Below are 115,343 nucleotides of genomic sequence, written 5' to 3' on the forward strand. Positions count from 1 at the left end.
ATGGAACTGCAAGGCTCGCCCAAGATAGTCGTCAACGCGTCCCAGGGGAAGTGTGTGGTGGATGAAACCGCCCTCCCCGGCGTTAATAAAACCAATAACGAGGTCCGTATGAATGTCCCTTTCGATCAGCTGTTCACTTGGCTGAAAGATCACAAGATTACCGAAGTCGAGTGCGTTGTCAGCGATCTGACCGGCATTGCACGCGGCAAGATTGCACCCACCAATAAGTTCCTGCATGAGCGAGGCATGCGCCTGCCGGAAAGTGTGCTGCTGCAAACGGTGACCGGGGACTTTGTCGACGACGACATCTACTACGACCTGCTCGACCCAGCCGATATCGACATGATCTGCAAACCCGACGCCAACGCGATGTACTTGGTGCCGTGGGCGATCGAGCCGACTGCCATCGTGATCCATGACACCTTCGACAAGTTCGGTAATCCCATTGAACTGTCGCCGCGCAACGTACTGAAAAAAGTCCTGCAGTTGTACACCGAAAAAGGCTGGCGACCGATTGTCGCGCCGGAAATGGAGTTTTACCTGACCCAGCGCTGCGAAGACCCGGACTTGCCGCTCAAGGCACCACTGGGCCGTTCGGGCCGTGCGGAAAGTGGTCGGCAGTCGTTTTCCATCGACGCCGCCAACGAATTTGATCCGCTGTTTGAAGACGTCTACGACTGGTGCGAACTGCAAGGCCTTGACCTGGACACGTTGATTCACGAAGACGGCCCGGCGCAGATGGAAATCAACTTCCGTCACGGTGACGCGCTGGACCTGGCGGACCAGATCACCGTCTTCAAGCGCACCCTGCGCGAAGCGGCGCTAAAGCACAATGTGGCGGCAACCTTCATGGCCAAGCCCATCGGCGATGAGCCTGGCAGCGCCATGCATATTCACCAGAGTGTGGTGGACATTGCCACCGGCCAGCCGGTTTTTGTCGACGCCGACGGCAAGATGAGCGAGCTGTTTTTGCACCACATTGGCGGCCTGCAGAAGTACATACCCAAAGTGCTGCCGATGTTCGCGCCCAACGTCAACTCGTTCCGCCGCTTTCTGCCGGACACCTCCGCCCCGGTGAATGTCGAATGGGGCGAGGAGAACCGCACCGTCGGCCTGCGAGTACCGACCTCGAGCCCCGAGGCGATGCGCGTGGAAAACCGCCTGCCAGGCGCTGATGCCAATCCGTACCTGGCGATTGCCGCCAGCCTCTTATGTGGCTATCTGGGCATGATCGAGGGCGTGCAGCCCAGCGCCGCAGTAGAGGGTCGCGCCTATGAACGACGCAACCTGCGCCTGCCGATCACCATCGAGGAAGCCCTGACGCAAATGGAAGAGTGCCAGACCATCGAAAAGGTCCTGGGCAGCAAATTCGTGCGCGGGTATGTCGCAGTGAAGCGTGCGGAACATGAGAACTTCAAACGGGTGATCAGTTCGTGGGAGCGTGAGTTCCTGTTGTTCAGCGTTTAGGTATCAGTCGTCTGCAAAGGCCCCATCGCGGGCAAGCTCGCTCCCACAGGGAAATGCAAGCCATTCACTCCCACTTTGGAATGCGAGCAACTGTGGGAGTGAGCCTGCTCGCGATCAGGTCGCAAGAACACCAGAGAAACACCTGCAAAAATCCAACAACTCCAAGAGGTGTCGAATGCGTCTATTGAAATCCGTGGTCCCGGCAACGCTGGCCTTACTCTTCAGCGCGATAGCCCAGGCCCAGCCAACCGTCAGTGTCTACAACTGGACTGATTATATTGGCGAGACCACACTCGTCGACTTCCAGGCGAAAACCGGGATCAAGGTCATCTATGACGTGTTCGATTCCAACGAAACCCTCGAAGGTAAGCTGCTGGCTGGTCGTACCGGCTACGACGTGGTGGTACCGTCCAACCACTTCCTCGCCCGCCAGGTAAAAGCCGGCGCGTTCCAGAAGCTCGATCGCGCGCAACTGCCCAACTACAAGAACCTCGACGCCAAGCTCCTGGCCCTGCTGGAAAAAAACGACCCGGGCAACGAGCATTCCGTGCCCTACCTGTGGGGTACAAACGGTATTGGTTACAACGTCGACAAGGTCAAACAGGTGCTGGGCATCGATCACATCGACTCCTGGGCCGTACTGTTTGAACCACAGAACCTGAAAAAGCTCAGCCAGTGTGGCGTGTCGATGATGGATTCTGCGGACGAAGTGTTTCCGGCGATCCTCAACTACATGGGCATGGACCCGCGTAGTGAAAATCCCGAGGATTACAAAAAAGCCGAAGCCAAGTTGCTGAGCATCCGGCCCTATGTCACCTATTTTCACTCGTCCAAGTATGTGTCGGACCTGGCGAACGGTGACATTTGCATTGCCTTCGGTTATTCGGGTGACGTGTTCCAGGCGGCCAACCGCGCCAAGGAAGCCGGGAACGGGGTGAACATCGCCTACGCCATCCCCAAGGAAGGCAGCAACCTGTGGTTTGACTTGCTGGCGATTCCAGCCGACGCGAGCAACCCGAAAGAAGCCTATGCCTTCATCAATTACCTGCTCGACCCGCACGTGATTGCCGACGTCAGCGCCTCGGTCGGCTACGCCAACCCCAACCCTCCGGCCAAGCAATTCATGGCCCCGGAGCTGGTGAATAACCCCGAGGTCTATCCTCCTCAGGCCGTCCTCGACAAGCTCTATATTTCGACCACCCCGCCCCAGGCGATCATGCGCCTGATGACTCGGTCGTGGAGCAAAGTGAAGTCCAACAAATGAACCAGTACACCCAGGAACATGCGCACTCTTACTACGCCGCTACGGCCCGGGGACTGAGCCCCTACCCGAGCCTGGACACAGACCTGGTTGCTGATGTGTGTGTAATAGGCGGCGGTTTTACCGGGGTCAATACCGCGATTGAACTGGCCCAGCGGGGGCTCTCGGTCATCCTGCTCGAAGCCCGGCGGATCGGCTGGGGGGCCAGCGGGCGCAATGGCGGGCAACTGATTCGCGGCATCGGCCATGACGTCAGCGGCTTTGCCCGCCACGTTGGGGCCGATGGCGTGCGTTATCTGGAACGTGCCGGCACAGAATCAGTGGCGCTGGTGGGCCAGCGCATCCGCGAACACGCCATTGATTGCGACCTGCGCTGGGGCTTTTGCGAACTGGCCAACACCCAGGCACAGTTCAGCGCATTCAAGGTCGAGCAGCAGCAACTTTTGGCGTCCGGGTACGCCCATGAAACCCGTCTGGTAGAGCCCGAGCAGATCCGCCACGAAGTGGTGAACTCCGGGGTGTATGCCGGTGGTTTGGTGGATATGGGCTCAGGCCATCTGCATCCGCTCAACCTGATCCTGGGCGAAGCGCGCCTGGCTGCATCCCTCGGCGTGCAGATCTTCGAGCAGAGCCCGGTGCTGCAGTTGATCCATGGCGATACCGTGCAAGTTCGCTGCGACGGTGGCACGGTGCGTGCGGGCAGGCTGGTGCTGGCGTGCAACGCGCACCTGGAGGAACTCGAACCTAAACTGAGTGGCAAGGTGTTGCCCGCCGGCAGCTACATCATTGCCACCGAGCCGCTGACAGCTGAAGCGGCCAATGCCTTGATCCCCCACAACTTGGCGTTGTGTGACCAGAAGGTCGGGCTGGACTATTACCGACTCTCGGCCGACCGACGCTTGCTGTTTGGCGGTGCCTGTCATTATTCGGGACGGGATCCTACGGACATCGGCGCTTATATGCGCCCGCAGATGCTCAACGTGTTCCCGCAACTGGCGGATGTGCGCATCGATTACCAATGGGGCGGCAAGATCGGCATCAGCGCCAATCGCTTTCCCCAGGTCGGTCGCTTGAGCCAGCACCCGAATGTCTTCTATGCCCAGGGTTACTCGGGGCATGGGCTGAACGTGACTCACTGGTGCGCCAAGCTGCTGGCTGAGGCGATTCACGCAGGGCACAGCCAGGGCTTCGACGTATTCAGCGCAGTGCCGCACATGACCTTCCCCGGCGGCCCGATGCTGCGCTCGCCGCTGCTGGCACTGGGGATGTTGTGGTATCGAGTGCGCGAAATCCTGGGTTGAAATCGATCCCGTAGGAGCTGCCGCAGGCTGCGATCTTTGCCTTTGTTTTAGAATCAAGGTCAAAAGATCGCAGCCTTCGGCAGTTCCTGCAGGTTTTTTGATTTGCTGAATCGCTACTCACTTCTATATTGAGGAGGTGCTCTGCCTTTACTGCCTCCTATTGAGCGCGACCCATGGCCTCGACTGACCAGTTGATCATCTGTGAGCATTGCGATTGCGTCTATGAAAAAGCGACGCTCGCCAAACATCAGAAAACCCTGTGTTCACGTTGTGGCGGCGTGCTCCAGCGCTACAACGGCTTGACCATTGAACAGCGCCTGGCGTTGAGCCTCACTGCGCTGGTGGTGTGGGTCTTTACCAATTTTTATCCGGTGATGAGTATCAGCCTCAAGGGCTTGAAAAACAGTGCCACGCTCTGGGATTCGGTGCTGGCCCTGAGTCAAGGCCCCATCACCTTCATTGCCATGGTGGCGGCAATCGCCATGATCATCGCGCCGATCTTCCAACTGGTGCTGCTGATCTGGGTACTCGGTTTCGCCTTCTCCCAGCAGCGCTGCCCCGGCTTCAAGCTCTGCATGCGCTGGCTGGAAACCCTGCGGCCCTGGAGCATGCTGGAAGTCTGCCTGCTGGGGGCGATGGTCGCCGTGATCAAACTGGCAGGGTTGCTAGACGTCCTGCCCGGTATTGGCCTGTTCGCCCTCGCCGTGCTTAGCCTGATGATGATTCGCATCGCCGGGCGCGACGTGCGTGACCTGTGGGACACCCTATGAGCCGACCTCCGGTGGCGAGCGAATTGAATTTTTGCCTGTGCCACACTTGCGGCCTGGCGTGCGACATGACTCTTGAACCCCATGATTGCGAGCGATGTGGCGCGCCGCTGCACCGACGCAAGACCAACTCGATCACCCGTACCTGGGCTTTCCTGCTGACTTCACTGGTGTTCTACATCCCTGCCAACCTGCTGCCGGTGATGAACACCAAGATGGTCGGCAATGGCGCCGACAGCACCATCATGAGTGGCGTCCTGGAGTTCTGGGAAGCCGGTGCCTGGGATATTGCTCTGATCATCTTTATCGCCAGCATCGCGGTGCCCGGCATCAAGTTCGTGGCCCTGACCCTGCTGCTGGTGACCGTCCAGCGCAATAGCCTGTGGGCTCGCAAGGAACGCTCGAAAATGTATCGATTCGTCGAGGTGATCGGCTACTGGTCGATGCTCGACGTCATCGTCGTGGCGCTGGTCGCCGCACTGGTGAAGTTTCAGGCCCTGGCGGATATCGAGCCGAGGCCGGGGATTCTGTTTTTTGGCCTGGTGGTGGTCTTCACCATGCTGGCGGCGATGAGTTTCGACCCTCGCCTGATCTGGAATGAGTCGCGGGAAGAGCCGCATAACGAGGAGGTCATGGATGAAATCGCAAGTCACTGACGGGCTCCAGCCCCCCGGCCAGGCCCCTATCAAGACCCGCAGGTTCAGCGTTTCCCTGGTATGGATCGTGCCGATCGTTGCGGTGCTGGTGGGCATTTCCCTGGTGGTGCACAGCATCCTGCAGGAGGGGCCGACCATCACGATCACGTTCAAGACAGGCGCCGGCCTCACGGCCAACAAGACCGAGGTCAAGTACCGCAACGTGGTCATCGGCCATGTCTCGGAAGTAGAACTCAGTGGCGACCAGAAGAGTGTCAATGCCACGGTAAAGCTGGCCAAGCAGGCGGAAAGCTTTACCCGTGAAGACTCGACATTCTGGGTTGTGCGACCGCGCATCGGCGCGGGCGGCGTGTCGGGTATCGACACCTTGCTGTCCGGCGATTACATCGGTGCCGACATTGGCCAGGCCAACACCCGGTCGAAGCATTTCCAGGGCATGGAAAACCCGCCGCCGATCACCTATGGCGAACCGGGCAAGCGCTTCACCTTGCACACCCAAGACCTCGGCTCGCTGGACATCGGCTCGCCGGTCTATTACCGCAAGATCCCGGTCGGTCAGGTGGTGGCCTATGCCCTGGACGCTAATGGCAAAGGCGTGAACATTGACGTGTTCGTCCACTCGCCTAATGATGCCTATGTCACGGAAAACACCCGGTTCTGGAACGCCAGCGGCATTGATGTGAGTGTCGGCGCCAACGGCTTTGCGCTGAAAACCGAGTCATTGTCCTCGATGCTGGTCGGCGGGATCGCCTTTCGTGCCCCCGAGTACAGCCCTGAAGACAAACCCGCCGCAGAAGAACGTGCCTACGAGCTGTTTCCCGACCAGCAGACCGCCCTCGCACCGCCCAATGGCAAGGCGCAGTACCTGAGCCTGCGCTTCGATCAGGCGCTGCGCGGGCTCAAGGTCGGTGCACCGGTGGAATTCCTCGGCGTGGAGTTTGGCAGGGTGGTCTCGGTCAACCTCGATTACGATCCGCAGAAGCGTACCTTCCCGGTGAATGTTGGCATCGTTATCTACCCCCAGCGTCTCGGCACGGCCCATACCAAGATGCTCAAGGCGTTGAACCACGATCCCAACGACGAAGTCGCCGGCGTACGCCTGATGGGCACCTTTGTCGAGAACGGCCTGCGTGCCCAGGCTCGCAGTGGCAACCTGCTCACCGGCCAGTTGTACATCGCATTGGACTTCTATCCGAAGGCGCCGAAGGTCGCGTTCGATGTGAGTGCCCGTCCCGTCAGCATCCCGACCATTCCGGGTAGCCTGGAGGAAATCCAGGGCAAGCTGGAGGCGATGGTCGACAAGATCAACAAGTTGCCGATCGAAAGAATCGCCAACAACCTCGATGGTAATCTGATCGAATTGCGCAAGGGCCTGACCCAATTCAATGCCAAGACCCTGCCCGGCGTCCAGAGCACCTTGGCCGACGTCAGCAAGACCTTGCAGTCGGCCAACTCGACGCTGGCCGAGGACTCGCCGCAGCGTGAGAAACTCTCCGAAACCCTGGACGATCTGGGCCGTACCTCGCGTTCCTTGCGTGACCTGGCCGATTACCTGGGACGCCACCCCGAATCGTTGATTCGCGGCCGCCCTAATAATGCTGCGCCTATCGACCTGCAAGGGCCGCCGAGCAAATGACCATAGGAGCATCACCCATGGCTTTTCCGCTGAAGATCACCCTGCTCGCCGCGCTGTCATTGCTCGCGGCCTGCCGCAGTGATCCGATCCAGTTCCATACCTTGACCCCCGCGCAGATGAACGTAAATTCGCGGTCCACTGCGCAAATCCAGGTCGAATCGCTCACCGTTCCGCCCCAGGTCGATCGTCCGCAGATCGTCGTGCGTCAGGGCAGTACCGGCATCGCCATTCTTGAAACCCAATGGTGGGGCGCCAGCCTGGTGGATGAATTACGCAGTGCGCTGATCGACCAGATGGTCAATAGCAACCCCGGACGCAATATCTCGGTGCGCCTTGAGGTGCAGAGGTTTGACTCGATTCCTGGTCAATACGGGCTGATCGACGTGAAATGGCGCTTGCGTGACGTCGGGCCCACCGACAACGGCCTCCTCACCTGCCGCAGCACCTTGAAGACCCTTTCGGGGCCGTCGATTGACGACCTGGTGACGGCCCAGCAGAACAACGTGAAGCGTCTGGCTGCGCTGATCAGTCAGGCGGCAGTCAACCCGCAAAAGACCTGCCCCGCCAATCTGTAGGAGCGAGCTTGCTCCTGCTGGCGATCACAGATCGAAACGATCGACCGCCCGCCGCCGCTCATTGTCGTCACGCACATCGTAGTTGGCGGTGGTCTGGATATTGCTGTGGTGCGCCAGCTTCTGCGCGATCGACAGGTCATGTTCCTCGATCACCCGGGTGATGAACGACCGCCGAAAGTCATGGGGCATGATCTTCACGCCGACCTGAGCGCCACGCTGGCGGGCAATGTAATAGATCGCATGTTTGGTGATGCGCTCGCGGGTGATGTGGCTGCCTCGACGAATGCGGTTGAACAGGAACGGATCATCCACCTCGCCCTCCTTGAGCTCCGAGCGGCGCAGTTGGAGCCAGGCGTCGAGTTTGGCGAATGCCCAGGTGGGCGCATATTTGATCAGCTGTTTGTTGCCCTTGCCCGTGACTCGCAGACTGCGCTCGGCAAAATCGAGCTGGCTCAGGTCCAGGTTGACCGATTCCGACTTGCGCATCCCCGACCCATACAGAATTGCGATAATAGCGGCATCGCGCAGCCCCTGGGGCCTGGGGTCGGCGGCACACACCGCCATCAGTTCCTGGATCAGCGAACGGCGCAGGTTGCGCCCCTGGGACAGCCGCGTCCCGGCGATGCCTTTGACCGAGCGCATCTTCAACAGGTGTTCCTGGCTGATCAGGCTCATGCGCCAGGCCTCATTCATCACCCCACGCACCGCGTTGACATACAGCGACGAGGTGTTGGGCGCATAACCGTCCTCGCGCAGCGCTGCAACCAGGGCAACAACGTCTTCCGGCTGCAATTGATGCCAGGGAATTTCCTCGACATTCATGTCTTCGAAACCCAGTCGATCGGCGGCATCCTGCAGGACATAACGCATCGTCAGCTGGCTGGAGGGTGCCAATCGCGCCAGGTAGACGGTCAGCGGGTTAGCCTTGGAAGCGGGTAAGTCAGTCAAACGAAACAGCCTTGAATGAAATCAGTGTATTGAACAAAAAACAGCATGGGGCTGCCTTCGGATAATCAGGTGCCGGACAAACCACAAGATTCATCACCTGACGTGCCCCGGAGGGGCTCCCAACCCTGCCGGCCGGGGCCACAAAAGTCAAATCAGCTACCGATTGAATATTCCCTGGGCGCATTTAAATTCATTATTAATGCATTAAACATGCATTAATATGAATTTGTATGTCGTGTGGTAGCAAGGCAAACTGCACGCGTTCCTCCCCCAACAGTTGGAACACCTTCAAGGGCTTACTGGGTTTCCAGCCGAGCCTTTTTTTTGCCTGGATTTTTCAACGGATCGTTTGACTCATGCTCGCTCGCTGGCTACCTGCTGCCATCAACACTCGCCCCACCGAATGGAGCCGTGCCGCGATTGGCATGGCCATAGGCACGTTGTTTACCGTCTGGCTGTGCAGTCAGGTGTTCGGCGTCGAAGTGGCCCAACATCTTATCGGGCCGCTGGGTGCTTCGGCCGTGCTGTTGTTCGCCGTGTCTTCCGGTGCCCTCGCCCAACCCTGGTCGATCCTGGGCGGCTACCTGAGTGCCGCGGTGGTGGCGTTACTGGTGGCGCACGTGCTCGGTCGAACGTTGACCAGCGCTTGCCTGGCGGCGGGCATTGCGCTGATTCTGATGTGCTGGCTGCGTTGCTTGCATCCGCCAGCGGGCGCCCTGGCGCTTACCCTGGTGTTAGCCGACCCTGCAACGATCGCCCTGGACTGGCAAGCCTTGGCACCGGTCATGCTCGGGGCCGCAACCCTGTTGCTGTGTGCCCTGCTTTACAACAACCTGACGCGCATCCGTTATCCCAAACGTGCAGGTGACCCTCCGGTGGCGGTGCCCGCCGGTTCTGCCGTGGTCGACAGCCAGGCCATTACCGCCCAGGATCTGAAGCTGGCCCTGGCAGACCTGGAGGCATTCTACGACGTCACGCCCGAAGACCTTGAGCAGTTGATTCATGCCAGTGAAGTGCATGCCCGGCGGCGCAGTATCGGCCATGTGTTCCAAAGGCGTACCGTCTAGCCACTTGATGTTCTTGCATGCATATCTGCAGACTCGACCTGCAGATATCTCGGTTGTACATGACAAAATTGCACTGGTACGATCCGGGATCGCTCGCGTGCGAGCTTCTCAATAAAGAACAATAAAAGCAGGGAGTTAGTGATGACTGCTCAGGTTTCTTCTCCGGAGACTCGGTCCATGGATGCCATGCAAAACGATGTGCTGGCCGAAGTACGCAACCACATTGGTCACCTGACCCTCAATCGCCCCAGTGGCCTCAACGCCCTGACTCTCGACATGGTGCGCAACCTGCAACGCCAGCTCGACGCCTGGGCGCTGGATTCGACGGTACACGCCGTCGTACTGCGCGGCGCTGGTGAAAAAGCCTTCTGTGCCGGTGGTGACATCCGCTCGCTGTACGATAGTTTCAAGAACGGCGACTCGCTGCACCAGGATTTCTTCGTCGAGGAGTATGCCCTCGACCTCGCCATCCACCACTACCGCAAACCGGTGCTGGCGCTGATGGATGGTTTTGTCCTCGGTGGCGGCATGGGCTTGGTGCAAGGCGCCGACCTGCGGGTGGTCACTGAAAAGAGCCGCCTGGCGATGCCGGAAGTCGGTATCGGCTATTTCCCGGACGTCGGTGGTAGCTACTTCCTGTCTCGCGTACCCGGTGAGCTGGGGATCTACCTGGGCGTCAGCGGCGTGCAGATTCGCGCTGCCGACGCACTTTATTGCGGGCTGGCCGACTGGTGCCTGGACAGCGATAAAATCGCTACGCTGGACGACCAGCTTGATCAGATGGAATGGCACGACACACCGCTCAAGGACCTGCAGGGGTTACTGGCCAGGCTCGCGGTGCAGCAACTACCCGATGCACCGTTGATTGCACTGCGCCCGGTCATCGATCACTTCTTCGCCTTGCCCGACGTGCCGAGTATGGTTGAGCAACTGCGAGCAGTAACGGTCGCTGACAGCCACGAATGGGCGCTGGCGACCGCCGACCTGCTGGAAGCACGCTCGCCGCTGGCCATGGGTGTCACCCTGGAAATGCTGCGCCGGGGTCGCCACCTGAGTCTGGAAGACTGCTTTGCCCTTGAACTGCACCTGGACCGCCAGTGGTTCGAGCGTGGCGACCTGATTGAAGGCGTACGCGCCTTGCTGATCGACAAAGACAAGACGCCACGCTGGAACCCGCCGACCCTGCAGGCGCTGGACGCCGGGCATGTGGCGAGTTTCTTCGAAGGCTTCGACCGGAGCGGGAGCTGAGCCATGCACGATATCGAATTGAGCGAAGAGCAAGTGATGATCCGCGACATGGCTCGCGATTTCGCCCGGGGCGAGATCGCGCCTCATGCCCAAGCCTGGGAAAAGGCCGGCTGGATCGATGACGCCCTGGTGGCGAAAATGGGCGAACTGGGCCTGCTGGGCATGGTGGTCCCCGAGGAATGGGGCGGCACTTATGTTGATTACGTGGCCTATGCGCTGGCGGTGGAGGAAATTTCCGCCGGTGACGGCGCCACGGGTGCCCTGATGAGCATCCACAACTCCGTCGGTTGCGGGCCTGTACTGAACTTCGGCACCGAAGAACAGAAACAGACCTGGCTGCCGGACCTGGCCAGCGGGAAAGCCATTGGCTGCTTCTGCCTGACCGAACCCCAAGCGGGCTCCGAAGCCCACAATCTGCGCACCCGCGCTGAACTGCGCGACGGCCAGTGGGTGATCAACGGCGCCAAGCAATTTGTCAGTAACGGCAAGCGGGCAAAGTTGGCAATCGTGTTTGCGGTGACCGACCCGGACCTGGGCAAGCGCGGTATTTCAGCATTCCTGGTGCCGACCGATACTGCCGGTTTCATCGTCGATCGTACTGAACACAAGATGGGCATTCGCGCATCCGATACCTGCGCGGTGACCTTGAACAATTGCACAATCCCCGAGGCTAATCTGTTGGGGCAACGCGGCAAGGGGCTGGCCATCGCCCTGTCCAACCTCGAGGGCGGACGCATCGGCATCGCCGCCCAGGCGCTGGGAATTGCTCGCGCCGCGTTTGAAGCGGCGCTGGACTATGCCCGTGGCCGGGTGCAGTTCGACAAGCCGATCATCGAGCACCAGAGCATAGCGAACCTGCTGGCCGACATGCACACCCGGCTGAACGCGGCGCGCCTGTTGATCCTGCACGCGGCGCGCCTGCGCAGCGCCGGCAAGCCTTGCCTGTCGGAGGCGTCACAAGCCAAGCTGTTCGCGTCGGAAATGGCCGAGAAAGTTTGTTCTTCGGCGATGCAGATTCATGGTGGGTATGGCTATCTGGAAGATTATCCGGTGGAACGCTACTACCGCGATGCGCGGATTACGCAGATCTACGAGGGGTCGAGCGAGATTCAGCGGATGGTGATTGCGCGGGAGTTGAAGAACTACAGCGTGTAAGCAGTAACGTTAGTCAGGCGATCGAACCCGCGTTCCTGGTGCAGCCGGAACGCGGGGGGCTGGTTCCAATCAAGAGTCTATCGAGTCAACTGCTGAGTTATCCCCTCTTGTTCTATCGCTGGCAACTCATTGACTTTGAAGAGCACCGAGACAGATTGGTGATCTTCGTCAAAAATGAGGGTGCGCTGGGTAATCAACACAGCTTTCCCTTCGTTTTTTACCCAATAGACGACGTCCCCTGCAATGGGCTCCATATGAAGATCGATACCCTGTGGGGCGTAGGCTATGGGGGTGCAATATGCAGCGTGTACAAAATGACATCTGGCCATGAAAACCTCTGAACAAGTGGATTGATTGGCCCTGAAACGTTGGCTTCGTCCTGAAGCCTTGTTTAGCGTCCAGGCAAGTTCACCATAAACGAGTCGTTCCAGCTCGAATACAGGCGAGCCGATGGCCTCAAGTCTCTAATTTTGTTCAGTTTATTTTCGGGATGCTGCCAAAAGCATCGCGAGCAGGCTCGCTCCCACAGGTAATCTCCAGCTTGAAGAGATTACCTGTGGGAGCGAGCCTGCTCGCGATAGCGTTGCGGAAAACGACGAATTACTTGCCTTGGAACTCAGCCTCACGCTTGGCAATGAACGCTGACATCCCTTCCTTCTGGTCCTGCGTCGCGAACGCCGCATGGAACACCCGACGCTCGAAGCGCACGCCCTCAGACAGGCTGACCTCGAACGCGCGGTTCACGCTCTCCTTGACCATCATTGCAATCGGCAGGGATTTTGCGGCGATCAAAGTGGCGACTTTCAACGCCTCAGCCAGCAACTCATCCGACGGCACGATACGCGCCACGATGCCACAGCGTTCCGCTTCCACTGCATCGATCAATCGCCCGCTCAGGCACATTTCCATCGCCTTGGCCTTACCCACTGCGCGGGTCAGGCGCTGGGTGCCGCCCATGCCAGGCAGCACGCCGAGGTTGATTTCCGGTTGGCCAAACCGGGCGTTGTCGCCGGCCAGGATAAAGTCGCACATCAGGGCCAGCTCACAGCCACCCCCCAAGGCAAAGCCGTTCACCGCAGCAATGATGGGCTTGCGGCGGTTGGCAACCCGGTCGCTGTCGCTGAACAGATCGTCGAGGTAGATTTGCGGATAAGTCAGCTCGGCCATTTCCTTGATATCGGCGCCGGCAGCGAAGGCCTTTTTCGAACCGGTCAGCACAATGCAGCCGATGTTCGAATCCGCTTCCAGGCCATCGAGCGCCTGGTTCAGTTCGCTGACAATTTGCGCATTCAAGGCGTTTAATGCCTGGGGCCGGTTCAGGGTGATCAGGCCAACACGACCGTGGATTTCCAGCAAAATCGTTTCGTAGTTCACAAATGGACTCCTGTTCAAAGGTTGCGCGAGATAACCATGCGTTGAATGTCGCTGGTACCTTCGTAGATCTGGCAAACCCGCACGTCGCGGTAGATGCGCTCCAGCGGGAAGTCGTTCAGGTAACCGTAGCCACCGAGGGTTTGCAAGGCGGCGGAGCAGACTTTCTCGGCCATTTCCGAGGCAAACAGTTTAGCCATGGAGGCCTCGACCAGTGCCGGCTTGCCGCTGTCACGCAAGGCCGCCGCGTAGTGCACCATCTGCCGGGCAACGGCAATCTGGGTGGCCATGTCGGCCAATCGGAACGCTACGGCCTGATGTTCGATGATCGGCTTGCCGAAACTTTCCCGCTCTCTGGCGTAGTCACGGGCCGCTTCGAACGCGGCACGGGCCATGCCCACCGACTGCGATGCAATGCCAACGCGACCGCCTTCGAGGTTGGCCAGGGCGATTTTGTAGCCTTCACCCTCCTCGCCTAAACGGTTGGCCACTGGCACCTTTACGTCTTCGAAGAGAATCTGGCAGGTGTCGGAGGCGTGCTGGCCGAGTTTGTCTTCCACCCGCGCGACTTTGTAGCCTGGTGAATCGGTGGGTACGATCAGCGCGGTGATTCCGCGTTTGCCTGCGCTCGGGTCAGTCACGGCAAACACAATCACCACGCCGGCGTTCTGCCCGGACGTGATGAACTGTTTACAACCGTTGAGCACGTAGTGGTCGCCTTCCAGGCGCGCACGGGTTTTCAGGCCGCTGGCGTCGGAACCGGCCTGGGGTTCGGTCAGGGCAAAAGCGCCAAGCATTTCGCCCCTGGCCAGGGGTTTGAGAAAACGTTCCTTCTGCTCGTCGGTGCCGTAATTGAGGATCGGCACGCAGCCGACCGAGTTATGCACGCTCATGATGGTCGAGCACGCGCCGTCGCCGGCCGCGATCTCTTCCAAGGCCATGGCGTAGGCCAGGTAACCGGTATCACAACCGCCCCATTGCTCCGGCACGAGCATGCCGAAGAAGCCCAACTCGGCCATTTCACCAATGGCTTCGGTGGGGAAACGATGCAGGCGGTCCCACTCGGCGGCGAATGGCTTCAGCCGTTCCTGGGCAAACTGCCGTGCCGCGTCGCTGATCTGGGATTGTTCGTCATTGGGAATCATGCCAAATCCTTAAAAGTTGAGCCTGAAGGTACAGAATTGGTGGCAGCCCCTGCGGGAGCGGACTCTTCTGCATTTCAGTACAGGCATTCCACCGCCATGGCCGTGGCTTCACCGCCGCCGATGCAGATGGCTGCAACGCCGCGCTTCAAGCCTTTCTGGCGCAGCGCCGAGAGCAGGGTCACCAGGATCCGCGCGCCTGATGCGCCAATCGGATGGCCCAGTGCACAAGCGCCGCCGTGCACGTTGACCTTCTCATGGGGGATTTCCAGCTGGGTCATGGTCACCAGGCTGACCACCGCAAACGCTTCGTTGACTTCAAACAGATCGACCTGGTCGAGGGACCAGCCGGTTTTTTTCATCAGTCTCTTGATTGCGCCCACCGGAGCTACCGGAAACAGGCCCGGAGTGTCGGCAAACGCAGCATGGCCTTGAATCACAGCGAGAGGCTTCAGCCCCTGTTTTTCGGCATCGGAACGGCGCATCAGCACCAATGCCGCCGCGCCGTCGGAGATTGAACTGGAGTTAGCCGCGGTGACGCTGCCACCGTCGCGGAACGCGGGCTTGAGTGAAGCAATCTTGTCCAGTTTGGCTTTCGGCGGTTGTTCGTCGTTGCTGATGAGCACCTGCTCCTTGCCGACGGTAACGGTGAGCGGGACTATCTCGTCCTTGAAACTACCATCCTTGATCGCCTGCTGTGCGCGGGTGGTCGAGGCAATGGCAAAAGCATCCTGGGCTTCACGGCTGAAGCCGTTGGTTTCGGCGCAGTCTTCGGCGAAGGTGCCCATCAAGCGACCTTTGTCGTAGGCGTCTTCAAGACCGTCAAGGAACATGTGATCCATCACCCGGCCGTGACCCATGCGGTAACCGCTGCGTGCGCGGTCCAGCAGGTACGGCGCGTTGGACATGCTCTCCATGCCGCCGGCAATGACTACCTCGGCACTGCCGGCGACAAGCATGTCGTGGGCGAGCATCGTGGCTTCCATTCCCGAGCCGCACATCTTGTTCAGCGTGGTGCAACGGGTTGATTTATCCAGGCCGGCACCCAGCGCGGCTTGCCGCGCCGGAGCCTGGCCAAGGCCTGCGGACAGAACGCAGCCAAACAGCACTTCTTCGACCAATTCCGGCGCGATACCGGCGCGCTCGACGGCGGCGCTGATTACGGCGGCGCCCAGTTGTGGTGCGGTGAGACTTTTAAGCTCGCCCTGGAACCCACCCATGGGGGTGCGCACGGCGCTCACAATAACAATTGGATCGTTGGCAATAGTCAAGACACGTTCTCCTACCTGGCGGCCATACGCAAGGCACCGTCGAGACGGATCACCTCGCCATTGAGCATGCTGTTTTCAATGATATGCCTTACCAGCGCGGCATACTCGTCGGGTTTGCCGAGGCGCGGTGGAAACGGTACGCCAGCCGCCAGAGACGCGCGTACTTCAGGCGTCATGCCGGCCATCATTGGCGTCTCGAAAATGCCCGGGGCAATGGTCATCACGCGGATGCCGAAACGTGCCAGTTCACGGGCGGCGGGTAAGGTCAGGCTGACGATAGCGCCCTTGGACGCCGCATAAGCCGCCTGGCCAATCTGGCCGTCATATGCAGCGGCAGATGCGGTATTGATGATCACTCCGCGTTCGCCATCTGCACTGGCTTCAGTCTCGGCAATCGCCGCTGCCGCCAGTCGCAGCATATTGAAACTGCCGATCAGGTTGACGTTGATTACCTGACTGAAACTGGCAAGCGCGTGGGGGCCAGTCTTGCCGAGAATTTTTTCGCCGCGCACGATGCCGGCGCAGTTGACCAGACCATTGAGGCCGCCGAAGGCCGTGACCGTCGCTTGCACGGCGGCTTGCGCGGCACTCTCATCGCTGATGTCAGCGACCACACTTTGCGCACCCAGGCGCAGGGCCTGAGCGGCGACGGCGTCGGCATTCATGTCAACCAGCATCACTTTGGCACCGGCGCCCACCAGCATTTCAGCGGTAGCAGCACCCAGCCCCGACGCACCGCCGGTAACGAGAAAAACCTTGTTTTCGATCTGCATCACTGTTTCCTTGGATTCAAGCTGAAACGTTTTTCGCCGCAGCCTCTTTAGCCTTGGCGATTTCCTGGTTGCGCAAGATAAAGCGCTGCAATTTGCCGCTTGGGGTTTTCGGCAATTCGCTGACAAATTCGATTTCACGGGGGTACGAATGCGCGGCCAGGCGCTTGCGCACGTGCTGGCGCAGTTCTTCGGCGAGCGCCGGATCGGCGCGGTACTGCGCGCTGAGCACGACGAAGGCTTTGACCAGCTCGGTGCGTTCCGGATCGGGCTTGCCGACGACGGCGGCCTCGACCACCGCCGGGTGCTCAATCAGCGCGCTTTCCACGTCGAACGGGCCGACCCGGTAGCCGGAGGTAGTGATCACGTCGTCACTGCGCCCGACAAAGCTGATGCTGCCATCGGGATTCCACTCGACGGTGTCGCCGCTCAGGTAATAGTTACCCACGAACGCCTTGGTCGGCGCGCCTTCATATCCGGCGAACCAGCACATTGGCGACTGGCTGCGATCGATGGCCAGGATGCCCGGCTGACCGACGCTCAACTCCTGATAGGCATCGTCCAGCACCACAATGCGGTGGCCGGGCGAGGCAAAACCGGCAGCGCCCAGGTGAATCGGATGTTCCAGGCCGTGGTGATTACACAGCACCATGCCCAGTTCGGTCTGGCCGTAGTGGTCGTGGATGACCACGCCGAGATTGTCGGCGAACCAGCGGATCACTTCCGGGTTCAGCGGCTCACCGGCACTGCTGACGATGCGCAACTTGCCTTTGATCGAACGGGCAAACTCGTCGCCGCCGGCTATCAGCAAACGATAGGCGGTTGGCGAGCCCGTAAGGTTGGTGATGCCGTATTTGTTGATGACCCGGCAGGTACTTTCGAGGGTGAATGGGCCGTCATAGAAGGTGATCGGATGCCCCATGGCCAGCGGCCCGGTGACGCCGAAATAGATGCCGTAGGCCCATCCAGGATCGGCGACGTTCCAGAATGCATCTTCCGGGCGCAGGTCGACCGCATCGCGGGTGTAACTCTGGAACGCGGCAATGGCCTTGAGCGGGACGGACAGGGCTTTCGACGGGCCGGTCGTACCGGAGGTGAACATCAGCAGGAACGGGTCTTCGCCGGTGAGCAGTACCGGTTCGCAGTGCGCAGGATAATTGGCCAGCTCGGCCCAGAAGCTGAAGTCGCCGCGCACGATGCCCTGGCCTTTTGGCCCTGACACGGTAACGATGGTCGGGCAGTTTTCGACCTCGGCAAGTTTGCTGCGATTACCCGCATCGGTAACCACCACCTTGGCACCGGAGCTACCCAGACGATGTTCGATGGCCTTGGGGCCAAAAGCAGTAAACAGCGGTTGGTAGACTGCACCGATGCGCCAGGTAGCGAACACCGTGACCAGCAGTTCGATGTTACGGGGTAACAGGCCGGCAACCTTGTCGCCTTTGCGTACACCCTGCTCAAGCAGGAAGTTGGCGAACCGTGCGGCCTTGTCCTGCAACTCGCTGAAGGTGTACGTCGCGCTGGCGCCGTCGCGTCCCTCCCAGAACAGTGCGATGCGCCCAGGCAACGCGTGCCGGTCGCAACACTCGACGCAGGCATTGAGTGCAGTGAGATCGCCGGCAAGTGCGGCATCGACGGTGTGCTGATAATCGAACTGTGAAGTGGCAGACAGGTAGTCGCGCATTGCCAGAATCCCTCTGTATTCTTATTAGGTTGGGGGGAACCGTAATCAACAGATGAAATAGTCGCTCTGTGCGCTGAGCGGGACAATGGTCAAAGCTTTCAAGTTTCTTGACTGGTTTGGCCAAGGTTCAAGAGGTGTAGGGCCAGTCCTACCCCCACAAAATCCAGCTCAATCCGCCTCATTGAGTATAAGACTGCGGTAATGCCCCGGATTAGATCCCGACCACTTGCGAAACGCCTTGTAGAACGAGCTGGCATCGGCAAACCCCAGGCGCGTCGCGATCTCGGCAAAGCTGATGGCCGGGTCCGCCAGCCAGACGATCGCCAGCTCCTTGCGCACGCTGTCCTTTAGCCCCTGGTACGTCTGCCCCTCTTCCGCCAAGCGCCGCCGCAAGGTCGAGGCCGACATGCACAGTTGCTGCGCCAGCGTCTCGGTCTCGGGCCAGTCCTGGGCCGTGAGCTGCCGCAAGTCGTGCTTGATCCGGCTGGCCAAGCTCTGCGGATCGCGATATTTCACCAGAATATTGGCCGGCGCATGGGCCAGGAAACGCTTGAGCTCCTCGGGGCTGCGGCGGATCGGCACATCCAGGCAATCGGCGGCGAAAATCATGCGAGTGCGTGGTCGATCAAATCGCAGGTTCTGGGAAAACATCACTTGGTAGTCGTCCTGGAAATCCGGTGCAGGGCACCGCAGTTCAATTGCCAGGATAGGTATCCTGCGCCCTGCCAGCCAGCAGGCGACGCCATGCACGATCATCCAGTAGGTGAAATACGTGAACGCACGCTTGGCGGGCTGCTCGTCCTCGACCAGCACGATTTCCGCCAGGCTCTGCTGTCGCACCAGATGCGCTGGCAGGTGTTGGAACATCAGCGAGAGAAAGCCCAACCCGCAGGTCAGGCCCGCCATCAGGCTGGGCTGGGCCATGGCGCTGCGGCAGAGAAACTCGAAACTGCCGGATCGCAGCGGGCGCGGATCCATGCCAAAAAACTCATCGTCACCCCGTCGGGCAAGCAGCCGCCATAACCGTGCATAGGCCGTCGCGGGAACCCGCGCACTGAGGGTGGCGAGTAACGCGGGGTCAATGCCGACCTTTTCCAGTACTTCGGCGGTAGCCATGCCGGGGGCACAACTTTGCAACAGTGCTTCGCGCACCAGTTGGATGGAGATGGTGTCTTTTTTCGACATTGAATCAGGCAGGCCAGGTGATTATTCGAATACCGCCATATTACAGGTAGGAGCCAGCTTGCTGGCGAGGGTCTTTAACGATAACGCGGGGAACCTGACACCCTGCGGCGTGCTCAGGTTTTTCGCGAGCAAGCTCGCGCCTACAGACTTGTTCAGCTCGCGTTCAGGCAATTGATACTCATCATCATATGCGAATGAGTGTCATTATGTTACAAATTAGCACCCTATCTAATTATCTTCCGGTGCTGAATGTTCGTTCCTTTTTTGATCATGCTTAGAGAAGGCATTGAAGCCGCGCTGATCGTTGGCATCATCGCCAGCTACCTTAAGCAGACCGGCCGTGGCCAGTGGATGCCGGCCGTGTGGGTCGGCGTGTTTCTCGCCGCTGCGCTGGCTTTGCTGGTCGGCGGCGGCCTGGAACTGGTCAGTGCCGAGTTTCCGCAGAAGCAGCAGGAACTCTTCGAAGGCGTGGTCGGACTGGTGGCGGTGGCCATCCTCAGTTCCATGGTGTTCTGGATGCGCAAAGTCGCCCGATCGATCAAGCATTCGCTGCATGCCTCCCTCGACCACGCGTTGGAGGGCTCCAGGCATCAAGTCACCGCGTTGATTGCCATGGTGTTCTTTGCCGTGGCCCGCGAAGGCCTGGAAACGGTGTTTTTCCTGCTCGCGGTGTTCCAGCAGAGCGAAGGTCCGGCGGCACCGGTCGGCGCCCTGCTGGGCCTGATCCTGGCCATCGGCGTCGGCTTCGTTATCTACACCGGCAGCATGCGCCTGAACCTCGGTGCATTCTTGCGCTGGACCGGGTTGTTCATCCTGGTGGTGGCCGCCGGGATTCTCGCCAATTCGGTGCAGGCTCTGCACGAAGCCGGCGTGTGGAATCACCTGCAAAGCGTGTTGTTCGATTTCAGCACCACGCTGCCAATGGATGGCCCGGTGGGTTCGGTCCTGGCCGGGATGTTCGGTTACCAGGACGCCCCGACGACCAGCACCCTGGGTGCTTACCTGATTTACCTGGTGGTGGCGCTGGTGATGTTTTTCCTGCCCACGCCGGCACCTGCCAGGCCATCCACTTCAGTTTCCATCCAGTAAGGGCTCCCATGCCAAATCAAGCCCCACCCCAAGCCTTCCCACCGCGCACCTTGCGCTGGGCGGTGCTGGGCTCCGTCGTTGTAATGATTGCCGCTGGCGGGTTGTTTTATTACGCCTCGACGATCGCAGCGGCCAAGCGCCAGACCCACCACAATGAGGTGCTGGTAACCATTCACCCCCACAGCTGCGAGCCCAACGCCCTCACTGTCCCCGCCGGGCCTGTGAGTTTTCGTATCGTCAATCGATCAGACCGGGCGGTGGAATGGGAAATCCTCGATGGTGTGTTGGTGGTTGAGGAGCGGGAAAACATCGCCCCGGGCCTGAGCCAGGCGATCAACGCCAACTTGCTACCCGGCGACTATGCGATTACCTGTGGGCTGTTGAGCAACCCCCGGGGCACCTTGCACGTAACGCCCACCGCCGCGTCGGATGCTGCCGCCAAAGCGAAGCCTTCGATGGTGGCCTTCGTCGGGCCGCTGTCGGAGTTCCGCGTCTACCTGAGCCTGCAAGGCACCGTACTGATCAAGGCGGTCACCGCCCTGCAGCAGGCTATCCAGGCCGGCGACCTGAGCCTGGCCCAAGCCTTGTATGCACCGGCGCGCACAGCGTATCAACGCCTCGCCCCGGCGGCGCAGCGCCTGGCGGCGCTGAACAACGGGATCAACGCACGCGCCGATTACTTCGAAAAGCGCGAGCAGGACCCCGGGTTTATCGGTTTCCATCGGCTCGAGTACGCACTGTTCCAGCAGCGTAATCTCGACGGCTTGACGCCCACCGCACAGCGCCTGGTCGCTGACGTCACCACGCTCAAGCAGCAGCTGTTAGCCCAGTCTCTGCAGCCGGAACAGCTGGTGAGCATGCTGGCCCGCAACCTCAACAGCCTGGCCGAGGTACGTGCCAGCAGCGGTGAGGAAGAGCGCTACAGCCACACCGACCTGAATGGTTTCGCCGCCAATCTGCAGGTCACGCGCAAAGTCGTCGAGCTGTTGCACCCGTTGCTCACCAAGGCCCCTGCCGATCTGCTGCAGAGCGTTGATGGCGCCATCGTCACGTTCGATGCCCAGCTCAATGGCTTCAAGGTCGCGCAGGGTTACGTGAGTTACGACACCGTGAGTGCCGGTCAACGCCAGCAGATCGCCGACAAAGCCAAGGCGCTTGCCACTGCGCTAGAAGCTATCGACCCCGCCCTGGGCCTTTCCGGCCTGTCAGCAGAAGACGCACACCGATGAACGATGCAGAACACTTCAACCTCCAGCGCCGCCGCGTATTGAAGGGCTTGGGCGCCGCCGGCGTGGCCCTGGCAGGTTCGGCCCTGAGCTGCCCGGCAATGGCCGCCAATACCGCGCAGGTCACCGAAGCGCCCAGCAGTGACCAAACCGAAGACCGTCAGTCCTTCTACGGCCAGCACCAGAGCGGCATCGTTACCCCGCGCCCGGCGTCGGGCATGCTGGTGACCTTCGACGTGCTGGCCAGCGATCGGGAAGACCTAGAACGCCTGTTTCGTACCCTCAATGAGCGTATTGCATTCCTGATGCAAGGTGGGCCGGTGCCGCAGGTCGACCCGCAACTGCCGCCCATGGACTCGGGAATTCTCGGGCCGGTGGTGACGTCCGACAACCTGACCATCACCGTATCGGTCGGCGAATCGCTATTTGACGAACGTTTTGGCCTGGCGCCGGCAAAACCCAAGCGCCTGATACGCATGGTCGGCTTCCCCAACGACGCGCTGGACGCCGATTGCTGTCATGGCGATCTCAGCCTGCAGTTCTGTGCCAACACCACAGATACCAATATCCACGCCTTGCGCGACATCGTGAAAAACCTCCCGGACCTGCTGCTGGTACGCTGGAAACAGGAAGGCAGCGTGCCGCCTCAGCCTCCGGTCAAACCCGGCGTGCCGGGGCAAAGTGCGCGCAATTTCCTCGGCTTTCGAGATGGCTCGGCCAATCCCGACTCCAATGACGCCCAAGCCATGGATCAGACTGTGTGGGTCCAGCCTGGCAGCGATGAACCGGCGTGGACGGCGAATGGCAGCTATCAAGCGGTGCGGATCATCCGCAACTTCGTCGAGCGCTGGGACCGTACACCGTTACAGGAGCAGGAAAGCATCCTCGGCCGGGTCAAGAATTCTGGCGCGCCGATGGGGGGGACGCACGAAGCCCAGGTGCCGGATTATTCCAGGGACCCGGCGGGCAAGCTGACCCGGCTGGATGCGCATATCCGTCTGGCCAATCCGCGCACCGCCGCAACCCAGGCCAACCTGATCCTGCGTCGACCGTTCAACTATTCCAACGGTGTGAACAGCAATGGTCAGCTGGATATGGGCTTGCTGTTCATCTGCTATCAGGCCGATCTGGAGAAAGGCTTCATCACCGTGCAAACCCGACTCAATGGCGAGCCGTTGGAGGAATACCTTAAACCGGTCGGTGGCGGGTACTTCTTTGCCCTGCCCGGCGCCGTGGGTGAGCAGGACTTCATCGGTCGCTCATTGCTCCAGGCAACGCATCCAGCTGTTGAACGTAAAGCAAACGCATGACCACCCAATCATTACGGAATCGCCTCATGAAAAAAAAACCTCTCGCGTTGCTGCTGACCCTGGGCTTGCTCAATACGCCACTGACGGCGTTCGCAGCAACCGCGCCGCTGGATCTGGTCGGACCGGTTTCGGATTACAAGATCTATGTCACCGAGCAACTGGCAGAGTTGGCCAACCACACCCAGGCGTTCACCGACGCAGTGAAAAAAGGTGATCTGGCCACCGCACAGAAACTCTACGCACCGACCCGGGTTTACTACGAGTCGATCGAACCGATTGCCGAGCTGTTCAGTGACCTGGATGCGTCCATTGACTCCCGGGTCGACGACCACGAGAAAGGCGTGACGGCTGAAGACTTCACTGGCTTTCACCGCATCGAGTATTCATTGTTTTCGCAGAAAAGCACCGAGGGCCTGGATGCGCTCGCTGATGGTTTGAACTCGGATGTGAAGGACCTGCAGACCCGCGTGGCCGGCCTGACGTTCCCGCCTGAGAAAGTGGTGGGTGGCGCGGCCGCGCTGCTGGAGGAAGTGGCGGCGACGAAGATCTCCGGGGAAGAAGACCGCTACAGCCACACCGACCTGTATGACTTCCAGGGCAATATCGACGGAGCGAAGAAAATCGTGGACCTGTTCCGTGCGCAGATCGCCCAGCAGGACCCGGCGCTCATCGCCAAGGTCGACAAGAATTTTGCGACCGTGGACAAGATTCTGGCGAAGTACCGAACCGGCGATGGTGGCTTCCAGACGTATGACAAGGTCAAGGACAACGATCGCAAGATGTTGGTTGGCCCGGTCAATACCCTGGCTGAAGATTTGTCGTTGGTGCGGGGCAAGCTCGGGTTGAATTGAGTTCTTGGACGCACCTTGTCTCACAGAATCCGGTACAGCAGCCGCTCGATCCGCACACGGCTGACGCGCTTGAGGAACTTGGCTACCGCTGCCGGATACTCCACCAGCGTTTCCAGGTCCTGATATCGGCCGATGCGCCTAGTGTGCTGGAAAATCTGCCCAAGCTCTTCCCGGCGTGGCGCCAGCAGTTCGCCTTTTGGATCATCGATCAGCAAGGCGTTCTCCAGGTCGAGACGGAACGCCCGTGGGTTCAGGTTATTACCGGTGAGCAAGGTGTAACGCTGATCGACCCACATGCCCTTGAGGTGGTAAGTGTTGTCGCCGTCCTTCCACAGGTGCAGGTTCAACTGGCCGCTGTCGATAAATCGCTGATGGCGCTTGGCGAAACGGCGCAGGCTGATTTCGTACAGGTACGGCAGCGCCGCGATTACCTTGAAGGGTTCGCTGGGAGGAATGTAGAAATCATTGGCGGTCTTGTCACCGACCACAATGTCGATCCTCACGCCCCGGGCCAGTGCCCGGTTGATTTCCCGGGTCACGGCCAGCGGCAGGTTGAAATACGGCGTGCAGATGGTCAACTGCTGCTGGGTGCTGGCGATTAACTCGCATATCACCCGGCTCAGCGGGTTGTTCTTGCCAACGCCGAGTAAGGGGCTGACCGAGAGCCCGCTTTTGTCCGTGGTGCCGCTGGTGGTGTCGTAGGCCGCGTGCTTGAGGCGGCTGCGCAGATCACCAATGTCGTTGCGCAGGCTGCGGGTCGTCGGCAAGTTGGGTAAATCCAGGCGATTGACTGCCTTGGAAGCGACCAGACCGTGCTGCACCAGGTGCTGCATCGAGTCAGCAAGGTCGCGGTTGAGCAACAAGTGATAACGGTCATAGCGGTATTTGTCGAATTTGTGCAGGTAAACGTTGTTCAGACTGGCGCCGCTGTAGATCACGCAGTCATCGATCACAAAACCCTTCAAGTGCAACACGCCGAACAGCTCGCGACTCTGCACCGGCACGCCGTAAACCGGAACTTCGCTGGCATGGGTACGGGTGGTCTCCTGGTACCAGGCCGAGTTGCCTGGCTGTTTGCCGGCACCGATCAGGCCACGCTGGGCGCGCAGCCAGTCGACGACCACTACCACGTCCAGTTCCGGGCGGGCCAGTTTGGCGGCATGCAGGGCATCGAGGATTTCCTGGCCGGCTTCATCCTGTTGCAGGTACAGCGCGACGATGTAGATGCGTCGGGTTGCACTGGCGATCTTTTCCAGCAGGCAGCGACGAAAATCGGCGGCGCCCGGGAGGATGGTGACGGCCTCGGCGGTCAGCGGAAAACTGCGCAGTTTTGGCAGCAGGGAGCGTTTGAAAAGCGACGGCATAGGGCTCGCAAAGGGTCGAATCCAAAGAGTCGGAGAGCTTACACCATGGCGCAGCGCCTGGCACACCGTGTTGTCTGGGTTGCCAGCAAGCCGGCTTCTTAAGGCCATCGCATTTGACCGCTCACCACCGCGAGCGAAAATCCAGCCGAACCCAGGCCAAAAGCCCAAGGTTCACCCTCTGGCTCTTTCGCCTTGAGATTGGAGATTCACGATGAACGACTACCCAAACCCGCCCTTCCCTAAACAGGCCCAATCCGTCCCCGGTTCCCAGAAGAAAATGAGACCCTATCCAGACTGCGGCGAGCAAAGCTATAAGGGTTCAGGCCGGCTGGGGGGCAAGATTGCCCTGATTACCGGCGCCGACAGTGGCATCGGCAGCCAGTGGAGGTCGCGCCGATCCATGTGCTGCTCGCCTCGGATGAAGCCAGCTACATCATGGGTCAGCACTACGACGTGACCGGTGGCAAGCCGATGCTGTAACAGTCGCCCCGCCAGTCCTCACCAAAGGCTCATGGCTATTCAACCGCCAGGATTCGTAACCTGGATGAACACCGCATAACTCCCTAGCAGCACCCAAAATGTCGCAAAGATCCAGGGAGTCCGCACCGAAAACAACAGCGACTTGCGGTACCCCTTGTGCGAAGACTCCATCTCGCTGAACAAAGGCGATTCGTCGTAGGCCAGGCCCATCAATGGTTCACTGCGCAGCAGTTCGCTCTGTTTGAAATGCCAGTGATCGATGATGTCGTACGCCGCCCGGATGCCAGGCCAGGCATTAAGGGAGCTCAGTAACCCAAGCAGCGCCAGAAACGGCGGTACGACCAAGGTAAACAGCTTGCCCCACTCGGGGTTGAGGTTTGCCATACAGGATGCAAACGCAATCACCAGGAACGACTGCGCCGCCAGGTAGGCGTCGGTGCGGTTGGCCAGGATGCTGGTCTCGTACTGGATCTCCCTTCGGTAGAAATCCAGGCGTTCTTTGGGCGAGCCGAACATCTTCGCATTGTGTTCGGTCAAGGCTTCTTCAGCCGTGGATTCGGTCAGTATTCTGGGCACGGGTTAATGTCAGGTCGGAAAAAGGATTAGAAGATCGGGCTTGAAACTAGTTCAGCCAGATCTCGGATTCCGGGCTGCGCACAGTTATTTCAATGTCGAGGCAATGATATCCACCAGGTTGAGCGGGTTGAATGGGTTGGAAACTGCGGCAGATTGGCGGCGATGCCTTCCAGGCGCTCAGAGAAGCTGGTGGCAACGATGATGGGCAGGCCGGGGTTCCGGCTTTCCTGCGATCCTCGCTCATTCAACCTCACCTGAATTTGGTTTTCGCGAGTCAGGGGCATTCGGCGTATTTGAAAAGCTGCAATAACAGACAGTCAATCGCGTTTATCCGCCCGCGTGACAAGCTGCTGGATCTACCGCCCACCAGCGTGGCAACAATTGCTTGACCTTGCCTTCGGCGAACCGGTCATCGATCAACATGACGACGCCGTGATCCTGCTGGGTGCGTATCACCCTCCCGGCCGCCTGTACCACTTTCTGCACGCCTGGATAGAGGTAGGCGTAGTCGTAGCCGGCGCCGAAAATCGCTGCCATTCGGTGTTTGAGTTGTTCGTTGACCGGGTTCCACTGCGCCAGTCCCAGGGTGGCGATGAACGCGCCAATCAGGCGCGATCCAGGAAGGTCGATACCCTCGCCAAATGCCCCTCCCAGCACCGCGAAGCCGATGCCCTGGCTCTCGGCGGTGAACTGATCGAGAAAAGCCTGGCGCTGCCCTTCCCCCATGCCTCGGGATTGCGACCACAGGTTGATGTGCGGATGGGTCTCGGCCAACCGCTGGGCGACTTGCTGCAGGTAGTCGAAGCTACTGAAAAACGCCAGGTAGTTGCCGGGACGCTCGGTGAACTGCCGGGCCATCAGTTCAACAATCGGCCCCAGGGACGCCTCACGATGGACAAACCGCGTGGAGATCTTGCTGACAATATGCACCTGCAGTTGGTCGGCGTGAAACGGTGACTCCACATCGATCCACACGGTGCCGGGCGGCGTGCCCAGCAGGTCGGCGTAATAGTGACGGGGGCTGAGGGTCGCGGAAAACAGCACGGTAGTGCGCGCGGCGGTCAGGCGTGGGCGAATGAAACCGGCAGGCACCACATTGCGCAGGCACAGCGTAGAAAGGTTGTGCTTGCGCTCAAGGTCGCGCTTGCTTATATCGAACAGGAACTGCTCATCAAAGAGTTCGCCCACCCGGCCAAATTGCAGCATGTCGAAATAGAAATTTTGCAGGCCGCTGTCGACCCCTTGGGGGTGATCGTTGAGGTAGTCGCCAATGCTTGCGCTGCAGGAAAACAACACCTGCAGGAGCTTTTCCGGAACCCGGTCATAGGCTTGATAGGCGCCGAGTTGCTGATTGTGCAGGGCATTCCATTCCCGGTTAACTCGCTGCAGCGATTTTTTCAATGCCTCAGGCGCGGTTTTCCGAACGGCGTTCAACGCCGATTGATCGAGGCTGGCGCTGTACATCTGGCGGCCTCGTTCTACCAGGTTGTGCGCTTCATCCACCAAAGTCGCTACCCGCCAGTTATTGGCCTGTGCCAGGCCAAACAGCAGTGCGCTGAAGTCAAAGTAGTAGTTGTAGTCGGCAACCACCACATCGGCCCAGCGAGCCATTTCCTGGCTGAGGTAATAAGGGCAAACGTCGTGCTTAAGTGCCACCTCGCGCAAGGCGGCCTGATTTAGCAGGGTCAGATCACTGGCTGCCTGGCGTGCGGCAGGCAGGCGATCGTAAAAGCCTTGCGCCAAAGGACAGGATTCACCATGACAGGCTTTGTCGGGATGCTCGCAAGCCTTGTCCCGCGCAATCATCTCCAACACCCGCAACGGTGGTGCGTCGGCGCTGTCGATGATCACCTGCGCCGCGTCCAGTGCCAGTTTGCGCCCAGGGGTCTTGGCGGTAAGAAAGAAGATCTTGTCCAGTTGCTGTGGCGCCAGAGCCTTGAGCATGGGGAACAGCGTCCCTACGGTCTTGCCGATCCCGGTGGGTGCCTGGGCCATCAGGCAGCGCCCGGTGCTGACTGCCTTGAACACCGACTCTGCCAGATGGCGCTGCCCGGGTCGGAAGCTGGCGTGGGGAAATCTCAACGCCTGTGCGGCGAGGTTGCGCGCTTCGCGGTGGGCTAATTCCTGCTCCGACCAGTGCAGAAACAGCTGGCAATGGTGCTCGAAAAACTGCCCCAGCTCTGCAGCACTGAAGGTCTCAACCAGGCAGGTCTCCTTTTCGCTGACGATGTCGAAGTACACCAGGGCCAGATTAATCTGTTCCAGACTGGATTTCTGACACATCAACCAGCCGTAGATCTTCGCTTGGGCCCAGTGCAGTTGGCGGTGATTAGCGGGTTGCTTGCTCAGGTCGCCGCGGTAAGTCTTGATTTCTTCCAGGCAGTTTGGCGCAGGGTCGTAGCCATCCGCCCTGCCCTTGACCCGCAAGGTCCGGTAATGAGCCTCAAGCGCGACCTCACGCTGATAGCCCTCACTACGACGCGACGCAACCGTGCGGTGGCCGACGATGCCTTCCAGCGCGGTGGGCGATGGCGTGAAACGCAGGTCAAGGTCACCGACCTTGGCGGTGAACTCGCACAACGCCCGCACGGCAATGCTGTAGCTCAAGCGCCCTGCTCCGCCCATTGCACGTAACAGACGGCAATGGGCATCTGGTGCTCATGGCAAAACTCCAGCCAGCGCAGTTGGTTGTCCTGCAGACGATCGCCCGGGCCTTTGACTTCGATCATGCGGTAGGTTTTGTCCTGCGGCCAAAACTGGATCAGGTCCGGCATGCCGCTGCGGTTGGCCTTGATATCCAGCAGCAGGCGATTGAACCAGTGCCGCAGGTGCTCGGCGGGCAGGCACGCCAGCGCCTGGTCGAGCAACTCCTCACTCAAGGCGCCCCAGAACACGAAAGGTGACTGCACGCCGCATTTGGCCGCATAGCGATTTCGTATGGTCTGCTCGTATCGACCGTCCTCCAACTCGGCCAGGCACGCCGTGAACAGGTCGGCGCGACGCAGATGGAAGTCTTCGTAATGCAGGTCTGCAGGCCCGCGCTGGAACGGGTGGAAGAATGCGCCGGGCACCGGGGCAAAAATGGCTGGCCAGCACAGCAAGCCGAACAGCGAATTGATCAGGCTGTTTTCCACGTAGTGCACCGGCGCCGTTTCCTGAGCCAGGTGCGCCTGGACATAGCGCTCGACCGACAGCGGGTGCGCAGATGAAGCAGGATCGACCTTGGGTAATTGCAGATCCAGGCGCAGCATTTCCCGGGGTGCTGCACGTTTTATCGGCGGCCCGCCGAGTTTACGGCGCAACCTGGGCAGCACTCGAAGCAGATGCTGTTGCTCGGTGGCGCTTTCAGGTGACTGTTGTGCATGAAGCGCCAGGTCCAGGGCGAGCTGATACTCGGCGCAGCGCTCCAGCACGCGGATCAGGCGTGCCCGCGAGCCGGGATGGGGGCAGTCGCGATACAGCCTGATGGCCGTGGCAAAATCGGCAAAGCGCTCACAGTACTGGCCCATCTGGAACATCAGCTTGGCGCGCCGTCGTTGCAACCAGGGATTGACCAGCGTCAGGCTGTGGATTTGCTCGACAATGCCGGCGAGTGCTTCACCTGCTTCAAAACGCTGCTGACAGTCGTGCAGGAACAGGCAGGCGTCGACATCCTCACGGCAGCGCAGCCCTCGGGAATCGGCGCCAATCTCGATTTTTTCATAGGTGAAAATGCCCAGGTCGGCGAGCACGAATTCGGACCAGTCCTGGTACAAATTGCCGAAAAACATCAGGCGCAAGCGATCACACAGGCCCATGATGGTCAGGCTGAACAAGTGATCATCAAGGGGCGCGCACCAATGGCTGAAGCTCTGAGCCTCGGGATATCTCTCGATCAGGACGGGCAGCCAGTCGTTCTTCTTGCCCTTGGGTTGGTCAATGGCGCTTGCGAAGCACTGGAGCACTTCCGACTTGAGCAACACCGGGAACAAGGTTTCGATCGACAGCGCACTTTGTTCGTCGATCCAGCCCAGGGTTATCAACGGTGCTGCAGCATCAGCTACGCCGCCGATTTCTGCGTATAGCAATTTGCTGGCGCGAAAATGGATGCCCTTGCGCATGACCAGTCGGACCAGGAGTGCGCGGGATTCACGGGGCAGCTGGTTGAATTCGCCAATGAAGCGCTGTTCCTCATCACTCAACACGTCTGCATAGCGATGCTCAAGCCAATCAAGCACTTGCATGAAGTTGTTAAGGTAATAAAACGGATCGTCGAGGGGGTTAGCAGTCACAGAATCAGGCGCCATGGCAAAACGAGTACTGGTTATGCGTACAGATAACAGCTCCGGGTGGTTTGGCGCAAACGGAAAAAGATAAGCGGGCGGCGAACTTTTCAGCGCTCCACTGCACCAACGGCCATAGAGATGCGCTGTTTTTTCAAATTCGAGAGGTGAATATGAACATCAAGAACCTGGGTCTACCCCTGGCCGTTGCGGCCCTTCTGACGCTGGCAGGTTGCTCCACGGCCACGGTGGTGACCCTGCAGAACGGCACTCAGTACCTGACCAAGGACATGCCGAAAACCGAAACCAAGGACGGTTTTTACGAGTTTGAAGATATTTCCGGGTCGAAGGTGAAAGTCAGGGCAGCTGAAGTGGCGACGGTGCGCGAAGAAGATTAAACAGCGGCGCAAGAGCAAATAGGGCGATTGAGGTTGATGTTTGCTCCGCGCCGCCAAGTCGATTAACGATCTGTGGTGCGTTAACTGCCTGTCACGCTGTCTGAGATATCAAAAACCACTTCAACCTCATATTGCATATTCTCGTAAGGGGCAGTTTTGTATTTGGCCGAACCTGTCAGTCGCCTGATTGGAGTGTGGTTCTGAATGACGATTTCACCGGACTCGGCGGTAAGGTGTGCGTGGTCCACGATATCGACAAAGGCACGAACGTTTGTCGATCCAATGGTGTAAGTAGTGCTAGTGGGTTCATTGCCAGGCACATAAAGAAATATTCTATAGGCTCGATCCGCTCCGGGCAGTATATGCTCGGCATAAAGGTGCGTTTCTCCGGACGATACGCCTCGAAATACCCTGTTTGTATTGAACAGAAAGGCTGTCTGGTTATGTAAAAACTTTATTGTGCCCGTCATGCTGCCGACAGCAGCAGGCGTCACCGACGGTTCACGAAGGTTAGGCTGATCGTTATTGCTCATCACTAATTCCTTTTAATAATCGCCAGCAGTAAGATCTGCTGGCACATGGAATGATGATTAAACAGGAAAAGCGCTTGCAAAAAACCTGTCAAGAATGACAGGTCTTTTGTGTCGAACGAAATAACAACGCCCCCTGAAGTCATCGAATCGCGCTTAACTTCCCGTGCGATCTTGTTCGACACCCGCGTGCGAATCCGGTCTATGTTTAATGGCATGGCTTCCAGCGCAAACAATTTGCCCATCTGGCCAGGTTGCTGGTGTATTTGAATTGGGTAATGCTCATGGGGAGTGCCTGTCGTCGAACACGCTGTTTAGTGCATGAAACTTTCCATGAATCCGGCTACGCCACTCGCCAGTTTGCGCCGCCAGGGCGCGGTAGTCGGGTTGGCCAGGGTCTGGTCTTCGTAGACGAAGCTACGGATGATCGCGTTGTAGCCCAGCCAGCGACAGGGTTCCGGTTCCCAGGCCCGTAGGGCGGCCAGGCCGGCCTGGGGCATGACCCAAGGCTGGCGGACCAGTTCGGTGTCGCGTTGCAGGATCAGGTCGGCCAGGGTGCGCCCACCCAGGTTGCTGGCACCCACACCCTCCCCGCCGTAACCACCGGACAAGGCAATCCCGCTGGATTGATCGCAGAGCATGTGCGGCTGGAAGCGTCGGGACATGCCCAGGTTGCCGCCCCAGGCGTGGGTGATCTGGACGTGCTTGAGCTGGGGAAAGAGCTCGCCAAACAGGTACCGGCGCAATTCCACTTCGCTGCGGGTCAGGTCAAAGTCGTGGCGCAGCTTGCCAGCGAACTGGTAGCCGCCCCGTGCGCCAAACACCAGGCGATTGTCTGCTGTGCGCTGGCCATAAGTGACCTGGCGGCTGCTTTCGCTGAATGCCTGGCCGCGACTCAGGCCGATTTCATCCCAGGTAGCAGCGGACAATGGTTCGGTGGCCACTATCAGGCTTTGCACGGGTAACTGGTAACGTCCCAGCGCTGGCAACGTGACGGAGTAACCTTCTACGGCCGGCACGATCCAGCGACTGCGCACCTGGGCCTTGTCCGTGCGCAATGAGCCTGACTGCCAATGGGTGACTGGGCTGTTTTCGTAGATCCTGACACCCATGCGCTCAACAGCGCGGGCCAGGCCACGCACCAGTTTGGCAGGGTCGATGGTGGCCACATGGGGGGCATAGATGCCGCCATAGGGCTTGGCCAGTCGAATCTGTTGCGCCAACTGCTCGGGGCTGAGCCAGCGGTAATCCTTTTCAGTCAGGCCTTGTTGATAAAGGCTGTCCAGATAACGCCGAAGGCTGGTCTCCTGTTCGGGATAGCGCGCCGCGCAATACAGCGCGCCGCCCTTGCGGTAATCACAGTCGATAGCCTCGCGATCGAGGACAATCTCGACTTCGTCAGGAATAGAGTGCAGCAAATCGAAGGAGGTGCGGCGATCTTCGGGCGACAGGTTCGCCAGTAGGCGGTCTTCACCGAGCAGATTACCCATCAACCAGCCACCGTTGCGTCCCGATGCGCCGAAACCCGCGGTTTGGGCCTCGACGATGGCGATATCCAAACCCGGTGCCAGGCGCTTGAGGTAGTACGCCGTCCAGAGCCCCGTATAACCGGCGCCAATGATGGCCACGTCGACATCCAGGTCGTGCTCCAACGCCGCGCGCGCTGTCAAAGGATCATCAAGCTGATCCATCCATAAACTGATAGTGCGCCATGCTGGCATGCTGGACTCCGCCACTGAAACTTCAATGACGTGATCCTATTGCGTGGTCTCAGTGGTTGTCTTGCGCGCGTGCACGCAAAGAAATTTCTTTGACGTAGGCCTTTGGCGATTTTCCGGTGTGCCGGCGGAAACTGCTGTAGAAAGCCGATAGCGAATTGAACCCGGCGGCAAAGGCCAGTTCATCGACCCGCAGCGGTGGCGTGGCGGTAGCCAGCGCCGCCAGCAGGTGCTGCAAACGCGCCTGATTGACGTACCGATAGAAACTCTGGCCAAGCACCTGATTCAACAGGTAAGAAATCTGATTGCGGCTATACCCGCACTCGTCGGCCACCCGCTGCAGGTCAAGTTCGGGATCCAAATAAGGTTGCTGGCGCTGGAAATATTGTTGCAGGTCTTCGGCCATGAAACTCAACTGCCTGGGTGACAGGCCGAGTCGACTGACGGCTGGACGGCTGCTGCCTGGGAGCTTGTTACTGGCCTGCTCGTGCACCAATGAGGCGTACTCATTGACCCGCCAGATCAAGCTGTCGCGCACGGTTATCGCCTCGCTGGCGCACAATGACATCAGCCCTTCGCCGCCGCGCAGAGTAATGCGGTATTGAATGAAAGCAGTGTTACCGTCGATGCGGATCTTGTCGGTGTGTTCCAGCGCCTCGTCGGGGTCACGGGGCATGCTGCTGCGCACGTACTCGCGCAATTCGCCAAGGCCCATCACTCGGTTCTGGAAAAAGTCGCTGTACTGGACCTGTGGGTGATAAAGGGCCATTACTCCGTCCAGGTCTCGGTGCTTCCAGCGCAAGTGGTAACGCATGACCGTCTCACGGGTAGCGAGGGTCTGCTGCGGTCCGTCATCGTCTGCGTGCATAAGCGACTCAGTGAAAAAAACGAGCTTGCCCAACTTTCGCCCGCGCTTCAATGGCCAGTGACGGCACCTTGAGTCGATGTAAGTCGCCCACTATTGAGCCCAAGCGTGATCTGCATCAAAAAAATGCCAGGCAATCGCCAAACGGTTTGAAAAACCCACAAGATGTTCACATCCGGATGCTACTTTTAATGGCAGCCACAGGTTGAGTCAGTGAAGGCTCTTCCCTCCTAACATGAGCTAACGGAAGCGCTCGATGAAGAAGGCGGGCCATACATGAATAAAGGGTTTAGCAAGGTCACGTTTCCAAACGCCTGCCAACTGATGCGCTGGCATTTTCATCCCATGGGTTTCGAGGCAAGCATGGACGCGCCGGGTAGCATGATTGCCCGTCTATTTGATCGAGTCAGTGGCGAGACCATGATCGCCATTGCCGGTATTCCGTGCGCCACGGTGATGAACGCCGCCGATGTCGAGCGCATCATCGAAGCGGTGGAAGACGAGCTTGAAGCGTTCATTCCGCCGGCACCATTCAGAAGTTATGCCTGAGGCATGTGGCGAGGGTACCTGCTGAAAAGCGGGTGCCGGTTCGCAGCCCCCGGCATTCATCCAGACACACTAAATACTCAGGCTTTACGACTGCTGCGTAGCCGAGCAGGACGGTGCGGCGATCCGACGAGTTCCCTCGCCGCACGCCTGCGCAGGAGGCCCAGCCACAGGTCGATCAAACCGACGCTTTGCCCGCCCGGTGGTCAGCGAAGAACGCCTGGCCCTTACCGACCCGATCAGAAGCCTTGGGTAAATTGGCCGCCTGGGTGTCCTGGGCATCGACGTACCAGTAACAGTGGCTAACCGCCCGGGTAATGCCAACGTACGCCAAGCGCAGGATCTCGTCTTTTTGCGCATTGTCATAGGCCTCGTTGTCGCCCGCCTTGCCTAGCCCCGCCATGCGGTATACCTGATTCTTGTACGGAGAACTGGTCAGATGCTGGCAGTCCCCCAGCAGGAACACGGCGTCCGCCTGGAGCCCCTTGGCACTGTGATAGGTCAGCTGTTTCAGCCGGCGCGACTCATACGGCAAGCTAGAATCTACATTAACTACTGACTGAATATGGCTTTCAATCAACAGCTTATCGCTACTTTTTCGATATAACATCAAGATTGAATGCCCTTGGCGGTAGTGCTCGATCAACCGGTTGGCCATGCCTTGATCATCCCTGTCCAGCACGTGTACCGGTAACAGCACCTTGGGCTCGCCGCTGGCCTTGGCTTTCTTACCGGCAATTGCCGGAGCGGCGCGCACGATGTGTTCGGCAGCATCAATGATGTGTTGATGGCTGCGATAGTTGTCGCTGAGCATGACCTTGGTGGTGCTCGGCGACGCAAATTCCTTGTTGAATTCCATGAAGTAGCTGGGCGAACTGCCCCGCCAGCCGTAGATCGACTGCCAATCATCGCCCACGCACAACAATGATGAACGCTGAGCGCCTCGGCCGACATGCATGGCTGGCCCTCGACTACGGATCTCGGCCAGGCTGGCGCGAATCCAGGAGACTATCTGAGGGGAAACGTCCTGGAATTCATCGATCATCAGGTGCGCCAACGGGCGCAACAGCTCGTTGCTCAGCAGCTTGAGATTTTCGGGCGAATGTTCGCTGAACAGTGCGAACATGCGGTTGTAAGTCATGATCGGTGGTTTCTGGTCCAGCAGATGATCTTCCAGGGCTCTCCAGTACAGGCTCAAGGCCTCGAAGAAGAACCGGTCGGGATCGTCCTTGGCAAAGCTCATCTGCCCCACGGCCGTCGGTACATCCAGGCCAAGGTTCTCGATGAACCCGGCGGCGGCGACAAAACAGTCCAGCAGCGGCGCGGAAGCCAACTCACCCTTGACCTTGTAATCGAAGCCAGGACCGGCACTGGCATCACCGGCAAGCGACGCTAGCACCCGTTTAGAAGATTGATAGGTATCTAGCCATATCAATGGCTTACGACAGAAAGCTTGAAACAGTGTGCGTTTTACTGCCCATTCCGCCCGCACGGATAATTTGGACCCCGGGCGACTGACCTGGGGGTTTTCCTGCGGATCAAAACCCAACACCACCCAGGCATCCAGTGTCGGGATGTAGCCGTGACAATGGAAGGTCGAGCCATTGATGTCGAACGTGTGACGCTTGGGCTCGATGCCCTTGATCGGCCATGCACCTGCGCGAAACCACAGGTCTTCGATCGTATCGCACAGCTCTTCATCGCGATTGGCCGCCAACTGGGTCACCGCCACGCGTTTTTGCACATCCGGGTGATCGCGTTCCAGCTCCTTGAGCTGCAAGGCGTGCCGCGACAGCGGCGTTATCAGGTCGCGAAAGCGCGCATCACGGGTGAACAGGCTGTGATAGCAGGCATTGAGCTGTTGGCGCTGGGCGTCATTGATACGCAGGTCGAACGGGTTGCTGTCGGCGTCTTCGTCCTGGCTGGCTGCGCGCAGGCTCAGGTTCTCGAAGGACTGCAGGCGTTCGAAGCCAGGCAAGCTGCGCACCAGGGGCAGAATTCGTGAGTGAAAAGTGCGCACCAGGTCGCGCGCCTCTTTGAAACTCAGCCCCCGCCCCCACAGTGCAAACATCTCGATCAGCTTGTTGATGAAGTCCTTGCGCGACTCCCGGGTAAAAGTCACCACGGTCATCGAGTCGAGTTCGAACCCCAGATAGTGGGTCAACAGCAGGATGCGCAGCACCAGGGTCGTCGACTTGCCTGCTCCGGCACCGGCAATCACCGAGGTCGACGGGGTGTCGCTGAAGATCATCTTCCACTGCGCAGCACTGGGCTGGGCATGGGCTGGCAGTAACCGGGCCACATCGGCCTTCATGCGCTTCTTCAATTCGGCCGTCAATGGCAGGCGCCAGTCGTCGAACAGGTAATCGTCGACGTTAGGCGGGCGATGCTCGGTGCTGCGCGAGTCGCGAATCAACAGAACCTGCCGCCCCTCTTCAAGCCCTTCGAGCTTGCCTTCCTTATACCCGTAATCCACCCCCGCAATGTGCCCGCTGCGAAATCCATCCGCCTGCCCGTGCAGCCACGACGCCCGGTGCTGGGCACGCAGGCGCGTCAGGCCGTGGCCAAAGAACCGTGCAGCCAGGCGTTTGAGCAATGGCATCTCGGCCAGCGGACGAAGTTCAGGAGGAAGGTCGGGGGAATGTTGCGGCACGCGGATGGACTCCAGGCTGTAAGACTGTTGGGCGCTATGGTGTCTTTATTTGCTGTTGAGTTCTAGCGAAATGCTTGCGAGTCATTGGGTTAGGCGATGAATTGAAGATTGAATGGGAAGAAAAGCACTCTAAAACTCATCGATTAATTCGATCTCATTCAGGCATTTTTTACGCTTTTTATCGATTATTAGCTGGTAGATGATGATTGCCATAAATCACCTATTGGCAGGAGACGATCATGCTTGAACTCAGACCCTTTACCTCCCTGGGCGGCGCTCATCATGGCTGGCTGGATGCACATCACCATTTTTCATTTGCCGAGTACCATGACCCCAAGCGCATGAACTGGGGCAATCTGCGGGTCTGGAATGATGATGTGATTGCCTCGGGCACCGGTTTTCCGAAGCATCCGCACCGGGACATGGAGATCATCACCTATGTCCGTGAAGGCGCAATTACCCACGAAGACAACCTTGGCAACAAGGGGCGCACCGAAGCCGGTGACGTTCAGGTCATGAGCGCTGGCACCGGGATTGCCCACAGCGAGTACAATCTGGAGGCGACCGAGACGCGGATTTTTCAGATCTGGATTATCCCCAACGAAACTGGATCTTCGCCATCCTGGGGGGCTAAGCCATTTCCCAAAGGCAAGCGCGAAGGGTTTGTGACCTTGGCCAGCGGCAAGGCGGGAGATGATCAAAGCCTGAGGATTCGTGCGGATGCGCGTCTGGTCGCGGCCAATCTCAAAGCCGGAGAAACGGCTGAATATCGTCTGGACAACGGACGTCGCGCTTATCTGGTGCCCGCCACAGGACGTATTGAAGTCAATGGCTTACAGGCACAAGCTCGAGACGGAGTTGCAATTGCAGACGAGCAGGTGCTGCGCGTTACGGCCATTGAAGACAGTGAAGTGGTGTTGGTGGACCTGGCTTGAAAGACGACACCTAGGCGAAAAAAGGGGCGACCGTGAATGGTCGCCCCTTTTGCTGTTGCGTGGGCCAGTCCTGATTACTTCGAGGAAATAGCGCCGTCCACCAGTGTCTGCGCTTCTGCAACCAGAAGCTTCAGGTGCTCGTCGCTGACGAAGCTTTCGGCGTAAATCTTGTAGATGTCTTCAGTGCCGGACGGACGTGCCGCGAACCAGCCGTTTTCGGTCATCACTTTCAGTCCGCCGATGGCCTGGTCGTTACCCGGTGCATGGCTGAGAATGCTCTGGATCGCTTCCCCGGCCAATTGAGTCGATGTCACTTGGTCAGGGGACAATTTGCTCAGCAAGGCTTTCTGTTCCGGGTTGGCCTTGGCATCGACTCGTACCGAGAAAGGTTCGCCCAGTTCATCGGTCAGGGCGCGATATGCCTGGCTCGGATCACGACCGGTGCGGGCCGTCATTTCTGCAGCCAGCAGTGCCGGAATCAGACCGTCCTTGTCGGTGCTCCAGACGCCACCATCCTTGCGCAGGAACGAGGCACCGGCGCTTTCTTCGCCGCCAAAGCCCAGGGAACCGTCGAACAGTCCGTCAGCAAACCATTTGAAACCGACCGGCACTTCGTAGAGACGGCGACCCAGGCGCTTGGCCACTCGATCGATCAGGCCGCTGCTGACTACGGTCTTGCCCACAGCAGCGTCGGCGCGCCATAGGGGACGGTTCTGGAACAGGTAATCGATCGACACGGCGAGGTAGCTGTTCGGTGCCAACAAGCCACCCGACGGCGTGACGATGCCGTGACGATCGTGGTCCGGGTCACAGGCGAACGCCACATCGAAGCGATCCTTGAGACCGATCAGGCCTTGCATCGCATAGCTGGACGATGGGTCCATGCGAATCTGGCCATCCCAGTCGACCGTCATGAAGCGAAACGTCGGATCGACCTGTTTGTTGACCACTTCGAGGTCGAGCTGGTAGTGGTCGGCAATCGCTGACCAGTAACGCACCCCTGCTCCACCCAGCGGATCGACACCCAGGTGCAGTTTGGCTGCGCGAATGGCATCGAAATCGATGACGTTGATCAAGTCGGCGACATAGGTATTCACGTAGTCGTGACGATGGGTGGTGTCAGCCTTCAGCGCCTGCTCGTAACTGATGCGTTTGACGCCGGCAAGCCTGTTGCCCAGCAGTTCGTTGGCCTTGGCTTCGATCCACTTGGTGATGTGGGTGTCGGCCGGGCCGCCATTGGTGGGATTGTATTTATAGCCCCCGCTTTGCGGCGGGTTGTGCGACGGAGTAATGACGATGCCGTCAGCCAGTCCCGAAGTACGGCCACGGTTGTAACAGAGGATGGCGTGGGAGATGGCCGGCGTCGGGGTGTATTCGTCGCCCTCGGCAATCATCACGGTCACGCCATTGGCTGCGAGTACTTCAAGGGCACTGGCGCCCGCCGGAGTGGACAGCGCATGGGTATCTATCCCGACAAACAGTGGGCCGTCGATGCCCTGTGCCTGGCGATACAGGCAGATCGCCTGGCTAATTGCCAGGACGTGCCATTCGTTGAAACTCAAATCGAACGAGCTGCCGCGGTGACCGGAGGTGCCGAACGCGACGCGTTGGGTGGAGATCGCGGCATCGGGCTGGCCGGTGTAATAGGCCGTTACCAGTCGCGGGATATCGACCAACAGGTCTGCCGGTGCCGGTTTGCCCGCAAAAGGATTGAGTGTCATGCAAAACCTCTGGAATCTATTGGTTCGGGAATTGGATCGCAGTTTACTGGCAGTTTGACCACAACGCGATCAGATCGGTCCCCCGCTTCCACGGCACCGATCCCTTTGCCTAATCCAACGACTCCAGCCGCAGCGCGTCCCCCAGCAAACCAATGGCGGCAACCAGGTCATGATTGCCGACGAAGGTATGGCTCAGGCGCATGTGCTGCGCGTGCAGCCCCTGTAAACTGAACAACTCGCCCGGGGCGATCAATACCTGGCGTTGCAGCAGACGCTGGAACACCCCCCGCACATTCACCTGGCGCAAAGAGCGCACCCAGATCGTTGCGCCACCCTGGGGTTCGACAAAGCTCAGGGCGTCGCCGAGGCGTTCGTGCAATAACTGACTCATTTGCACCGAGCGATCCTTGAGCTGGCGACGCAATACCTGAAGGTGCTGATCCACGCGCCCGTTGATGTACAGCCGTGCGATGGCTTTCTGGCGAATTGGCGACAAGCGGAACGAGCGCAATAGAAATTGCCGTTGCAGCTCCTTGCGCAGGTGGCGGGAGAGGACATACCCATATGGCGCCTCAGGACCGATGATTTTTTCAAACGTCGAATACACCAGCAACCGATCAGGGTCCAGCAGGTCGCGAAAGCGCAGGCCGTCCGGCTCGAACCCCAGTTCGCCGTGACAGTCATTTTCCAGTACCCAGCAAGCATACCGCTCCAGCAGTCGCGCAATTGCGCGTCGGTTGTCTTCGGAGGCCAGGCTGGCTCGCGGCATATTCAATCGCGAGGACAACAGCACCAGTTGCACGGGATTCAACTGCAGAGTCCGTTCAAGCGCAGCAACATCCAGCTCGCCATCCGCTTGTACCGCTAACTCAACGACCTTTACATCTGCCGACTCGAACAGGCGCAGCACGGGCCAGTCGCACGGCGACTCCACCACTACCGTGGAGTGTCGCAGGCTGAGCACCTCGATCAGAATTTCCAGGACTCCGCGCAGGTCCGCGCCGATGTAAACGTCATTGGCGTGCCAGCAACGCAGTGGCGAGGTGGTATACCGCGCCGCCAATGCAGCCCGCAGTTCCAGTTCGCCACAGGGTTGGGCGGATGATTGGGGCTGACGCGGATACTGGCGTAGCAACTCCCTTTCAAGCAGCAACAATGGACTGTCGATGGGCTGCAACAGCGTTGGTTCGTCGGCGCTGAGCACCAGCATTGACGGGCTTCGGGCGTTGACGTAAACGGTCTCCAGCAAATCGTGTCCATTGCCGAGGGTATCGATGGACGACACTGGCACCGCGTAATATCCCGACTTCGCCACCGAATAAACCCGTCCCTCCTTCTCCAGCAGCGAGTAGGCATACTGGATGGTCGAGATCGATACGCTCAAGCGGTCCGCCAATTGCCGCAAAGAAGGAAGACGCACCCGCGCATCCCTGGCCGACTCGTTGATCAGTTGGGTGAGGTAGCGGTAAACCGCCTGGTATGCGAAACCGGTTTCTCGCACGCCATTCAACGCCCCGTTGACCATTCACCCTCTTGGGTGTTGTCCGTATCACAGGTTATCGCGCAAGCGTCTTGTGCGCGTTCAACCACCTGCTCCATGCGATAAAGTTTGCCCATCAAGATGACCGGCAGACCGCTGACATCGACCATCCATTGCAGGATTTGCTCGGACACTGCGTGGCCTTGCATGGCTCGGTGCAGGTCCGGCATGGCAACCAGCATGCCGGGATGGCACCGGCGCAGGAAACGCTCCAGCCCTGCGCCCTTATTGACGAAAGGTGCGAACAGCAGGCACACCAACTGGGCTTCGCTCAGGCCGAGGTATTTCTGGGTATGTGCTGTGCCCAGAGCACGTTGCTCAGCATCAGCGCAGAGCTTGCCAAACACTTGCGCAGCCTGCTGGCACACGCGGTCCGTAAGCTGCTTGCGCCGCATCATGACCAGCGCTCTCTGGAAGAACTCCGCCACCCCTGAGTCGTAGCTGTCGCCGTCCATGAAACAGGCCTGCAATCCTCGAACATGGGCGCTTAATTCAAGGCTGACGGATTCGTTATCGCTCGCATAGGCCATAAGGCCGTCGGGCTGGAAGCCTAGCAATTCGGTGAGTAGCGGCCACCGCTCCTCGAGATTACTGACCAGCATGTCGTGAATGTCGATGAAGGTAGTGCGTCGGCAGGTTTCGAACAGTTCAGCAGGACGCCAATGCGGCTGCATGAGCTCAGGCTCAAAGCCGCGGTAGCATTCTGCGCCCAGCTCATCGAGCAACGTGAACAAATCTTCAAAGCCTGCTTCATTGCACCGAGACGGCAGGAAGCCGGCCTTGGCGGTCGCCCGCTTGAGGCCACACAAAAAGTGCTTCTGCTGGCGTGGAGTTTCGCTGCTGACCAAGGCGTCGACACCGCCATCCCACCGCGCGATCTGTCCGTAGAATTCACCCGTGGCCAGGTATCCGTTGTCCCAGAGATCAGCCGCCTCATCACTTTCGCGGCGATGGCCGACCATCAGCAGATTCAGACGGTTGATCTCGCGACCGGCCTCTGAGATCGGCGTTGGGTGGGTGAACGGTAGCACTTCACGATTGTCGACTTTCAGCACTTCGACCCGCGAGTCGTCATAGAGAAACAACGCGCTGTAACTGTTGTGGATGTTGTCCAGCGCGCTTGCGCTGACGCCGTTCTGCGCCAACGACGCGACCCGCAACCGGAAGGTGGTCGGTGCCCGACCGGCGATGCTCAGCTGCGCTGCACGCAACAGTGCAAGGGTATAACAACTGTCCCGGGACCCGTTCTGAATCACGAGCACCTTGTAATCGGCAAGGCGCTCCATGCCGCCTGCGGCAACGACCAAGCGCTGAATTAACAGCTGTAATGCCGTACGTTCGGCGCGAGAGAAAAAACCCAGCAACCTTTGCAATATTTGTTGGTAGACATGGTTCATGGCTTGATCATGGATGCTGGTCATATTTATATACCTGGTGCTGAAAAATCGATATCACGTACTGCGTAAATAGTTTTTTGCGCAGCGCTTTGCCCGCTCCATCCTAATGACGGAGATTTATTACCAAATGCTAGCACTTAAGGGACAAGACTTTATTTGAAATAAATAAGGCGCGCCTGGCGCTTATTCACGGGGAGTTTAACGAAGCTCTCTGAAAAGCCCGTGCGCAAAGGGCTTACAAGACGCCCTAGGAAATGTCTGACAACGTCTGACAGACACTTACTACGAGAAATTAGGAAGAAAGTTACCGGTGTCTTTCCGATAACTGAAAAACAACGAACAGATTGTTTGGCGCATATCAGCGGGTTGTACTGAAAAGTATCAATTGGACACTTAGTCATGACTCATTCCTTGAGATGAAAGCAATCATTCAATTATCAAGGCTTACTGGCTGATTAGAAGATACAGATGGTGAGGAAAAACCAGTTCAGTTGCGGAGCAAACCGCCCGAAAGGAAGAAAGGAGGTTTGATGGATTGGCTAAAACAAAAAAGTCCGTGCTAACACGGACTTTTTGAGGAGGGTTTTCAGGTCGGTTCGACTTGAAGCGCGACCCGTTCGCGGCATGGGCATTCGTCCATGTAGCGGTGGGCTTCGACAAATTCGGCAAACGGGAACACCCGGGTCTTGAGTGGCAGCAGCACGCGATCCGCCGTCAGCTGGTTGATATCGCGCAGGGCACGTTGCAGCGATACCTGGTCCTGGGCGATCCCCAGTTCTGGCTTGCCGGTGAAGTTACCGATGCAGTGGACGAAGAATTGGATGTTCTTCTGGAACGCGGCACAGGCCGGGAACGGCGTCTGATTGCCTCCTTGCAGTCCGTATAGCACCAAGCTTCCGCGGGGTGCGAGCACATCGCCGAGCATTGACATCTGCGGACCACCCAGACCATCGAACACCACGTCAACGCCACGGTTGTCGGTAATCTTGTTGATCTGCATCAGCAGGTCCTGTTCCTCGGTGACGATGACTTTTTCCGCCCCGAGTGACAGCAGGTTTTCCCGCTCTTCGGCATTTTTCGTTGCCGCGATGACTCGGATGCCCAACGCCTTGCCCAGTTGGACAAAAGACGGGCCGGCACAGTGGCTGGCGTCAGTCACCAAGGCGAATTGGCCGGGTTTGACCCGCGCCAAGTCGACATAGGCGAAGTAGGCGATCAACAGAGGCGTGTAATGCACGCTGGCCTCGACCGGGCTGAGGACGTCGGGATAGCGGGTCAGCGCGGTGCGTGGCAATACGATCTGCTCGCCGTAGACCGGGTAATCATTTGGGCTCTCGGCCGGAAAGCTGGCAACCTTGTCGCCCACCTCCAGATCGTCGACGCCCTCTCCGAGCGCCGTGACGACGCCAGACATTTCATGTCCCAGACCCGAAGGCAGGCGAGCATGGGAGGAAGCCAGGTTCTGGCGCCAGAGAATGTCGTACCAGCTAATGCCAATCGCCTCGACGCGCACCTGCACTTCGCCCGGCGCGGGCAAAGCAGCCGCATGCTCTTCGCATTTGAGCACCTCGGCCGGACCAAACTTGTGAAAACGGATCGTGCGTGACATCGCAAACCTCGTCAAAGAAACCTCTAATGCCCCGAACTCTATATGGGCTTTGTAGCCAAGACTATCAGTGGCTATTAATAGTCGACATGCCTGTCATTGATTCCGCGCCGTCGGCAGGATCAACGGTTAGGGAAAACTTGGGTCGGCTGCACCGGCAAAATGAATTAGTCGGTGCAGAGTACCAGTCTTTCCCCGTAAGATTCATGCCGGTCATTGTTCTCATATGACCGCCCCCGTCAAGCCTTGACTCTGCCAGGACTCCAGATGAATCGTAATGACCTGCGTCGTGTCGACCTGAACCTGTTGATCGTATTCGAAACACTCATGCACGAGCGCAGTGTGACCCGCGCCGCGGAGAAATTGTTCCTTGGCCAGCCCGCGATCAGCGCCGCGCTCTCGCGCCTGCGCGGGCTGTTCGATGATCCGCTGTTCGTGCGCACTGGCCGCAGCATGGAGCCTTCCGCCCGGGCGGTGGAGATCTTCGCCCTGCTCTCGCCGGCGCTGGATTCGATTTCCACAGCGGTCAGCCGCGCCGCGGAATTCGACCCGGCCACCAGTACCGCCGTGTTCCGCATCGGGCTGTCGGACGACGTCGAGTTCGCCCTGCTGCCGATGCTGCTCAAGCGCCTGCGCGCTGAATCGCCGGGGATCGTGCTGGTAGTGCGCCGCGCCAACTACATCCTCATGCCGTCCTTGCTGGCGTCCGGCGAGATCTCCATCGGCGTCAGCTACACCGCCGACCTGCCGGCCAACGCCAAACGCAAAGTGCTGCGCCGCAGCCTGCCAAAACTGCTGCGTGCCGATACAGTGCCGGGCCCCTTGAGCCTGGACGACTTCTGCGCCCGCCCCCATGCACTGGTGTCGTTCGCCGGTGACCTCAGTGGCTTTATCGATGAAGAGCTGGAAAAGCTAGGGCGCAAGCGCCATGTCGTGCTGGCGGTACCGCAGTTCAACGGCTTGAGCACCCTGCTGGCCGGCACCGACATTGTCGCCACCGTGCCGGATTACACGGCGGACGCATTGACGGCAGCCGGCGGCGTGCGCGCCGAAGATCCGCCGTTGCCGGTGCGCAGCTTCGAGCTGCACATGGCCTGGCGTGGCTCGCAGGATAATGATCCCGGGGAGCGCTGGTTGCGGTCGCGGATCCAGATGTTTTTTGGGGATCCGGACAGTCTTGAGCTGCCGGGGCATTAGAGGCCGAAAGGACGGCGCCCCGCGTGAACCGACTCACTTCCGCGCAGGGCCCAATCCTTACACACCTCGCAACACACACTCTCCATCAAGCATATTGATAGCGCCCTAACGAAAGGTGCATGCTAAAGGGCTAATTTCGGTCTTATATCATTCCGAATGATAGTTACCTTTGCTTCATTCGATTCGTGCGATACAACCCCGCCGAGCATCATCCGCCCATTCTCAATACATTGGCGGATGCATCCATGGAACAGTCACTCAAACATATGCGCTTCCCGTTGGCCGTGCTGGCCGTAGTGGTGCTGGGCGCCTGCGGCAAGACGCCGGAAACAGCGGCAGCCATACCGGCGGCCAAGGTCAGCGTTGCCAAGGTGCTGGAACAACCCGTCAACGAATGGGACGAATTCACCGGTCGCCTCGAAGCACCGGAGACCGTGGAAATCCGTCCGCGGGTCTCCGGTCAGATTAATGAAGTGGTCTTCACTGAAGGCGCCTTGGTCAAGAAAGGTGACCTGCTCTTCCAGATCGACCCGCGTCCGTTCCAGGCAGAGGTCCGCCGCCTCGAAGCCCTGGTTGCCCAAGCGCGCGCCAACGCCACCCGCAGTGAAAACGAAGCCCAGCGCGGTGAGCGTCTGCGCAGTAGCAATGCCATTTCCGCAGAACTGGCCGATTCGCGCACCAGCGCTTCGCAAGAAGCCCGCGCGGCCGTCGGCGCTCTGCAAGCGCAACTCGACCTTGCGAAACTGAACCTGAGCTTCACCCGTGTTACCGCGCCCATCAGCGGTCGCGCCAGCCGTGCAGAAATCACCGCCGGCAACCTGGTGACCGCCGACACTACTGAGCTGACCAGCGTGGTTTCCACCGATAAGGTCTATGCCTACTTCGACGCCGATGAGCGTGTGTTCCTCAAATACACCCAGCTGGCTCGCCAGGGCAAACGCGGTGCAACCACTCCGGTGTACCTCGGGCTGTCCAACGAAGACGGCAACCCGCATCAGGGCGTGATGAACTTCGTCGACAACCAGGTCAACCCTAAAACCGGCACCATCCGTGGCCGTGCGGTATTCGACAACGCAGACGGTGCCTACACCCCAGGCCTTTATGCGCGCCTGAAACTGGTTGGTAGCGGCACCTACTCCGCCGTGCTGATCAACGACGAAGCAGTCGGTACCGACCTGGGTAAAAAGTTCGTGCTGGTGATGGATGGCGAAAACAACACCGCTTACCGCGCCGTCGAACTGGGTCCGAAGATCGAAGGTTTGCGCATCGTGCGCAGCGGCCTGAGCAAAGATGACACGGTCATCGTCAAGGGCCTGCAACGGGTACGTGCCGGCTCACCAGTCACCCCTGAAGTTATTCCGATGGCCAGCGAACAAACCCTCGCGGCACTCGCCCAACAACGACAAGCGCTGGAAGCCAGCAACCTGCCACAAGTCGCACCTGCCAAGGTCGCGCCGGGTTCGGTTGTGAAAGTGGCTGCCGCGACTCCACGCGGTTAAGGGACGACAACTCCGATGAATTTTTCCCAATTCTTCATATCCCGGCCGATTTTCGCAGCGGTTTTGTCGCTGCTGATCCTGATTGCCGGTGCGATATCACTGTTCCAGTTGCCCATCAGCGAATACCCGGAAGTGGTACCGCCGACCGTCGTGGTGCGCGCCAACTTCCCCGGTGCCAACCCCAAAGTCATCGGCGAGACCGTGGCGGCTCCCCTGGAGCAAGCCATCACCGGCGTCGAGAACATGCTGTACATGTCCTCGCAGTCGACCGCCGATGGCAAGATCACCCTGACCATCACCTTCGCCCTGGGTACCGACCTGGATAATGCGCAGGTGCAGGTGCAGAACCGCGTCACCCGTACCGAGCCCAAACTTCCCGAGGAAGTGACGCGCATTGGTATCACCGTAGACAAGGCTTCGCCCGACCTGACGATGGTCGTGCACTTGACCTCGCCAGACAAACGCTACGACATGCTGTACCTGTCCAACTATGCTCTGCTCAACATCAAGGATGAGCTGGCGCGCCTGGGTGGTGTCGGTGATGTGCAGCTGTTTGGCATGGGCGACTACTCGCTGCGGGTGTGGCTCGATCCGAACAAAACCGCTTCACGCAACCTGACTGCCACCGATGTGGTCACTGCAATTCGTGAACAGAACCGCCAGGTCGCTGCCGGCGCCTTGGGTGCTCCGCCTGCGCCGAATGCCACGGCGTTCCAGTTGTCGGTCAATACCCAGGGTCGCCTGGTGTCCGAGGAAGAATTCGAGAACATCATCATTCGCGCCGGTGAAAACGGTGAGATCACCCGCCTCAAGGACATCGCCCGGGTTGAACTGGGTTCCAGCCAGTACGCTCTGCGTTCATTGCTGAACAATCAACCTGCGGTGGCAATCCCGATCTTCCAGCGTCCGGGTTCCAACGCAATTGAAATCTCCAACCAGGTCCGCGACAAGATGGCGCAACTGAAGAAAAACTTTCCGGAGGGCATGGACTTCAGCATTGTCTATGACCCAACGATCTTCGTGCGCGGCTCCATTGAGGCGGTGGTTCATACCCTGTTCGAAGCACTGATCCTTGTCGTATTGGTAGTGATCCTGTTCCTGCAAACCTGGCGCGCCTCGATCATTCCGTTGGTGGCGGTCCCGGTTTCGCTGATCGGTACCTTTGCAGTAATGCACTTATTCGGTTTCTCGCTCAACGCCTTGTCATTGTTCGGCCTGGTACTGGCCATCGGTATCGTGGTGGACGACGCCATCGTGGTGGTGGAGAACGTCGAACGAAATATCGGACTGGGACTGACCCCGGTCGAGGCCACCAAGCGCGCGATGCGCGAAGTGACCGGGCCGATCATCGCCACCGCGCTGGTGTTATGTGCGGTGTTTATTCCGGCTGCGTTCATCTCCGGTCTCACCGGGCAGTTCTATAAACAGTTCGCCCTGACCATTGCCATCTCGACGGTGATCTCGGCGTTTAACTCCTTGACCCTGTCGCCGGCGTTGGCTGCAGTATTGCTCAAGAGCCATGACGCACCCAAAGACCGCTTCTCCAGGATGCTCGACAAACTGTTTGGTGGCTGGTTGTTCCGTCCGTTTAACCGCTTCTTCGACAAAGCCAGCCATGGCTATGTCGGCGCAGTTGCGCGGGTTATCCGCAGCAGCGGCATCGCCCTGCTCTTGTACGCGGGCCTCATGGTGCTGACCTTCTTCGGTTTCGCCAATACGCCCACCGGTTTTGTACCCGGCCAGGACAAGCAATACCTGGTGGCATTCGCGCAACTGCCGGATGCGGCGAGCCTGGATCGCACCGAAGACGTCATCAAGCGCATGTCCGACCTGGCCCTCAAACAGCCTGGCGTGGACAGTGCGGTCGCCTTCCCTGGCCTGTCGATCAATGGTTTCACCAACAGCCCGAATGCCGGCATCGTGTTCGTCACGCTCAAGCCGTTTGATGAGCGCAAGGACCCAAGCATGTCGGCCGGGGCCATCGCCGGTGCGTTGAACGGCCAGTTCGCCGGGATCCAGGAAGCCTACATGGCGATCTTCCCGCCGCCGCCGGTACAGGGCCTGGGCACCATTGGCGGTTTCCGCCTGCAAATCGAAGACCGGGGCAACCTGGGCTACGACGAGCTGTACAAGGAAACCATGAACATCATTACCAAGAGCCACAACGTGCCGGAACTGGCCGGCCTGTTCACTAGCTACACCGTGAACGTGCCACAGGTCGATGCTGCCATCGACCGGGAAAAAGCCAAGACTCACGGCGTGGCAATTAGCGACATCTTCGACACCCTGCAGATTTACCTCGGTTCGTTGTATGCCAACGACTTCAATCGTTTTGGCCGCACCTATCAAGTCAACGTCCAGGCCGAACAACAGTTCCGCCTGGAGCCGGACCAGATTGGTCAACTCAAGGTGCGTAACAACAAGGGCGAGATGATCCCGCTGGCGACCTTCATCAAGGTCAGCGACACCTCGGGGCCTGACCGCGTGATGCACTACAACGGGTTTATTACCGCTGAGATCAACGGTGCAGCAGCCCCTGGCTACAGCTCCGGACAAGCGGAAAAAGCCATCGAGAAACTGCTCAAGGAAGAACTTCCGAACGGCATGACGTACGAATGGACTGACCTGACCTACCAGCAGATTCTGTCCGGCAACACCGCGCTGTTCGTGTTCCCGCTTTGCGTACTGCTGGCGTTCCTGGTACTCGCCGCTCAATACGAAAGCTGGAGCCTGCCGTTGGCGGTGATTCTAATTGTGCCAATGACCCTGCTGTCGGCGATTACCGGTGTGATTGCCTCCGGTGGCGACAACAACATCTTTACCCAGATAGGCTTGATTGTTTTGGTGGGACTTGCCTGTAAGAACGCGATTCTGATCGTCGAATTTGCCAAGGATAAACAGGAAGAAGGCATGAACCCGCTGGCCGCGGTGCTCGAAGCCTGCCGCCTGCGCCTGCGCCCGATCCTGATGACCTCCTTTGCATTCATCATGGGTGTAGTACCCCTGGTGTTCTCCAGTGGCGCCGGTGCTGAAATGCGTCATGCCATGGGTGTGGCGGTGTTCTCCGGGATGCTCGGGGTCACTTTCTTCGGTCTGTTGCTGACACCGGTGTTCTACGTCCTGATTCGCAATTTTGTGGAACGCGGCGAACAACGCAAAGCGGCCAAGGCCCTGAAACTGGAGGCGCAACAATGAGCCTGAAAGCCTTCCTGCCGAGTCTGCTGGTGCTGGCCCTGAGTGCCTGCGCCGTGGGTCCGGACTACCAGACTCCAGCGACGGAACCGGCGCATGTCACTGCGGCGACCGATGGCGCTGCCGGCCAGAAAAACTTCGATCGCTCGCGTTTTGAAAGCATCTGGTGGCAGCAGTTCGAAGATCCGACCCTGAACCAGTTGGTGTTTCGGTCGCTGCAAGGCAACCGCGACCTGCGAGTGGCTTTCGCGCGCTGGAAAGCCGCCCGCGCGATCCGTGACGATGTCAGTAATGACGCCATGCCCACAATCACCAGCCGCGCCAGCAGCGAATTGGGCAAGGGGCAGATCCCTGGCCAGACCACCCGCCGGGTCAACAGCGAACGTTATGACCTGGGCCTGGACATGGCCTGGGAGATTGATCTGTTTGGCCGCATCCAGCGCAATTTGGAATCGGCCGACGCCGAACAGCAAGGGATCGAGGCCGATCTGTACCAGCTGCAAGTCACCATGATTGCCGAACTGGTCGACTCCTACGGCCAACTGCGCGGCGCGCAACTGCGGGAAAAAATCGCCCTGGCCAACCTGAACAATCAGCAGGAGTCGCGCAAGATCACCATCAGCCTGCGCGATGCCGGCGTCGGCGATCAGCTTGATGTAGAGAGGGCCGATGCACGCCTGGCATCGGTAGAAGCCAGCGTGCCGCAGTTGCAAGCCTTGCAGGTGCGGCAAAAAAACCGCATTGCCACCCTCCTCGGTGAGCGCCCGGACAAATTGAGCGTCGACTTGAGCCCCAAAGATTTGCCCGCCATCGCCAAGGCACTGCCTATCGGCGACCCAGGGGAATTGTTGCAACGCCGTCCCGATATCCTGAGTGCCGAGCGCCGACTGGCTTCGGCTACTGCGCGAATTGGCGTGGCCAAGGCCGATCTGTTCCCCCGGGTCAGCCTGAGCGGGTTCCTCGGCTTTACTGCCGGGCGTGGTTCGCAGATCGGCTCCTCGGCGGCCAACGCCTGGGCGCTGGGCCCTAGCATCACTTGGGCGGCGTTCGACCTGGGTAGCGTGCGGGCCCGTCTGCGCGGCGCCGACGCCGACGCCGAAGGCGCGCTGGCGACCTACGAACAGCAAGTGCTGCTGGCCCTGGAAGAATCGGAAAACGCGTTCAGCGACTACGGTAAACGCCAACAACGCCTGATCTCGCTGATTCGTCAGAGTGAATCGAGCCGTGCGGCCGCGGACCTGGCGCAAATCCGCTACCGCGAAGGCACGGCAGACTTCCTCGTACTGCTCGACGCCCAACGTGAGCGCCTGGCGGCGGAAGACACCCAGGCCCAGGCCGAGGTGGATCTGTACCGCGGCATCGTGGCGATCTACAAGGCCCTCGGCGGCGGCTGGGCACCGGAGACGGTCGCCAGCCAGTAATAGCCTCAAGAGCCCCTTTGGTTGGCCGCAACCAACCAATTTTTTCGCCCCGCGCCTCATTCGGTCGTGGGGTTTTTTTTGCCTGTTTAGTGAGTCCAACTGCTCCCGCTCGGCTGCGCAACAGTCGCAAAACCTGTGCATGGGGTGTGTCTGGATAAATGCACGGGGCCGCTTCGCAGCCCATCGGGAGCAAGCGCCCTCACCACAACAAGCTCCTTGGCCGCAGGGGCAGTTTTGCACCATCACGCCCGCAGGGTTTTATCGGTCTTGTTGCGGGTGGGTGGCCTCTTGTACCGTCACGGTCGCTGTCGTCCCTGCCCTGAGCTGGTTTTTCGCCGCATAGTCAGGATCAATGCCTATGCGCACCGGCACCCGCTGTGCCAGTTTCACCCAGGTGTAACTCGGGTTGATATTAGCCAGTAGACGTCCACCCGGCAGGTTTTCCCGGTCGGCGATGGCGAAGGCGATGCTTTGCACTGTGCCACCGAAGGTCTCGCCGCTCATCAATTCGATCTTCACGGGGTCTCCCTCCCGGATGCGCGGCAACTTGGTTTCCTCGAAATAACCCGCCACATAAAAAGAGTCGCTGTCCACCAGCGCCAGCAACGGGCCGCCCGCCGGGGCATAGTCGCCCTCGCGGGTCAGCAGGTTGGTTACATAGCCACTCACCGGGGCGACGACACGGGTACGTTGCAGGTCGAGTTCGGCCTGGCTGAGCGCCGCGATCGCCAATTGCACATTGGCCTGTGCCAGCCCCAGGTTAGCCTGGTTGCGCAGCAGCTCGGCCTTGGCTACCGCGACCTCGGTACGGGATTTTTCCCACTCCTCTCCAGAAATGGCGAACCCTTCCTTGAGCTTTCGCCGGCGGTTTTCCTCGCTCTCACGCTGCTTGAGCAACGCCTCGCTGGATACGATCGTCGCCTCGGATTGCCCCAGGGTAGCCTTCGATACTTCCACCGCGCGCCTGGCATGTTCGACCGCCAGGGTATATCGCGCCGGGTCGATCTCCAGCAGCAGCTGGCCCTTGGCAACATGCTGATTGTCCTGCACGCCAAGGCTGACGATGCGCCCCGCGACATCGGCAGACAAGGTGACCACGTCGGCTCGCACCCGCGCATCCCGGGTCCAGGGTGCTCGAGTGTAGTGATGCCAGGCAAACCAACCGAGCACGAAGGCCAACAGCACCACGGCGATGGTCGTTAAACGGGGCAGTATTTTGTTCAAGGCGTCAGGCTCCCATCACCAGAATCAGCGCGGCACACACGCACACATACAACGCGCCTTCGAACAGCGCCTCGTGCCAGACGAAGCGCAGCACACCAATGCGCCGCAACATCCAGTCCAGTGCGAGGAAAATCGGCAGGGCCAGCAGCAAGGCCTGGGCGATTGGCGGCAGGTAAACGCCGCCTATTTCCAGATCAATGGGCAAAATCAGTTACTCCTTCCACGTCCACCGTTTGGAAATGCGCCTGGTGGCGCTCCAGGAACGACACGACGATCAGCAGCGCGACCCGCATGCGGAACACGCTCCACAAATGCTGATGCGCGCCCCAATGCAGGGTGTCCAGATAATCACCGAGGTGGTGCAGACGGCCGAGCACCGCTGCCAGTTCGATACCTTTGCGCCCGGCGATCAGCCGCCCGGTCTCGCGCACGGTGGCCAACAAGCGACTTTGCACGTCGTCGCTCAGCAAGGTGTTGCCTTGCCCTTGCTGCCGTAGCTGGTTCAATGCCACGCCGAGGGCCATGCAGCCCAGGCTGAACTCGAACAATGCCTTGGAGGATTTGTCGCTCGCGGCGGGCAACAGCCCCAGCATCATAGTGACCCTGTCGACCATACGGCTCTCGAAGGCGAATTGTTGTTCATCGCTGGCCGGTGTCTTCAACAAGGCATACACCTGGGCCCGGTTCTCGTAATACAGCCGGCGGATGCGCAAGGCTGGCCGAAATGGGAAGATCAGCGCATAGACACTCAGTGCCAGGGCCGTTGCGCAAATGTACGCGCCCGCGAATTCGAACCACTGAATAGCCGTGTTGTGGCCGGCACCGACATTCTGCGGCCCCAGCAGCAGGAAGGTCGATAACCCCAGGCCGATCCCGGTGCCGGTGGTGGGCGGGCTGGCCAAACCCACCGCCACGGCATAGAGCAAGGGCACCAGCAACAGGGCTAGCAGTTCGAAATCACTGATCATTGGCACCAGCATGAATTGATACAGCGCCGACACCACCAATGCCAACCCTAGCCCTCGGGCATAACTCTGCGCCGCCAACAGTGGCCGCGGGAATGTCGCCATCAACGAGCAGAGAATGCCGACCAGCACCATTGCCCCCCGGACGCCGTCCCAGCCCGTCTCGATCCAGATCAGCCCCGCCACGACCAACGCTGTGAAGGCACGGACAGCATTCATGGCAGCCAGGGTGAAATCCAGGTGCAACGGGTTATCCTGCACGCGAAATACAGAGCTGGCCTGTCGTTCTTCCTGGATGGCATCGCTCAGCTCCAGAATCTGCCCCAGCTGTTCAAGCAGGCGTGCCTGCTCCCAACGTAGGGACCAGGCCAGCGAGCGCAAAGTTGCCGGCATTGTCTCGGTCAGTTGCTCGGCGCGATAGGCCAGCTCATCGAAGCGGTGCTGCAACAGGCTGAAATGCTGGCGCGACTCGCCCGAGAGCGAACGTCCCTGGTAGGCCAGTTCGTCCAGGAACTTCAGCTCTTCAGCTCGAATCTGCAGTATTTCTTCCGGCAGATCGCCCTCCCAACGCTCGGTCAACAGTTGCCGCTGATGACGCAGTGCAGTCAGTCGTGAAGTCAGCAGCACCAACTGATTGCCCAGCAATTGCACCAGTGCGTTGGCACTGCGCAAGCGTGGTGCATCGAAATACAGATGGCGCCGTACCCCTTCCAGCGCGCTGATTTCGCCCAACAACTGCATTTGCCGACGATGGAAATCTTCCTCGCTTTCCTCGGTGCGGATAACGGCGGCGGCGTGGGTTGCCAGCAGCTTGATCACCTGATCAATCCGGCTGAAGTAGTCCCGGGCAACGGTCTCCGGGCGTGCCGTGAGCAGGCTGACCACGCAAACACAGGCCACTGCCAGCAAGGTCTCGGTGACACGGGTCACCGCCAGCAAGAAGGTGCCACCCTGGTCCGGCACGGCCAGCAAGGCCACCACCACAGCCGTGTAGCCGCTTAGCACAAATGCCTGGGAACTGGTATAGCGCAACAGCGTACCTCCGGCTGTGCACAGGGCCAGCCACAAGGCCAGGGTCAGAATGAATGGCAGCGGAGCCTGAGGAAAGATCGCCATGATCAGCACGGCCACTACGGCACCCAGCGTGGTGCCAATAACCTGGCCGAAACTGCGTGCCAGGACCATGCCACCCAAGGGTTGGCTGACAATGACCACCGCCATGATCGACCACTTCGGCTGCTCCAGGTCGAACAGGAATGCCAGGTACAGCGTCAACAGGCCAGCGGTAATGGTCCTCAAGGCGAACAACAACACCCCTGGTCCGGGGTTGAACATTGCCTTGAAATATTGAAGCAGCGGCTGCATGGAAGCGCTCGACCAGTTGTGTCCCCCAGCAAGCGTAGTCACTGCAGGCGGTATGTCGACGCTTTTCATTGGTACATGTCCGGGTTTGACTCTGAGGCCTACCTGACCGAAGCTGGCGGCTTTGCACAAGCTTGTCAGCAATGGATTCCTGCATGCCCCAGCCTCGCCGCTACCTGATCATCAGCCTCTGCGTGCTGTTCGCCGTCGTGCTTGCCTGGTTCCTCCTGCGCAGCACCACCCCCGAAATCCCGCCTGCGATCAAGCGCGGCTACAGCGAAGCGCTGGATCAGGCTCGCGGCGGCAAACCGGGCGCTGCGCGCGTGCTCTACCAACAACTGGCTCGGCCCGACATCTCCGATAAACGGCGGATCTGGCTGCATGCCGAACTGCCTAACTACCCCAGTTCGGTAGCCCTTAAACTGGCGGATGCGGACTTGCAGCATAAATCGCCACAGGTACGCGCTGCGGCGATCAAGAGCATCAGCGCCCTGGTGCCCAACGGCCAGCGCAGCCTGTTGATCGGGCCTTTGCTCGATGACGGCGAACAGCCTGTACGCAATACCGCAGTCAACGCATTGCTAGGTCTGTCGCCGGATGACCTTGGTTTGTATTTCGGGCCGCTGGAACAGGCCATCGACGCCTGGGAGCTGGCCCTGCAGGCGCAGCCGCCAAGCGCAGGCAACTATTACCAGCTGGCTCGACTGCATCTGCATAACGGTAACCTGAAGGAGGCGCAGCAGGCGCTGGACAACACTCTGCGCCTGGCCCCCGCCAACCTCCCGGCGCTGGTGATGCAGATCGACGTACTGGACAGACAAGGCCAGAGCGACGCCGCCCGGCTGCTGCTGGCCAAACAGTTGAAAGCCCAGCCTGACTCGGCTTACCTGCAACATGCACTCGGTATGTGGTTATTGCATCACGGACAGAGTGAGTATGCCGTCCTGGGTTTGTCCAAGGCGGTAGAGCTGGAGCCCGATAACAAGGACTATCGCTACGACCTGGCCACCACCCTGCACGATGAGCAGGAGCTGGAAGCGGCACAGAAGCAGTTGCAGGAGATAGTCCAGCGCCACCCCTCAGATCGCCGGGCCCGGGTGTTATTGATCAATTACTGGAAGGAAAGTGGGCAGCTGCAGAATGTGCAGATTCTGCTGGCGCAACTTGAGCAGATGAACCCGGATGATCCGGCGTTGCAGCAAGGGCTTTGAGGTTGGAGCGCACACCCCTACCCTTCGATGTGAAGGCGGCATTTATTCAGGTAGTGCGCGTTATCGTTAACCACCCTCGCGAGCAAGCGTGCTCCTACAACGTGGTTTTGTTTATTCAGTGAGTGTGCGTTCGCAGCCTCCTTTCTCCCTGCAGTTCCTCACCGCGCGGCAAGCGGAAATTCGCTATGACTCATAAATAGTGTGGAACCGCCGCGATGGCAAAAGGTCAAGTGATCAGGCAGTCCGAGCAGGCACTTCAGGCCTGCGGCCTCGCTTCCCCTAGTCATGAGAGGGCTTTTTTTGTCTACATCTAACGAGTTGTTCAGTGCAAAAGCCGCTACCGGCATCGAGGGTCTGGATGACATCCTGGCTGGTGGATTGTCCCGCGGACATGTTTTTTTGCTGGAGGGTGAACCCGGAACCGGCAAAACTACGGTTGCTTTGCATTTTTTGATGGCCGGCGCACGAGCCGGCGAGCGCTCGTTGTACATCACACTCTCGGAAACCGAGCGAGAGTTGCGCCAGGGCGCCCTGTCCCACGGTTGGGAGCTGGATGAAAACATCCGCATCTTTGAGCTGACACCTCCGGAAAGCCTGCTGAACGCCGAGCATCAGCAGAGTCTGCTGTACTCCTCCGACCTAGAGCTTGGGGAAGCGACAAGGCAGATTTTTGAGGTGGTCGAACGCGTCAAGCCGACCCGCGTCGTCCTGGACAGCCTTTCCGAGATCCGCCTGCTGGCCCAGAGCTCTCTGCGTTATCGCCGGCAGATCCTCGCCATCAAGCATTATTTCGTGCGTTACGACGCCACGGTAGTCCTGCTCGATGACCTCACTACCGAATCCCTGGACAAAACTGTGCACAGCGTGGCTCACGGGGTTATCCGCCTTGAAGAGTTGACGCCCAACTACGGCGCCGAGCGCCGACGGATCCGCGTAGTGAAATACCGCGGCCAGAAGTACCGCGGCGGTTTCCATGACTTCACCATCATGGGTGACGGCGTGCATGTATTCCCCCGACTGGTGGCAGCCGAACACCGCGGCAAGTACATCCGTACGCAACTGACCAGCAGCATCAAAGAGCTTGATGCCTTGCTTGGCGGCGGCATCGAAACCGGCTCCAGCACCCTGATTCTCGGCCCCGCAGGTACCGGCAAATCGCTGATCTCGATGATCTTTGCCGCAGCAGCCGTGCTACGTGGTGAAAAGGCCGCGCTGTTTATTTTCGACGAAGAGCTGGGGCTGCTGTTCGAGCGCATGAAAAACATAGGCATTGACCTCAACGCACTGCGGGACACCGGCAACCTGTTGATCGAGCAGGTCGACGCAGCGGAGCTGTCCCCCGGCGAGTTCTCCCACCGGGTACGCCGTTGCGTAGATGAAGGCGGAATCAAGACCGTGGTCATCGACAGCATCAACGGCTATCAGGCCGCCATGCCCGAAGAAAATGCCTTGGTCCTGCACATGCACGAATTGCTGCTGTACCTCAACCGCCAGGGAGCAGCGACTTTCATGACCGTTGCCCAGCACGGCCTGGTCGGCGACATGCAGGCGCCGGTGGATATTACCTATCTGGCCGACACGGTTATCCTGCTGCGCTATTTCGAAGCGTTGGGCAAGGTTCGACGGGCCATTTCCATCATCAAGAAACGCACGGGCAGCCACGAATCTACCATCCGCGAATACCGTATCAGTGGCAAGGGCATGACCATTGGCGAACCGCTTGATGCCTTCCAGGGCGTATTGCGTGGCGTACCGACCTACATGGGTGCCAGTAAGCCGCTACTGGGGGATGACGCCCCGTGACGCCTCAGGTCGTAATGTCCGAGCGGGCGATCATTCTGGCGCCGCTGGGACGTGACAGCCAGATCGCCCTGATGATGCTCAACGAAGCGGGTTTTTCGGGAGTCATCACCCGCGACCTGTCGTCCCTGTGCAGTGAACTGGTCCTGGGTGCAGGACTGTTGCTGATAGCTTCTGAGGCATTATTGGGGGGCGACCTCGAACACCTGATGGGGCTGATCGAACAACAGCCGGCATGGTCGGATCTGCCCATCATATTGCTGACCTATCACGGTGGCCCCGATCAAAACCCTGCCTCGCGTTTCAGCCTGAAACTGGGAAATGTGACCTTCCTCGAGCGCCCTTTTCATCCGGTGACATTGATCAGCCTGGTCACCACCGCGCTGCGCGGCCGCCGACGACAATACGAAGCCAGGGATCGGCTGATCGATTTGAGTCAAAGCGAACTGCGCCTGCAGAACACCCTCGAAACCCTGGAGCAACAGGTGGAGGAACGCACCGCGCAGCTGCGTCATAACGAAGAAGTGTTGCGTCAGTCGCAGAAAATGGAAGCCGTCGGCCAGCTCACCGGGGGCATCGCCCACGACTTCAACAACATGTTGACCGGGATCATTGGCAGCCTGGAGCTGTTACGCCGGCGCCTGGCCCGTGGTCGCACTGACGACCTGGACGGCTTGATCGACCTGGGCGTGACCTCGGCCAACCGTGCTGCCGGCCTGACTCACCGGCTGCTGGCGTTTTCGCGCCGCCAGTCCCTGGATTCCAAACCCGTAGAGATGAACGCCCTGGTGGTCTCGATGGGCGAACTGCTGCAGCGCAGCATCGACGAAAGCATTCAATTGGACATGCAACTGGATCAGCGCCTGTGGGTGGCCGAGGCCGATCCCAATCAACTGGAAAGCGCCCTGCTCAACCTGGTGATCAATGCCCGGGACGCCATGCCCAACGGTGGCAGGCTGGTGGTCAAGACCCGCAACGAACATCTGGATGCGACCTTTACCGACGCACACGTCAATCTGCAACCGGGCGACTACGTGATGCTCAGTGTCACGGACAACGGCTGCGGCATGCCACAGAGCACCATTACCCGTGCGTTCGACCCCTTTTTCACCACCAAGCCCATCGGCCAGGGTACGGGCCTGGGTCTGTCGATGATCTACGGGTTCAGCAAGCAGTCCCGAGGGCATGTCGCGATCAGCAGTGAAGTGAGTGCGGGCACGACAGTGAGCCTGTACCTGCCGCGCTTTGGCGGCGATGTTCCACTTTGTTCGCCGGTGGATGCACCCCATGCGCCCTTTGCCCAAAACGGCGAGACCGTGCTGATTGTTGAAGATGATCCCGCCGTGCGGGTGCTGGTGAGTACGGTACTGAGCGATCTTGGCTACGCCTATGTGGAAGCCGGCGACGCAGACAGTGCAGTACCGATTCTGGACTCGACGCAACGTATCGACCTGATGATTAGTGACGTTGGGTTGCCCGGGATGAACGGGCGGCAGCTGGCGGAAATCGGGCGGCAGTTCCGCCCGGAGCTCAAGGTGTTATTCATTACCGGCTACGCGGAGCACGCAGCAGTGCGCGGGGGCTTTCTGGACCCGGGCATGCAGATGATCACCAAGCCCTTCACCTTCGACCTGTTAACGGCCAAGGTGCGGGAGATGATCCGTATCTGAAGCACGCCCTTGGCAGGAGCTGTCGAAGGCTGCGATCTTTTGATGTTTGTTGTCTTTTAAAGTCAAAAGATCGCAGCCTCGTTGCACTCGACAGCGCCTGCACAGTTCCTACGACAGCATGTCCTGCATCAATTCCTGCAACACATCCAGATCGAACGGCTTGCCCAGGATGGGCGCTTTACGGGTAATCGGGCTATCCGTCTCGCGGATTTCCTGCGGGTAGCCGCTGATGAAAATCACCTTGAGTTCCGGTCGCAGTTTCACGGCAGGCTCGGCAATCTGCACACCCGAAATGCCACCCGGAAGGCGGAAGTCGGTGATCATCATGTCCAGGTGCGGTTTGCTCGCGAGGATTGCGAAGGCCTGCTCGCCGTTTTCAGCCTGCAATACGCGGTAGCCCTCCCCCGATAAATAAGCGGACAACACCATCAATATCGAGGGGTCATCCTCGACGACAAGTACTACATCTTGCGCATCTTCACTCATGGGAAGCCTTTGTTCGGTCAATAGCTGCTGATACGACCGTGGGGTCGACCAGAGGTTGCGTTTATCTGGCTGATTTCCTACAGCGGCAGACAAACGCGAAACAGGGCGCCTTCGCCAATCCGGCTTTCGACGGTAAGGGTACCGCCATGGGCCGTCACAATCTGTTCTGAAATAAACAGGCCCAGGCCCAGTCCGGCGACGGCATGCTTGGCCGTGACGCGCTCGAATTGCTGGAAGATCCGCTTCTGGTTCTCTTCACCAATGCCGATCCCTTGATCCCGCACTTCCACCCGCGCCTGACCGTTGTCACTGTACACCTTCACGGCGATCGGGCTCTTGGCGCCGTACCGTAAAGCGTTGGTCAACAAGTTTGAGATCACTTGTTCGATGCGAAATTCATCCCAATTGCCCACCACAGGTTCATCGGCATCCAGGGCGACCGAGGATTCGGCGGCGTCAATTTGCGGAGCGAAGTTTTGCAGCAAACCACGCACCAGCGCCGTGAGATCGAAACGGTTCGGGCGGATCGACAGTTTGCCGGTGCGAATGCGCGAGACATCCAGCATGTCCTCGATCAGGCGGATCAGGCTTTTGATCTGCCGTTCGTCGCGATCGACCATGGCGTGCATCTTGTCCAGGGTGAATGCGGCGGCGTTATCCCTGGCCAGGTGCATCTTGCGCAACTGGGTTTCCAGGATCAGGCCATTAAGCGGAGTACGCACTTCGTGGGCGACGATGGACATGAAGTCATCGCGCATGCGCACCGCCTGTTGCAATTCCAGCTGGGTACTCTGCAGCTGCTGGAGCAACGCTCCCTGCTCGCGGCGGCTTTGCTCAAGCGCCTCGACCTGCTGTTTCATCGCTTTGCTCTGGCGATAGAGGTCGACGAACACATTGACCTTGCTCTTCACCGCGTGGATATCCAGCGGCTTGTGCAGGAAGTCCACGGCCCCGCTTTCATAGCCTTTGAACGCGTAGTTCAGCTCGCGACCGGCAGCGCTGACAAACACGATCGGGATGTTGCGGGTCTTTTCCGTACCGCGCATCAACTCGGCCAGCTCAAAACCGTTCATGCCGGGCATCTGCACGTCGAGAATGGCCATGGCGAACTCGTGCTGCAGCAGCAGGGACAAGGCTTCATCGGCGGACAAGGCTTTGTAGACCGTACGATCTTCACGCTTGATCAGCGCTTCGAGCGCCAGCAGGTTCTCTGGCAGATCGTCGACGATCAGCAGTTTGGCTTGAATATTACTTAGCATGCGATTCGTTCCAGCTCGACAAGCAGACGGCCGATGCCGTGAATGGGAAGAATGTGGTCCGGCTGGTGGGTGGCCAATGCCGCCAACGGCATGGTTGCCACCTGCGCCTCCTGGGGGTCCTGGACGATGGTCAGGCCGCCCCGTTCCTTGACCTGTGCCAGGCCATCGGCACCGTCGCGGTTGGCGCCGGTCAACAGCACTGCGGCGAGCTTGCCGCCATAGGCATCCGCCGCGGACTCGAACAAGTAGTCGATGGCCGGGCGTGAATGGTGCACGCGATCTTCCAGACTCAGGGAAAAGGTCCGGTCCTGCTCCACCGACAGGTGATAACCGGGCGCGGCAAAATACAGCGTGCCCAGGGCTATAGGCGTCTTGTCACTCGCTTCCAGCACCGGCATCGATACCCTGCGGGAGAACACCTCGGTCAGATGACTGCGGCGCTCATCCGGCAAGTGCAGCACCACGATGATCGGCAGCGTGAACCCATCGCGCAGCGGGCCGAGAATGTTCAGCAACGCTTCTACACCGCCCGCCGAGGCACCGATCACGATGGCTTCTATCGAAGGATTGCTCATGATTTGCGGTAGATCCGTTCTTGTTTGACCAAGGGTTCGAACTGCTTGCCGAAGGCTGAAAACTCCGGCGTTTCCTTGCTGCCCAGCACCAGGAATCCCCGATGACAGAGGGACTCGTGAAACAAACCAAAAGCTCTGTCCTGAAGTTTTTTGTTGAAATAAATCAACACGTTACGACAGGAAATTAATTGAGTTTCTGAGAACACGCTGTCGGTGGCCAGGCTATGATCGGCAAAGGTCACGTTGTCGCACAGTGACTTGTCGAAAATCGCGTAGCCATAAGCGGCCGTGTAGTACTCGGAGAAGGAACGCTGGCCACCGGCCTTCTGGTAGTTGGCCGTGTAGGCACGCACGTTTTCCATGGAGAAGATGCCTTGCTTGGCCTTGTCCAGGGAACGCGGGTTGATGTCGGTAGCGTAGATGATGGTGCGATCCAGCAAGCCTTCTTCGCGCAGCAGAATCGCCATCGAATATACCTCTTCACCCGTACTGCAGCCGGCGATCCAGATTTTGATCGAGGGATAGGTCTTGAGCAACGGCACCACTTCCTGGCGAATGGCCAGAAAGTGCGATGGGTCGCGAAACATCTCGCTGACTGGAATTGTCAGCAACTGCAGCAGTTGCATGAACGCGGTCGGGTCATGCAAGACTTTTTCCTGCAGCGCCGAAATGGTCGCACATTCGAACTGCCCCAACGCGTGCTGGACCCGGCGCTTGATCGAAGCGCCGGAATAGTCGCGAAAGTCATAGCTGTACTTGAGGTAAATCGCCTCGATCAACAGCCGCAATTCGATTTCGGTATTGGCTTGCACTAAATGCGTTCCATCTTCGGTAACCACACTCGAATCAGCGAGAACAGGCGATCCAGGTCAATGGGCTTGGCCAGGTAATCGTTGGAACCGGCCTGCAGGCAGCGCTCCTGATCGTCTTTCATGGCCTTGGCCGTCACCGCAATGATCGGCAGCTTACGCCAGCGCGGATCCTTGCGAATTTCAATGGTGGCTTCAAAACCGTCCATCTCCGGCATCATTACGTCCATCAACACCAGATCGATATCCTCGACTTCATTCAACTTTTCAATCGCCTCACGACCGTTACGGCCAATGACCACGATTGCACCTTTTTGCTCGAGCGCGCTGGTGAGGGCGAAAATATTGCGCACATCATCATCCACCAGCAGCACTTTACGACCCTCGAAAACCTTGTCGCGGCTACGTGCAGTCTTGAGCATCTTCTGCCGTTCATGGGACAGCTGCGATTCGACTTTGTGCAGAAAAAGTGTCACTTCATCGAGCAAACGCTCTGGTGAGCGCGCGCCCTTGATGATGATTGAGCGCGAGTACTTGCGCAGTTCTGCCTCTTCATCCCGGGTGAGGTTTCGACCGGTGTAGACGATGACTGGCGGGAACGAGCAAATGTCCTCGGTGGACATGCGCTTGAGCAGATCATTACCGAGCATGTCGGGCAGCTTGAGGTCGATGATCATGCAGTCATAGATGGTCGTGCGCAGCAGCTCCAGGGCTTCCTGGGCAAAGCCAACGGCGGTGATCTCAATGTCGTCATCGCCGATCAGGCGAGCGATGCTTTCTCGCTGCAGGTCGTCATCTTCCACCAGCAGTACGCGCTTGACCTTCTGGGTCAGCTTGGCTTCCAGGCGGGCGAACACATCCTTGAGTTCTTCGCGGGTAGTAGGTTTGACGGCGTAACCGATAGCGCCCATGTGCATGGCGGCTTCCACCCGATCCTCGACCGAAATCACATGCACCGGTATATGCCGGGTGTCCGCGTGTTCCTTGAGGCGCTGCAGCACGGTCAAGCCGGAATGATCCGGCAGGCGCATGTCCAGCAGGATCGCATCCGGAACGTACTCCTTGGCCAGGTCGTAACCTTCGTCGGCCCCATGGGCCACCAGGCACTGGTAACCCAGTTCGTGGGCCAGGTCGTAGAGGATGTGCGCAAAGTTCGGCTCATCTTCCACCACCAGAATGCAGCGAGTGGCGAACGGCGCCTTGGTGCGGTCATCGTTGAAACGCGGGATGTCGACTGGAGCAATCAGCGGTGCCGGGGCACCCGGCGCAGTGACTGTGTGCGAGGCCGCCACCGGTGCCTGGGTCATCGGCTCGATCGGACTTTCCCCCGGCTCAACGTATTGCTGCGGCAGGACGAGGGTGAACACACTGCCCTGCCCGGGCTCGCTGGTAACGCTAATGGAACCACCGAGCAATGCTGCCAAATCCCGGGAAATCGACAGGCCCAACCCGGTGCCGCCGTAACGCCGGTTGGTGGTGCCGTCTGCCTGGCGGAAGGCTTCGAATATACTTTCCTGCTGATCGGCGGCAATGCCAATCCCGGAATCGCGCACGACAAACGCAATACCATCGCCAGGCATGTTGGTAACGGTGAGGCTGACCCTGCCGCTCTCGGTAAATTTCACGGCGTTGGACAGCAGGTTCTTGATCACCTGTTCCAGGCGCTGGCGGTCGGTGTAGATCATCAGCGGCGAACCGGCTTGCAGCTCTACCTGGAAATCCAGCTGCTTTTGCGTCGTCAGCGGCTGGAACATTGCGCGCAAGCCATCCACCAGACGGGCGACACTGGTGTGCTCGGGGAGCATTTCCAGTTTGCCGGCCTCGACCTTGGAAATGTCGAGGATGTCGTTGATCAGGTGCAGCAGATCGTTGCCTGCCGAATAGATCGACTCGGCAAACTTGACTTGCTCCGCGCTGAGGTTGTCCTGGGGATTTTCCGCCAGCAGTTTGGCCAGGATCAACGAGCTGTTCAGCGGAGTACGCAATTCATGGGACATGTTGGCGAGGAATTCGGACTTGTACTTGCTCGAACGCTGCAACTCCTCGGCGCGTTCTTCCAGCTGCGTTTGTGCCTGATTGAGTTCGGTGTTCTTCTGGTCCATGGCATCGCGCTGGTCGGCGAGGATCTGCGCCTGTTCGGCCAATTGTTCATTGGTCTGCTCCAGCTCGACCTGCTGGGTTTCCAGATGAGCCTGGGACTCCTTGAGGATGCGCGACTGCTCTTCAAGCTCTTCGTTGGCGGTCTTGAGCTCTTCCTGCTGAACCTGCAGCTCTTCATTGAGTTGCTGAGTTTGCGCCAGCACCTCTTGCAGACGCTGGCGATAGCGGGCGGCCTCGATCGAGGTGCCGATATTGGCGGCAATCAGCTCCAGCAACTCGATGTCTCGGTCATTGAGCGGGCGCAGGAAGCCCAGTTCAATCACGCCGTTGACCCGGTCGTCGTCGCTGGTCGGCACGACCAATACACTGTGAGGCAACCCTTCACCCAGGGCGGAGCTGACCTTGAAGTAGTCGCCAGGCACCTTGTCCAGGCGAATCAGCCGAGCCCGTTGGGCCACCTGCCCGACAATCCCTTCATCGCTGTAGATGTAGTGCTCACGCTCTTCTTGCTCCCGGGAAAACCCATAGGACGCAATGCGTTTAAGGCCACCATGCTCTTCGCGCACATACATGGCCGCCACTGCCGAACCCAGATACTGCGCGCAAAACTGCAGGATATTGCGCCCCAGCACGTTGAGCGAAAGCTGCCCCAGCACCTGTTCGGCCAATTCGGTCTGGCCATTGCGCAACCAGGCCTGCTGCTCCAGACGATTGGCGCTGGACTGCTGCGCGGACAGGTTGGCGGCGTAGTTCTGCGATAGGTTAAGCAGGTCGCGCCGGCCGATATAGGCCAGCAGCGCACTGATCCCGGCGACGAACAGCAGGTACAGGGCGATGCTCCAGAGGGTGGTGCGACGCACCTCTTCATTACGCGCGGTGCGCAACTGCTGCTCCATCTGGATTACGTCTTCGAACTGCTTGCGTATTTCATCGGTCAGGCGTTTACCGCGCCCGGCCCTGACTGCGCCACGGTAGTCGCCGCTGGACCGCTGCAAGTCGATCATCGATTGTGCGTAGCTCGACCACTCAGCCTGTAGTGCTTCGAGGCGACGTAGACGATCGGTCTGTACCGGGTTGTCACCGGTCAGTTCCAGCAAGGTGTTCAGGGCAACTTTGATGCGCGGGCGCGCTGTTTCATAGGGTTCGAGAAATTTCTCGTCACCGCTGAGCAAATAGCCGCGCATGCCGGTTTCCAGATCGACGGTCAGCTTTACTGCTTCATTGGCGTTATTGATCACCCGATCGGTGTGCTCCACCCACTGGATGGTTGACAACAGATAGGTGATCAGGGAAACGAAAAACACCGCACTGGCAAGACCCACGCCCAATGGCAGGCTGACGTTGCGGCTCAAGAGTTTACGGAATCGTTGCTCATCTACCGAAGACGCAGAGGTCATGTGGGAGCCTTGTCGAACTGTTAAAAAACACGGAGTTTGCCCCATAACGGGCATGTTGATCCAATTTTCTGACGGGAATTTCAGCAAAATCCTACATTCAGCTGCTCCTGAACGAAGGAGCGGTTATCCTTGCCGAAATTGAGCAGCTATTCTTTTTTCAGCACGAGGGGAACTTGTCGGGCCCCGCTGTTTACTCAAGCAAGACCCCGGCGAATTTGATCGGCCGGCCATCGCAACTTCAACCTTTGGAAACCCTATTATGTCTGCCGCCGCGCCCATCATTCTGGTAGTCGAAGACGACGACATCGTGCGCATGTTGATCGTCGATGTGCTGGAGGAGCTCGAATTCGAGGTACTGGAGGCTGATGGCGGTGAACAGGCACTGACGTTTCTGGCAAACGAGGATCAGCCTATCGATCTGATGATGACTGATGTGGGTTTACCGGTTATGGACGGTCGTGAACTGGCCGACCGGGCCCGTAAACTGCGCTGCGCCTTGCCGATCCTGTTTGCCAGCGGCTATGCCGAAAACATAGATGTGCCCTCGGATATGCATTTGATTGGCAAACCGTTCTCGATCGATGCACTGCGGGACAAGGTAAAGGGCATCCTGCAGGCCGTACGCTAAACCTGCACGGCGCCAGGATCGCCGTGGACTGTGGTTTAATTGCGCGCATTTTTTCGCCCTGTGCCCCCCGCCCGCTTCAAGGAACAACCCTCAATGAGTCAGCCCCGCGCAACCAAAGTCCTGGTCATTGGTTACGTATGGCCCGAGCCCCGCTCCTCGGCGGCCAGCGGTCATGTGATGCAAATCCTCGAAACCTTCCGGCAGCAAGGCTGGGACATCACTTTCAGCAGCCCCGCGGGCGCCGGTGAACACCCGGCGGATCTCACGGCCCTGGGCATTCGCCAGACGCCGATCGAGCTCAACAGCAGCAGTTTCGACTCGTTCGTCACTGAACTGGCGCCGGACGTCGTGCTGTTCGACCAGTTCATGATGGAAGAACAGTTCGGCTGGCGAGTGGAAAAGCACTGCCCCAATGCATTGCGGGTGCTTGAGACTTCCGATCTGCAGAGCCTGCGTCACGCGAGGCACCAACGACTCAAGGAGCGCTTGAAGGTCAACGATGACCTTGAAGACTTCAACGAATTGTTTGCACCAGCGTTACGGCAGGAATTCGAACTCATGGCCGATTCCGACCTGGCCAAGCGCGAGATCGCCGCCATTTATCGCTGCGACCTGACGCTGATGATCTCCGAGGTGGAGATCGAGTTGCTGGTGCAGCAGTTCAAGTTGCCGCGTGAACTGCTGCACTGGTGTCCGTTGATGATTGAGGTACCGACCGAGCCATTGCCACTATTTGAGGACCGCGCCCATTTTCTCAGCATTGGCAACTTCCGCCATGCGCCGAACTGGGATGCCGTGTTATGGCTCAAAACCACGATCTGGCCGTTGATTCGCCAGCAGTTGCCGGGTGCCCAGTTACACATCTACGGAGCTTATACGCCGCCCAAGGCAACAGCCCTGCACAACGCGGCCCAGGGTTTTCATGTCATGAACTGGGCTGAAGATGCCTTGCAAGTGATGTCAGCGGCCCGGGTGTGCCTGGCACCGTTGCGCTTTGGTGCGGGTATCAAGGGCAAACTGGTGGATGCGATGCTTTGCGGCACACCGAATGTCACCACCCCGGTGGGGGCTGAAGGCATGCACGGTCTGGAACCGTGGCCAGGCGCAGTGACACGGACTGCCCAGGCGTTTGCCGACAGTGCGGTGCACTTGCACAATGACCGCGCAGGCTGGCTGAACGCGCAGGCCAAAGGCCTGCAATTGCTGGGGCGCCGGTATCGCCAGACGGCGCATGGCCCGGCGCTGATCGCCCGAATTGAAGAATGCCGTCGAAGCCTGGTTTCAATCAGGCGGGACAACTTTACCGGTAGCATGCTGCGCCATCATCAGCACAAGAGCACTCAGTACATGTCGCAATGGATTGAAGCGAAGAACCGTCAGCCCCAATGACCCGAGCGGGTTAGCGGGTGGCGTTCCCGGCTCGGAAAGAGGCATGATCGGCCGGCGAAAACAATAAAAGCGCCCTGACATGACCCGAGCAGCCAGAGTCACCGACCCTTCCTACGAGCTGATGGACGACCATAACGGGTTGTCCATCATCTATCGCCAGCACGGCTTCCCCTGCCCCCTGGTCCGTTGGCATTTCCACAAAGAATACGAACTGCACCTGATCGTCGCCAGCTCCGGAAAAGTGTTCATCGGCGATTACATTGGCAACTTCTATCCGCAAAGCCTGTTCCTCACCGGCCCCAATTTGCCCCATAACTGGATCAGCCAAGTGGCCGAGGACGAAGTGGTGCCCAAGCGGGACATGCTGGTCAACTTCACGGACGAACTGTTCGACAGTGGCCACCTGGTATTCGCCGAACTCAAGACCCTGGCGCCCCTGCTGGAGCGCGCGCAATACGGTATTGAATTCCGCTGCAAGCGCACCATCCGCCAAGCCATGGGCCTGATGCAACGAATCGCCGACACCCACGGAGTGACCCGTCTGGGGCATTTTTTCATCCTGATGGAGTTGCTGGCGGCTTCTGACGACTTTCAGTTGCTGTCTGGCGCCACTTCACCGCAGCTGGCCGACGAGCACAACGTCGACCGTACCAACCGCGCGGTCGATTATATTTTTGCGCACTACGCCCGGGAGCTTCCACTGGAAGAGGTCGCCGAGCACCTGGGCATGAAACCGACCTACTTCAGTCGAGTGTTCAAGCAGTCCACCGGGCGCTGCTTCATCGAATTCGTCAACCGCCTGCGCATCAGCAAATCCTGCGAGTTGCTGGCCGATGGCGACAAACCGGTGACCGATGTGTGCTTCGAGTCCGGGTTCAACAATATCTCCAATTTCAATCGGCGCTTCCTGCAACTCAAGGGCATGACTCCCTCGCATTACCGGCGGTTGGCGGTACAGCGGTTGACTGAGCAGAATTCGAGTTGAGCGGCAGTGCAAAATAGTATCGATGCAAGTGCGATGGATGATTTGTCACGCCATCGATAGAAGGCTGTAATCAGTGCACATTCTTCCCAGCGCTGGAAGACACAAAAACAATAACCGTCCTTCTGCAACCCTCCGGGTGCAGAAAAGGAGTGCACGATGCAACCCTCTGTCAAAGCTCTGTTAGCCCTTACCTGCATGACCCTGAGCAGCGTCAGCCTGGCTGCCCAGACCCTGACCATCGCCACCGTCAACAACAGCGACATGATCCGCATGCAAAAGCTCTCGAAAGCGTTCGAGGCCGAGCACCCGCAGATCAAGCTCAATTGGGTGGTACTGGAAGAAAACGTCCTGCGCCAACGCCTCACAACCGATATCGCCACCCAGGGCGGTCAGTTCGACGTACTGACCATTGGCATGTACGAAGCCGCACTCTGGGGCGCCAAGGGTTGGCTGGAGCCGATGAAGGACTTACCGGCCTCCTATGACTTGGAAGACGTCTTTCCCTCGGTACGTGAAGGCCTGTCGGTCAAGGGCTCGCTCTATGCCTTGCCTTTCTACGCAGAGAGTTCGATTACCTACTACCGCACCGATTTGTTCAAGGAAGCCGGGCTGACCATGCCTGAGCGCCCCACCTGGACGCAGATCGGTGAATTCGCCAGCAAACTCACCGATAAAGATAACGAGCAGTACGGCATCTGCCTGCGCGGCAAGGCCGGTTGGGGCGAAAACATGGCGCTTATCACCACCTTGGGCAATGCCTACGGTGCTCGCTGGTTCGATGAGCAATGGCGGCCGGAGTTTACCGGGCCGGAGTGGAAAAATGCGCTGAATTTTTACGTCGACACCATGAAGCAAGCCGGCCCGCCGGGAGCCTCAAGCAACGGCTTCAACGAGAACCTGGCGCTGTTCAACAGCGGCAAATGCGCCATCTGGGTCGATGCCAGCGTGGCCGGCTCGTTCGTCACTGACAAGACCCAGAGCAAAGTGAGCGAGCACGTGGGCTTTACCTTTGCGCCGCATCAGGTCACCGATAAGGGCTCGGCCTGGCTTTACTCCTGGGCGCTGGCGATCCCCACCAGTTCCAAGGCTAAGGACGCGGCGAAAACTTTCAGCGCCTGGGCCACTTCCAGGGAGTACGGCGAACTGGTTGCCCAAAAAGATGGCATCGCCAACGTACCGCCAGGCACGCGGGCCTCGACCTACAGCGATGCGTACATGAGTGCCGCGCCATTCGCCAGGGTTACGCTCGAATCCCTGAAGGCCGCGAACCCGAGCCAACCGACCTTGAAACCGGTGCCCTACGTCGGCATCCAGCTGGTGACCATTCCCGAGTTCCAGGGTATTGGCACCCAGGTTGGCAAATCGTTCTCGGCAGCACTGATTGGCCAGACCACGGTCGACCAGGCGCTGACGGCAGCCCAGCAATCCACCGAACGTGAAATGAAGCGCGCGGGTTATCCCAAGTAACCCTAGCCACCCCAATTGTGGCGAGGGAGCGAGTTCCCTCGCCATAGGGTCTCACCGCATTACGAGCAAGTGATCGCCATGAATACTTCAACTGCCAAAGCTCACATGGACATTCCCCAGCCAGTGCGTAAAAGCCGGCTGGCCAACCCCGGCTGGTTCCTGGTCAGCCCCTCGGTAGCGCTGTTGCTGCTGTGGATGATCGTGCCGCTGGGCATGACTGTTTACTTCTCGATGATTCGCTACAACTTGCTTAACCCGGGCGAAAACCAGTTTATCGGGCTGGAGAACTTTACCTACTTCCTCACGGACCCGGGCTTCATGCCCGGAGCCATCAACACCCTGCTGCTGGTCGGCAGTGTGCTGCTGATCAGCGTGGTGCTGGGGGTTTTGATCAGTGCATTGCTGGAGGCCAGTGAATTCCTCGGGCGCGGCATCGTGCGAGTCATGCTCATCTCGCCGTTCTTCATCATGCCCACAGTCGGTGCGCTGATCTGGAAGAACCTGATTTTCCACCCGGTGTCGGGGATTCTTGCCTACGTGTGGAAGCTGTTCGGGGCGCAACCGGTGGACTGGCTGGCGCACTATCCGCTGCTGTCGATCATCATCATCGTGTCCTGGCAATGGCTGCCCTTCGCGATTCTGATTCTGATGACCGCCATGCAGTCCCTCGACCAGGAACAGAAAGAAGCCGCGCGCCTCGATGGCGCCGGGCCGGTCGCGATTTTCTGGCACCTGACGCTGCCGCACCTCGCACGCCCCATCGCGGTAGTGGTGATGATCGAAACCATCTTCCTGCTGTCGGTCTTCGCCGAAATATTCACTACCACCAATGGCGGCCCGGGCTATGCCTCGACCAACCTCGCCTACTTGATCTACAACCAGGCGCTGGTGCAGTTCGACGTCGGCATGGCGTCTGCCGGCGGCTTGATTGCGGTGGTCATCGCCAACATCGCCGCCATCGTGCTGGTGCGAATGATCGGCAAAAACCTGACAGACAACGCCTGAGGCCTGCGCCATGACCCTTCAACAATCCCGTCGCCTGCAAAGCCTGTTCCTCGGCACCCTGGCCTGGGCTATCGCGATCCTGATCTTCTTTCCGATTTTCTGGATGGTGCTGACCAGTTTCAAGACTGAAATCGATGCGTTCGCCACCCCGCCACAGTTCTTTTTCACCCCCACCATGGAGAATTACCTGCACATCAACGAGCGCAGCGATTACGTGAGCTTCGCCTGGAACTCGGTGGTGATTTCCTTCAGTGCCACCGCCTTGAGTCTGCTAATCGCGGTGCCGGCGGCCTACTCGATGGCGTTCTACGAAACCCAACGCACCAAGGGCACGCTGCTGTGGATGCTCTCGACCAAAATGCTGCCACCGGTGGGCGTACTGATGCCAATCTACCTGCTGGCCAAGAGCGTCGGCCTGCTCGATACGCGCATCGCCCTGATCGTGATCTACACACTGATCAACCTGCCGATCGTGGTCTGGATGATTTACACCTACTTCAAGGACATTCCCAAGGACATCCTTGAAGCGGCACGACTGGATGGCGCAACGCTATGGCAAGAGATGGTGCGCGTGTTGCTGCCTATCGCCAAGGGGGGCCTGGCCTCGACCGTGCTGCTGTCACTGATCCTGTGTTGGAACGAAGCGTTCTGGTCGCTGAACCTGACTTCGTCGAAAGCCGCGCCGTTGACCGCCTTGATCGCTTCTTACTCCAGCCCCGAAGGGCTGTTCTGGGCCAAGTTGTCGGCAGTCTCGACCCTGGCTTGCGCGCCGATCCTGATTTTTGGCTGGATCAGTCAGAAGCAGTTGGTGCGCGGCCTGTCGTTTGGCGCGGTGAAATGACGATTTCAAGCCCGACGAAATCTCCTGTAGGAGCCGGCTTACCAGCGATGGACGTCAACGATAACGCTGGCTGCCTGGATCAACGCGGCGTCTGCACGTGTTTCGCGAGCAAGCTCGCGCCAACCTACATAACAAGCGGAGGCCCATCATCATGGCCAACCTGAAAATCAAAAACCTGCAAAAAGGCTTCGAAGGCTTCTCCATTATCAAGGGCATCGACCTGGAAGTGAGCGACAAGGAGTTCGTGGTCTTTGTTGGCCCCTCGGGCTGCGGCAAATCCACCCTGCTGCGCCTGATTGCCGGGCTCGAAGAGGTCAGCGCAGGCACCATTGAACTTGATGGCCAGGACATTACCGAGGTCAGCCCGGCCAAGCGTGACCTGGCCATGGTGTTCCAGACCTACGCCCTGTACCCGCATATGAGCGTGCGCAAGAACATGTCCTTCGCTCTCGACTTGGCCGGCGTTGCAAAAGCCGAGGTTGCGAAGAAGGTCGGGGAAGCGGCACGCATTCTTGAACTCGGGCCAATGCTGGAGCGTAAGCCCAAGCAGCTGTCCGGTGGCCAGCGTCAACGAGTGGCGATCGGCCGAGCGATCGTGCGCAACCCGAAAATCTTCCTGTTCGATGAACCCTTGTCCAACCTCGACGCCGCCCTGCGGGTGCAAATGCGCCTGGAGCTGTTGCGCCTGCACAAGGATCTGCAAGCAACGATGATCTACGTGACCCACGACCAGGTCGAAGCCATGACGATGGCCGATAAGGTGGTGGTGCTCAATGGCGGCAAGATCGAGCAAGTCGGCTCGCCTCTGGACCTGTATCACCAGCCGGCCAACCTGTTTGTCGCCGGGTTTCTTGGCACGCCTAAAATGGGCTTCCTCAAAGGCAAGGTCTTGCGGGTCGACCGCCAAAGCTGCGAGGTGCAGCTGGACGCTGGAACCCGCATCAACTTGCCGCTGAGCGGCGCCAGCCTGAGCGTCGGCGGCGCAGTGACATTGGGCATCCGCCCTGAGCACCTGAACCTCGCGCACGGCAGCGATTGCACACTACAGGTCACCGCCGACGTCAGCGAACGGCTTGGCAGCGATACGTTCTGCCACGTGCTGACCGCATCCGGCGAAGCCCTGACGATGCGGGTTCGCGGTGATCTGGCCAGCCGTTATGGCGAGGCCCTAAGCCTGCACCTGGACGCCGAACACTGTCATTTATTCGATGCCGACGGCGTGGCGCTGCCCCGCCCGTTGCGCGCAGCCGCCTGATTTCTGAGAACCTGTGATGAAACTCAACAGACAGAATTTGCCCCACCTGGCCCCCGAAGTGGTTCTGCCCGCCTACGCTTTGAGCGACACCCGCCAGGGTATCGCGCACATCGGCGTCGGCGGTTTCCACCGGGCGCACCAGGCGTATTACACCGATGCGCTGATGAACTTGGGCATGGACCTGGATTGGGCCATTTGCGGCGTCGGCCTGCGCGCCGAAGACCGTCGCGCTCGCGATGACCTTCAAGGTCAGGATTACCTGTTCACCCTTTACGAGCTGGGTGATACCGACGACACCGAAATTCGGGTGATCGGTGCCATCCGCGACATGCTGCTGGCCGAAGACAGCGCTGAAGTGTTGATCGCCCGGCTGGCGGACCCACAGATTCGCATCGTCTCGCTGACCATCACTGAAGGCGGCTATTGCATCGATGACAGTAGTGGCGAGTTCATGGCCGATCTGCCGCAGATCCAGCATGACCTCACACATCCCCATGCACCGCAGACCGTGTTCGGTTTCCTCTGCGCAGCGCTGGCCCGTCGCCGCGCAGCAGGTATCCCGGCGTTCACCTTGATGTCCTGCGATAACTTGCCTCACAACGGCGCCGTTGCCCGCAAGGCCCTGCTGGCCTTCGCCGCCCTGCACGATGCCGACCTGGGCCTGTGGATCGCCGCCAATGTGAGTTTTCCCAGCGCCATGGTCGATCGCATCACGCCCATGACCAGCACCGCCCACCGCCTGCAACTGGCCGACAGGCATAGCGTTGACGATGCCTGGCCAGTGGTCTGCGAGCCTTTTGTGCAATGGGTACTGGAAGACAAGTTCGTCAACGGACGCCCGGCCTGGGAAAAGGTCGGCGTGCAGTTCACTGCCGACGTGACGCCGTACGAAGAAATGAAAATCAAGCTGCTCAACGGCAGCCATCTGGCGTTGACGTATCTGGGCTTCCTTAAAGGTTATCGCTACGTTCACGAGACGATGAGCGATCCATTGTTCGTGCGTTACATGCGTGCCTACATGCACCTGGACGTCACCCCGCAACTGTCCCCCGTGCCAGGAATCGACCTGGTCGATTACCAGGACACACTGGTGGCGCGCTTCTCGAATCAGGCGATAGCCGATCAACTGGAGCGGGTGTGTTCGGACGGCTCGTCAAAGTTTCCAAAATTCACCGTGCCGACCATCAACCGGCTGATCGCCGATGGCCGGGATACCCGGCGTGCCGCGTTGGTGGTAGCGGCCTGGGCTGTGTATTTGAAGGGGGTGGACGAGAATGGCGATACCTACACCATTCCTGATCCGCGGGCGACATTTTGCCAGACCTTGGTGGCCGATGATGCGTTGGTGACACAGCGGTTGCTGGGGGTCGAGGAGATTTTTGGTACCACGATCGCGCAGTCGCCAGAGTTTGTCGCGGCGTTTGAGTGGTGCTGCAACAGCTTGCGCGAGGTTGGGGTGACACGCACGCTTGAGCGGGTTTTGGCGTAGAGGGCGTTGATCATGGCACATCAACACCTATTCCTGGGTATCGACTGCGGCACCCAGGGCACCAAGGCCTTGATCCTTGACGCCGGCAGCGGTCGGGTTCTGGGCCAGGGCGCCGCTGCGCACAGCCTCATCACCGGTGCCAACGGCCGACGCGAGCAGGATACCCGTCAATGGCTCGATGCATTTGCCCTGGCAACACGCCGCGCATTGCTCGCGGCCAGTGTCGACGGCCAGGATATTCAGGGCATCGGCGTGTCCGGGCAGCAACATGGGCTGGTCCTGCTCGACCACCAGGGCCAGGTGCTGCGCCCGGCCAAGCTGTGGTGCGACACTGAGTCCACCGCGCAGAACGATCGTCTGTTGGCCTTGTTGGGAGGAGAAAAGGGTTCCCTGGAGCGGCTCGGCGTGGTGATCGCGCCGGGTTATACCCTGTCCAAACTGCTCTGGACCCGGGACCTTCATCCGCAGATATTTGCCCGCATCGCGCACATATTGTTGCCCCACGACTACCTCAACTATTGGCTCACCGGTCGCTGTTGCAGTGAGTATGGAGATGCCTCTGGCACGGGCTACTTCAACGTTCGCACGCGCCAGTGGGATACGCAGTTACTGCGCGAAATCGACCCCACCGGGAAGCTGGAGGCGGCGCTGCCGGAGCTGATCGGCGCCGACCAGGCAGTCGGTGGGATCAGACCGGATATCGCGGCGTTCCTTGGGATCAACCCACAGGCCAGGGTTGCCAGCGGCGGCGGTGACAACATGATGGGCGCAATCGGTACTGGCAACATCCAGTCCGGTGCCATCACGATGAGCCTGGGCTCATCGGGAACGGTGTATGCCTATGCCGACCATCCACGGGTCAGCCCGGATGCGTCGGTGGCCACTTTCTGTTCATCCAGCGGAGGCTGGCTGCCGCTGATCTGCACCATGAACCTGACCAATGCCACCTCGGTGATACGCGAACTGTTCGAACTGGATGTCCAGCGTTTCAACCAACGCGTGGCGCAGGCGCCGATGGGTGCTGAAGGCGTGTGCGTGCTGCCGTTTTTCAACGGCGAGCGGGTGCCTGCCCTGCCGCATGCCACTGGCAGCCTTCTGGGGTTGAGCCTGACCAACCTGACACAAGCCAATGTGTGTCGGGCAGTGGTCGAGGGCACCACGTTCGGATTGCGGTTCGGGCTGGACCTGCTGCGCCACAATGGCTTACAAAGCCTGCGTATTTGCCTGACGGGCGGCGGCTCGAAAAGCCCGGTGTGGCGGCAGATAGTCGCGGACATCATGGACACGCCCGTGATCTGCACCGAACAGAGCGAGGCGGCAGCCCTGGGCGCCGCGATTCAGGCCGCCTGGTGCGTGTCACGGGCGGACGGCGCCGCGGACAGCCTGGCAGACCTGTGCGAGCGTTGCGTGAAACTCGACCTGAGCAGCGAAACCCTACCAATCGCCGCCAATGTTGCCACGTATAAATCCCTGTACGAACGTTACCGACAGCATGTCGCAACCCTTTGAAGAGTGAACAATCATGTATCTGGTGTGTGGCGAAGCGCTGTTCGATTTTTTCAGTGAAGAGGACGCCAGCGGCCTGGCGTCCAAAGTGAATTTCAAGGCCATTGCCGGTGGCTCACCGTTCAATGTGGCGGTGGGATTACGCCGGCTGGGGGTAGAAGCCGGGCTGTTCACCGGCCTGTCAAGCGATTACCTGGGTAAACGCTTGCAGCAGGTGTTACAGGACGAAGGCGTGTGTACGGATTTCCTGGTGGAGTTCTCTGCGCCGACCACCCTGGCGATGGTTGCTGTGGGCGCTGATGGCTCGCCGCAATACAGTTTCCGTGGCGAAGGTTGCGCGGACCGGCAATTGCGACTTGACCACCTTCCGGCCCTGCCCCCCCAGGTCCGCGGCCTGCATGTAGGCTCCTACTCGTTGGTGGTGCAGCCGGTCGCCGATACCCTGTTGGCATTGGTGCGCAGGGAAAGCGGCAAGCGCTTGATCAGCCTCGATCCTAATGTGCGGCTTAATCCAGAGCCGAACATCGAGCTGTGGCGCTCGCGAGTGACGACGCTGGTCGAATATGCCGACCTAATCAAAGTCAGCGACGAGGACCTGAGCCTGTTGTATCCCGAACAGGAACCGCAGCGGGTGATCGAGGGTTGGCTGGAGCATCGCTGTCAGTTGGTGTTCCTGACCCGCGGTGGCGAGGGCGCGGCGGTGTTCAGTCGTCGCCATGGGTCTTGGGCGGTACCGGCCTGTGTCGTAGAGATGGCCGATACCGTCGGTGCGGGCGACACTTTCCAGGCTGCGTTAATCGCCTGGTTGACAGAGCAGCAGCTGGATTCGGTGCCTGGGTTGCAGCAGTTGGGGCGCGAGCAGATTGATGTAATGCTGAGGTTCGCTGTGCGGGCAGCGGCGCTGACGTGCGGCAAGACTGGGCCGGATTTGCCGTATCGACATCAGCTGCAATAGCGCTGACGTTGAGATTTTTCGGCCCCAGCCGACAGGTGGTATTCAGTGAGGTTAACCATCTCTTAACAGCGCGGTCAAAGACTGTGCTGGACCGCACGCCTGCAGGCTTGCCTGACAGCCCAGTGCGGCACGTTCGATCTTGAGGGTCGAGCTGACTTCCGTCTGCGCTGGAGTACATTCATGAAGACTCAAACGATATTGCTTACCTCCGCCCTTGCCAGCATTTCCTGGGCAGGAATCGCCCAGGCCAATGACACCAACACCACTCAAGCGGTGCCTTATCATTATGGAATGCCGCTGCATATCGCCAAGGTGGTCTCCCTGACCGAGCCTTCGACAATGGACTGCAAAGTGATCACGGCTGAAATGACATACATTGACCACTCCGGCCAACCTGCGCAAATCACCTATCGTAAATTATCGGATGCCTGCAGCCTGCAGAACTGAAGATACAGGGCCTGGTCTGTTTTCGGACCAGGCCCTTAAGCAAGGCATCAGATCGTCGGCACTTGGAAGGTTTTACGGTCCGGGTGCAGCGTTTGCTTGTGTGATTGATGGTCGATATCCGAACGTAAGCCGGCAATCAATTCGCTGATCTCCCGGCGGCCGTTGAGGTGACTGGCATCTATGCCCGATTTCACTAAATCGACCTGATCCGTGACGCCATCGGAGAACACTTTTATGGTCATGGAAAGGTCTGGAGTCAACGTGCATAAACAGCGTTTAGGCAGAAAACTGCTTTCAATGATATTGCGAAGTTCCAAAGCAGAAAGAAACATGGCGACCCTCTCCTTTTGTCAGATTGCCAACGAACATCAGGCGCTGACTCAATAAACTGCGCGGTCAGCTTAAGACCATCTACAGCATAAATCATGCCTCTGATTTCGCCGCGCAGCTCATCGGTAAATCAACGTGTTAGCAAAACGGAGAGCGACAGGCGTCATGCAATTTGCAAGAAGCGGTCCGCGCGCTCCGGCAAATTGCAACCTGCTCTACTCGTTTGGGCATCATGGGCTATCTGACCATTAATTCGACCGCCGGGCTGATCGCTCCGGCCAGTCTAAAAAAGACTTCGTCCTGGGGTAGTGGATGGTTTTATGCAGCGTTACAACAGCAAACCGGCGGTCGAACTCTATGTGCCCCAGGACATAGGGGCTCACGGACGTGTTTGGGCGGTATTGAGCAAGGTCGAGACGGCCATTGCCCAGCAGTGCCGTCATGCAGTCATGCCGTCATGCAGTCATGCAGTCATGCCGTCATGCCGTCATGCCGTCATGCAGTCACGCTGCTGGATGCGGCGCGCTCAGCCACGTGGCGCAGGCGGTCAAAGTTGATGTTGGCGCCCGAGTCGATTGCCACCAGGGTCTGGCCACGAGCCTGGGTGCGAGCTACATACTTCTTGATGCCAGCCACGGCTAACGCGCCGGAAGGTTCGGTGATCGAGCGGGTATCGTCGTAGATGTTCTTGATCGCGGAGCACAACTCGTCATTGCTGACAGTCAGCATTTCGTCAACGCCAAATCGACATACCTCAAAACCGTAAGCGCCTATCTGCGCTACCGCAACGCCATCGGCGAAGGTGCCGACGCTCGGCAGCACCACGCGCTCATCGGCCTCTAACGCTGCCGACAAGGACGCGGAGTGTTCGGACTCCACACCGATGATGCGCACTTCAGGTCGCAGGTATTTGACGTACGCGGCGATGCCGGCGATCAGCCCGCCACCACCCACCGGTACGAAGATCGCGTCGAGGGGGCCGGGATGCTGGCGCAGGATCTCCATGGCGACGGTGCCTTGCCCTGCGATCACGTCCGGGTCGTCGAAAGGCGAAACAAAGGTGCGGCCGGTGCGCCCCGCCAGGTCCAGGGCGTATCCCAGGGCAAATGGAAAACTCTCCCCATGCAGCACGGCCTCGGCGCCACGGCTGCGCACTCCCAGTACCTTGAGTTCCGGCGTGGTGGCGGGCATGACGATGGTTGCGGCGATCCCCAGTTCACGCGCAGCCAGCGCAACGCCTTGTGCATGATTGCCGGCCGACGCGCTGATCACTCCGCGCGCTTTTTGCTCATCGCTCAATTGCACCAGCTTGTTGTAGGCACCGCGGATCTTGAAGGAAAACGTCGGCTGCAGGTCCTCGCGTTTCAGCAGGATTTGGTTACCCAGGGCTTCGGAAAGAGCTGGCGCTGGTTGCAGCGGCGTACGGACTGCCAGTTCGTAGACCGGCGCGGCGAGGATCTTTTTGACGTAGTGCGCGAGCAGAGTTTGCTGGCTGGGTGTGTAGGTCATTTTCGTCTCCAGTGGTATCCGGGTAGGAGCTGCCGTAACGGCTTCAACCCAGGAGACAGAAAGTAAAAACCCGCCTCGAGGGCGGGTTGGGTGCTGCAGTCGTGAGCTAGCCCGCCAAATAAGGAATGGCGGTAATAATGCTTGGCTGGCAGCGCAAAACGTTGAAAGTCATCAGCAGAAATTAGCTGGCGGTTGATGGCAAGTCAATGGCCAATTACGCGCGGCCGTTACAGGCTTGGGCTCAACCCCCAGAGTGTGGGCGCAGCTATTTCAACCCAACCTTATACAACACGCCATCGCTCTCATCCGTCAGCACGTACAAGTAGCCGTCGGGTCCCTGCCGCACATCGCGAATACGCTTGTTGAGCTCGCCCATCAAGCGTTCCTCATGCACCACCTTGTCCCCATGGAACTGCAGGCGTATCAGTTCCTGGCTGACCAGTGCTCCCAGGAACACATTGTGTTGCCACACCTTGAATCGATCAGCATCATAAAATGCCATGCCGCTCAGCCCCGGGGACTTTTCCCATACATGATGCGGTCCTACGGTGCCTTCGGCGGTCTTGCCGGAGGCTTCCGGAATGGGTTGGCCTGAATAGTTGATGCCATGGGTGGCGAGCGGCCAACCGTAGTTCTTGCCGCGCTCGATGACGTTGAGTTCGTCACCACCGCGGGGGCCATGTTCTGTTTCCCACAGTACGCCCGTCCACGGGTTCAGCGCCGCACCCTGGGGATTGCGCTGGCCATAGGACCAGATTTCCGGGCGCACGCCACTCTGCCCGACAAAAGGGTTGTCATCCGGCACCCGGCCATCCGGATAGACCCTGACCACCTTGCCCTGCAGTTTGTCGAGATCCTGGGCGGTTGGCCTGTCGTTGTTTTCACCCAGGGTGATGAACAGATAGCCGTCGCGGTCGAACACCAGGCGTGAGCCGAAGTGATTACCGACCGAGAGCTTGGGTTCCTGGCGGAAGATTACCTTGAAGTTTTTCAGGCTCTTCAAATCTGCCGACAATTGCCCGCGGCCCACCGCCGTACCGGCCTTGTCCCCCTTGCCCCCACCTTCGGCGTAAGACAGATAGACCGTGCGGTCCTGCTTGAAGTCCGGGGACAGCACCACATCCAGCAAACCGCCCTGCCCCTTGGCCCACACAGCGGGCACGCCGCCGATAGGCGCCGACAGTTTTCCATCGACATTGACCAACCGCAGGTTACCCGGGCGCTCGGTTACCAGCATACCCTGGCGGTCTGGCAGAAATGCCAGGGCCCAGGGATGATCCAGCCCTTGAGTGAGGGTCGTGACTTCAAGCGTGCCCTGCTCGCTCTTCAATTCCTGGACAGTGGCCGCGATGGCGGTGGGTGCAGTAGTAAACAGGACACTGGCGCAGAAGGTGGCCAGGAGGGATTTTCTCAACATGCACAATTCCTTATGTCGTCAAATGGTCAGCCAGGCTGTCAGCGATTGCTGGTATCGCCCTCTCGATGCGGAGGGTTGGGTATAAACCTGGGCGGGCTGTCGGGCACAGGGCGAGTCTGCGGCGCACGATTGCCGATGCCGCCGTTGTCCAGGGTCGGTGGCCGGGGCACTGGAACGGTATTGGGCCCGCGTATGGCCGGCGCGCTGGGCTGCGTGCCTTGCAGGCTATTAGGGTTGGCCCGGCGGATCAGGCTGTTGTAGGGGTTGCTGGTTCTACCTGTGGGACTTTGCGCCAACAGCATCGACTCAGGAGGCGCTGCGGCCTGGACCTGATGGCTAAGCACGCCACTCAATGCCAGTGCGGTGGAGACCAGCACGAACCTGTTCATTGGTGAACCTCTCGACGTCAGCGTAGATAGGGTCTTCGATACCACGCTACGCCGGGGGTTCTGTTTTGTTAATCAAAACCTCGCGCCGAAGATGTAACACCAGTTGACCAATGTACCGCGCGGCCCTGGCGGGCCGGGCCACAGCTCGCTGAAACTTTTGTCCGACGATGCGGGTCACCTGATCATCACTCGCGAGTAGACGATAATGGCACGGGCAATCTGGAAAGGCGCAATCAGTTTCGGGCTGGTGCATATCCCTGTGGCGCTGGTCTCGGCGACGTCTTCCCAAGGCGTTGATTTTGACTGGCTGGACAGTCGCAGCATGGAGCCTGTTGGGTATAAACGGGTGAACAAGGTCACCGGCAAGGAGGTGACTAAAGAACACATTGTCAAAGGTGTGCAGTACGAAAAGGGCCGCTACGTAGTGCTCAGTGAAGATGAGATCAAGTCGGCACACCCACTCTCCACCCAGACAATCGATATTTTTTCATTCGTCGACAGCGAGCAGATACCGCTGCAGAACATCGACACTCCCTACTATCTGGCGCCGGACAAGCGTGGCGGCAAGGTGTATGCGCTGCTGCGTGAAACCCTGAGCAAAACCAATAAAGTTGCCCTGTGCCACGTGGTGCTGCATACCCGCCAGCATCTGGCGGCGCTGATGCCGCTGGAGTCGGCGTTGGTCCTGGTGATGCTGCGCTGGCCGGAAGAGGTGCACAGTCTCGATACCTTGGAACTGGGCAGCGAGGTCACCGAGCCGAAACTGGCCAAGGGCGAGCTCGACATGGCCAAGCGCCTGGTGCAGGACATGAGCGGCGACTGGTCGCCTGGAGACTATCGAGACAGTTTCGAGGACAAGATCATGGCGCTGGTTGAGAAGAAAGCCCATGAAGGAAAAATCGAGGATGTGGAGACGGCTACTGGCGCGCAAGCGCATAAAACGGCGGATGTTATTGATTTGACCGAGCTGCTTAAACGCAGTCTGGGTGGTAAGACTGCTGCCAAGCCTTCAGCAAAGCCGGCATCGGCGAAAAAAACTTCCAAGCGTTCCACCGGTTGATGGCGTTTTCTTAACATCTGCCCCCTGTAGGGGCGAGCAAGCACGCTCCTACAGAACACCCCATCATCAGATCAACACAAAAACCGCCAGCAGCCCGCCAAATACCGCCCACTTTTCCAGATAATAGCGCTTACGGTTGCGCTTCTTGAGCGCCTTGCCGCGCAAGCGGATCCTGTAGATCCTGCCGAACAGCCGATTGATTCCACCCGTCTTGTCCCCTGCATCATTAGGCGCACCGGCAGCAGACATGACATGGCGGCTGAACCAGCCGTTGAACGCCGCCGCCCAGGGATATTTCATCGGCCGCTCGACATCGCAAAACAGAATAATGCGATTTTGATCCGTGGTGTTTTCCGCGTAATGGATGAAGGTCTCATCGAACATCACCGGCTCACCGTCGCGCCAGTGGTAATTCTCGCCATCGACATTGATATAGCAACCCGCATCGTTGGGCGTTTCCAGGCCTAGGTGATAACGGTAGGAACCGGCATAGGGATCACGATGGCGCACCAGTTTAGACCCCGCCGGCAGCTCGGCGAACATCGCCGCTTTGATCGAGCCAATACCCTGCACCAGTTCGGTCGTGCGCGGGCACAACTTCATCGCCGAGGGATGACTGTCGCTGTACCACTTCAGGTAGAAACGTTTCCAGCCAGACTTGAAGAATGAGTTGAAACCGACATCATCAAATTCGCGGGAACGCTTTATCTCACCTGCGCGAATCAGGTTCAGCCCTTCGGCGCGAATTTCCTCCCAATGCTCCTGCAGCGGCCGCAGGTCGGGGAAGTCTGCCGGATCAAGGTACGGCTTCTTGGGCATTTTCGAGAACAGGTAGAGGAAGCAGTTGAGTGGCGCGAGGAACGTCGAGTGGTCGCTCAGTTGTCGGCCCAGTTTGTGGCGCTCGCGACCGCGCAGGTGGACGTAAGTGATCGAGACTATATAAATGGCGGCAATGATGAGTTTCACGGAAATGGTCACAAGTCAGGAGTGAACAAACAGCATCCAGGCCTGCCGGCATCAGGCAGAACTGGCATTTTAGTCACAGTTGATAACCACTGGTTAAGCCATATGTGTAAAAAACTGTCCGCTGATGCCGCCAAAGCACCCGTGTGGCCTCAATGCCCTATCGTTTAAGGTGCGAGACCAGTACAATCGCGGCCAAACATTACGCGCCCCCCTTGGTTGATAACGGGAAACAACTCCGTTTCAGCGCACTTTGACTCGGGCCAAGCGCTCCATATGCTGCTGTCCACTTATTGCCAGATGGACCTTCCGCTTCTGACCGGGATGCATTTCCCGTGGTTTGAATATCGGAAACGGGTACTGAATCGGTACTGCCGCAACCCTAGCTACTCTGAATGCTTCGCAGGAAAAACCTTTGATTTCTACAGCTAACATCACGATGCAGTTCGGCGCCAAGCCGTTATTCGAGAACGTTTCGGTCAAATTCGCTGCGGGCAACCGCTATGGCCTGATCGGCGCCAATGGTTGCGGCAAGTCGACCTTCATGAAAATCCTCGGTAATGATCTTGAGCCGTCCGGCGGCCAAGTGATGCTCGAGCCGAACGTGCGTCTGGGTAAATTGCGCCAGGACCAGTTCGCCTACGAAGAATTTACCGTGATCGACACCGTGATCATGGGCCACGAAGAGCTGTGGAAGGTCAAGGCCGAGCGCGATCGCATCTACTCGCTGCCGGAAATGACCGAAGCAGACGGCATGGCTGTGGCCGAGCTGGAAACCGAGTTCGCGGAAATGGACGGCTACACCGCCGAATCCCGTGCAGGCGAACTGTTGCTGGGCCTGGGCATCGGCATCGAGCAGCACTTTGGCCCGATGAGCGAAGTGTCCCCTGGCTGGAAACTGCGCGTATTGCTGGCTCAGGCGCTGTTTTCCGACCCTGAAGTGCTGTTGCTCGACGAACCGACCAACCACCTGGACATCAACACCATCCGCTGGCTGGAAAACATCCTGACCCAGCGCTCCAGCTTGATGATCATCATCTCTCACGACCGTCACTTCCTGAACAGCGTGTGCACCCACATGGCTGACCTGGATTACGGCGAGCTGCGCCTGTTCCCGGGCAACTACGACGAGTACATGACCGTGGCGACCCAGTCACGCGAGCAGCTGCTGTCGGACAACGCCAAGAAGAAAGCCCAGATTTCGGAACTGCAGTCGTTCGTCAGCCGTTTCTCGGCCAACGCCTCAAAAGCCAAGCAAGCCACCTCCCGCGCCAAGGCGATCGACAAGATCCAGCTGGCCGAGGTTAAGCCTTCGAGCCGTGTGAGCCCGTTCATCCGTTTCGAACAAACCAAGAAGCTGCACCGCCAGGCGGTCATCGTCGAGCGTATGGCCAAAGGCTTCGACGGCAAGCCGCTGTTCAAAGACTTCAGCTTCGTGGTTGAAGCCGGCGAGCGCGTGGCGATCATCGGCCCGAACGGTATCGGTAAAACCACTCTGCTGCGCACCCTGGTCAACGAACTGACCCCGGATGCCGGCACCGTGAAGTGGACCGACGCCGCGGAACTGGGCTACTACGCCCAGGACCACGCGCACGACTTCGAAGACGACTGCAACCTGTTCGACTGGATGGGCCAATGGACCCAGGGCGGCGAGCAAATCGTTCGCGGTACCCTCGGCCGGATGCTGTTCTCCAACGACGAGATTCTGAAGTCGGTGAAGGTCATCTCCGGTGGTGAGCAAGGCCGTATGCTGTTCGGCAAGCTGATCCTGCAAAAGCCGAACGTGCTGATCATGGACGAACCGACCAACCACTTGGACATGGAATCCATCGAGGCGCTGAACCTGGCGCTGGAGAACTACCCGGGCACGCTGATCTTCGTCAGCCACGACCGCGAGTTCGTATCGTCCCTGGCTACCCGCATCATCGAGTTGAGCGCCAGCGGCGTGATCGACTTCAGCGGTACTTATGATGATTACCTGCGCAGCCAGGGTGTGGTGTTCTAAGAGCCGCTTTTAGTTTCAAGCTGCAAGTGAAAGCCCTGTCCTGGTGACGGGGCTTTTCGCGTTTCAGGGTCCAGGGATTTTCTGCTGCAAAAAGCTTCGCGAGCAAGCCCGCTCCCACACTGGAATGCGGTCCCCTGTGGGAGCGGGCTTGCTCGCGATGAGGCCCTCAGCAACAGCACAAAATCCAAACCCAACTTAGTTAGCCTGCTTTCTTTTATCAAACACCCGCGCGATGATGCAGTTCTCCCACCGCCGCTCGCGAACCAGCCCTCATGTCTGCGCAGCAACTGCCCCCGCAAAGCTCCATGGCGATCACCCTGCAGATCGTTTCCATCGTGTTCTACACCTTCGTTGCGTTCCTGTGCATCGGCCTGCCGATCGCGGTGTTGCCAGGCTACGTCCATGACCAGTTGGGATTCAGCGCCATAGTCGCGGGCCTGACCATTGGCTGCCAATACCTTGCCACTCTGCTGAGCCGGCCCATGGCCGGGCGCATGTCGGACACCGCCGGCACCAAGCGTGCGATCATCTGCGGGTTGTCGGGCATTTTCTTGAGCGGCCTGTTGACCTTGCTGTCGACACTGCTGCAACACATGCCACTGCTGAGCCTGTTGATCTTGATTGCCGGACGTTTGTTGCTGGGGATCGCCCAGGGCCTGATCGGGGTCGGCACCATCAGTTGGTGCATGGGCCAGGTCGGCGCGGAACACACTGCGCGATCCATTTCCTGGAACGGCATCGCTTCCTATGGCGCAATTGCCATTGGTGCGCCCCTGGGCGTGGTGATGGTCAGCCAACTGGGCTTCTCCAGCCTGGGGATTGCCCTGTCACTGCTGGCTGGCGTCGCGCTGTTGCTGATTCGCAACAAACCTTCGGTGCCAGTGATCCGTGGCGAGCGCCTGCCATTTTGGGCGGTGTTCGGGCGCATCGCGCCGTTCGGGGCGAGCCTGAGCCTGGCCTCGATCGGCTACGGCTCTTTAACGACCTTCATCACGCTGTATTACGTGAACCGCGGCTGGACTGGCGCGGCGTACTGCCTGACGGTGTTTGGAGTGTGCTTCATCCTGGCTCGGGTGCTGTTCATCTCGAGCATCGGTCGTTTTGGTGGCTTCACTTCAGCGATCGCCTGCATGTGTATCGAAACTGCAGGATTAGTGTTGCTGTGGCTGGCGCCATCGACCGGTTATGCCTTGCTCGGCGCCGGGCTGACGGGTTTCGGCCTGTCCCTGGTGTACCCGGCGCTCGGCGTGGAGGCGATCAAGCAGGTGCCAAACTCCAGTCGCGGCGCGGGATTGAGTGCCTATGCGGTGTTCTTCGATCTGGCCCTGGCAATCGCCGGGCCTTTAATGGGCGCGATTGCGCTCAACCTGGGGTATTCGTGGATATTCTTTTGTGCAGCGCTGCTATCAGTGACTGGACTTGGACTAACCCTGTTGCTCAAACGCCGGGCAATGGCGTGAGGCTATGCCCTGCAGGCGATGCATAGGAGTTGCCGGGTGAAACGAGGCGGCGACCGTTATCTTGATCTTCAAATACCTACACCAAAAGATCGCAGCCTGGGGTAGTCGCGTAGGCATCATTGATCGGCAGTTTGCATTCCTGCGCGGTTAGGTTTGGCCAAGGTGCGGGAAAAAAACCGCCCAGCCTCGCCAATCAAGTTGCGATGGATGTCCTCACGATCAACTCCATCGGCATCAGTACACAGTGCTGGCATGGCGGCAATCTGCTCCTCGTTGCAGGGCGCCATAAACACGAAATGCCCGGCGCCTGCCAGCAACTTGAAATCCGGGGCGATGGGCAGTTTGCGTGCCAATGCAGCGGCGTTTTTGTCAAAGGCCACCAGCTTGTCGCCGTCTCCGCTGTAGAGCAGCACCGGTACGTGCACGTCGACCAGGGTATGTCGGCCGAACTTGAGGCTTAACGGCGCCATCAGCAGCAAGGCATGAACTCGCGGGTCCGCCACCGGCTGCAGGTCATCGCGATCGGCGATCAGTTCGCCCTTGGTATTGCAGGCGTCACGATCATCCGGACGTTCCTGGCAATAACGACGCAGGCGATCAAGATCAGGTGTTGCGCCGGAGAGTATCAACGCGGTTTCGCCGCCTGCCGAGTAACCGATCACACCGACCTGTCTGGCATTGACGAACGGCGCGAGCATGGCGTCGCCCAAGGTTGCGGTAATGGCTTCGGAAATCTGGATCGGGCGCCCGTACAAGTTGCTCAAGGTACCAAGACGACTGTGATCCTTGGAATTGTCACCCGGATGGATGACCGCCACCACCACAAAGCCCTTGCGCGCCAGCGAGGTCATCAGGTCGTGCAAGGCCAGCGGCGTGCCAGTGTTGCCGTGGGACAACATCAGCATCGGATAACGACCGATGGCTACCCGGGCATCCTCGCCCGCTTCCACCGTGTAGCCCTCAAGCCGGCTGGAGCGCTCCTTGTCGCTTGACGGGTAGAACGCGATAGCACGCATTGGTTGCAGGTCCAAGGGGTCGAGAAAACTCATCTCGTGATAGCCGACACTCCAGCGGGGGTGCAGCGCAGGTGCCGCGTGCACCCCATTAAGGCTGCCGAGCAAGCCCATCAGCAATGCTGCACAAAGACGCACCATGGAACGCCCTACCTGTTTACTTGAGGCAACGATAACCCTTGACTGCACAACCTGGGCCAACCTGTGACACGACCAGAAACAAAAAACTCCGCACCTGGCGCTTGCGCTTCCAGAATACAGAGTTTTTTTAGGGTTGGCTGAGCTGTTTGAGGTCTTTGCGCAAGCCTTACGCAGCAGCGAACAACTGCTCATTAATTCGTGTGTGTGCGTCATTCATGGCTTTGGCGCGCACTTCGTCACCGTAGGCCAGGCCTTCGGCACGCACGAACTCGATGTCGGTGATGCCGAGGAAGCCAAGCAGCAGTTTCAAATAGTCTTCATGGGCCACGCCGCTTGCCTGGCCGGCATGCAGGCCGCCGGCAGTCGACACAATCACCACTTTCTTGCCGCCGCAAAGGCCTTCAGGTCCGGCTTCGGTATAACGGAAGGTTTGGCCGGCTACGGCGATGCGGTCGATCCAGGCCTTGAGCTGTGTCGGAATCGTGAAGTTGTACATCGGTGCTGCAATCACTACGGCGTCTGCTGCGAGGAATTCAGCCAAGGTCGTGGTGCTCAGATCAGCTTCGTGCTGTTGCGCAGCGTTGCGCAACTCGGCGGTGGTACCGGCAGCGACCAGGGTGGTGGAGGAGAAATGGCTGATGGCGTCGGCGGCGAGGTCGCGGTAAGTCACCACCGTACCTGCTTCGGCGGCTTGCCAGGCTTTGACCACTTCACTGCTCAACTGACGGGAGGCCGAGTTGTCACCCAGAATGCTCGAATCGATATGCAACAGTTTCATAAGGGATCTCCAAGGTGAAGATCGCCAGCCGGCGATCTGATGGAGTGAATCCTACAGGTGAAACCAATAGCCGATTAGTCAGCAACAATGCGATTATTCGTCTCACTGATAGAACAGCTGGATGATGAGATGCAAGATCTTAACGACCTCTACTATTTTGCCAAGGTGGTCGAAGCCGGTGGTTTTGCTGCCGCCGGCCGCTTGTTGGGCATTCCCAAGTCGCGCCTGTCACGACGCATTGCCGAATTGGAAGAGCGTCTGGGTGCACGCCTCCTGCAACGCACCACGCGTCAGCTCAAATTAACGGCCGTAGGTGAGCGCTACTTGCGGCACTGCCAGGCCATGTTGCTGGAGGCGGAAATGGCCGACGAAGCCGTGGCCAGCATGTCCAGCGAACCGCGTGGGCGCCTGCGCGTGTCTTGCCCGGTGGGTGTCGCCCATGAAATCCTTCCCGTCGTCATCAGCAACTTTCTCGATAAGTTCCCTCAGGTGCAGTTGGAAGTGATGCTCCTTAACCGCCGCGTCGATTTGGTGACCGAGGGCATCGATGTCGCCTTGCGCGTGCGTGAGTTGGGCGACGAAGATCCGCAGTTGGTCACTCGCCGGTTGCGCCAAGCACAGATGGCACTGGTGGCCAGCCCGACGTTTCTGCTGCAGCGTGAAATCACCCATCCCGAAGAGTTGAAAAACCTTCCGGCCTTGGGCGCGCTCGAAGCTGATCGCCTGATGCATATCCGCCTGCTCGACCAGCACGGCAAGAGCTTCGATGTGGCCCTGGAAGCGCGCCTGGGCATTGATGATTTTATCGTACGCAAGGCCTGCACACTCGCTGGCCAGGGATTCACCCTGTTGCCCATGATGTACTGTGAGCAGGAATTGCACGACGGTTCGCTGGTGCAGTTGCTGCCTGACTGGTCGTTGCCCGGCGGCTGGCTACAGGCGGTATACCCACATCGACGGGGAGTGATGCCAGCTGTTCGCGCCTGGATCGATCATCTGGTCGAGTCATTCAACGCCTGTGGGGAGCGCCTGTTATGAGTACCGCAAGGATGAGTGAAGAGGCTGTGGCGCAGTTTTGCCTGGCCCTCCCCGGTGCCCGGGAAGACTACAAATGGGGTGGAGTGCGGGTATTTTCGATCGCGGGAAACAAGATGTTTGCGCTACAGGGTTTGCGCGGCGACTCGCTGGCCTTCAAGGTCGACAAGGATCTGTTTCTGGGGCATTGCGACCGTCCCGGCATCCACCCGGCGCCTTACCTGGCCCGAGCCCAATGGGTCATCATGGACGCTCCCTATCCCCTGGGCATTAAAGAGCTGCAGGGATTGTTGCAACGTTCCCACCAACTGGTGGTGAGCAAATTGCCCAAGCGCACTCAGGTGGGACTGCTGCTCTAGAACAGCGCGAACAAATGGGCGCCGAGGAACAACTGGTCGATCCAGAACACCTGGTGCAGCAATACGATGGCCCAGAACAGGGCCTGGTAGGAAATCTTGCGGGTCTTGTGCCGAAATACTTGCTGCGCCACCAAAGCGCCCGGCCAGCCACCGGCCAGTTCTGCGGCGTGCAGGACATTCTCCGGGGTCCGCCAGCGGTCAGTACGGGCCTTGCGCTTGTCGCTCCAGTAAAGGAAGAACGCCAGCACGCTGACGATGCCGTAGGCCGACAGGGGAATCAACGATATCCCCTGCAGCCACATCAGCATCGAACCGGTCAACGGCAGCGCGCACACCAGCGCAAACACCAGCGACTTCAATCGCGGGTTCTGGATTTTCCCGGGGCGCGCGCCGCTGTCGATCATGGTTTGGCTGCGCTCCAGTCAACCCAGCCGAACTGCCAGGTAGCGAGGATCAGCAGGCCGAACGCGATACGGTACCAGGCGAACACGGCATAGCTGTGGTTGGCGATGAACTTGAGGAGCCCGCGCACCGCAATCATCGCGAAGATAAACGCAGTGACGAAGCCAACGGCAAACACCGGGAAATCCGCAGGGACGAATAGGTCGCGGTACTTGTAGCCCGAATACACAGCGGCACCGACCATGGTCGGCATTGCCAGGAAGAACGAAAACTCGGTAGCCGTCTTGCGCGACAGGCCAAACAGAAGGCCACCGATGATGGTCGAACCGGAGCGCGAAGTACCCGGAATCATTGCCAGACACTGGGCGAAGCCAACTTTCAGGGCATCTTTCCAGGTGATCTCGTCCACGGTCTGAGCATGGACTTCATGGTCGCGATTCTCCGCCCACAACATGATGATGCCGCCGACAACCAGTGCCGCCGCGACCGTAATCGGGTTGAACAGGTATTCGTGGATCAGGTCCGCGAAAATCACCCCCAATACCACGGCCGGCATGAACGCGATCAACAGGTTGGCGGTGAAACGGCGAGCGCTGGGTTGGGTCGGCAAGCCGATGACCACGTCGAGAATCTTGCGTCGAAACTCCCACACCACTGCCAGGATTGCGCCGAGCTGGATGATGATATTAAACGCCATGGCCCGCTCACCACCGAAGTTGAGCAGGTCCGCGACGATAATCTGGTGTCCGGTACTGGAAATGGGCAGAAACTCCGTCAGCCCTTCTACAACGCCTAGTATCAATGCCTGAAAGGCGGTCCAAAGATCCATCAATCCCCCAAGAAGCAATGCTCGTCGGCATGCCCCGTTAATATGTTCAATGCATTTACTGCGATCAGTCTGGCTATAGCGCCGCGTGCTGGAACCTCTGGATAAACCACGACTTGGCGTAGAAAGTTCATTCAGGATTCAGGTTTTCGCCCGCGGGGCCGAAATCCTATCAGACAAGTCCGATTTACGCTGCCGACTATTGGGCTTGACTGCAAACCCGTGCCTGCCATCCGGGGTGAAATGCTGACGAACCTTTATGACAAGAACAAGAAACCGGAGTAACCGCCTTATGAACAGCTTGCGCACTATGTCGATCAGTCGCCGCCTGTGGCTCATCCTGATCGTGGCCGTCCTTATGCTGATGACGTTGGGCGGATTGATGCTCAAGCAGATTCACACTGACCTGTATCAGGCCAAGGCGCAGAAAACCCAGCACGTGGTGCAGACCGCCAGCGGTATTCTCAGCTATTACCACGACCTCGAGACCACCGGCGCCCTGACCCGCGAGGCAGCGCAAAAGCAGGCGCTGACCGCGGTTCGTGGCCTGCGGTACGACCAGAATGATTATTTCTGGATCAACGACCTGGTCCCAGTCATGGTCATGCACCCGGTCAACCCGAAACTCGATGGCCAGAATCTGGCGGCGATCCGTGATCCGGACGGTTTTGCATTGTTCAACGAGATGGTGGCGGTGGCCAAGACCAAGGGCGCTGGGGTGGTGAACTATCGCTGGCCGAAACCCGGTGCGAGCGCGCCGGTAGAGAAAACCTCCTACGTCAAGCTTTTTGAGCCCTGGGGTTGGGTGATCGGCTCGGGGGTCTACATTGATGACATGCAAGGGGAGTTCTACGGCCAGGTTTGGAAGGCTTCATTGGTGTGCCTGGTGATTGCTGCGATCATGGCATTGCTGGTGATCCTGATTGCCCGCAGCATCGTGCGTCCCCTGCAGGAAACTGTGAACGCCATGGCCAATATCGCCAGCGGCGAGAGTGACCTGACCCGCAGCCTCGATACCCATGGCCGCGATGAGGTAACGCAGTTGGCCCAACACTTCAACGCGTTCACGGCCAAATTGCGCTTGGTCATCAGCCAATTGCAGGTCTCAGCCAGCGATCTCGGTGAGTCGTCCAGCGCCTTGGGCAATGATGCAGCCCAGGCACAACAACGCAGCCAACAGCAATCCCAGCAAATGGAGCTGGTCGCAACGGCGATCAACGAGGTCACGTATGGGGTGCAGGACGTGGCGAAGAATGCCGAGCATGCCGCCAGCGAAATGCGCGATGCCGAATCCCAGGCGCAGCAGGGCCAAGTCAACCTTGATGGCAGTTTGCAACAGATTGATAAATTGTCCGGCACCATCGAACAGGCGGTAGGAGTGATCCGTACTCTGGCCGCCGAGAGTACGCAAATCGGCACGGTGCTCGAGGTGATCCGCTCGATTGCCGAACAAACCAACCTGCTGGCGCTCAATGCCGCCATTGAAGCCGCCAGGGCTGGCGAACAGGGTCGCGGGTTTGCAGTAGTGGCCGATGAAGTCAGGTTGCTGGCACAGCGCACGCAGAAGTCCACGGCCGAGATCCAGTCGATGATCGAACGTTTGCAGAATCACTCGGAAGCGGCAGTCAAGGTCATCGGCGACAGCAGCCGCGCTTCGCAACTGACCATCGAACAGGCAGGCCTGGCTGGTGCGAGCCTGAGTGCCATTGGCCAGGCTTTGCGCAACCTCAACGGCCTGAACGCCTCCATTGCCAGCGCCACCCTGCAGCAGGCGCATGTGGTGGAAGATATCAACCAGAACGTGACCCAGGCGGCTGGTTTGTCCCACAGCACTGCGCTGGCGGCCGAGCAATCAAGCGAGGCAAGTGTGCGGTTGAAGGGGTTGAGTGAGCATTTGAATGGCTTGCTCAAGCAGTTTCGTGTTTAGCAGGCCGTGAGGTGATGCCTGTAGCAAGTCAGGCAGCTGCTTCATCCGCAGCCATCCGGTACAATCCGCTCCCCTTTCCACACTCAAGGAATCTCCATGTCCGGGCTAGAACTGTTTGCCGCCGCCCTCGGTGTGATCGCCGTCTGGTTGACGGTCAAACAGAATCCCTGGTGCTGGCCGATCGGCCTGGTCATGGTACTGCTATATAGCTGGGTATTTTTCGAGGTCAAACTCTACTCGGACATGCTGCTGCAGGTCATTTACGCTGCGCTTCAATTGTACGGCTGGTGGCAGTGGACGCGTGGGGGTGAGGAACGGCTGGGGCGGCAGGTCAGCCAGCTCACAGTGGCACCGATTGCCTTGGGTTTGACGCTGGGCGCCATTGGCAGTCTCGCGCTGGGGGCGGCCATGGCGCACTGGACTGATGCGGCGCAACCCTGGCTGGACGCCGCGCTCACCGGTTTCAGCCTGGTGGCACAACTGTGGATGGCACAGAAACGCGTGCAATGCTGGCCGCTGTGGATCGTGCTGGATGTGATTTTTGTCGGACTGTTCCTCTATAAAGGCATGTACCTGACCGCCGGACTTTACGCGTTGTTCACCCTGATCGCGATCCAGGGCTGGCGTGAATGGCGCACCGACCTGGCATTGCGAGCATGAAAGTTCTGGTGCTCACAGGTCCGGAATCAACCGGTAAAAGCTGGCTTTCCAATGAGATTCAAGCTCATTTTGGCGGCCTGTTGGTCGGGGAATACGTTCGGCATTTCATCGAAAGTGAAGCCCGCGACACCTGTTACGAAGACATCGACTCCATAGCCCACGGCCAACTGGCCTGGGAGAATGCGGCTCGCGCCAGGCAACCGTCACTGCTGATTCTCGACACGCATCTATTGAGCAATATCCTTTGGAGCAAGACGTTGTTCGGCGCTTGCCCAGCCTGGATCGAGCAGGCATTACTCGCACGGCACTATGACCTGCATTTGCTGCTGAGCCCTGAATCCATTGCCTGGCACGACGACGGGCAGCGTTGCCAACCCCAACTGACGGAACGTCAGGCATTCTTCCAGGCCACTCATCAATGGCTTGAGCAGCACCGTCAGCCTTTTGAGGTACTGCAAGGCAACTGGCAGCAACGCAAGGATGCTGCGTTCGAGGCCGTTTTACGTTTGCTACCACCCGTTGCAAGTGTCCATTGCTGAAACACCCTGCCCTGCGTAAACCCACGAGCTAAAGCGACGCGGGTCCTTCTGCGTAAAACTGTTAAGTCACTGAGACAATCTACCAATAGCAGCGTTAGCGCGCACTGCTGCCCGCAATCTGGGGAATATTCCCCGGCGCTGTCTCAGTAGAGTTACAAAATACAATCAGCGATGCCAACATTTAGAGTCATCTGCTTGTTTTAAAACAAGAATCCAAAAGCGGCACACCTTCTGCTCTCTCCCTCGCAACGCTGATAAGGGCCAGCGTTCCACTTACAGAAGGAATTGCCGCCGTGGGGAAATTTGATAACCGCATCTATGGCCTGTTGCTGATCGGATGCGCACTGGCTATCAGTGCCTCCCTACCTGCACATGCCGACAATGGCATCATTACGATCAAACGTGACGTGCAAACGCGTAACGCAGTAGTTCCTCCGCTGATCCCCGATCCGAACCCCACGACCGTCAACGCCAACCCCTCCCAGCAAATTCTAAAGCAGACGAATGAGTTGAGCGACGGCGACTTTGCCAACGTTGCCAGCGGAGCAAGCATCTCGCGCCTGGTCACGCAAAACACCAATAACGTGGGCGCCAACATTTCCACCCAGACCCAACTGTCGAACCAGCCCGCCGGGCGTTCGGGAAATTCGGGCGGTGGTATTGCCAACATGGTCAATTCAAGTATGGCGCAAGGTCTGGGCACTCTAAAAATAATAACGGGAGACCGTTAGGATGAATCGCAAGCTCCTGCTTATCGCCATGTTTTGCAGTGCATCGACGTTTGCCCAACCTCCGGTGACCAATAACGCGGAGATCGATAATTCGGGCATGCAATACCAGGGCAATCTAACGGTCAACCAAGCGGCCGGTGATCAACAACAACAGGTTAACGCCCGAGCCATTGCCATTGGCCAAAGCGCCAGCGCGACCACTCAGATTCGCCAACGGTTAGGTAGCAGTGGCGACCCTGCAATGGATGCCAGTTCCAGCATCCACGGCGACTCCTTCAGTCGCGGCAACGGCGCACTCGGCGTCAACCAGAGCTCCGGTGCCAGAAACCAGCAGGCTAACGCGCTGCGCATCAGCGTCAGTGGCCAGCCGCAAAGTATCGACGACAGCGTCCTCATGCAACAGAACGTGGCGCTGATCAACAACTCCGATCCAACTGACTCTGCACCAGGCTATCGCCAGGTCACTACCAGTGACCAGGCTTTCACCGGTAGCCGCGGGGTAATTCAGTTGAATCAGAGTGCCGGGGTGGGAAATCGAATGGGAAACACCCTGAGCATACGGGTCACGGATTGACCTAAAAAGGTAATAACAACACTTAACCTAAAATAAGTACGGAGAATCACCATGAAACCTTCGATGGCAATAAAGCCTCTGGTTTTCGCAATTGCTGCGGTCATGGCTGTTGCTGTACAAGCTGGGCAAAACGAAAACAACGGCCATAACAATGGCCACAATAATGGCCATAATAATGGCCATAATAATGGCCATAATGGTAACGGCGGCGGAGGCCCACGAACTCCTCCTCCAACCATGATCCCTGTCTATGCTACTGCCAATGCAACCGATACCCAACGCAGTACCGGCAACAGCATCCGCAATGAAGGGACAGTAAACGAAGCTGAAATGACCAGCTCCGCCACGGGCACCAGCGGCAACGTCGGCGTCAACGTGGCTGCAGGTAATGGCAACCAACAAGACAACGCGGCCGCCATCGCCAACGCTGCATCGGACTCCAGTCTCGATAATACCTTCGTATTCGGTACTGCCTCCGCGACCTCCACCGTAAACCAGTTCAGCAACAACAACACTGTCAACAACTTCGGCAGCACCTCCTCTGCCGTGATGAGCGGTTCGGGTAATGGCGGCAGCGGCAACATGGGTGTCAACATTGCCGGTGGCGACCTTAACCAGCAGAAAAACACCATGGCAATTGCTAATGCCAATGCTCCACTGGGCAATGCGACCGCCACTGCTTCTGCAACTCAAAATGGCCCTGGCCTGACAGTAAACAACAACGCTGATCGGACATATCGTGTCGATACTATTACCGTAACCACTTCGGCCAGCGGTAGTGCATCTCAAGGCTACGATTCCAGTGCCAGTGGCAGTCAAAGCGCTTCTTCGAGCTTTGATCTGGCCGGTGCCAAGGCGTTTGCAGCCAGCGGTTCGAGTAGCGCAAATGCCAGCGGCTCCCATAGCAGTAGCTCGAGCGGTTCTTCGAATGCTTCGTTGAGTGCTTCGCTGAGCGCTACACTGGATGCTGCTGCAGAAGCTGCCAGAAGCGCTACCTGGAGCGATGGTCGCCACGAGCGCACCAACAGCTCGGAGTCCAGCGCATCGCTTAACGCCTCGCTCGACGCAACGCTGGACGCTTCGGTAGACAAATCGTACGCAAAAACGCACGAGTCCTCGTTCGAAAAATCGTATGACAAGTCCTACGATAAAGCTGCCGCCTCGGCGTACGAAAAATCGGGCAGCAAGTCGTCCGAGTCTGCGTATGACAAAGCGAAAAGCTACAGTGAGAGCAGTTCGTTTGATCTGAGCAACACCTACTCCTATCAAGTGCTGACTCCAACTGGCTGGGCCAACCCTGTCACCAACACCGCAACCCTGAGTGGTTCGGTTAACGGCGGCAGTGGCAACCTGGGCGTCAACGTGGCCGCTGGTGTTGGCAACCAGCAAAGCAACTCGCTGGCCATTTCCAACCAGTCGTTCTAATCGTTGTCTGTGGAGGCCTCCTCACGGGGGCCTTTTTCAACACAACCAAAAGGCGTCCTACCATGCGCATCATCGCCTTGGCATTTTTGCTCTGCATGGCCAGTGTGATTGAGGCGGCTCAGATGCCGCTGTCTGTCATCCTGCCCGGCGGCGCGGTGGTGTACAAGCCGATCCAAAGCATACGCGAGCGCAAATTTGCCGACCTGGTACAACAGAAAACTGACTTCAGTTGCGGCGCAGCTGCGCTGGCAACCATCTTGCGCCAAGCCTATTGGCTGGACGTGAATGAGGAGCAGATCATCGAAGGCATGCTGGCCCACTCCGATCAGGATCTGGTCCGGGTCCAGGGCTTCTCCATGCTCGACATGAAGCGTTACGTGGAAAGTATCGGCATGCGGGCCCGTGGCTATCGGGTAGCACCTGAAACGTTAAACGACGTGAAAATTCCGGTGGTGGTACTTCTGGATATTCGTGGCTACAAACACTTTGTAGTCATGCAAAGAGTCCATGACGGTTGGGTGTATATCGGAGATCCGGTACTGGGTCATAAACGGTTCAAGGTCGAAGACTTTGTCAAAGGCTGGAACGGCATCATCTTTGCCGTCATTGGTCAGGGCTATGACAAAACCAACGCCTTGCTCGAACCTCCCGTGCCATTGACCGCCAGGAACCGTATCAATGCATTCAGCCCGGTGCGAGACGCAGACCTGATGGATTTCGGGTTCATAAAAAGCGACTTCTTCTAATAACAAGGGAGCATGAAGCTCCGGGAGCATCCAATGAACACTCCAACCTGGTTGGCCGTCGTTTGCCTGGCTGCCAGCCTGCCAACACAAGCACAGACGTTCAAGCCCATTGAACTGAAGGATCAGGAACTGGCGAGCCTGCGAGGCCGCTATGTCATGCCCGGACGGATTATCAGCTTCGGCATCGCCATGACCAGCACCTGGGAAAATGCCAAAGGTGAATTGATCGGGGTCACTTCCTCGATGCAGATTCAGAAATCGACGATCAAGCCACAGTTCTACGTGTCAATGATCGACGAAAAAACGCCGGGTGCAACCAGTTCGCAAGGCACTATAACCAACGCGGGCACAAACACCGGCACCGGTACCGTCACTGGCGGCAGCGGCCTCAACACGACTGAGGGTGTCACTCAAGTTGTGCGTGCGGCCGGTGACAACAATACCGCCTACAACAATGTCGACATCAACATCACCAAAGCGAACGAGGCGCCAACAATGCAACCCCAGGGCCAGGCATTGGCCGCAGGTACGACGCTAGTCGGCAGCAATGGTGCTGGCTCGCTGAGCGTTTCCTCGTCCAGCACCGGTGTGCAACTCAACATCGTGGCCAACAACAATCAGGGCAGCACCATACAACGCCTGGCCCAGGGTGGGCTGATGCAGAACACGACCTTGCTCGGCAGTAGCAACCAGGTGCGCAACCTCACATCGTTTAATGTGGTGCTGCGAGACAGTGCGACTACTGGCGGGTCACTGACCGGTAACCTGGACCAGCTCAAAGGTCTTCGCACTGCCGGATTCTGATCTACGCTCAGTCTCATCAGAAGTAGTCAGAAGGGACGGCCTAACCCATGCACCGATCGTTAACGCTCAGAGCAATCGTCTGTTTGAGCAGCCTGGCTCCGGCCACACTGCTGTACGCAGCGACGGATCCCCAGGTTGAAGCACTAAAACAAGAACTCATGGAGTTGAAACAGCGTTACCAAGCACAACAAAACGCGCTGATGGTACTCGAACAACGGGTTCGGCAAGTCGAAGAGACTCCAGCGACACCCGCGCCCAGACGCCTTACCAGATCACCCGCCGAGCCGGCCAGGGGCGGTCAGACAGTGGCTGCGGGTGCTCCTGGAACCACTGGCAGTTCATACGGCCAGTCGCTCAAGGATGAGACGGAACCGGCACCCAGCGTTTCCAACCTGTACGACGAAGCCAGCGGTTTCTTCGGTGGTGGAAAATTCAGCGTCGAAACCGGCCTGACCTACACTCACTACGATACCCGTGCATTGACGCTCAATGGCTTCCTGGCACTGGACTCGATTTTCCTCGGCAACATTAACCTCGACCGCATCAAGGCGGATAACTGGACCCTGGACCTGACCGCGCGCTACAACGTAGCTCAACGCTGGCAGTTCGACATTAACGTTCCCGTGGTTTATAGAGAGTCGACTTATTCCTCCGGAGGCGCTGGTGGTGCCGGCCCGGTGACGTCGGATGCAACCGTTACTCGCGACCCAACCATTGGGGATGTGAACGTCGGCGTGGCGTACAAATTCCTGGATGAGTCGGTCAACCTGCCCGACGCGGTCGTCACGCTGCGGGTTAAGGCACCCACCGGCAAGGACCCATACGGGATCAAGCTGGTCAGCGATCCCACTAACGATAACCTCTCGGTACCCGAAGAACTGCCTACCGGTAATGGTGTCTGGGCGATCACCCCGGGCATCTCGCTCGTCAAGACCTTCGACCCGGCCGTACTGTTCGGCAGCCTGGCCTACACCTACAACATGCAGGACTCTTTCAGTGACATCAGTCCTCAGGTCGGCTCCAAGGTCAAAGGCGATGTGAAGCTGGGGGATTCGTGGCAGGTCGGCGCCGGTATTGCGTTTGCCCTGAACGAGAAAATGAGTATGTCGTTCTCGTTCACCGACCAGTTCGCCCGCAAAAGCAAGATCAAGCCAGACGGTGGTGATTGGCAATCCATCAGCAACAGTGACTACAACGCAGCCAACTTCAACATCGGCATGACCCTGGCCGCCACCGATAAGCTGACGATCGTGCCCAACCTGGCTATTGGCCTGACTGATGACTCCCCAGACTTCTCGTTTAGCCTGAAATTCCCTTACTACTTCTAAGATAGATAAACAAAAGATCGCAGCCTCGTTGCACTCGGCTGCGATCTTTTGACCCAGGCTCTAACGAATCTGATGTTTGTGCAGCAACCGATAAAATGTCGGTCTTGATATGCCCAGCACCTTCGCCGCGATGCTCAAATTATCACTGTGACGGTTGAGAACATCGCACAGTGCCTGGCGCTCAGCGCGGGTTTTGTAATCCTCCAGCGTGCCCATCGGTGCAACGACTGTGTGGTGGCTGATCAGCCCCAGGTCGCGGGCTTCGATCTGTCGACCTTCGGCCAGCACCAAGCCGCGGCGTACTCGGTTGGCCAGTTCGCGAACGTTGCCCGGCCAATCGTGTTTGCCCATGGCAATCAGCGCATCATCGCTGAAGCTGCGCGGTCGACGGCCAGTTTCATGGCTATAGAAGTGCGAGAAATGATTGGCCAGCATGGATAAGTCGCCATGGCGCTCACGCAGTGGCGCGGTGACGACCTGCAGGACGTTGAGGCGGTAGTACAAATCCTCACGAAAGCGTTTCTTCTCGATGGCGGCTTCCAGGTCGACGTGTGTCGCCGCCAGCACTCGTACATCCACCGGGATCGGCTGGCTGCCGCCGACATGTTCGATGTGCTTTTCCTGCAGAAAGCGCAGCAGATTAGCTTGCAACTCCAGTGGCAGGTCACCTATCTCATCGAGGAACAGGGTGCCACCATTCGCCGCTTCAATCCGGCCAACTTTGCGTTGATGAGCGCCGGTAAATGCGCCCTTCTCGTGGCCAAACAGCTCTGACTGGATAAGATGCTCGGGAATCGCGCCGCAGTTGATAGCAACGAAGGGCTTGCTGTGCCGCTGGGATTGCCGGTGCAAGGTGCGAGCCACCAGTTCTTTGCCGGTGCCGCTTTCGCCGCGAATGAGTACCGGGGACTCGGTAGGCGCGAGCTTGCTCAACAACCTGCGAAGTTCTCGGATCGGCTTGCTGTCGCCGAGCAGTTCGTGTTCTGGCTGGTCAACATGCACTGTGCCTTTGCCGCGCAAACGGGCCATTCCGAACGCACGGCCCAAGGTCACCTGAACTCTTGAAACATCAAACGGCAAGGTATGGAAGTCGAAAAACCATTCACAGACAAAGTCCCCGACATTCTGCAGTCGCAGGACTTCCTGGTTAAGAACCGCGATCCATTCAGTGCCACTGCGGCTGATCAGTTCCTTGACCGCCTCGGGGCGCTCGAGGTGAAACGGTTGTAATCGCAACAGGCCGACATCACAGGTTTTATCGGCAGCATTTTCCAGTGTGCAGCTGTCAACATCCCAGCCTACAGCTCGCAACCCCGGCAGTAAACGATAGCAATCGTCGCAAGGATCAACCACTAATAGACGTCGTTGGGCGGGCGCTTCATTCATGACTGTTCCTTGGCGCCAAATTCGATGAAATTTTAGTAAAAACAGTCATTTGGCGGACCTGGCTGTAACATTAGCAAGAAATTGACAGTTGCTTGTACCGATTGACTATATGGCTATTGCCTAATACGTTATAAGAAACTACTTGGTTAGTTACCTAACGAACTTCAACCTGTGATTCAGCTTTCAAAACCACGCTGAAGAACGGGTTTACGAACGAAAGTTGAAATTTCTTCAGTTCAAGTGTGACCCGTTGGCAGGTTGCGGACATCAGTACAAGTAACCAGCCGCACGGGCAGCCCTACCGTCGGCCGATCACTTGATTGGGCATAGAGAGAGAGAACCCCATGAACGCCCCGCTCCGTATCAACGAAGCTCTTTTGATTGCAGACCGCGCATTCCAGCCTTTCCAATGTGTGGCCTGGGCTTTACAAGATGGCAACGGTGAACTCAGCCTGACAGTGATCGACCGCACCAAACGCAGCATAGGCCGCAAGCAGATCCCAAGCAGTGCCTATACCGATCCCGCACAACTCGAACGCGTGCTTGAACAGGCCCGTGAAGAACTGAGCCGCGACGGTTACAACCTTGAATCATGGTCGATGCCACATTGATATCAACGCGGATTACTTTGTAGTAGTCCGCGCCCTCCTCTGCCTCTCAGTCACGCGAAACAAGGAACTGCCACGCCGTTTTTAGAACTGCGTAGGTATTAATTACTTGGCATGCTTGCCACTGGTTCAAAAAGACGCTCTTCTGGCACAGAGCGACCCTCCGTCTGTTATTTCTGCCAGTTGTACGTTTTACCATTCAGGGATTGAATATCTTCCTTCGAAGCTCGCCAGACCCACTCTGGACGACGACTCGCAAGGAGATGCGTGCATGTCAAGCCAGGTTGCCTTTGCCTCCCCTGCAATACTCAGCCAAGCCGGTCACCTCGACCTGTCGTTTGCCGCCAAGGGAACGACCCAGGTGTATTTCGCCGGCAGTCTCTCAAGCATCACCCATGACGTTGTCATCGATTCCCACGGGCGCATTCTGGTCGCCGCTAAAGTCGGAACGGCAGATGGTAGTCGCTTTGGCCTGGCGCGCCTGCTGGCCGATGGTTCTGCCGACCTGTCCTTCGGCGATCGAGGCAGTGTCATTGGCCAGTTCGAGTATGGATTCGATGCGATGGCCGGCAAAATTGCAGTGCTGCCTGATGGCAATATCCTGTTGGCCGGGCTGCACTATCTGAACGGCCATCGCACGCTTCCGGCCCTGGCGTTGTTTGACCACCATGGGCATCTGGTCCAGGCCTTCGGCGAGAATGGCCTTTGCGTGGTGCGCCTACCCGGCAATCTTTCCGAGGGCATGCGTGACGCCTGGCTTCCGCCCGGCGCTCCGGGTGTTGAAGCCTGTGATCTGCGGCTGCAGGAGGATGGGCGGATCTTGCTGCTGGCTAATCATCATTTCGAGCTTGCCGATCATGTCGGCTTGCTCATCCGCCTGAACCACGACGGTACGTTGGACAGCTCCTTCAATGGCCGAGGATTTGTGATCGTCAGGCACCTGCTGATGAACACCTGGCTCAGCAGCCTGTTACTGCAACAAGACGGTCGGATCCTCGTGGGTGGGGCGATCAATTTTCCCGAGGAAGGATTGCTCGCCCGCTACCACGCCGACGGGCAACTGGACACTACCTTCGCCGTCGACGGTTTCATGAGTTTCAATTGCGCCGGGCGCAGCACTCAGATCACTCATATAGTCCAGCAGCAGAATGATGACCTGTTCTGCGTAGGCAGCAGCCGAGAGCCCTTGCACTGCCTGACACTGAAGTTGCGCAGCAACGGGCGTCCGGACAGCCATTGCCACGGCGATCAACCTGGATTGCTGAAAATCGGCCAGGCCGGCTGCCAATGGACTGCCGCCCTAGCCTTGCCAGACGGGCGGACCCTGGCGGCGGGCGCGACGATTGGAGGTTGTGAGGCCGACTTCATCCTGGCCCGACATCTGCCCGACGGCCAGCTGGATCAGCAGTTTGGGGATGGCATCGGGTGGGTCCGCACTCGGCTAGGGCGCAGCCTGGACGCTGCGACTTCGCTGGCCGCACAAGTAGATGGGGCGATAGTCGTTGGGGGTTATTCGCTGGATGGAAATCACCGTGCGATTGTGGCGCGTTACCTGGGGTGAGTTGCTTGCGATTGGATTGAAGGCCTGCGTTTTTCCTCAATGCCGGCGTTATCTTTTGTGTCTATCACTGGCAATCTAGCGCCTGCGAAAACCGATGAGGCGCACGGGCTGATCCTGATCAGACTTTTCCTACACTTGATATTCCTCTGCTCTTACGGCAACTTGCGCGCTTCTTAACACAAGGAGTAGCCGATGTCCGGTTCAATGGCCCAGGCGTTCGCGCACAACTTTCTCGGGCAGTCTCCCCGCTGGTACAAGGCAAGCATCGTCTGCTTCCTTATTCTCAACGCCCTGGTGTTGTGGACTGTCGGCCCTGTCGCGGCTGGCTGGCTGCTGGTACTGGAATTCATTTTCACCCTGGCCATGGCGCTCAAATGCTATCCGCTGATGCCTGGCGGGCTGTTGCTAATTGAAGCGTTGCTGCTGAAGCTGACCACGCCCCAGGCGTTGTATGACCAACTGGTGCACAACTTTCCGGTGATCCTGCTGCTGATGTTCATGGTGGCCGGTATCTACTTCATGAAAGACCTGCTGCTGCTCCTGTTCTCGCGACTGCTGCTCGGCGTGCGGTCCAAAGCATTGCTGGCGCTGATGTTCTGTTTTTTATCGGCGTTTCTATCAGCTTTTCTCGATGCTCTGACTGTGACCGCCGTGATCATCAGTGTGGCGGTGGGCTTCTATTCGGTGTACCACCGAGTGGCCTCGGGCAATGACCCGCGCCAGGACAGTGGCTTCTCCGACGACCGTCACCTGCCGCAACTGCAACACGATGACCTTGAGCAGTTTCGCGCCTTCTTGCGCAGCCTGTTGATGCACGGCGCGGTTGGCACTGCGCTTGGAGGCGTCTGTACCCTGGTGGGCGAGCCGCAAAACTTGCTGATTGGCCACGAGATGGGTTGGCACTTCACCGAGTTTTTCCTCAAAGTTGCCCCGGTTTCGTTGCCGGTACTGGTGGCTGGCCTGGTGACCTGCGTGCTGCTGGAAAAAGTGCGCTGGTTCGGCTATGGCACGCTGCTGCCCGACAACGTTCGCGCCGTGCTGGCCAACTATGCCGCAGAAGATAACGCCGAGCGCACTTTACGCCAGCGTGCTGCACTGATCGTCCAGGGCTTGGCAGCGCTGATCCTGATCGGCTGCCTGGCCTTCCATCTGGCGGAGGTGGGGCTGATCGGGTTGATGGTGATTGTGCTGATCACGGCGTTCACCGGCATTACCGACGAACATCGCATTGGCAATGCGTTCAAGGACGCTATGCCCTTCACCGCGTTGTTGGTGGTGTTCTTCGCCGTCGTCGCGGTTATCCACGATCAGCAATTGTTCACGCCGTTGATTCAATGGGTGCTGCTGCTACCGGCAGAGCAGCAACCGGGCATGTTGTTCATTGCCAACGGCCTGTTGTCGGCTATCAGCGATAACGTCTTTGTCGCAACCATTTACATCACCGAGGTGAAGCAGGCATTTGTGTCCGGCCATATGAGCCGTGAGCATTTCGAAACCCTGGCGATTGCGATCAATACCGGCACCAATCTGCCGAGCGTGGCGACGCCTAACGGCCAAGCGGCATTCCTGTTCCTGCTGACCTCAGCAATCGCGCCGCTGATACGCCTGTCGTATGGACGGATGGTGTGGATGGCGTTGCCGTACACGGTGGTGATGGGAGTGCTGGGGTGGTATGCGGTGAGTTACGGGTTGTAATACCGACCAAACGTGCAGGGGCGAGCCCGCTCGCGAAAAACACCAGGCCCGCGCTCGTCCGAGCGCTCGGAACGGAACGCAGCCCGAAGTGAGCTCGCGCCAGGATTAGCGGCGTTGAGGGTGGAGGATGTACTTTTCGATGGCATGGGCTGCGCCGTCTTCGGTGTTGGGGCCCGTGACGACATTAGCCTGGCGCTTCACCGCCACGTGCGCCTGACCCATCGCGATCGACAACCCGGCCCGGTGAAACATTGCCGGGTCGTTGCCGCCATCGCCCAGCGCCGCCGTCTGCTCCAGTGGCACGCCGAGGAAATCGGCCAGTGTCGCCAGTGCCGCACCCTTGTTGGCCTGCATTGCCGTTACGTCCAGGTAAACCGGTTGCGAGCGCGAAACCTGCGCCTGACCTTGCACCTTTGGCAGTAACAGCGCTTCCAGTTCGATCAACAAATCAGTGTTGTTGCTGGTGGCGACGATCTTGTCGATGCGCTCCAGGTAAGGCTCGAAGCTGTCGACCACCACGGGCGGATAACCCAGCCCATGTTGCTCCCTGGGCACCATCGGTCCGTCTGGATCCTTGAGCAGCCAGTCACCGGCGCTGAACACCCAGATTTCAACGTCGGCGCGATCGGCAAACAGCGCCAACGCGGTCAGGGCTGCGGTCGCGGGCAAGTAATGGGCAACCAGAATGCTGCCGTCAGGATTGACCAAGGTGCCACCGTTGAATGCCGCGGTTGGCAGGTCGACGCCCAGCGCTTCGATCTGCTGCGCCATGGCTTTGGGTGGGCGCCCGGTGGCCAGGCTGAACAGGACTCCAGCGTCGCGCAAGGAACGAACGACCTCAATAGTGCGCTGGCTGAGACTGTGGTCAGGCAACAGCAAGGTGCCGTCCATGTCGCTGAGCAGAAAGCGGATCGGCCCTCGCGTCATTTTACTCATCCGAGACTGTGCCAGACGCGACCGTCGCGAGTCAGCAAATCTTCGCCTGCCTGCGGACCGTCTTCACCGGCGGCATACCCCTCAACGCTGGCGTCCTGCTGCCAAGCGTCGAGGAATGGTTGCACAGCGCGCCAGCCGTTCTCGATATTGTCGGCGCGCTGGAACAGTGTCTGGTCGCCAGTGAGACAGTCATAGATCAGCGTCTCATAGCCGGTGGACGGCTGCATTTGAAAATAGTCCTTGTAGGCAAAGCCCAGCTCGATATTGGCCATCTTCAGGGCTGGCCCAGGACGCTTGGCCAACAGGTCAAACCACATGCCTTCATTGGGCTGAATCTGGATGCGCAGATAAGTCGGTTGCAGCTCATCGACTTCGGTGTCACGAAACTGCGCATAGGGCGCCGGCTTGAAGCAGATGACGATTTCCGTGTCCCGTACGCTCATGCGCTTGCCAGTGCGCAAATAGAACGGCACGCCGACCCAGCGCCAGTTTTCGATCATCACCTTGAGCGCGACGTAGGTTTCGGTAGTGCTGTCGGGCGCTACGTTGCCTTCCTGGCGATAACCGGGCAATGCCTTGCCGGCGACTTCGCTAGCCGTGTACTGGCCACGTACTGAGTTGGCCCGGGCCTCTTCCACCGACCAGGGTCGAATTGCACCGACGACCTTGGCCTTCTCGCCGCGGACCGCGTCGGCGCCAAAAGCGGCCGGTGGTTCCATGGCGACCATCGCCAACAGCTGGAACAGGTGGTTGGGTACCATGTCGCGCAAAGCGCCGGTGTGCTCGTAAAAGCTGCCCCGGGTTTCCACGCCGACGGTCTCGGCTGCGGTGATCTGCACATGGTCGATGTAGTGGTTGTTCCAGAAGGCTTCGAACAGGCTGTTGGAAAACCGGCTGATCAGGATGTTCTGTACGGTTTCCTTGCCCAGGTAGTGATCGATCCGGTAGATCTGGTTTTCCGACATCACCTTGAGCAGGCACGCGTTCAAGGCTTGTGCGGTATGCAGGTCGGAGCCAAAGGGCTTTTCGATCACCACGCGGCGAAAGGCCTCGGGGGTTTCTTCGAGCAGCTTCGCGGCGCCTAGTCGGCTCACCACTTCGCTGAAGAAACGTGGCGCGGTGGCCAGGTAGAACACCGCATTGCCGGTGCCGCTGTCAGCGATTTTCGCCGCCAGGGCTGAATAGGTGCTGTCGTCCAGAAAGTCGCCCTGGACGTAGCTGATACCTTTGGCGAGTGTGGCCCACAACGCCGGATCAAGGGCGTCATCGCCCTTGCCAACCTTGCTCATTGCTTGCGCTCGGATGAAATCCTCGAGCTTCTGTGCAAAGGCTTCGTCGCTGATGGCATTGTGGTCAACGCCGATGATCCGCAATCCATCGCCCAGCAATCCATCGCGACTCAGGTTGTATAGCGCGGGCATTAGCAGGCGCTTGACCAGGTCACCATGGGCACCAAACAGGAACAGCGTAGTGGGTGGTGCCGGTTCAGCCTTGGATTTATTGCGGATCAGGCCGGTCATTTTTTCGAGGCCTCTACATGGCCACCGAAGCCGAAGCGCTGTGCCGAAAGAATTTTGTCGCCAAATGTGCCCTGCCCGCGTGAGCGGTAGCGGGAGAACAGCGAGTTCGACAGCACGGGGACCGGTACCGACTGCTCCATGGCCGCTTCGATGGTCCAGCGACCTTCGCCGCTGTCGGCCACAGAGCCGGAGTAACCGTCGAGTTTCGGATCGCTGGCCAGCGCGTCTGCGGTCAGGTCGAGCAACCAGGACGAGACCACGCTGCCGCGGCGCCAAACTTCGGCGATGTCGGCGACGTTGAGTTCGAAGCGCTGGTCTTCAGGCAGGTTTTCGCTGGCCTTGGTCTTAAGAATGTCGAAACCTTCGGCAAAGGCCTGCATCATTCCGTACTCGATGCCGTTGTGGATCATTTTCACGAAGTGTCCGGAGCCTGCTGGACCGGCGTGAATGTAACCACGCTCGGCGCGGTCGTCATCGGACTTGCGGTCCTTGGTGCGCGGGATGTCACCGATACCGGGCGCCAGGCTTTCGAACAGTGGGTCCAGGCGTCTGACCACCTCGGCTTCACCGCCGATCATCATGCAGTAACCGCGCTCCAGGCCCCAGACACCGCCGGAAGTACCCACGTCGATGTAATGCAGGCCTTTTTCCGAGAGGTTCTTGGCCCGACGAATGTCGTCTTTATAGAAGGTATTGCCGCCGTCGATGATGGTGTCGCCGACTTCGAGCAGGGTGCTCAGGGTGTCGATGGTGTCTTCGGTCGGCGCGCCAGCCGGCAGCATGACCCAGACGGCACGCGGCTTGGCCAGGCCTGCCACGAGGGCCGCCAGGTCAATGACACCCTTCGCGCCTTCTGCGGCCAGGGTGTCGACAAAAGCGGTATTGCGGTCGTAGACAACGGTGGAATGCCCGTTGAGCATCAGGCGCCGCGCAATATTACCGCCCATGCGGCCCAGTCCAATAATCCCGAGTTGCATGTGCTGATGCTCCTTACTGCAAATTGATGTGTGTCAAAGGGTATAGCCCAACGCAGCCTGTTCAGTTTAGTCAGACAGGTCGGCATGAAGTTTCCGTGCATTGTGCCCGATCCCGACTGATAACGTCGGGAATCGTCGCGAAGACACGCCGACCATGAAAAATAAAAAAGTTCCCTTCGACGGCAAAAGAAATCAAAATTGCAGCCGATAGTGAATTAGCGTCTGCCATAGGATGCAGGTTCACAGTTGAAACAACCATTTGCGAGGTGAGCAATGGGCACAGTACAAGCAGCACGGCCAGCACAAACTCTCTACGTCACGATTCGTCGTGATGAACTGCGCCAGCTCAAAGAAGAACGCGACCTGCTCAAGCAGGAGCTGGCGCAATTGCGCCAACTGACCCAAGGTCACCCGCCACAGCCACAGCCCCTGCCTGTGACACAACGCGCCCCCCACGCCTGACCCCCCTCGCCCGCCGCTTTAGGAGCGAGCTAGATTGCGAAAACACTGAGGGCACCGCGGGGTATCAGATCCCCCGCGTTCTCGCTGACGACCCTCGGCGGAACGCCGCACGGAGCCAGGCCACTCCTAAAACTCACGAAGTTTTCACATCCGTTAATGGATACTCGCGCGCCATTGTGGCCGCTCGATATGCGCGCCGCGCCGGTTCGTCTTCCAGTTTCTACTGGCGACTGTCGATGATTTTTTAGGCTGGAGCGCTGAATGGCTTTGTTCAAACGCAGCAACACGACTGCGAAAGGGTTTGACTGGGCCGGGCTTGCCTGGCTGTTTATGTTCTTCTGGTACTTCTCCGGCATCACCCAACTGCTGATCCAGCTGACCGGTACCTCGGGCTTCACCGGCTTTCGCCAGGCCTTCATCATGAGCGCGGTCTGGCTCGCGCCCATGCTGGTCTTTCCGCGACAGACCCGCGTGCTCGCCGCTTGTATCGGCGTGGTGCTGTGGGCTTGCTCAATGGCCAGCCTGGGCTACTTCTTCATCTATCAGCAGGAATTTTCCCAGAGCGTCATCTTCATTATGTTCGAATCGAACATCTCTGAAGCTGGCGAGTACATGACCCAATATTTCGCCTGGTGGATGGTCGCGGCATTTCTTGCCCACACGCTGTTTGCCTACTACTTGTGGACTCGCTTGCGTCCGGTGTACCTGCCGCGCGGCCGAGCCTTTGTGGCGGCAACGGCAATCCTGATAGCAGTGGTCGGTTATCCGCTGGTCAAGCAGACCCTGCGCACCGGCAGCCTGACCGATGGCTTCGAGAAATTCGAAACCCGCATCGAACCTGCGGTGCCATGGCAGATGGCTGTGGCTTATCACCGCTACGTCGACACACTCGCCGGCATGCAGGACATGCTGCACAGTGCGAGCAAGATCTCCCCGCTGAAAAACCTCAGCGACGCCTCGGCCAACCAGCCGGCGACCCTGGTACTGGTGATCGGCGAATCGACCAACCGCCAACGCATGAGCCTGTACGGCTATCCGCGCAATACCACCCCTGAACTGGACAAGCTCAAGGACCAGTTGTCGGTGTTCGACAACGTCATTACCCCGCGCCCCTACACCATTGAAGCGCTGCAACAGGTGCTGACATTCGCCGACGAAGAGAACCCGGCGCTTTACCTGTCGACTCCGTCGCTGGTCAGCATGATGAAACAGGCAGGCTACAAGACCTTCTGGATCACCAACCAGCAAACCATGACCAAGCGCAACACCATGCTGACGACCTTCTCAGAGCAGGCCGACGAACAGGTGTACCTGAACAACAATCGTAACCAGAACGCCGCCCAGTACGACGGCGACGTCATTGCGCCGTTCAACAAGGCCCTGGCTGACGCCGCACCGCGCAAGCTGATCGTGGTGCACCTGCTGGGCACGCACATGAGCTACCAGTACCGCTACCCATCAACCTTCGACAAGTTCAAGGACCGCCAGGGCATGCCGGCCGGCGTGCGTGACGATCAGGTGCCGACCTACAACAGTTACGACAACGCGGTCCTGTACAACGACTTCGTGGTATCGAGCCTGATCAAGGACTACGCGAAGACGGACCCGAATGGCTTCCTGCTGTACCTGTCCGACCATGGCGAAGACGTGTTCGACTCGCCGGGCCATAGCACCTTGGGTCGTAACGAAAGCAAGCCGACCGCGCCGATGTACACCATCCCATTCATGGCCTGGGCCTCGCCGAAATGGCGTGAATCCCATGACTGGAACTTTGCTGGCGACCTGAGCCGTCCTTACAGCAGTTCGCACCTGATCCACACTTGGGCGGACATGGCCGGCTTGAATTTCGATGAGCTGGATCGCAGCAAGAGCCTGGTCAGCGACAGCTTCAAGCCTCGGCCCTTGATGATCGGCAATCCCTATGAAAAACAGCAGCGGCCGTTGATCGACTTCAGCCTGATGAAACCCAAATCAGTGGAGGTTGTGCAGCACTAACACCGTAGCTGCCAACGCCAAAAGAATAATAATTATCGTTTACCGCTAAATATCGCCGCCCTCCTTCGTCTTTGAGCAAACGGAATTTTTCCTCAACGACAAGGAGTCGGCTGCGATGTTCGCGCCTATCACCCGTTCCATGACTTTAACCCTTGGCCTGTGCAGCGTTGCACTCAGCCCATACGTGCTCGCTGACACCGCCACTGAAAAGGCTCCGGTCGCCGGCGCCCTTGAGCTGGCCACCACCAGCGTCACCGCTCAGGGCCTGGGCAACAACACCGAGAACAGCCAGTCCTACACCACCGGCGCCATGAGCAGCGCTACTCGCCTGAACCTGTCGATCAAGGAAACCCCGCAGTCGGTTTCCGTGGTCACGCGCCAGCAAATGGACGATTTCAAACTCACTTCGCTATCCGAAGCCATGCGCCAGACCACCGGCATTGTGGTGCAGCACAATGACTCGGACAGGGTCAATTATTCCTCCCGCGGCTACTCGATCAACAACTTCCAGGTTGACGGGATGCTGAACACCTTCAGTTATATGAAGTCCGACTCCGACACAATCATCTACGACCGCATCGAAGTCGTGCGCGGCGCCACCGGCCTGACTACGGGCGCTGGCGATCCATCCGCCACCATCAACATGGTGCGCAAACGCCCCACTGCGCAATGGGAGGCCAAGACCGGCGTCAGCGCCGGCAGCTATGACAATTACTACAGTTACGTGGACGTAGGCGGGCCGCTGGCCTTTGACGGGCGACTGCGCGGCCGCAGCGTGCTGGCTTACCGTGACAGCGACTCGTTCCGCGACAAATACTAGCAGCAACGGGAAGTCGGTTACGGTGTACTGGAGGCCGACCTGACTGATGACACCACGCTGGCGGTGGGTTATGACTACCAGAATAAACACGTGCAGGGCACTTCCTGGGGCACGGTGCCCTACTGGAATGCCGACGGCAGCAAAGCCAACCTCGGCCGTTCAACCAACATGGCGACGTCCTGGAGTTCCTGGCCGATCAAGGACCAGACCGCCTTCGCCAATCTGGACCATCAACTGGGCGCTGGCTGGCACCTCAAGGCAGCGTACACCCACCGCGAGAGCGACACCGACGGCAAGATCTACTACGCCGGTGGCGGCTTCCCCGAACCTGATCGTAGCGGCATGATCGCCAACGTCAGCCACATGATCGGCACACAGAAGATGAAAGCCTATGATTTCAACATCTCCGGCCCTTATATGCTGCTGGGACGCGAACATGAACTGATGATCGGTTATGGCGAAGCCGAGCGTAGCGAGAAAAATCCCTACACCGTCGACGGCCCCCTGGTTTCGGACTACGCCAACGTGCCGGACTGGAAGTACATGGGCAACATTGGCAAATTCACCGACACCGTCACCAGCCTTACCGGATCAAGCGGCAGTACTGAGCAGAAAGCCGGTTATCTTGCGACCCGCCTGAGCTTGACTGACGAGTTGCACGCCGTACTCGGCAGCCGATACGGCAACTGGACATCGTCAAGCACCACCAACAGCTATGACGCCAATGAGGTGCTGAGCGGCACTGAAGTGACCAAACAGCAACACAACGACATGTGGACGCCTTACGCCGGTCTGCTCTACGACATCACCCCGCAGTACACCGCATACGTCAGCTACACCGACATCTTCAAGCCACAAACCAATCGCGATGCCAACCGCAAGTACCTCGAACCGGTGGTGGGCAGCAACTATGAACTGGGGGTCAAGGGCAGCCTGCTTCAGGATCGGCTCAACCTCGCTACTGCGTTGTTCTGGAGTGATCAGGATAACGTCGCCGAGCTCGACGATTCGGTGCCACCGGATCCGGTGACCGGAGAGGAGTTCTACAAGGCCAATGGCAAAGGGACCAAGGTCCGGGGTTTCGAAGCCGAACTGTCAGGCGAAGTGATGCGCGACTGGAACATGACCGCCGGTTACACCTATACCCACTCGGTCAATGGTGAAAAGAATCGCACCAATACCACCGCGCCACTGAACATCTTCCGCCTGTCCACTGCCTATCAGCTTCCAGGGGACTGGCATGCGCTGACCGTGGGCGGCGCGCTTAACTGGCAAAGCGAGATCTACCGCGCCGCGAGTCGGCCGGTGGGGCGCAACGCCGCAGGTAATGTCATCACCCAGCGTACGAGCATTCGGCAGGACGCCTATACCCTGGTCAACCTGATGTCACGCTACGCGTTCGACCAGCATCTGTCGGCCTCGCTAAACGTGAATAACCTGTTCGACAAGAAGTATTACGAAAACGTCGGCTTCTACAACGGCAACTACTGGGGCGACCCACGCACAGTGACCCTGAGCCTGGATTGGAAGATTTAGATGCTGTTAATTCTCAACTAACGGAATCGTCGGATACTGCCCTTTCGACATTGCTTCATGGACGAAAGGGCACCCGAAACCTGTAATGGGAGGCACTCCATGAAATGTACGGAAGATCAGACCGCACAAATGACGGAGCACTACAAACAATCACGAACTTGAGGCTGTGTCGCGGGAGCCTGCTCCCCCGCCACGCCTGATTCAGGTTTACAGCGCCTTTGTCCAAAACAACATGCGACCGTGGGCCGGATCGAACATTCCCGCAGCAAATCCGAATTTGCCATAGGACGCCTGGGCAACGGCATTGCCCTCCAGGACCTCCAGGGTGATCTTGCAGCAGCCACGCTGGCGGGCGATATCCTCGACCTTTTGCAGCATCCTCTGGCTCAACCCCAAACCGCGAAATTTCTTCACCACGGCGACGTCGTGCACATTGACCAGCGGCTTGCAGGCAAATGTCGAAAACCCTTCAAAGCAATTGACCAGACCGGCCGGTTCACCGTCGACGAAAGCGAGCACACTGAACGCGTTTGGCCGCTTGGCCAGTTCTCCCGGGACTTGCTCCAGCACATCGGCTGGCAGGGCATGCCCGCCACCCATTGGGTCTTCGGCATAGTGGTTCAACACCACGCTGATGGCCTCGGCATGCAGTGCATTGGTGTAGCTGGCCTGTAGTACAAGAATTGCTGCGGATTCCATTTCCATCCTCGATCACACGTGA

Annotated in this window: 95 protein-coding genes and 4 pseudogenes; 57 read left to right on the forward strand and 42 right to left on the reverse strand. The window is 58.8% G+C overall.

Going from position 1 to position 115,343, the window contains the following annotated elements:
• The first annotated feature begins 108 nt into the window (after positions 1-108).
• The 7 genes from L9059_RS09005 to L9059_RS09035 all read left to right on the forward strand — a co-directional run bounded on the left by L9059_RS09005 (position 109) and on the right by L9059_RS09035 (position 7,663).
• A complete protein-coding gene (locus L9059_RS09005) occupies positions 109-1,467 on the forward strand; it encodes a glutamine synthetase family protein (RefSeq protein WP_247290146.1) in 1,359 nt (452 codons plus the stop codon).
• Positions 1,468-1,642: 175 nt separating this feature from the next.
• Positions 1,643-2,731 carry a polyamine ABC transporter substrate-binding protein gene (locus L9059_RS09010; RefSeq protein ID WP_247290147.1) on the forward strand — a complete coding sequence of 363 codons (1,089 nt, stop codon included), beginning with the start codon at positions 1,643-1,645 and terminating at the stop codon, positions 2,729-2,731.
• Complete coding sequence (locus tag L9059_RS09015) at positions 2,728-4,029, forward strand: NAD(P)/FAD-dependent oxidoreductase (RefSeq protein WP_247290150.1); 1,302 nt, start codon at positions 2,728-2,730, stop codon at positions 4,027-4,029. The genes L9059_RS09010 and L9059_RS09015 overlap by 4 nt, the downstream gene beginning before the upstream one ends.
• Positions 4,030-4,202: 173 nt before the next feature.
• Positions 4,203-4,799: a paraquat-inducible protein A gene (locus L9059_RS09020; RefSeq protein ID WP_247290152.1), complete on the forward strand. Its 597-nt coding sequence runs from the start codon at positions 4,203-4,205 to the stop codon at positions 4,797-4,799.
• A complete protein-coding gene (locus tag L9059_RS09025) occupies positions 4,796-5,452 on the forward strand; it encodes a paraquat-inducible protein A (RefSeq protein ID WP_247290154.1) in 657 nt (218 codons plus the stop codon). Before L9059_RS09020 ends, L9059_RS09025 begins: the two co-directional genes overlap by 4 nt.
• Positions 5,433-7,088, forward strand: a complete 1,656-nt coding sequence (locus L9059_RS09030) for a PqiB family protein (RefSeq protein ID WP_247290156.1) — start codon at positions 5,433-5,435, stop codon at positions 7,086-7,088. Before L9059_RS09025 ends, L9059_RS09030 begins: the two co-directional genes overlap by 20 nt.
• Before the next feature lie 17 nt (positions 7,089-7,105).
• Entirely contained in the window at positions 7,106-7,663 is a 558-nt protein-coding gene (locus L9059_RS09035) for a PqiC family protein (protein WP_247290158.1), read from the forward strand.
• A gap of 24 nt (positions 7,664-7,687) precedes the next feature.
• Here L9059_RS09035 and L9059_RS09040 read toward each other — a convergent pair whose 3' ends face one another.
• Entirely contained in the window at positions 7,688-8,611 is a 924-nt protein-coding gene (locus tag L9059_RS09040; protein WP_345894290.1) for a site-specific integrase, read from the reverse strand.
• Between the two features lie 356 nt (positions 8,612-8,967).
• Between L9059_RS09040 and L9059_RS09045 the strand changes: the two genes are divergently transcribed.
• The 3 genes from L9059_RS09045 (at position 8,968) to L9059_RS09055 (ending at position 12,081) form a co-directional block, all read left to right on the forward strand.
• Positions 8,968-9,678, forward strand: coding sequence for an HPP family protein (locus L9059_RS09045; protein ID WP_247290159.1), 711 nt, complete (start codon positions 8,968-8,970; stop codon positions 9,676-9,678).
• A 141-nt stretch (positions 9,679-9,819) separates the two neighbouring features.
• Complete coding sequence (locus L9059_RS09050; protein WP_247290161.1) at positions 9,820-10,926, forward strand: enoyl-CoA hydratase/isomerase family protein; 1,107 nt, start codon at positions 9,820-9,822, stop codon at positions 10,924-10,926.
• 3 nt (positions 10,927-10,929) lie between these two features.
• Positions 10,930-12,081 (forward strand): acyl-CoA dehydrogenase family protein, encoded by a 1,152-nt coding sequence (locus tag L9059_RS09055; protein WP_247290163.1) that lies wholly within the window; start codon positions 10,930-10,932, stop codon positions 12,079-12,081.
• Positions 12,082-12,681: 600 nt separating this feature from the next.
• Here the strand turns inward: L9059_RS09055 and L9059_RS09060 are convergent.
• From L9059_RS09060 to L9059_RS09085, 6 genes are all read right to left on the reverse strand, one after another.
• Entirely contained in the window at positions 12,682-13,455 is a 774-nt protein-coding gene (locus tag L9059_RS09060) for an enoyl-CoA hydratase (RefSeq protein ID WP_247290165.1), read from the reverse strand.
• 14 nt (positions 13,456-13,469) lie between these two features.
• Positions 13,470-14,597 carry an acyl-CoA dehydrogenase gene (locus L9059_RS09065; protein WP_247290167.1) on the reverse strand — a complete coding sequence of 376 codons (1,128 nt, stop codon included), beginning with the start codon at positions 14,595-14,597 and terminating at the stop codon, positions 13,470-13,472.
• Between the two features lie 74 nt (positions 14,598-14,671).
• Positions 14,672-15,865, reverse strand: a complete 1,194-nt coding sequence (locus L9059_RS09070; protein WP_247290169.1) for an acetyl-CoA C-acyltransferase — start codon at positions 15,863-15,865, stop codon at positions 14,672-14,674.
• A gap of 11 nt (positions 15,866-15,876) precedes the next feature.
• On the reverse strand, positions 15,877-16,638 hold the full coding sequence (locus L9059_RS09075; protein WP_247290172.1) for an SDR family NAD(P)-dependent oxidoreductase: 762 nt from the start codon (positions 16,636-16,638) through the stop codon (positions 15,877-15,879).
• 16 nt (positions 16,639-16,654) lie between these two features.
• Complete coding sequence (locus tag L9059_RS09080; RefSeq protein ID WP_247290174.1) at positions 16,655-18,319, reverse strand: AMP-binding protein; 1,665 nt, start codon at positions 18,317-18,319, stop codon at positions 16,655-16,657.
• 168 nt (positions 18,320-18,487) lie between these two features.
• Positions 18,488-19,504, reverse strand: coding sequence for an AraC family transcriptional regulator (locus L9059_RS09085; protein ID WP_247290176.1), 1,017 nt, complete (start codon positions 19,502-19,504; stop codon positions 18,488-18,490).
• A 249-nt stretch (positions 19,505-19,753) separates the two neighbouring features.
• Here L9059_RS09085 and efeU point away from each other — a divergent pair, with 249 nt between their 5' ends.
• Genes efeU through efeO (L9059_RS09110) form a run of 4 tightly spaced genes read left to right on the forward strand, consistent with a single transcriptional unit; the run spans position 19,754 to position 23,980 of the window.
• The gene (gene efeU / locus L9059_RS09095; RefSeq protein ID WP_247290178.1) at positions 19,754-20,593 is read left to right on the forward strand and encodes an iron uptake transporter permease EfeU; all 840 of its coding nucleotides are present in this window, start codon (positions 19,754-19,756) and stop codon (positions 20,591-20,593) included.
• Positions 20,594-20,601: 8 nt separating this feature from the next.
• Positions 20,602-21,822: an iron uptake system protein EfeO gene (gene efeO / locus L9059_RS09100; protein WP_247290180.1), complete on the forward strand. Its 1,221-nt coding sequence runs from the start codon at positions 20,602-20,604 to the stop codon at positions 21,820-21,822.
• Entirely contained in the window at positions 21,819-23,129 is a 1,311-nt protein-coding gene (efeB, locus tag L9059_RS09105) for an iron uptake transporter deferrochelatase/peroxidase subunit (RefSeq protein WP_247290181.1), read from the forward strand. Before efeO (L9059_RS09100) ends, efeB begins: the two co-directional genes overlap by 4 nt.
• A gap of 26 nt (positions 23,130-23,155) precedes the next feature.
• The gene (gene efeO / locus L9059_RS09110) at positions 23,156-23,980 is read left to right on the forward strand and encodes an iron uptake system protein EfeO (protein ID WP_247290183.1); all 825 of its coding nucleotides are present in this window, start codon (positions 23,156-23,158) and stop codon (positions 23,978-23,980) included.
• A gap of 20 nt (positions 23,981-24,000) precedes the next feature.
• Here the strand turns inward: efeO (L9059_RS09110) and pssA are convergent, their stop codons facing one another.
• Positions 24,001-25,344: a CDP-diacylglycerol--serine O-phosphatidyltransferase gene (pssA, locus tag L9059_RS09115; protein ID WP_247290185.1), complete on the reverse strand. Its 1,344-nt coding sequence runs from the start codon at positions 25,342-25,344 to the stop codon at positions 24,001-24,003.
• Positions 25,345-25,555: 211 nt separating this feature from the next.
• Here pssA and L9059_RS09120 point away from each other — a divergent pair.
• Positions 25,556-25,720: pseudogene (locus tag L9059_RS09120) on the forward strand (NAD(P)-dependent oxidoreductase); the annotation flags it as partial.
• Between the two features lie 143 nt (positions 25,721-25,863).
• Here the strand turns inward: L9059_RS09120 and L9059_RS09125 are convergent.
• The 3 genes from L9059_RS09125 to L9059_RS09135 all read right to left on the reverse strand — a co-directional run bounded on the left by L9059_RS09125 (position 25,864) and on the right by L9059_RS09135 (position 30,686).
• Positions 25,864-26,400 (reverse strand): hypothetical protein, encoded by a 537-nt coding sequence (locus L9059_RS09125; RefSeq protein WP_247290187.1) that lies wholly within the window; start codon positions 26,398-26,400, stop codon positions 25,864-25,866.
• A 327-nt stretch (positions 26,401-26,727) separates the two neighbouring features.
• Positions 26,728-29,007 carry an ATP-dependent DNA helicase gene (locus L9059_RS09130; protein WP_247290189.1) on the reverse strand — a complete coding sequence of 760 codons (2,280 nt, stop codon included), beginning with the start codon at positions 29,005-29,007 and terminating at the stop codon, positions 26,728-26,730.
• On the reverse strand, positions 29,004-30,686 hold the full coding sequence (locus tag L9059_RS09135) for a VRR-NUC domain-containing protein (protein ID WP_247290191.1): 1,683 nt from the start codon (positions 30,684-30,686) through the stop codon (positions 29,004-29,006). The genes L9059_RS09130 and L9059_RS09135 overlap by 4 nt, the downstream gene beginning before the upstream one ends.
• A gap of 149 nt (positions 30,687-30,835) precedes the next feature.
• Here L9059_RS09135 and L9059_RS09140 point away from each other — a divergent pair, with 149 nt between their 5' ends.
• The gene (locus L9059_RS09140) at positions 30,836-31,060 is read left to right on the forward strand and encodes a YgdI/YgdR family lipoprotein (protein ID WP_247290193.1); all 225 of its coding nucleotides are present in this window, start codon (positions 30,836-30,838) and stop codon (positions 31,058-31,060) included.
• A gap of 80 nt (positions 31,061-31,140) precedes the next feature.
• Here the strand turns inward: L9059_RS09140 and L9059_RS09145 are convergent, their stop codons facing one another.
• From L9059_RS09145 to L9059_RS09160, 4 genes are all read right to left on the reverse strand, one after another.
• Positions 31,141-31,593 carry a hypothetical protein gene (locus L9059_RS09145; RefSeq protein ID WP_247290195.1) on the reverse strand — a complete coding sequence of 151 codons (453 nt, stop codon included), beginning with the start codon at positions 31,591-31,593 and terminating at the stop codon, positions 31,141-31,143.
• Between the two features lie 2 nt (positions 31,594-31,595).
• A complete protein-coding gene (locus L9059_RS09150) occupies positions 31,596-31,835 on the reverse strand; it encodes a hypothetical protein (protein ID WP_247290197.1) in 240 nt (79 codons plus the stop codon).
• A 69-nt stretch (positions 31,836-31,904) separates the two neighbouring features.
• On the reverse strand, positions 31,905-33,311 hold the full coding sequence (locus tag L9059_RS09155) for an NAD(P)/FAD-dependent oxidoreductase (RefSeq protein WP_247290199.1): 1,407 nt from the start codon (positions 33,309-33,311) through the stop codon (positions 31,905-31,907).
• Positions 33,312-33,360: 49 nt separating this feature from the next.
• Positions 33,361-34,176, reverse strand: a complete 816-nt coding sequence (locus L9059_RS09160; protein WP_247290201.1) for a helix-turn-helix transcriptional regulator — start codon at positions 34,174-34,176, stop codon at positions 33,361-33,363.
• 273 nt (positions 34,177-34,449) lie between these two features.
• On the opposite strand from L9059_RS09160, the gene L9059_RS09165 reads away from it, so the two are divergent.
• Positions 34,450-34,722, forward strand: coding sequence for a DUF1652 domain-containing protein (locus tag L9059_RS09165; protein ID WP_247290204.1), 273 nt, complete (start codon positions 34,450-34,452; stop codon positions 34,720-34,722).
• 175 nt (positions 34,723-34,897) lie between these two features.
• On the opposite strand, the gene L9059_RS09170 is transcribed toward L9059_RS09165, so the two are convergent.
• Positions 34,898-37,372 carry a UvrD-helicase domain-containing protein gene (locus L9059_RS09170; RefSeq protein ID WP_247290205.1) on the reverse strand — a complete coding sequence of 825 codons (2,475 nt, stop codon included), beginning with the start codon at positions 37,370-37,372 and terminating at the stop codon, positions 34,898-34,900.
• A gap of 239 nt (positions 37,373-37,611) precedes the next feature.
• Here L9059_RS09170 and L9059_RS09175 point away from each other — a divergent pair, with 239 nt between their 5' ends.
• A complete protein-coding gene (locus tag L9059_RS09175; RefSeq protein WP_247290207.1) occupies positions 37,612-38,307 on the forward strand; it encodes a pirin family protein in 696 nt (231 codons plus the stop codon).
• A 74-nt stretch (positions 38,308-38,381) separates the two neighbouring features.
• On the opposite strand, the gene pgm is transcribed toward L9059_RS09175, so the two are convergent.
• The 4 genes from pgm to L9059_RS09195 all read right to left on the reverse strand — a co-directional run bounded on the left by pgm (position 38,382) and on the right by L9059_RS09195 (position 44,574).
• The gene (pgm, locus tag L9059_RS09180; protein ID WP_247290209.1) at positions 38,382-40,028 is read right to left on the reverse strand and encodes a phosphoglucomutase (alpha-D-glucose-1,6-bisphosphate-dependent); all 1,647 of its coding nucleotides are present in this window, start codon (positions 40,026-40,028) and stop codon (positions 38,382-38,384) included.
• A 109-nt stretch (positions 40,029-40,137) separates the two neighbouring features.
• Positions 40,138-41,538, reverse strand: coding sequence for an aminotransferase-like domain-containing protein (locus tag L9059_RS09185; protein ID WP_247290555.1), 1,401 nt, complete (start codon positions 41,536-41,538; stop codon positions 40,138-40,140).
• Positions 41,535-42,989: a hypothetical protein gene (locus L9059_RS09190; protein WP_247290211.1), complete on the reverse strand. Its 1,455-nt coding sequence runs from the start codon at positions 42,987-42,989 to the stop codon at positions 41,535-41,537. Before L9059_RS09190 ends, L9059_RS09185 begins: the two co-directional genes overlap by 4 nt.
• A 562-nt stretch (positions 42,990-43,551) precedes the next feature.
• Positions 43,552-44,574, reverse strand: a complete 1,023-nt coding sequence (locus L9059_RS09195; protein ID WP_247290212.1) for a zinc-dependent alcohol dehydrogenase family protein — start codon at positions 44,572-44,574, stop codon at positions 43,552-43,554.
• A gap of 264 nt (positions 44,575-44,838) precedes the next feature.
• Here L9059_RS09195 and L9059_RS09200 point away from each other — a divergent pair, with 264 nt between their 5' ends.
• From L9059_RS09200 to L9059_RS09215, 4 genes are all read left to right on the forward strand, one after another.
• Positions 44,839-45,768, forward strand: a complete 930-nt coding sequence (locus L9059_RS09200) for a LysR family transcriptional regulator (RefSeq protein ID WP_247290214.1) — start codon at positions 44,839-44,841, stop codon at positions 45,766-45,768.
• Between the two features lie 245 nt (positions 45,769-46,013).
• Positions 46,014-47,267 (forward strand): multidrug efflux RND transporter periplasmic adaptor subunit MexE, encoded by a 1,254-nt coding sequence (gene mexE, locus L9059_RS09205; protein WP_247290216.1) that lies wholly within the window; start codon positions 46,014-46,016, stop codon positions 47,265-47,267.
• Positions 47,268-47,282: 15 nt separating this feature from the next.
• Positions 47,283-50,462 carry an efflux RND transporter permease subunit gene (locus tag L9059_RS09210; protein ID WP_247290217.1) on the forward strand — a complete coding sequence of 1,060 codons (3,180 nt, stop codon included), beginning with the start codon at positions 47,283-47,285 and terminating at the stop codon, positions 50,460-50,462.
• Complete coding sequence (locus tag L9059_RS09215) at positions 50,459-51,880, forward strand: efflux transporter outer membrane subunit (RefSeq protein WP_247290218.1); 1,422 nt, start codon at positions 50,459-50,461, stop codon at positions 51,878-51,880. Before L9059_RS09210 ends, L9059_RS09215 begins: the two co-directional genes overlap by 4 nt.
• A 258-nt stretch (positions 51,881-52,138) precedes the next feature.
• Here the strand turns inward: L9059_RS09215 and L9059_RS09220 are convergent, their stop codons facing one another.
• From L9059_RS09220 to L9059_RS09230, 3 genes are read right to left on the reverse strand one after another with little or no spacing between them, the layout of a single operon-like run.
• Complete coding sequence (locus tag L9059_RS09220; protein WP_247290219.1) at positions 52,139-53,104, reverse strand: HlyD family secretion protein; 966 nt, start codon at positions 53,102-53,104, stop codon at positions 52,139-52,141.
• A gap of 4 nt (positions 53,105-53,108) precedes the next feature.
• Positions 53,109-53,309: a DUF1656 domain-containing protein gene (locus L9059_RS09225; RefSeq protein WP_247290220.1), complete on the reverse strand. Its 201-nt coding sequence runs from the start codon at positions 53,307-53,309 to the stop codon at positions 53,109-53,111.
• Positions 53,299-55,434: an FUSC family protein gene (locus L9059_RS09230; RefSeq protein WP_247290221.1), complete on the reverse strand. Its 2,136-nt coding sequence runs from the start codon at positions 55,432-55,434 to the stop codon at positions 53,299-53,301. Before L9059_RS09230 ends, L9059_RS09225 begins: the two co-directional genes overlap by 11 nt.
• Before the next feature lie 152 nt (positions 55,435-55,586).
• Between L9059_RS09230 and L9059_RS09235 the strand changes: the two genes are divergently transcribed.
• The 3 genes from L9059_RS09235 (at position 55,587) to L9059_RS09245 (ending at position 60,112) form a co-directional block, all read left to right on the forward strand.
• Positions 55,587-56,642, forward strand: a complete 1,056-nt coding sequence (locus tag L9059_RS09235; protein ID WP_247290222.1) for a tetratricopeptide repeat protein — start codon at positions 55,587-55,589, stop codon at positions 56,640-56,642.
• A 300-nt stretch (positions 56,643-56,942) separates the two neighbouring features.
• Positions 56,943-58,445, forward strand: a complete 1,503-nt coding sequence (locus L9059_RS09240; RefSeq protein WP_247290223.1) for an ATPase domain-containing protein — start codon at positions 56,943-56,945, stop codon at positions 58,443-58,445.
• A 14-nt stretch (positions 58,446-58,459) separates the two neighbouring features.
• Positions 58,460-60,112 (forward strand): response regulator, encoded by a 1,653-nt coding sequence (locus tag L9059_RS09245; protein ID WP_247290557.1) that lies wholly within the window; start codon positions 58,460-58,462, stop codon positions 60,110-60,112.
• A 108-nt stretch (positions 60,113-60,220) separates the two neighbouring features.
• On the opposite strand, the gene L9059_RS09250 is transcribed toward L9059_RS09245, so the two are convergent.
• From L9059_RS09250 to L9059_RS09270, 5 genes are all read right to left on the reverse strand, one after another.
• Positions 60,221-60,598: a response regulator gene (locus tag L9059_RS09250; RefSeq protein WP_247290224.1), complete on the reverse strand. Its 378-nt coding sequence runs from the start codon at positions 60,596-60,598 to the stop codon at positions 60,221-60,223.
• Between the two features lie 77 nt (positions 60,599-60,675).
• The gene (locus L9059_RS09255; RefSeq protein WP_247290226.1) at positions 60,676-61,857 is read right to left on the reverse strand and encodes a hybrid sensor histidine kinase/response regulator; all 1,182 of its coding nucleotides are present in this window, start codon (positions 61,855-61,857) and stop codon (positions 60,676-60,678) included.
• The gene (locus tag L9059_RS09260; protein ID WP_247290228.1) at positions 61,851-62,432 is read right to left on the reverse strand and encodes a chemotaxis protein CheB; all 582 of its coding nucleotides are present in this window, start codon (positions 62,430-62,432) and stop codon (positions 61,851-61,853) included. The genes L9059_RS09255 and L9059_RS09260 overlap by 7 nt, the downstream gene beginning before the upstream one ends.
• On the reverse strand, positions 62,429-63,244 hold the full coding sequence (locus L9059_RS09265; RefSeq protein ID WP_247290230.1) for a CheR family methyltransferase: 816 nt from the start codon (positions 63,242-63,244) through the stop codon (positions 62,429-62,431). Before L9059_RS09265 ends, L9059_RS09260 begins: the two co-directional genes overlap by 4 nt.
• Entirely contained in the window at positions 63,244-66,738 is a 3,495-nt protein-coding gene (locus tag L9059_RS09270) for a response regulator (RefSeq protein WP_247290232.1), read from the reverse strand. The genes L9059_RS09265 and L9059_RS09270 overlap by 1 nt, the downstream gene beginning before the upstream one ends.
• A 259-nt stretch (positions 66,739-66,997) precedes the next feature.
• On the opposite strand from L9059_RS09270, the gene L9059_RS09275 reads away from it, so the two are divergent.
• The 11 genes from L9059_RS09275 (at position 66,998) to L9059_RS09325 (ending at position 78,705) form a co-directional block, all read left to right on the forward strand.
• Positions 66,998-67,366: a response regulator gene (locus L9059_RS09275; RefSeq protein ID WP_247290234.1), complete on the forward strand. Its 369-nt coding sequence runs from the start codon at positions 66,998-67,000 to the stop codon at positions 67,364-67,366.
• Between the two features lie 93 nt (positions 67,367-67,459).
• Positions 67,460-68,755, forward strand: coding sequence for a glycosyltransferase (locus tag L9059_RS09280; RefSeq protein ID WP_247290236.1), 1,296 nt, complete (start codon positions 67,460-67,462; stop codon positions 68,753-68,755).
• Between the two features lie 79 nt (positions 68,756-68,834).
• Positions 68,835-69,740, forward strand: coding sequence for an AraC family transcriptional regulator (locus tag L9059_RS09285; protein WP_247290238.1), 906 nt, complete (start codon positions 68,835-68,837; stop codon positions 69,738-69,740).
• A gap of 156 nt (positions 69,741-69,896) precedes the next feature.
• A complete protein-coding gene (locus tag L9059_RS09290; protein WP_247290241.1) occupies positions 69,897-71,207 on the forward strand; it encodes an ABC transporter substrate-binding protein in 1,311 nt (436 codons plus the stop codon).
• Positions 71,208-71,285: 78 nt separating this feature from the next.
• Positions 71,286-72,212, forward strand: coding sequence for a carbohydrate ABC transporter permease (locus L9059_RS09295; protein WP_428480252.1), 927 nt, complete (start codon positions 71,286-71,288; stop codon positions 72,210-72,212).
• Between the two features lie 10 nt (positions 72,213-72,222).
• On the forward strand, positions 72,223-73,053 hold the full coding sequence (locus tag L9059_RS09300; protein ID WP_247290244.1) for a carbohydrate ABC transporter permease: 831 nt from the start codon (positions 72,223-72,225) through the stop codon (positions 73,051-73,053).
• A gap of 151 nt (positions 73,054-73,204) precedes the next feature.
• Positions 73,205-74,308 (forward strand): ABC transporter ATP-binding protein, encoded by a 1,104-nt coding sequence (locus tag L9059_RS09305; RefSeq protein ID WP_247290245.1) that lies wholly within the window; start codon positions 73,205-73,207, stop codon positions 74,306-74,308.
• Between the two features lie 16 nt (positions 74,309-74,324).
• Entirely contained in the window at positions 74,325-75,797 is a 1,473-nt protein-coding gene (locus tag L9059_RS09310) for a mannitol dehydrogenase family protein (protein WP_247290247.1), read from the forward strand.
• Positions 75,798-75,809: 12 nt separating this feature from the next.
• Entirely contained in the window at positions 75,810-77,306 is a 1,497-nt protein-coding gene (gene xylB / locus L9059_RS09315; RefSeq protein WP_247290249.1) for a xylulokinase, read from the forward strand.
• A 13-nt stretch (positions 77,307-77,319) separates the two neighbouring features.
• Positions 77,320-78,258, forward strand: coding sequence for a carbohydrate kinase family protein (locus tag L9059_RS09320; protein ID WP_247290251.1), 939 nt, complete (start codon positions 77,320-77,322; stop codon positions 78,256-78,258).
• Positions 78,259-78,438: 180 nt separating this feature from the next.
• Positions 78,439-78,705, forward strand: coding sequence for a DUF2790 domain-containing protein (locus L9059_RS09325; protein ID WP_247290252.1), 267 nt, complete (start codon positions 78,439-78,441; stop codon positions 78,703-78,705).
• A 47-nt stretch (positions 78,706-78,752) separates the two neighbouring features.
• On the opposite strand, the gene L9059_RS09330 is transcribed toward L9059_RS09325, so the two are convergent.
• The 4 genes and pseudogenes from L9059_RS09330 to L9059_RS09345 all read right to left on the reverse strand — a co-directional run bounded on the left by L9059_RS09330 (position 78,753) and on the right by L9059_RS09345 (position 82,350).
• Positions 78,753-79,037: a DUF1652 domain-containing protein gene (locus L9059_RS09330; RefSeq protein WP_247290254.1), complete on the reverse strand. Its 285-nt coding sequence runs from the start codon at positions 79,035-79,037 to the stop codon at positions 78,753-78,755.
• 517 nt (positions 79,038-79,554) lie between these two features.
• Positions 79,555-80,544: pseudogene (ilvA, locus tag L9059_RS09335) on the reverse strand (threonine ammonia-lyase, biosynthetic); the annotation flags it as partial.
• 265 nt (positions 80,545-80,809) lie between these two features.
• Positions 80,810-81,961 carry a PQQ-dependent sugar dehydrogenase gene (locus L9059_RS09340; RefSeq protein WP_247290258.1) on the reverse strand — a complete coding sequence of 384 codons (1,152 nt, stop codon included), beginning with the start codon at positions 81,959-81,961 and terminating at the stop codon, positions 80,810-80,812.
• Positions 81,962-81,999: 38 nt separating this feature from the next.
• Positions 82,000-82,350, reverse strand: coding sequence for a hypothetical protein (locus tag L9059_RS09345; protein ID WP_247290260.1), 351 nt, complete (start codon positions 82,348-82,350; stop codon positions 82,000-82,002).
• Between the two features lie 205 nt (positions 82,351-82,555).
• Between L9059_RS09345 and ku the strand changes: the two genes are divergently transcribed.
• On the forward strand, positions 82,556-83,410 hold the full coding sequence (gene ku, locus L9059_RS09350) for a non-homologous end joining protein Ku (protein ID WP_247290262.1): 855 nt from the start codon (positions 82,556-82,558) through the stop codon (positions 83,408-83,410).
• A 66-nt stretch (positions 83,411-83,476) separates the two neighbouring features.
• On the opposite strand, the gene lpxO is transcribed toward ku, so the two are convergent.
• Positions 83,477-84,376 (reverse strand): lipid A hydroxylase LpxO, encoded by a 900-nt coding sequence (gene lpxO / locus L9059_RS09355; protein ID WP_247290264.1) that lies wholly within the window; start codon positions 84,374-84,376, stop codon positions 83,477-83,479.
• Between the two features lie 412 nt (positions 84,377-84,788).
• Here lpxO and L9059_RS09360 point away from each other — a divergent pair, with 412 nt between their 5' ends.
• Both L9059_RS09360 and L9059_RS09365 read left to right on the forward strand, forming a co-directional pair.
• On the forward strand, positions 84,789-86,378 hold the full coding sequence (locus L9059_RS09360) for an ABC-F family ATPase (protein WP_247290266.1): 1,590 nt from the start codon (positions 84,789-84,791) through the stop codon (positions 86,376-86,378).
• Between the two features lie 272 nt (positions 86,379-86,650).
• Entirely contained in the window at positions 86,651-87,838 is a 1,188-nt protein-coding gene (locus tag L9059_RS09365) for an MFS transporter (RefSeq protein ID WP_247290267.1), read from the forward strand.
• A gap of 116 nt (positions 87,839-87,954) precedes the next feature.
• Here L9059_RS09365 and L9059_RS09370 read toward each other — a convergent pair whose 3' ends face one another.
• On the reverse strand, positions 87,955-88,992 hold the full coding sequence (locus tag L9059_RS09370; protein ID WP_247290268.1) for an alpha/beta hydrolase family protein: 1,038 nt from the start codon (positions 88,990-88,992) through the stop codon (positions 87,955-87,957).
• Positions 88,993-89,158: 166 nt separating this feature from the next.
• On the reverse strand, positions 89,159-89,770 hold the full coding sequence (locus tag L9059_RS09375) for an FMN-dependent NADH-azoreductase (RefSeq protein WP_247290269.1): 612 nt from the start codon (positions 89,768-89,770) through the stop codon (positions 89,159-89,161).
• Between the two features lie 129 nt (positions 89,771-89,899).
• Between L9059_RS09375 and L9059_RS09380 the strand changes: the two genes are divergently transcribed.
• Positions 89,900-90,808: a LysR substrate-binding domain-containing protein gene (locus L9059_RS09380; RefSeq protein ID WP_247290270.1), complete on the forward strand. Its 909-nt coding sequence runs from the start codon at positions 89,900-89,902 to the stop codon at positions 90,806-90,808.
• A complete protein-coding gene (locus L9059_RS09385) occupies positions 90,805-91,164 on the forward strand; it encodes an MmcQ/YjbR family DNA-binding protein (RefSeq protein ID WP_247290271.1) in 360 nt (119 codons plus the stop codon). Before L9059_RS09380 ends, L9059_RS09385 begins: the two co-directional genes overlap by 4 nt.
• Here L9059_RS09385 and L9059_RS09390 read toward each other — a convergent pair.
• Together L9059_RS09390 and L9059_RS09395 are read right to left on the reverse strand one after the other, a co-directional pair.
• A complete protein-coding gene (locus tag L9059_RS09390; RefSeq protein ID WP_247290272.1) occupies positions 91,161-91,568 on the reverse strand; it encodes a DUF1294 domain-containing protein in 408 nt (135 codons plus the stop codon). The two genes, L9059_RS09385 and L9059_RS09390, sit on opposite strands and share 4 nt — an antisense overlap.
• A complete protein-coding gene (locus tag L9059_RS09395; protein WP_247290273.1) occupies positions 91,565-92,395 on the reverse strand; it encodes an undecaprenyl-diphosphate phosphatase in 831 nt (276 codons plus the stop codon). The genes L9059_RS09390 and L9059_RS09395 overlap by 4 nt, the downstream gene beginning before the upstream one ends.
• 379 nt (positions 92,396-92,774) lie before the next feature.
• On the opposite strand from L9059_RS09395, the pseudogene L9059_RS30880 reads away from it, so the two are divergent.
• The 10 genes and pseudogenes from L9059_RS30880 to L9059_RS09440 all read left to right on the forward strand — a co-directional run.
• Positions 92,775-93,461: pseudogene (locus L9059_RS30880) on the forward strand (cache domain-containing protein); the annotation flags it as partial.
• Between the two features lie 123 nt (positions 93,462-93,584).
• Complete coding sequence (locus tag L9059_RS30885) at positions 93,585-94,319, forward strand: methyl-accepting chemotaxis protein (protein ID WP_428480254.1); 735 nt, start codon at positions 93,585-93,587, stop codon at positions 94,317-94,319.
• 96 nt (positions 94,320-94,415) lie between these two features.
• Complete coding sequence (gene pnuC / locus L9059_RS09405; RefSeq protein ID WP_247290277.1) at positions 94,416-94,979, forward strand: nicotinamide riboside transporter PnuC; 564 nt, start codon at positions 94,416-94,418, stop codon at positions 94,977-94,979.
• Positions 94,976-95,518 (forward strand): AAA family ATPase, encoded by a 543-nt coding sequence (locus tag L9059_RS09410; protein WP_247290279.1) that lies wholly within the window; start codon positions 94,976-94,978, stop codon positions 95,516-95,518. The genes pnuC and L9059_RS09410 overlap by 4 nt, the downstream gene beginning before the upstream one ends.
• 293 nt (positions 95,519-95,811) lie before the next feature.
• Positions 95,812-96,249 carry a hypothetical protein gene (locus L9059_RS09415; RefSeq protein WP_247290282.1) on the forward strand — a complete coding sequence of 146 codons (438 nt, stop codon included), beginning with the start codon at positions 95,812-95,814 and terminating at the stop codon, positions 96,247-96,249.
• 1 nt (position 96,250) lies between these two features.
• On the forward strand, positions 96,251-96,823 hold the full coding sequence (locus tag L9059_RS09420; protein WP_247290284.1) for an adhesin: 573 nt from the start codon (positions 96,251-96,253) through the stop codon (positions 96,821-96,823).
• Between the two features lie 51 nt (positions 96,824-96,874).
• Positions 96,875-98,248 (forward strand): heme utilization protein, encoded by a 1,374-nt coding sequence (locus L9059_RS09425; protein ID WP_247290286.1) that lies wholly within the window; start codon positions 96,875-96,877, stop codon positions 98,246-98,248.
• Between the two features lie 62 nt (positions 98,249-98,310).
• The gene (locus L9059_RS09430; RefSeq protein ID WP_247290288.1) at positions 98,311-98,994 is read left to right on the forward strand and encodes a C39 family peptidase; all 684 of its coding nucleotides are present in this window, start codon (positions 98,311-98,313) and stop codon (positions 98,992-98,994) included.
• 33 nt (positions 98,995-99,027) lie between these two features.
• The gene (locus L9059_RS09435; protein WP_247290290.1) at positions 99,028-99,798 is read left to right on the forward strand and encodes a hypothetical protein; all 771 of its coding nucleotides are present in this window, start codon (positions 99,028-99,030) and stop codon (positions 99,796-99,798) included.
• A 47-nt stretch (positions 99,799-99,845) separates the two neighbouring features.
• The gene (locus L9059_RS09440) at positions 99,846-101,126 is read left to right on the forward strand and encodes a coiled-coil domain-containing protein (RefSeq protein ID WP_247290292.1); all 1,281 of its coding nucleotides are present in this window, start codon (positions 99,846-99,848) and stop codon (positions 101,124-101,126) included.
• Positions 101,127-101,186: 60 nt separating this feature from the next.
• On the opposite strand, the gene L9059_RS09445 is transcribed toward L9059_RS09440, so the two are convergent.
• Positions 101,187-102,512 (reverse strand): sigma-54 dependent transcriptional regulator, encoded by a 1,326-nt coding sequence (locus L9059_RS09445; protein WP_247290293.1) that lies wholly within the window; start codon positions 102,510-102,512, stop codon positions 101,187-101,189.
• A 344-nt stretch (positions 102,513-102,856) separates the two neighbouring features.
• Between L9059_RS09445 and L9059_RS09450 the strand changes: the two genes are divergently transcribed.
• The 3 genes from L9059_RS09450 to nhaB all read left to right on the forward strand — a co-directional run bounded on the left by L9059_RS09450 (position 102,857) and on the right by nhaB (position 106,376).
• Positions 102,857-103,123 carry a hypothetical protein gene (locus L9059_RS09450; RefSeq protein WP_247290295.1) on the forward strand — a complete coding sequence of 89 codons (267 nt, stop codon included), beginning with the start codon at positions 102,857-102,859 and terminating at the stop codon, positions 103,121-103,123.
• A 268-nt stretch (positions 103,124-103,391) separates the two neighbouring features.
• Positions 103,392-104,681, forward strand: coding sequence for a delta-60 repeat domain-containing protein (locus L9059_RS09455; RefSeq protein WP_247290297.1), 1,290 nt, complete (start codon positions 103,392-103,394; stop codon positions 104,679-104,681).
• 192 nt (positions 104,682-104,873) lie between these two features.
• Positions 104,874-106,376 carry a sodium/proton antiporter NhaB gene (gene nhaB, locus L9059_RS09460; protein WP_247290299.1) on the forward strand — a complete coding sequence of 501 codons (1,503 nt, stop codon included), beginning with the start codon at positions 104,874-104,876 and terminating at the stop codon, positions 106,374-106,376.
• Between the two features lie 105 nt (positions 106,377-106,481).
• Here the strand turns inward: nhaB and L9059_RS09465 are convergent, their stop codons facing one another.
• From L9059_RS09465 to gnd, 3 genes are read right to left on the reverse strand one after another with little or no spacing between them, the layout of a single operon-like run.
• A complete protein-coding gene (locus L9059_RS09465; RefSeq protein ID WP_247290301.1) occupies positions 106,482-107,312 on the reverse strand; it encodes an HAD family hydrolase in 831 nt (276 codons plus the stop codon).
• A complete protein-coding gene (gene zwf / locus L9059_RS09470) occupies positions 107,309-108,832 on the reverse strand; it encodes a glucose-6-phosphate dehydrogenase (RefSeq protein WP_247290303.1) in 1,524 nt (507 codons plus the stop codon). The genes L9059_RS09465 and zwf overlap by 4 nt, the downstream gene beginning before the upstream one ends.
• Positions 108,829-109,809: a phosphogluconate dehydrogenase (NAD(+)-dependent, decarboxylating) gene (gene gnd, locus L9059_RS09475; RefSeq protein ID WP_247290305.1), complete on the reverse strand. Its 981-nt coding sequence runs from the start codon at positions 109,807-109,809 to the stop codon at positions 108,829-108,831. The genes zwf and gnd overlap by 4 nt, the downstream gene beginning before the upstream one ends.
• 273 nt (positions 109,810-110,082) lie before the next feature.
• Between gnd and L9059_RS09480 the strand changes: the two genes are divergently transcribed.
• The 3 genes and pseudogenes from L9059_RS09480 (at position 110,083) to L9059_RS09490 (ending at position 114,622) form a co-directional block, all read left to right on the forward strand.
• Complete coding sequence (locus tag L9059_RS09480) at positions 110,083-110,271, forward strand: DUF6026 family protein (protein ID WP_247290307.1); 189 nt, start codon at positions 110,083-110,085, stop codon at positions 110,269-110,271.
• 261 nt (positions 110,272-110,532) lie between these two features.
• Complete coding sequence (locus L9059_RS09485) at positions 110,533-112,266, forward strand: phosphoethanolamine transferase CptA (RefSeq protein WP_247290309.1); 1,734 nt, start codon at positions 110,533-110,535, stop codon at positions 112,264-112,266.
• A gap of 115 nt (positions 112,267-112,381) precedes the next feature.
• A pseudogene (locus L9059_RS09490) lies at positions 112,382-114,622 on the forward strand (TonB-dependent siderophore receptor).
• A 207-nt stretch (positions 114,623-114,829) separates the two neighbouring features.
• Here L9059_RS09490 and L9059_RS09495 read toward each other — a convergent pair.
• Positions 114,830-115,321, reverse strand: coding sequence for a GNAT family N-acetyltransferase (locus tag L9059_RS09495; protein WP_247290311.1), 492 nt, complete (start codon positions 115,319-115,321; stop codon positions 114,830-114,832).
• Positions 115,322-115,343 lie beyond the last annotated feature (22 nt).

The organism is Pseudomonas violetae (genome assembly GCF_023072615.1).
GTDB classification, from domain to species: Bacteria; Pseudomonadota; Gammaproteobacteria; order Pseudomonadales; family Pseudomonadaceae; genus Aquipseudomonas; species Aquipseudomonas violetae.

Excerpts from the sequence above, each read along its gene's own strand:
- L9059_RS09465 (WP_247290301.1), bottom strand. The coding sequence starts at position 107,312 with ATGAGTAAAATGACGCGAGGGCCGATCCGCTTTCTGCTCAGCGACATG.
- pnuC (WP_247290277.1), top strand. The coding sequence starts at position 94,416 with ATGTCCGGGCTAGAACTGTTTGCCGCCGCCCTCGGTGTGATCGCCGTC.
- efeB (WP_247290181.1), top strand. The coding sequence starts at position 21,819 with ATGAACGATGCAGAACACTTCAACCTCCAGCGCCGCCGCGTATTGAAG.
- L9059_RS09195 (WP_247290212.1), bottom strand. The coding sequence starts at position 44,574 with ATGTCACGCACGATCCGTTTTCACAAGTTTGGTCCGGCCGAGGTGCTC.
- L9059_RS09020 (WP_247290152.1), top strand. The coding sequence starts at position 4,203 with ATGGCCTCGACTGACCAGTTGATCATCTGTGAGCATTGCGATTGCGTC.
- L9059_RS09380 (WP_247290270.1), top strand. The coding sequence starts at position 89,900 with ATGCAAGATCTTAACGACCTCTACTATTTTGCCAAGGTGGTCGAAGCC.
- L9059_RS30885 (WP_428480254.1), top strand. The coding sequence starts at position 93,585 with ATGGAGCTGGTCGCAACGGCGATCAACGAGGTCACGTATGGGGTGCAG.
- L9059_RS09420 (WP_247290284.1), top strand. The coding sequence starts at position 96,251 with ATGAATCGCAAGCTCCTGCTTATCGCCATGTTTTGCAGTGCATCGACG.
- L9059_RS09230 (WP_247290221.1), bottom strand. The coding sequence starts at position 55,434 with ATGCAGCCGCTGCTTCAATATTTCAAGGCAATGTTCAACCCCGGACCA.
- L9059_RS09305 (WP_247290245.1), top strand. The coding sequence starts at position 73,205 with ATGGCCAACCTGAAAATCAAAAACCTGCAAAAAGGCTTCGAAGGCTTC.
- L9059_RS09395 (WP_247290273.1), bottom strand. The coding sequence starts at position 92,395 with ATGGATCTTTGGACCGCCTTTCAGGCATTGATACTAGGCGTTGTAGAA.
- L9059_RS09055 (WP_247290163.1), top strand. The coding sequence starts at position 10,930 with ATGCACGATATCGAATTGAGCGAAGAGCAAGTGATGATCCGCGACATG.
- L9059_RS09135 (WP_247290191.1), bottom strand. The coding sequence starts at position 30,686 with ATGGCGCCTGATTCTGTGACTGCTAACCCCCTCGACGATCCGTTTTAT.
- L9059_RS09165 (WP_247290204.1), top strand. The coding sequence starts at position 34,450 with ATGAATAAAGGGTTTAGCAAGGTCACGTTTCCAAACGCCTGCCAACTG.
- L9059_RS09050 (WP_247290161.1), top strand. The coding sequence starts at position 9,820 with ATGACTGCTCAGGTTTCTTCTCCGGAGACTCGGTCCATGGATGCCATG.
- L9059_RS09440 (WP_247290292.1), top strand. The coding sequence starts at position 99,846 with ATGCACCGATCGTTAACGCTCAGAGCAATCGTCTGTTTGAGCAGCCTG.
- L9059_RS09295 (WP_428480252.1), top strand. The coding sequence starts at position 71,286 with ATGAATACTTCAACTGCCAAAGCTCACATGGACATTCCCCAGCCAGTG.
- L9059_RS09015 (WP_247290150.1), top strand. The coding sequence starts at position 2,728 with ATGAACCAGTACACCCAGGAACATGCGCACTCTTACTACGCCGCTACG.
- L9059_RS09085 (WP_247290176.1), bottom strand. The coding sequence starts at position 19,504 with ATGTCGAAAAAAGACACCATCTCCATCCAACTGGTGCGCGAAGCACTG.
- L9059_RS09270 (WP_247290232.1), bottom strand. The coding sequence starts at position 66,738 with ATGACCTCTGCGTCTTCGGTAGATGAGCAACGATTCCGTAAACTCTTG.
- L9059_RS09080 (WP_247290174.1), bottom strand. The coding sequence starts at position 18,319 with ATGCGCGACTACCTGTCTGCCACTTCACAGTTCGATTATCAGCACACC.
- L9059_RS09410 (WP_247290279.1), top strand. The coding sequence starts at position 94,976 with ATGAAAGTTCTGGTGCTCACAGGTCCGGAATCAACCGGTAAAAGCTGG.
- L9059_RS09035 (WP_247290158.1), top strand. The coding sequence starts at position 7,106 with ATGGCTTTTCCGCTGAAGATCACCCTGCTCGCCGCGCTGTCATTGCTC.
- L9059_RS09320 (WP_247290251.1), top strand. The coding sequence starts at position 77,320 with ATGTATCTGGTGTGTGGCGAAGCGCTGTTCGATTTTTTCAGTGAAGAG.
- efeO (WP_247290183.1), top strand. The coding sequence starts at position 23,156 with ATGAAAAAAAAACCTCTCGCGTTGCTGCTGACCCTGGGCTTGCTCAAT.
- L9059_RS09140 (WP_247290193.1), top strand. The coding sequence starts at position 30,836 with ATGAACATCAAGAACCTGGGTCTACCCCTGGCCGTTGCGGCCCTTCTG.
- L9059_RS09285 (WP_247290238.1), top strand. The coding sequence starts at position 68,835 with ATGACCCGAGCAGCCAGAGTCACCGACCCTTCCTACGAGCTGATGGAC.
- L9059_RS09065 (WP_247290167.1), bottom strand. The coding sequence starts at position 14,597 with ATGATTCCCAATGACGAACAATCCCAGATCAGCGACGCGGCACGGCAG.
- pssA (WP_247290185.1), bottom strand. The coding sequence starts at position 25,344 with ATGCCGTCGCTTTTCAAACGCTCCCTGCTGCCAAAACTGCGCAGTTTT.
- pgm (WP_247290209.1), bottom strand. The coding sequence starts at position 40,028 with ATGACACTCAATCCTTTTGCGGGCAAACCGGCACCGGCAGACCTGTTG.
- L9059_RS09155 (WP_247290199.1), bottom strand. The coding sequence starts at position 33,311 with ATGCCAGCATGGCGCACTATCAGTTTATGGATGGATCAGCTTGATGAT.
- L9059_RS09250 (WP_247290224.1), bottom strand. The coding sequence starts at position 60,598 with ATGAGTGAAGATGCGCAAGATGTAGTACTTGTCGTCGAGGATGACCCC.
- L9059_RS09215 (WP_247290218.1), top strand. The coding sequence starts at position 50,459 with ATGAGCCTGAAAGCCTTCCTGCCGAGTCTGCTGGTGCTGGCCCTGAGT.
- L9059_RS09010 (WP_247290147.1), top strand. The coding sequence starts at position 1,643 with ATGCGTCTATTGAAATCCGTGGTCCCGGCAACGCTGGCCTTACTCTTC.
- zwf (WP_247290303.1), bottom strand. The coding sequence starts at position 108,832 with ATGACCGGCCTGATCCGCAATAAATCCAAGGCTGAACCGGCACCACCC.
- L9059_RS09375 (WP_247290269.1), bottom strand. The coding sequence starts at position 89,770 with ATGAAACTGTTGCATATCGATTCGAGCATTCTGGGTGACAACTCGGCC.
- L9059_RS09445 (WP_247290293.1), bottom strand. The coding sequence starts at position 102,512 with ATGAATGAAGCGCCCGCCCAACGACGTCTATTAGTGGTTGATCCTTGC.
- mexE (WP_247290216.1), top strand. The coding sequence starts at position 46,014 with ATGGAACAGTCACTCAAACATATGCGCTTCCCGTTGGCCGTGCTGGCC.
- L9059_RS09280 (WP_247290236.1), top strand. The coding sequence starts at position 67,460 with ATGAGTCAGCCCCGCGCAACCAAAGTCCTGGTCATTGGTTACGTATGG.
- L9059_RS09450 (WP_247290295.1), top strand. The coding sequence starts at position 102,857 with ATGAACGCCCCGCTCCGTATCAACGAAGCTCTTTTGATTGCAGACCGC.
- L9059_RS09485 (WP_247290309.1), top strand. The coding sequence starts at position 110,533 with ATGGCTTTGTTCAAACGCAGCAACACGACTGCGAAAGGGTTTGACTGG.
- L9059_RS09385 (WP_247290271.1), top strand. The coding sequence starts at position 90,805 with ATGAGTACCGCAAGGATGAGTGAAGAGGCTGTGGCGCAGTTTTGCCTG.
- L9059_RS09075 (WP_247290172.1), bottom strand. The coding sequence starts at position 16,638 with ATGCAGATCGAAAACAAGGTTTTTCTCGTTACCGGCGGTGCGTCGGGG.
- L9059_RS09370 (WP_247290268.1), bottom strand. The coding sequence starts at position 88,992 with ATGGTGCGTCTTTGTGCAGCATTGCTGATGGGCTTGCTCGGCAGCCTT.
- L9059_RS09325 (WP_247290252.1), top strand. The coding sequence starts at position 78,439 with ATGAAGACTCAAACGATATTGCTTACCTCCGCCCTTGCCAGCATTTCC.
- efeO (WP_247290180.1), top strand. The coding sequence starts at position 20,602 with ATGCCAAATCAAGCCCCACCCCAAGCCTTCCCACCGCGCACCTTGCGC.
- L9059_RS09160 (WP_247290201.1), bottom strand. The coding sequence starts at position 34,176 with ATGCACGCAGACGATGACGGACCGCAGCAGACCCTCGCTACCCGTGAG.
- L9059_RS09310 (WP_247290247.1), top strand. The coding sequence starts at position 74,325 with ATGAAACTCAACAGACAGAATTTGCCCCACCTGGCCCCCGAAGTGGTT.
- L9059_RS09340 (WP_247290258.1), bottom strand. The coding sequence starts at position 81,961 with ATGTTGAGAAAATCCCTCCTGGCCACCTTCTGCGCCAGTGTCCTGTTT.
- L9059_RS09435 (WP_247290290.1), top strand. The coding sequence starts at position 99,028 with ATGAACACTCCAACCTGGTTGGCCGTCGTTTGCCTGGCTGCCAGCCTG.
- L9059_RS09290 (WP_247290241.1), top strand. The coding sequence starts at position 69,897 with ATGCAACCCTCTGTCAAAGCTCTGTTAGCCCTTACCTGCATGACCCTG.
- L9059_RS09175 (WP_247290207.1), top strand. The coding sequence starts at position 37,612 with ATGCTTGAACTCAGACCCTTTACCTCCCTGGGCGGCGCTCATCATGGC.
- L9059_RS09245 (WP_247290557.1), top strand. The coding sequence starts at position 58,460 with ATGTCCGAGCGGGCGATCATTCTGGCGCCGCTGGGACGTGACAGCCAG.
- L9059_RS09005 (WP_247290146.1), top strand. The coding sequence starts at position 109 with ATGAATGTCCCTTTCGATCAGCTGTTCACTTGGCTGAAAGATCACAAG.
- L9059_RS09045 (WP_247290159.1), top strand. The coding sequence starts at position 8,968 with ATGCTCGCTCGCTGGCTACCTGCTGCCATCAACACTCGCCCCACCGAA.
- gnd (WP_247290305.1), bottom strand. The coding sequence starts at position 109,809 with ATGCAACTCGGGATTATTGGACTGGGCCGCATGGGCGGTAATATTGCG.
- L9059_RS09300 (WP_247290244.1), top strand. The coding sequence starts at position 72,223 with ATGACCCTTCAACAATCCCGTCGCCTGCAAAGCCTGTTCCTCGGCACC.
- L9059_RS09210 (WP_247290217.1), top strand. The coding sequence starts at position 47,283 with ATGAATTTTTCCCAATTCTTCATATCCCGGCCGATTTTCGCAGCGGTT.
- L9059_RS09145 (WP_247290195.1), bottom strand. The coding sequence starts at position 31,593 with ATGAGCAATAACGATCAGCCTAACCTTCGTGAACCGTCGGTGACGCCT.
- L9059_RS09025 (WP_247290154.1), top strand. The coding sequence starts at position 4,796 with ATGAGCCGACCTCCGGTGGCGAGCGAATTGAATTTTTGCCTGTGCCAC.
- L9059_RS09455 (WP_247290297.1), top strand. The coding sequence starts at position 103,392 with ATGTCAAGCCAGGTTGCCTTTGCCTCCCCTGCAATACTCAGCCAAGCC.
- L9059_RS09030 (WP_247290156.1), top strand. The coding sequence starts at position 5,433 with ATGAAATCGCAAGTCACTGACGGGCTCCAGCCCCCCGGCCAGGCCCCT.
- L9059_RS09260 (WP_247290228.1), bottom strand. The coding sequence starts at position 62,432 with ATGAGCAATCCTTCGATAGAAGCCATCGTGATCGGTGCCTCGGCGGGC.
- L9059_RS09275 (WP_247290234.1), top strand. The coding sequence starts at position 66,998 with ATGTCTGCCGCCGCGCCCATCATTCTGGTAGTCGAAGACGACGACATC.
- efeU (WP_247290178.1), top strand. The coding sequence starts at position 19,754 with ATGTTCGTTCCTTTTTTGATCATGCTTAGAGAAGGCATTGAAGCCGCG.
- L9059_RS09330 (WP_247290254.1), bottom strand. The coding sequence starts at position 79,037 with ATGTTTCTTTCTGCTTTGGAACTTCGCAATATCATTGAAAGCAGTTTT.
- L9059_RS09365 (WP_247290267.1), top strand. The coding sequence starts at position 86,651 with ATGTCTGCGCAGCAACTGCCCCCGCAAAGCTCCATGGCGATCACCCTG.
- L9059_RS09235 (WP_247290222.1), top strand. The coding sequence starts at position 55,587 with ATGCCCCAGCCTCGCCGCTACCTGATCATCAGCCTCTGCGTGCTGTTC.
- L9059_RS09345 (WP_247290260.1), bottom strand. The coding sequence starts at position 82,350 with ATGAACAGGTTCGTGCTGGTCTCCACCGCACTGGCATTGAGTGGCGTG.
- xylB (WP_247290249.1), top strand. The coding sequence starts at position 75,810 with ATGGCACATCAACACCTATTCCTGGGTATCGACTGCGGCACCCAGGGC.
- L9059_RS09390 (WP_247290272.1), bottom strand. The coding sequence starts at position 91,568 with ATGATCGACAGCGGCGCGCGCCCCGGGAAAATCCAGAACCCGCGATTG.
- L9059_RS09150 (WP_247290197.1), bottom strand. The coding sequence starts at position 31,835 with ATGGGCAAATTGTTTGCGCTGGAAGCCATGCCATTAAACATAGACCGG.
- L9059_RS09200 (WP_247290214.1), top strand. The coding sequence starts at position 44,839 with ATGAATCGTAATGACCTGCGTCGTGTCGACCTGAACCTGTTGATCGTA.
- L9059_RS09430 (WP_247290288.1), top strand. The coding sequence starts at position 98,311 with ATGCGCATCATCGCCTTGGCATTTTTGCTCTGCATGGCCAGTGTGATT.
- L9059_RS09495 (WP_247290311.1), bottom strand. The coding sequence starts at position 115,321 with ATGGAATCCGCAGCAATTCTTGTACTACAGGCCAGCTACACCAATGCA.
- L9059_RS09255 (WP_247290226.1), bottom strand. The coding sequence starts at position 61,857 with ATGCTAAGTAATATTCAAGCCAAACTGCTGATCGTCGACGATCTGCCA.
- L9059_RS09480 (WP_247290307.1), top strand. The coding sequence starts at position 110,083 with ATGGGCACAGTACAAGCAGCACGGCCAGCACAAACTCTCTACGTCACG.
- ku (WP_247290262.1), top strand. The coding sequence starts at position 82,556 with ATGGCACGGGCAATCTGGAAAGGCGCAATCAGTTTCGGGCTGGTGCAT.
- L9059_RS09190 (WP_247290211.1), bottom strand. The coding sequence starts at position 42,989 with ATGACCAGCATCCATGATCAAGCCATGAACCATGTCTACCAACAAATA.
- nhaB (WP_247290299.1), top strand. The coding sequence starts at position 104,874 with ATGTCCGGTTCAATGGCCCAGGCGTTCGCGCACAACTTTCTCGGGCAG.
- L9059_RS09425 (WP_247290286.1), top strand. The coding sequence starts at position 96,875 with ATGAAACCTTCGATGGCAATAAAGCCTCTGGTTTTCGCAATTGCTGCG.